Annotated in this window: 108 protein-coding genes, 3 pseudogenes and 1 riboswitch (2 of these 112 only partly in view); of the genes and pseudogenes, 60 read left to right on the top strand and 51 right to left on the bottom strand. The window is 64.3% G+C overall.

Annotated features, from left to right (window positions below; all coding sequences use genetic code 11):
* The 5 genes from betA to yccS form a co-directional block, all read left to right on the top strand.
* Positions 1-739, top strand: the 3' end of a protein-coding gene (gene betA, locus ACZ9GA_RS30765) for a choline dehydrogenase (RefSeq protein WP_457358394.1). 953 nt of this gene lie to the left of the window's left edge; 739 of the gene's 1,692 nt are visible here — the last part of the coding sequence; its start codon lies off the left edge, out of view; it ends in the stop codon at positions 737-739.
* A gap of 157 nt (positions 740-896) precedes the next feature.
* Entirely contained in the window at positions 897-2,318 is a 1,422-nt protein-coding gene (gene mdtD, locus ACZ9GA_RS30760) for a multidrug transporter subunit MdtD (RefSeq protein WP_457358396.1), read from the top strand.
* A 105-nt stretch (positions 2,319-2,423) separates the two neighbouring features.
* Positions 2,424-3,761 (top strand): ATP-dependent RNA helicase DbpA, encoded by a 1,338-nt coding sequence (gene dbpA / locus ACZ9GA_RS30755; protein WP_457363615.1) that lies wholly within the window; start codon positions 2,424-2,426, stop codon positions 3,759-3,761.
* 142 nt (positions 3,762-3,903) lie between these two features.
* Complete coding sequence (locus ACZ9GA_RS30750) at positions 3,904-5,082, top strand: BaiN/RdsA family NAD(P)/FAD-dependent oxidoreductase (RefSeq protein ID WP_457358398.1); 1,179 nt, start codon at positions 3,904-3,906, stop codon at positions 5,080-5,082.
* A 118-nt stretch (positions 5,083-5,200) separates the two neighbouring features.
* Positions 5,201-7,393 (top strand): YccS family putative transporter, encoded by a 2,193-nt coding sequence (gene yccS / locus ACZ9GA_RS30745; protein ID WP_457358400.1) that lies wholly within the window; start codon positions 5,201-5,203, stop codon positions 7,391-7,393.
* Here yccS and ACZ9GA_RS30740 read toward each other — a convergent pair whose 3' ends face one another.
* A complete protein-coding gene (locus ACZ9GA_RS30740; protein WP_457358402.1) occupies positions 7,394-8,134 on the bottom strand; it encodes a substrate-binding periplasmic protein in 741 nt (246 codons plus the stop codon). It lies immediately after the preceding gene.
* A 152-nt stretch (positions 8,135-8,286) separates the two neighbouring features.
* On the opposite strand from ACZ9GA_RS30740, the gene ACZ9GA_RS30735 reads away from it, so the two are divergent.
* Entirely contained in the window at positions 8,287-8,742 is a 456-nt protein-coding gene (locus tag ACZ9GA_RS30735) for a GNAT family N-acetyltransferase (RefSeq protein WP_457358403.1), read from the top strand.
* 89 nt (positions 8,743-8,831) lie between these two features.
* On the opposite strand, the gene ACZ9GA_RS30730 is transcribed toward ACZ9GA_RS30735, so the two are convergent.
* Genes ACZ9GA_RS30730 through ACZ9GA_RS30720 form a run of 3 tightly spaced genes read right to left on the bottom strand, consistent with a single transcriptional unit; the run spans position 8,832 to position 11,809 of the window.
* On the bottom strand, positions 8,832-9,128 hold the full coding sequence (locus tag ACZ9GA_RS30730) for a winged helix-turn-helix domain-containing protein (RefSeq protein ID WP_457363616.1): 297 nt from the start codon (positions 9,126-9,128) through the stop codon (positions 8,832-8,834).
* Positions 9,129-9,145: 17 nt separating this feature from the next.
* Complete coding sequence (locus ACZ9GA_RS30725; protein WP_457358405.1) at positions 9,146-9,640, bottom strand: YgjP-like metallopeptidase domain-containing protein; 495 nt, start codon at positions 9,638-9,640, stop codon at positions 9,146-9,148.
* A 48-nt stretch (positions 9,641-9,688) separates the two neighbouring features.
* Positions 9,689-11,809, bottom strand: a complete 2,121-nt coding sequence (locus ACZ9GA_RS30720; RefSeq protein ID WP_457358407.1) for a putative bifunctional diguanylate cyclase/phosphodiesterase — start codon at positions 11,807-11,809, stop codon at positions 9,689-9,691.
* Positions 11,810-12,144: 335 nt separating this feature from the next.
* Here ACZ9GA_RS30720 and ACZ9GA_RS30715 point away from each other — a divergent pair, with 335 nt between their 5' ends.
* On the top strand, positions 12,145-12,816 hold the full coding sequence (locus ACZ9GA_RS30715; protein WP_457358409.1) for a polysaccharide lyase family 7 protein: 672 nt from the start codon (positions 12,145-12,147) through the stop codon (positions 12,814-12,816).
* Between the two features lie 151 nt (positions 12,817-12,967).
* On the opposite strand, the gene fba is transcribed toward ACZ9GA_RS30715, so the two are convergent.
* The 6 genes from fba to tkt form a co-directional block, all read right to left on the bottom strand.
* On the bottom strand, positions 12,968-14,032 hold the full coding sequence (gene fba, locus ACZ9GA_RS30710; RefSeq protein ID WP_027980223.1) for a class II fructose-bisphosphate aldolase: 1,065 nt from the start codon (positions 14,030-14,032) through the stop codon (positions 12,968-12,970).
* 103 nt (positions 14,033-14,135) lie between these two features.
* Positions 14,136-14,459 (bottom strand): MliC family protein, encoded by a 324-nt coding sequence (locus ACZ9GA_RS30705; protein WP_457358411.1) that lies wholly within the window; start codon positions 14,457-14,459, stop codon positions 14,136-14,138.
* A 96-nt stretch (positions 14,460-14,555) separates the two neighbouring features.
* Entirely contained in the window at positions 14,556-14,774 is a 219-nt protein-coding gene (locus ACZ9GA_RS30700; RefSeq protein ID WP_457358412.1) for a hypothetical protein, read from the bottom strand.
* Positions 14,775-14,807: 33 nt separating this feature from the next.
* Entirely contained in the window at positions 14,808-15,971 is a 1,164-nt protein-coding gene (locus ACZ9GA_RS30695; protein WP_457358414.1) for a phosphoglycerate kinase, read from the bottom strand.
* Positions 15,972-15,983: 12 nt separating this feature from the next.
* Positions 15,984-17,042 carry an erythrose-4-phosphate dehydrogenase gene (gene epd / locus ACZ9GA_RS30690; RefSeq protein ID WP_027980219.1) on the bottom strand — a complete coding sequence of 353 codons (1,059 nt, stop codon included), beginning with the start codon at positions 17,040-17,042 and terminating at the stop codon, positions 15,984-15,986.
* 174 nt (positions 17,043-17,216) lie between these two features.
* Positions 17,217-19,214 (bottom strand): transketolase, encoded by a 1,998-nt coding sequence (tkt, locus tag ACZ9GA_RS30685; RefSeq protein WP_457358416.1) that lies wholly within the window; start codon positions 19,212-19,214, stop codon positions 17,217-17,219.
* A 258-nt stretch (positions 19,215-19,472) separates the two neighbouring features.
* Between tkt and ACZ9GA_RS30680 the strand changes: the two genes are divergently transcribed.
* From ACZ9GA_RS30680 to ACZ9GA_RS30660, 5 genes are all read left to right on the top strand, one after another.
* The gene (locus tag ACZ9GA_RS30680) at positions 19,473-20,468 is read left to right on the top strand and encodes an ArsR/SmtB family transcription factor (protein WP_457358418.1); all 996 of its coding nucleotides are present in this window, start codon (positions 19,473-19,475) and stop codon (positions 20,466-20,468) included.
* A gap of 18 nt (positions 20,469-20,486) precedes the next feature.
* Positions 20,487-21,677 (top strand): methionine adenosyltransferase, encoded by a 1,191-nt coding sequence (metK, locus tag ACZ9GA_RS30675; protein WP_455922098.1) that lies wholly within the window; start codon positions 20,487-20,489, stop codon positions 21,675-21,677.
* A 110-nt stretch (positions 21,678-21,787) separates the two neighbouring features.
* Positions 21,788-22,024 carry a hypothetical protein gene (locus ACZ9GA_RS30670; RefSeq protein ID WP_457358422.1) on the top strand — a complete coding sequence of 79 codons (237 nt, stop codon included), beginning with the start codon at positions 21,788-21,790 and terminating at the stop codon, positions 22,022-22,024.
* A gap of 90 nt (positions 22,025-22,114) precedes the next feature.
* A complete protein-coding gene (gene ligB / locus ACZ9GA_RS30665; protein WP_457358423.1) occupies positions 22,115-23,797 on the top strand; it encodes an NAD-dependent DNA ligase LigB in 1,683 nt (560 codons plus the stop codon).
* A gap of 186 nt (positions 23,798-23,983) precedes the next feature.
* The gene (locus ACZ9GA_RS30660; protein ID WP_457358425.1) at positions 23,984-24,382 is read left to right on the top strand and encodes a DUF1090 domain-containing protein; all 399 of its coding nucleotides are present in this window, start codon (positions 23,984-23,986) and stop codon (positions 24,380-24,382) included.
* A 2-nt stretch (positions 24,383-24,384) separates the two neighbouring features.
* Here ACZ9GA_RS30660 and ACZ9GA_RS30655 read toward each other — a convergent pair whose 3' ends face one another.
* Genes ACZ9GA_RS30655 through ACZ9GA_RS30645 form a run of 3 tightly spaced genes read right to left on the bottom strand, consistent with a single transcriptional unit; the run spans position 24,385 to position 26,080 of the window.
* Complete coding sequence (locus tag ACZ9GA_RS30655) at positions 24,385-24,834, bottom strand: c-type cytochrome (RefSeq protein WP_457358426.1); 450 nt, start codon at positions 24,832-24,834, stop codon at positions 24,385-24,387.
* Between the two features lie 10 nt (positions 24,835-24,844).
* Positions 24,845-25,231 carry an MAPEG family protein gene (locus ACZ9GA_RS30650; RefSeq protein ID WP_457358428.1) on the bottom strand — a complete coding sequence of 129 codons (387 nt, stop codon included), beginning with the start codon at positions 25,229-25,231 and terminating at the stop codon, positions 24,845-24,847.
* Positions 25,232-25,246: 15 nt separating this feature from the next.
* On the bottom strand, positions 25,247-26,080 hold the full coding sequence (locus tag ACZ9GA_RS30645; RefSeq protein ID WP_457358430.1) for an EamA family transporter: 834 nt from the start codon (positions 26,078-26,080) through the stop codon (positions 25,247-25,249).
* Between the two features lie 199 nt (positions 26,081-26,279).
* Here ACZ9GA_RS30645 and ACZ9GA_RS30640 point away from each other — a divergent pair, with 199 nt between their 5' ends.
* Positions 26,280-27,536, top strand: coding sequence for a cation:proton antiporter (locus ACZ9GA_RS30640; protein WP_457358432.1), 1,257 nt, complete (start codon positions 26,280-26,282; stop codon positions 27,534-27,536).
* Between the two features lie 129 nt (positions 27,537-27,665).
* Here ACZ9GA_RS30640 and ACZ9GA_RS30635 read toward each other — a convergent pair whose 3' ends face one another.
* Positions 27,666-28,067 carry an acyl-CoA thioesterase gene (locus ACZ9GA_RS30635; protein ID WP_457358434.1) on the bottom strand — a complete coding sequence of 134 codons (402 nt, stop codon included), beginning with the start codon at positions 28,065-28,067 and terminating at the stop codon, positions 27,666-27,668.
* 211 nt (positions 28,068-28,278) lie between these two features.
* On the opposite strand from ACZ9GA_RS30635, the gene ACZ9GA_RS30630 reads away from it, so the two are divergent.
* From ACZ9GA_RS30630 to ACZ9GA_RS30605, 6 genes are all read left to right on the top strand, one after another.
* A complete protein-coding gene (locus tag ACZ9GA_RS30630) occupies positions 28,279-28,785 on the top strand; it encodes an inclusion body family protein (protein ID WP_457358436.1) in 507 nt (168 codons plus the stop codon).
* Positions 28,786-28,845: 60 nt separating this feature from the next.
* Positions 28,846-29,295: an AidA/PixA family protein gene (locus ACZ9GA_RS30625; RefSeq protein WP_457358437.1), complete on the top strand. Its 450-nt coding sequence runs from the start codon at positions 28,846-28,848 to the stop codon at positions 29,293-29,295.
* 98 nt (positions 29,296-29,393) lie between these two features.
* A riboswitch (S-adenosyl-L-homocysteine riboswitch) is annotated at positions 29,394-29,498 on the top strand.
* A gap of 21 nt (positions 29,499-29,519) precedes the next feature.
* Complete coding sequence (gene ahcY, locus ACZ9GA_RS30620) at positions 29,520-30,929, top strand: adenosylhomocysteinase (RefSeq protein WP_457358439.1); 1,410 nt, start codon at positions 29,520-29,522, stop codon at positions 30,927-30,929.
* Between the two features lie 168 nt (positions 30,930-31,097).
* Positions 31,098-31,943, top strand: a complete 846-nt coding sequence (gene metF, locus ACZ9GA_RS30615) for a methylenetetrahydrofolate reductase [NAD(P)H] (RefSeq protein WP_457358441.1) — start codon at positions 31,098-31,100, stop codon at positions 31,941-31,943.
* A 135-nt stretch (positions 31,944-32,078) separates the two neighbouring features.
* Positions 32,079-32,861 carry a substrate-binding periplasmic protein gene (locus ACZ9GA_RS30610; RefSeq protein WP_457358443.1) on the top strand — a complete coding sequence of 261 codons (783 nt, stop codon included), beginning with the start codon at positions 32,079-32,081 and terminating at the stop codon, positions 32,859-32,861.
* Between the two features lie 220 nt (positions 32,862-33,081).
* Positions 33,082-35,013 (top strand): RNA helicase RhlE2, encoded by a 1,932-nt coding sequence (locus ACZ9GA_RS30605; RefSeq protein ID WP_457358445.1) that lies wholly within the window; start codon positions 33,082-33,084, stop codon positions 35,011-35,013.
* A 196-nt stretch (positions 35,014-35,209) separates the two neighbouring features.
* Here the strand turns inward: ACZ9GA_RS30605 and ACZ9GA_RS30600 are convergent, their stop codons facing one another.
* The gene (locus tag ACZ9GA_RS30600; protein WP_455923854.1) at positions 35,210-35,806 is read right to left on the bottom strand and encodes a YceI family protein; all 597 of its coding nucleotides are present in this window, start codon (positions 35,804-35,806) and stop codon (positions 35,210-35,212) included.
* A gap of 29 nt (positions 35,807-35,835) precedes the next feature.
* Positions 35,836-36,387: a cytochrome b gene (locus ACZ9GA_RS30595; RefSeq protein ID WP_457358446.1), complete on the bottom strand. Its 552-nt coding sequence runs from the start codon at positions 36,385-36,387 to the stop codon at positions 35,836-35,838.
* A 373-nt stretch (positions 36,388-36,760) separates the two neighbouring features.
* Here ACZ9GA_RS30595 and ACZ9GA_RS30590 point away from each other — a divergent pair, with 373 nt between their 5' ends.
* Positions 36,761-38,167, top strand: coding sequence for an adenosylmethionine--8-amino-7-oxononanoate transaminase (locus ACZ9GA_RS30590; RefSeq protein WP_457358448.1), 1,407 nt, complete (start codon positions 36,761-36,763; stop codon positions 38,165-38,167).
* Positions 38,168-38,292: 125 nt separating this feature from the next.
* Positions 38,293-39,012 carry a 16S rRNA (uracil(1498)-N(3))-methyltransferase gene (locus ACZ9GA_RS30585; RefSeq protein ID WP_457358450.1) on the top strand — a complete coding sequence of 240 codons (720 nt, stop codon included), beginning with the start codon at positions 38,293-38,295 and terminating at the stop codon, positions 39,010-39,012.
* Here the strand turns inward: ACZ9GA_RS30585 and trhA are convergent.
* Positions 39,009-39,626 (bottom strand): PAQR family membrane homeostasis protein TrhA, encoded by a 618-nt coding sequence (gene trhA, locus ACZ9GA_RS30580; RefSeq protein WP_416427321.1) that lies wholly within the window; start codon positions 39,624-39,626, stop codon positions 39,009-39,011. The two genes, ACZ9GA_RS30585 and trhA, sit on opposite strands and share 4 nt — an antisense overlap.
* A 65-nt stretch (positions 39,627-39,691) precedes the next feature.
* Here trhA and ACZ9GA_RS30575 point away from each other — a divergent pair, with 65 nt between their 5' ends.
* The gene (locus ACZ9GA_RS30575) at positions 39,692-40,606 is read left to right on the top strand and encodes a LysR family transcriptional regulator (RefSeq protein ID WP_457358452.1); all 915 of its coding nucleotides are present in this window, start codon (positions 39,692-39,694) and stop codon (positions 40,604-40,606) included.
* Between the two features lie 93 nt (positions 40,607-40,699).
* On the opposite strand, the gene madM is transcribed toward ACZ9GA_RS30575, so the two are convergent.
* The 15 genes and pseudogenes from madM to pilG form a co-directional block, all read right to left on the bottom strand.
* The gene (madM, locus tag ACZ9GA_RS30570; protein ID WP_455923859.1) at positions 40,700-41,467 is read right to left on the bottom strand and encodes a malonate transporter subunit MadM; all 768 of its coding nucleotides are present in this window, start codon (positions 41,465-41,467) and stop codon (positions 40,700-40,702) included.
* Position 41,468: 1 nt separating this feature from the next.
* Positions 41,469-41,876, bottom strand: coding sequence for a malonate transporter subunit MadL (gene madL, locus ACZ9GA_RS30565; RefSeq protein ID WP_027980196.1), 408 nt, complete (start codon positions 41,874-41,876; stop codon positions 41,469-41,471).
* Positions 41,877-41,991: 115 nt separating this feature from the next.
* Complete coding sequence (gene mdcH, locus ACZ9GA_RS30560) at positions 41,992-42,918, bottom strand: malonate decarboxylase subunit epsilon (RefSeq protein ID WP_457358454.1); 927 nt, start codon at positions 42,916-42,918, stop codon at positions 41,992-41,994.
* Positions 42,915-43,514: a malonate decarboxylase holo-ACP synthase gene (locus tag ACZ9GA_RS30555; protein WP_457358456.1), complete on the bottom strand. Its 600-nt coding sequence runs from the start codon at positions 43,512-43,514 to the stop codon at positions 42,915-42,917. The genes mdcH and ACZ9GA_RS30555 overlap by 4 nt, the downstream gene beginning before the upstream one ends.
* Positions 43,505-44,275: a biotin-independent malonate decarboxylase subunit gamma gene (mdcE, locus tag ACZ9GA_RS30550; protein WP_457363617.1), complete on the bottom strand. Its 771-nt coding sequence runs from the start codon at positions 44,273-44,275 to the stop codon at positions 43,505-43,507. The genes ACZ9GA_RS30555 and mdcE overlap by 10 nt, the downstream gene beginning before the upstream one ends.
* A gap of 90 nt (positions 44,276-44,365) precedes the next feature.
* Positions 44,366-45,109, bottom strand: a pseudogene (locus ACZ9GA_RS30545) (biotin-independent malonate decarboxylase subunit beta); the annotation flags it as partial.
* Positions 45,102-45,401 carry a malonate decarboxylase subunit delta gene (locus tag ACZ9GA_RS30540; protein ID WP_457358457.1) on the bottom strand — a complete coding sequence of 100 codons (300 nt, stop codon included), beginning with the start codon at positions 45,399-45,401 and terminating at the stop codon, positions 45,102-45,104. The pseudogene ACZ9GA_RS30545 and the gene ACZ9GA_RS30540, both read right to left, overlap by 8 nt.
* Complete coding sequence (locus ACZ9GA_RS30535) at positions 45,401-46,273, bottom strand: triphosphoribosyl-dephospho-CoA synthase (RefSeq protein WP_457358459.1); 873 nt, start codon at positions 46,271-46,273, stop codon at positions 45,401-45,403. Before ACZ9GA_RS30535 ends, ACZ9GA_RS30540 begins: the two co-directional genes overlap by 1 nt.
* Positions 46,273-47,949 carry a malonate decarboxylase subunit alpha gene (gene mdcA, locus ACZ9GA_RS30530; RefSeq protein ID WP_457358461.1) on the bottom strand — a complete coding sequence of 559 codons (1,677 nt, stop codon included), beginning with the start codon at positions 47,947-47,949 and terminating at the stop codon, positions 46,273-46,275. The genes ACZ9GA_RS30535 and mdcA overlap by 1 nt, the downstream gene beginning before the upstream one ends.
* Before the next feature lie 209 nt (positions 47,950-48,158).
* On the bottom strand, positions 48,159-48,614 hold the full coding sequence (locus tag ACZ9GA_RS30525; protein WP_457358463.1) for a chemotaxis protein CheW: 456 nt from the start codon (positions 48,612-48,614) through the stop codon (positions 48,159-48,161).
* Positions 48,607-54,450 (bottom strand): Hpt domain-containing protein, encoded by a 5,844-nt coding sequence (locus tag ACZ9GA_RS30520; protein WP_457358465.1) that lies wholly within the window; start codon positions 54,448-54,450, stop codon positions 48,607-48,609. The genes ACZ9GA_RS30525 and ACZ9GA_RS30520 overlap by 8 nt, the downstream gene beginning before the upstream one ends.
* Before the next feature lie 26 nt (positions 54,451-54,476).
* The gene (locus tag ACZ9GA_RS30515; protein ID WP_457358467.1) at positions 54,477-56,528 is read right to left on the bottom strand and encodes a methyl-accepting chemotaxis protein; all 2,052 of its coding nucleotides are present in this window, start codon (positions 56,526-56,528) and stop codon (positions 54,477-54,479) included.
* A 30-nt stretch (positions 56,529-56,558) separates the two neighbouring features.
* Positions 56,559-57,092: a chemotaxis protein CheW gene (locus ACZ9GA_RS30510; protein WP_457358469.1), complete on the bottom strand. Its 534-nt coding sequence runs from the start codon at positions 57,090-57,092 to the stop codon at positions 56,559-56,561.
* A gap of 9 nt (positions 57,093-57,101) precedes the next feature.
* A complete protein-coding gene (pilH, locus tag ACZ9GA_RS30505; RefSeq protein ID WP_027980185.1) occupies positions 57,102-57,467 on the bottom strand; it encodes a twitching motility response regulator PilH in 366 nt (121 codons plus the stop codon).
* 21 nt (positions 57,468-57,488) lie between these two features.
* Positions 57,489-57,887, bottom strand: a complete 399-nt coding sequence (gene pilG, locus ACZ9GA_RS30500; protein WP_027980184.1) for a twitching motility response regulator PilG — start codon at positions 57,885-57,887, stop codon at positions 57,489-57,491.
* 186 nt (positions 57,888-58,073) lie between these two features.
* Here pilG and gshB point away from each other — a divergent pair, with 186 nt between their 5' ends.
* From gshB to ACZ9GA_RS30465, 7 genes are all read left to right on the top strand, one after another.
* Positions 58,074-59,027, top strand: coding sequence for a glutathione synthase (gene gshB / locus ACZ9GA_RS30495; RefSeq protein ID WP_457358471.1), 954 nt, complete (start codon positions 58,074-58,076; stop codon positions 59,025-59,027).
* Between the two features lie 111 nt (positions 59,028-59,138).
* A complete protein-coding gene (locus ACZ9GA_RS30490; protein ID WP_457358473.1) occupies positions 59,139-60,044 on the top strand; it encodes an energy transducer TonB in 906 nt (301 codons plus the stop codon).
* Positions 60,045-60,108: 64 nt separating this feature from the next.
* Positions 60,109-60,678 (top strand): YqgE/AlgH family protein, encoded by a 570-nt coding sequence (locus ACZ9GA_RS30485; protein WP_027980181.1) that lies wholly within the window; start codon positions 60,109-60,111, stop codon positions 60,676-60,678.
* On the top strand, positions 60,678-61,118 hold the full coding sequence (ruvX, locus tag ACZ9GA_RS30480) for a Holliday junction resolvase RuvX (protein WP_457358475.1): 441 nt from the start codon (positions 60,678-60,680) through the stop codon (positions 61,116-61,118). Before ACZ9GA_RS30485 ends, ruvX begins: the two co-directional genes overlap by 1 nt.
* A 54-nt stretch (positions 61,119-61,172) precedes the next feature.
* Positions 61,173-61,691, top strand: a complete 519-nt coding sequence (pyrR, locus tag ACZ9GA_RS30475; RefSeq protein ID WP_457358477.1) for a bifunctional pyr operon transcriptional regulator/uracil phosphoribosyltransferase PyrR — start codon at positions 61,173-61,175, stop codon at positions 61,689-61,691.
* Positions 61,692-61,702: 11 nt separating this feature from the next.
* Complete coding sequence (locus tag ACZ9GA_RS30470) at positions 61,703-62,707, top strand: aspartate carbamoyltransferase catalytic subunit (protein WP_457358479.1); 1,005 nt, start codon at positions 61,703-61,705, stop codon at positions 62,705-62,707.
* Entirely contained in the window at positions 62,704-63,975 is a 1,272-nt protein-coding gene (locus ACZ9GA_RS30465; RefSeq protein WP_457358481.1) for a dihydroorotase, read from the top strand. The genes ACZ9GA_RS30470 and ACZ9GA_RS30465 overlap by 4 nt, the downstream gene beginning before the upstream one ends.
* Positions 63,976-64,328: 353 nt before the next feature.
* On the opposite strand, the gene ACZ9GA_RS30460 is transcribed toward ACZ9GA_RS30465, so the two are convergent.
* The gene (locus tag ACZ9GA_RS30460) at positions 64,329-64,748 is read right to left on the bottom strand and encodes an NINE protein (RefSeq protein WP_457358483.1); all 420 of its coding nucleotides are present in this window, start codon (positions 64,746-64,748) and stop codon (positions 64,329-64,331) included.
* A 249-nt stretch (positions 64,749-64,997) separates the two neighbouring features.
* Here ACZ9GA_RS30460 and ACZ9GA_RS30455 point away from each other — a divergent pair.
* Positions 64,998-65,111, top strand: a pseudogene (locus ACZ9GA_RS30455) (peptidase P60); the annotation flags it as partial.
* Between the two features lie 706 nt (positions 65,112-65,817).
* A pseudogene (locus ACZ9GA_RS30450) lies at positions 65,818-66,237 on the top strand (C40 family peptidase); the annotation flags it as partial.
* Position 66,238: 1 nt separating this feature from the next.
* Here the strand turns inward: ACZ9GA_RS30450 and ACZ9GA_RS30445 are convergent.
* Together ACZ9GA_RS30445 and ACZ9GA_RS30440 are read right to left on the bottom strand one after the other, a co-directional pair.
* Entirely contained in the window at positions 66,239-67,369 is a 1,131-nt protein-coding gene (locus tag ACZ9GA_RS30445; protein WP_457358487.1) for a PilT/PilU family type 4a pilus ATPase, read from the bottom strand.
* 16 nt (positions 67,370-67,385) lie between these two features.
* Positions 67,386-68,420 (bottom strand): type IV pilus twitching motility protein PilT, encoded by a 1,035-nt coding sequence (locus ACZ9GA_RS30440; RefSeq protein ID WP_457358488.1) that lies wholly within the window; start codon positions 68,418-68,420, stop codon positions 67,386-67,388.
* 66 nt (positions 68,421-68,486) lie between these two features.
* On the opposite strand from ACZ9GA_RS30440, the gene ACZ9GA_RS30435 reads away from it, so the two are divergent.
* The 9 genes from ACZ9GA_RS30435 to ACZ9GA_RS30395 all read left to right on the top strand — a co-directional run bounded on the left by ACZ9GA_RS30435 (position 68,487) and on the right by ACZ9GA_RS30395 (position 75,138).
* The gene (locus ACZ9GA_RS30435) at positions 68,487-69,176 is read left to right on the top strand and encodes a YggS family pyridoxal phosphate-dependent enzyme (RefSeq protein ID WP_457358490.1); all 690 of its coding nucleotides are present in this window, start codon (positions 68,487-68,489) and stop codon (positions 69,174-69,176) included.
* A 34-nt stretch (positions 69,177-69,210) separates the two neighbouring features.
* Positions 69,211-70,029 carry a pyrroline-5-carboxylate reductase gene (proC, locus tag ACZ9GA_RS30430; protein ID WP_457358492.1) on the top strand — a complete coding sequence of 273 codons (819 nt, stop codon included), beginning with the start codon at positions 69,211-69,213 and terminating at the stop codon, positions 70,027-70,029.
* A 9-nt stretch (positions 70,030-70,038) separates the two neighbouring features.
* Entirely contained in the window at positions 70,039-70,629 is a 591-nt protein-coding gene (locus ACZ9GA_RS30425; protein ID WP_457358494.1) for a YggT family protein, read from the top strand.
* A gap of 154 nt (positions 70,630-70,783) precedes the next feature.
* Complete coding sequence (gene metX / locus ACZ9GA_RS30420; protein WP_457358496.1) at positions 70,784-71,923, top strand: homoserine O-succinyltransferase MetX; 1,140 nt, start codon at positions 70,784-70,786, stop codon at positions 71,921-71,923.
* A 7-nt stretch (positions 71,924-71,930) separates the two neighbouring features.
* Entirely contained in the window at positions 71,931-72,551 is a 621-nt protein-coding gene (gene metW, locus ACZ9GA_RS30415; RefSeq protein ID WP_457358498.1) for a methionine biosynthesis protein MetW, read from the top strand.
* Positions 72,552-72,577: 26 nt separating this feature from the next.
* Positions 72,578-73,015: a DUF4426 domain-containing protein gene (locus tag ACZ9GA_RS30410; protein WP_457358499.1), complete on the top strand. Its 438-nt coding sequence runs from the start codon at positions 72,578-72,580 to the stop codon at positions 73,013-73,015.
* A complete protein-coding gene (gene rdgB / locus ACZ9GA_RS30405) occupies positions 73,012-73,605 on the top strand; it encodes an RdgB/HAM1 family non-canonical purine NTP pyrophosphatase (RefSeq protein WP_457358501.1) in 594 nt (197 codons plus the stop codon). Before ACZ9GA_RS30410 ends, rdgB begins: the two co-directional genes overlap by 4 nt.
* Positions 73,602-74,804 (top strand): radical SAM family heme chaperone HemW, encoded by a 1,203-nt coding sequence (gene hemW, locus ACZ9GA_RS30400; RefSeq protein WP_457358503.1) that lies wholly within the window; start codon positions 73,602-73,604, stop codon positions 74,802-74,804. The genes rdgB and hemW overlap by 4 nt, the downstream gene beginning before the upstream one ends.
* Positions 74,805-74,814: 10 nt before the next feature.
* Entirely contained in the window at positions 74,815-75,138 is a 324-nt protein-coding gene (locus tag ACZ9GA_RS30395; protein WP_027980165.1) for a DUF3392 domain-containing protein, read from the top strand.
* Between the two features lie 98 nt (positions 75,139-75,236).
* On the opposite strand, the gene trmB is transcribed toward ACZ9GA_RS30395, so the two are convergent.
* The 4 genes from trmB to ACZ9GA_RS30375 all read right to left on the bottom strand — a co-directional run bounded on the left by trmB (position 75,237) and on the right by ACZ9GA_RS30375 (position 77,488).
* Positions 75,237-75,884 (bottom strand): tRNA (guanosine(46)-N7)-methyltransferase TrmB, encoded by a 648-nt coding sequence (gene trmB / locus ACZ9GA_RS30390; protein WP_457363618.1) that lies wholly within the window; start codon positions 75,882-75,884, stop codon positions 75,237-75,239.
* 101 nt (positions 75,885-75,985) lie between these two features.
* A complete protein-coding gene (locus ACZ9GA_RS30385) occupies positions 75,986-76,780 on the bottom strand; it encodes a thiazole synthase (RefSeq protein WP_027980163.1) in 795 nt (264 codons plus the stop codon).
* A gap of 46 nt (positions 76,781-76,826) precedes the next feature.
* Positions 76,827-77,027 (bottom strand): sulfur carrier protein ThiS, encoded by a 201-nt coding sequence (gene thiS, locus ACZ9GA_RS30380; RefSeq protein ID WP_027980162.1) that lies wholly within the window; start codon positions 77,025-77,027, stop codon positions 76,827-76,829.
* Positions 77,028-77,110: 83 nt separating this feature from the next.
* Positions 77,111-77,488 (bottom strand): DUF423 domain-containing protein, encoded by a 378-nt coding sequence (locus ACZ9GA_RS30375; RefSeq protein ID WP_457358505.1) that lies wholly within the window; start codon positions 77,486-77,488, stop codon positions 77,111-77,113.
* 69 nt (positions 77,489-77,557) lie between these two features.
* Here ACZ9GA_RS30375 and mtgA point away from each other — a divergent pair, with 69 nt between their 5' ends.
* Complete coding sequence (mtgA, locus tag ACZ9GA_RS30370) at positions 77,558-78,283, top strand: monofunctional biosynthetic peptidoglycan transglycosylase (protein WP_457363619.1); 726 nt, start codon at positions 77,558-77,560, stop codon at positions 78,281-78,283.
* A 144-nt stretch (positions 78,284-78,427) separates the two neighbouring features.
* On the opposite strand, the gene rpoH is transcribed toward mtgA, so the two are convergent.
* The 4 genes from rpoH to ftsY form a co-directional block, all read right to left on the bottom strand.
* On the bottom strand, positions 78,428-79,282 hold the full coding sequence (rpoH, locus tag ACZ9GA_RS30365; RefSeq protein WP_027980159.1) for an RNA polymerase sigma factor RpoH: 855 nt from the start codon (positions 79,280-79,282) through the stop codon (positions 78,428-78,430).
* Positions 79,283-79,409: 127 nt separating this feature from the next.
* Positions 79,410-80,435 (bottom strand): permease-like cell division protein FtsX, encoded by a 1,026-nt coding sequence (gene ftsX / locus ACZ9GA_RS30360; protein WP_457358507.1) that lies wholly within the window; start codon positions 80,433-80,435, stop codon positions 79,410-79,412.
* Positions 80,432-81,109 carry a cell division ATP-binding protein FtsE gene (ftsE, locus tag ACZ9GA_RS30355; protein WP_027980157.1) on the bottom strand — a complete coding sequence of 226 codons (678 nt, stop codon included), beginning with the start codon at positions 81,107-81,109 and terminating at the stop codon, positions 80,432-80,434. The genes ftsX and ftsE overlap by 4 nt, the downstream gene beginning before the upstream one ends.
* Positions 81,106-82,689, bottom strand: coding sequence for a signal recognition particle-docking protein FtsY (ftsY, locus tag ACZ9GA_RS30350; RefSeq protein WP_457358509.1), 1,584 nt, complete (start codon positions 82,687-82,689; stop codon positions 81,106-81,108). The genes ftsE and ftsY overlap by 4 nt, the downstream gene beginning before the upstream one ends.
* A gap of 231 nt (positions 82,690-82,920) precedes the next feature.
* Here ftsY and ACZ9GA_RS30345 point away from each other — a divergent pair, with 231 nt between their 5' ends.
* The 5 genes from ACZ9GA_RS30345 (at position 82,921) to ACZ9GA_RS30325 (ending at position 88,633) form a co-directional block, all read left to right on the top strand.
* Entirely contained in the window at positions 82,921-84,276 is a 1,356-nt protein-coding gene (locus tag ACZ9GA_RS30345) for a M16 family metallopeptidase (protein ID WP_455923887.1), read from the top strand.
* On the top strand, positions 84,269-85,732 hold the full coding sequence (locus tag ACZ9GA_RS30340) for a M16 family metallopeptidase (RefSeq protein WP_457358511.1): 1,464 nt from the start codon (positions 84,269-84,271) through the stop codon (positions 85,730-85,732). The genes ACZ9GA_RS30345 and ACZ9GA_RS30340 overlap by 8 nt, the downstream gene beginning before the upstream one ends.
* Positions 85,732-86,322 (top strand): 16S rRNA (guanine(966)-N(2))-methyltransferase RsmD, encoded by a 591-nt coding sequence (gene rsmD / locus ACZ9GA_RS30335; protein WP_457358513.1) that lies wholly within the window; start codon positions 85,732-85,734, stop codon positions 86,320-86,322. The genes ACZ9GA_RS30340 and rsmD overlap by 1 nt, the downstream gene beginning before the upstream one ends.
* A gap of 455 nt (positions 86,323-86,777) precedes the next feature.
* On the top strand, positions 86,778-87,782 hold the full coding sequence (locus ACZ9GA_RS30330; RefSeq protein WP_457358515.1) for a hydrolase: 1,005 nt from the start codon (positions 86,778-86,780) through the stop codon (positions 87,780-87,782).
* The gene (locus ACZ9GA_RS30325) at positions 87,779-88,633 is read left to right on the top strand and encodes a helix-turn-helix domain-containing protein (RefSeq protein WP_457358517.1); all 855 of its coding nucleotides are present in this window, start codon (positions 87,779-87,781) and stop codon (positions 88,631-88,633) included. The genes ACZ9GA_RS30330 and ACZ9GA_RS30325 overlap by 4 nt, the downstream gene beginning before the upstream one ends.
* Here the strand turns inward: ACZ9GA_RS30325 and ACZ9GA_RS30320 are convergent.
* Entirely contained in the window at positions 88,606-89,460 is an 855-nt protein-coding gene (locus tag ACZ9GA_RS30320) for a sulfurtransferase (RefSeq protein ID WP_457358519.1), read from the bottom strand. The two genes, ACZ9GA_RS30325 and ACZ9GA_RS30320, sit on opposite strands and share 28 nt — an antisense overlap.
* Before the next feature lie 28 nt (positions 89,461-89,488).
* Positions 89,489-90,160 carry a TetR/AcrR family transcriptional regulator gene (locus ACZ9GA_RS30315; protein ID WP_457358521.1) on the bottom strand — a complete coding sequence of 224 codons (672 nt, stop codon included), beginning with the start codon at positions 90,158-90,160 and terminating at the stop codon, positions 89,489-89,491.
* A 218-nt stretch (positions 90,161-90,378) separates the two neighbouring features.
* On the opposite strand from ACZ9GA_RS30315, the gene ACZ9GA_RS30310 reads away from it, so the two are divergent.
* From ACZ9GA_RS30310 to ggt, 7 genes are all read left to right on the top strand, one after another.
* Positions 90,379-91,779: a coniferyl aldehyde dehydrogenase gene (locus ACZ9GA_RS30310; RefSeq protein ID WP_457358522.1), complete on the top strand. Its 1,401-nt coding sequence runs from the start codon at positions 90,379-90,381 to the stop codon at positions 91,777-91,779.
* A gap of 249 nt (positions 91,780-92,028) precedes the next feature.
* Positions 92,029-93,558, top strand: coding sequence for a flavin monoamine oxidase family protein (locus ACZ9GA_RS30305; RefSeq protein ID WP_457358524.1), 1,530 nt, complete (start codon positions 92,029-92,031; stop codon positions 93,556-93,558).
* Between the two features lie 15 nt (positions 93,559-93,573).
* Positions 93,574-93,960, top strand: coding sequence for a c-type cytochrome (locus ACZ9GA_RS30300; protein ID WP_457358526.1), 387 nt, complete (start codon positions 93,574-93,576; stop codon positions 93,958-93,960).
* A 16-nt stretch (positions 93,961-93,976) separates the two neighbouring features.
* The gene (locus ACZ9GA_RS30295) at positions 93,977-94,474 is read left to right on the top strand and encodes a RidA family protein (protein WP_457358527.1); all 498 of its coding nucleotides are present in this window, start codon (positions 93,977-93,979) and stop codon (positions 94,472-94,474) included.
* Between the two features lie 264 nt (positions 94,475-94,738).
* A complete protein-coding gene (gene coaD, locus ACZ9GA_RS30290; RefSeq protein ID WP_027980147.1) occupies positions 94,739-95,218 on the top strand; it encodes a pantetheine-phosphate adenylyltransferase in 480 nt (159 codons plus the stop codon).
* A 106-nt stretch (positions 95,219-95,324) separates the two neighbouring features.
* Positions 95,325-95,576 carry a YfhL family 4Fe-4S dicluster ferredoxin gene (locus tag ACZ9GA_RS30285; protein WP_008364838.1) on the top strand — a complete coding sequence of 84 codons (252 nt, stop codon included), beginning with the start codon at positions 95,325-95,327 and terminating at the stop codon, positions 95,574-95,576.
* Between the two features lie 27 nt (positions 95,577-95,603).
* On the top strand, positions 95,604-97,286 hold the full coding sequence (gene ggt, locus ACZ9GA_RS30280; protein ID WP_457358529.1) for a gamma-glutamyltransferase: 1,683 nt from the start codon (positions 95,604-95,606) through the stop codon (positions 97,284-97,286).
* A 15-nt stretch (positions 97,287-97,301) separates the two neighbouring features.
* On the opposite strand, the gene ACZ9GA_RS30275 is transcribed toward ggt, so the two are convergent.
* The 3 genes from ACZ9GA_RS30275 to ACZ9GA_RS30265 form a co-directional block, all read right to left on the bottom strand.
* On the bottom strand, positions 97,302-97,646 hold the full coding sequence (locus ACZ9GA_RS30275) for a multidrug transporter (RefSeq protein ID WP_457358530.1): 345 nt from the start codon (positions 97,644-97,646) through the stop codon (positions 97,302-97,304).
* Between the two features lie 105 nt (positions 97,647-97,751).
* The gene (gene mutM, locus ACZ9GA_RS30270) at positions 97,752-98,564 is read right to left on the bottom strand and encodes a bifunctional DNA-formamidopyrimidine glycosylase/DNA-(apurinic or apyrimidinic site) lyase (RefSeq protein WP_457358532.1); all 813 of its coding nucleotides are present in this window, start codon (positions 98,562-98,564) and stop codon (positions 97,752-97,754) included.
* A gap of 30 nt (positions 98,565-98,594) precedes the next feature.
* Complete coding sequence (locus tag ACZ9GA_RS30265; RefSeq protein ID WP_457363620.1) at positions 98,595-99,407, bottom strand: HDOD domain-containing protein; 813 nt, start codon at positions 99,405-99,407, stop codon at positions 98,595-98,597.
* Positions 99,408-99,726: 319 nt separating this feature from the next.
* Here ACZ9GA_RS30265 and ACZ9GA_RS30260 point away from each other — a divergent pair, with 319 nt between their 5' ends.
* The 4 genes from ACZ9GA_RS30260 (at position 99,727) to ACZ9GA_RS30245 (ending at position 102,901) form a co-directional block, all read left to right on the top strand.
* A complete protein-coding gene (locus ACZ9GA_RS30260) occupies positions 99,727-100,923 on the top strand; it encodes a class I SAM-dependent rRNA methyltransferase (protein WP_008364826.1) in 1,197 nt (398 codons plus the stop codon).
* 205 nt (positions 100,924-101,128) lie between these two features.
* Positions 101,129-102,295: an MFS transporter gene (locus ACZ9GA_RS30255; protein WP_457358534.1), complete on the top strand. Its 1,167-nt coding sequence runs from the start codon at positions 101,129-101,131 to the stop codon at positions 102,293-102,295.
* 127 nt (positions 102,296-102,422) lie between these two features.
* Positions 102,423-102,641 (top strand): hypothetical protein, encoded by a 219-nt coding sequence (locus ACZ9GA_RS30250; protein ID WP_457358535.1) that lies wholly within the window; start codon positions 102,423-102,425, stop codon positions 102,639-102,641.
* Positions 102,638-102,901, top strand: a complete 264-nt coding sequence (locus ACZ9GA_RS30245) for a hypothetical protein (protein WP_457358537.1) — start codon at positions 102,638-102,640, stop codon at positions 102,899-102,901. The genes ACZ9GA_RS30250 and ACZ9GA_RS30245 overlap by 4 nt, the downstream gene beginning before the upstream one ends.
* Before the next feature lie 130 nt (positions 102,902-103,031).
* Here ACZ9GA_RS30245 and ACZ9GA_RS30240 read toward each other — a convergent pair whose 3' ends face one another.
* Complete coding sequence (locus ACZ9GA_RS30240) at positions 103,032-103,757, bottom strand: magnesium transporter (protein ID WP_457358538.1); 726 nt, start codon at positions 103,755-103,757, stop codon at positions 103,032-103,034.
* A 447-nt stretch (positions 103,758-104,204) separates the two neighbouring features.
* Between ACZ9GA_RS30240 and ilvD the strand changes: the two genes are divergently transcribed.
* Entirely contained in the window at positions 104,205-106,046 is a 1,842-nt protein-coding gene (ilvD, locus tag ACZ9GA_RS30235; RefSeq protein WP_457358540.1) for a dihydroxy-acid dehydratase, read from the top strand.
* Between the two features lie 115 nt (positions 106,047-106,161).
* On the opposite strand, the gene ACZ9GA_RS30230 is transcribed toward ilvD, so the two are convergent.
* The gene (locus tag ACZ9GA_RS30230; protein WP_457363621.1) at positions 106,162-107,220 is read right to left on the bottom strand and encodes an HAD family hydrolase; all 1,059 of its coding nucleotides are present in this window, start codon (positions 107,218-107,220) and stop codon (positions 106,162-106,164) included.
* 247 nt (positions 107,221-107,467) lie between these two features.
* Here ACZ9GA_RS30230 and ACZ9GA_RS30225 point away from each other — a divergent pair, with 247 nt between their 5' ends.
* Positions 107,468-108,859: an L-cystine transporter gene (locus ACZ9GA_RS30225; protein WP_457358542.1), complete on the top strand. Its 1,392-nt coding sequence runs from the start codon at positions 107,468-107,470 to the stop codon at positions 108,857-108,859.
* A gap of 118 nt (positions 108,860-108,977) precedes the next feature.
* Here ACZ9GA_RS30225 and ACZ9GA_RS30220 read toward each other — a convergent pair whose 3' ends face one another.
* The gene (locus tag ACZ9GA_RS30220) at positions 108,978-109,490 is read right to left on the bottom strand and encodes a dihydrofolate reductase (RefSeq protein WP_457358544.1); all 513 of its coding nucleotides are present in this window, start codon (positions 109,488-109,490) and stop codon (positions 108,978-108,980) included.
* 71 nt (positions 109,491-109,561) lie between these two features.
* Here ACZ9GA_RS30220 and ACZ9GA_RS30215 point away from each other — a divergent pair, with 71 nt between their 5' ends.
* On the top strand, positions 109,562-110,722 hold the 5' portion of the coding sequence (locus tag ACZ9GA_RS30215; protein ID WP_457358546.1) for a DUF2868 domain-containing protein. 207 nt of this gene lie beyond the right edge of the window; only the first 1,161 of its 1,368 coding nucleotides appear in the window; the start codon lies at positions 109,562-109,564; its stop codon lies off the right edge, out of view.

Genomic DNA, 110,722 nt, shown 5'->3' with positions numbered 1-110,722 from the left:
GTCACTGCTGTGGTGGAACCAGCCGGCCATCGGCGCCGAGTGGATGTTTAACGGCACCGGCATCGGCGCCAGCAACCAGTTCGAGGCCGGTGGCTTTATCCGCACCCGTCCGGAATTCGAATGGCCGAACATTCAGTACCACTTCCTGCCGGTGGCGATTAACTACAACGGCAGCAATGGCGTGAAGGAACACGGCTTCCAGGCCCACGTGGGCTCCATGCGCTCGCCAAGCCGCGGCCGCGTGCAGGTGAAGTCGAAGAACCCGCGCGAATACCCGAGCATCCTCTTCAACTACATGGCCACCGAGCAGGACTGGCAGGAGTTCCGCGACGGCATCCGCCTGACCCGTGAAATCATGCAGCAGCCGGCGCTGGACGAATTCCGTGGCCGCGAAATCAGCCCCGGCATCGAGGTGCAGACCGACGAGCAGCTGGACAAGTTCGTGCGCGAGCACGCCGAGACCGCGTTCCACCCCTCGTGCTCGTGCAAGATGGGCACCGACGAGATGGCCGTGGTCGATGGCCAGGGCCGTGTGCATGGCCTGCAGAGCCTGCGCGTGGTGGATGCGTCGATCATGCCGATCATCACCACTGGCAACCTGAATGCCCCGACGATCATGATGGCCGAGAAAATCGCCGACAAGATTCGTGGGCGTCAGCCGTTGCCGCGTAGTACGGCTGATTACTATGTGGCGGGTGATGCACCGGTGCGCAAAGCACCACTGCGCGCAGTGCACTAACCTGTAGCCGCTGCCGCCAGGCTGCGCTGGCCCTACGCCTCACTGGGAATCTCCAGCGTAGGCGAGGGCCAGCGCAGCCTGCGGCAGCGGCTACAACTTGCGACAAATCACCGGACCCACCTAAGCTAGGCACTCCCCCACACAAGCAAGGGATGTCATGCCGGCCCTTCTAGACCCCCGCACCGCCAAGCTGCTGCCCTGGGTAGTCGCCATCGCTTTCTTCATGCAGTCCCTGGACGGCACCATCCTCAACACCGCCCTGCCCGCCATGGCCCGCGACCTGGCCGAAGACCCGTTGCGCATGCAGTCGGTGGTCATCGCCTACATGCTCACCGTGGCCCTGCTGATCCCGGCCTCGGGCTGGCTCGCCGATCGCTTCGGCACCAAGCATATCTTCTTCAGCGCCATCGCCCTGTTCAGCCTGGGTTCGCTGGCCTGCGCGGTATCGGGCAGCCTCACGATGCTGATCATCTCCCGCGTGCTGCAAGGCCTGGGCGGCGCGCTGATGTTGCCGGTGGGACGGCTGGTGGTGCTGCGGGCGTATCCGCGTTCCGACCTGGTGCGCATCATGGGCTTCGTCACCATTCCCGGCCTGCTGGGCCCACTGATCGGCCCCACCCTGGGCGGCTGGATGGTGGAATACCTGAGCTGGCACTGGATATTTTTGATCAACCTGCCGGTGGGCCTGCTGGGTTGCTGGGCGGTGTGGAGCATCGTCCCGGACCTGCGCGGCAGCAGCCGCACGCACTTCGATACCCTGGGCTTCCTGATGTTCGGCGCCGCCATGGTGCTGATCACCATCGCCATGGAAGGCCTGGGCGAGCTGCACCTGCCGCACCTGCGGGTGATGCTGTTGCTGTTCGCCGGCATGGCTTGCCTGGCGGCCTACTGGGTGCGTGCCGCCCACGACCCCGAGCCGCTGTTCTCGCCCACCCTGTTCCGCACCCGCACCTTTGCCGTGGGCATTCTGGGCAACCTGTTCGCCCGCCTGGGCAGCGGCGCCCTGCCCTTTCTGGTGCCGTTGCTGTTGCAGGTGGCGCTGGGTTATTCGCCGGCCCAGGCGGGCATGAGCATGTTGCCGTTGGCCGCCTCGGCCATGATCGCCAAGTCAGTGGCGCGACCGCTGATCGAGCGCTTCGGCTACCGCATCGTACTCACGGCCAATACCCTGGCCCTGGGCGTGATGCTGGCCAGCATGGGCCTGGTGACGCCGGACACGCCCTATATCGTGCTGTTGATTCAGCTGGGCGTGATGGGCGCGGTGAACTCCCTGCAGTTCACCGCGATGAACACCGTGACTCTGATCGACCTCGACGACGCCAGCGCCAGCAGCGGCAATAGCCTGCTGTCAGTGGTGGCGCAGCTGTCCCTGAGCCTGGGCGTGGCCTGCGCCGGCGCCCTGCTGGGCGGTTTCAGCACCGAGGCCGGCACCAATGTGCTGCAGGCGTTCCAGCTGACCTTCCTGACGATCGGCATCATGGCCATGCTGGCGGCGGCAATCTTCGTGCAGCTGTCCAACGCCGACGGCAAAAAGGCCAGCGGCAACGCTGTTCGTCCGGAACCGGAGATAGAGGCTTAGGGCCAAAGGCCATGGGGCTGGTACACTGCGCGACATTTTGTTTTGCAGGCCAGTCCCGTGACCACCATTGCCACCGCTTTTAATACTTTGCCTTTGTCCGCCGCCATGCTGGCCAACCTGGAATCCCTCGGGTATGCCCAGATGACGCCGATTCAGGCGCAAAGCTTGCCGGTGATCCTCAAAGGCATGGACCTGATCGCCCAGGCCAAGACCGGCAGCGGCAAGACCGCCGCCTTCGGCATCGGCCTGCTGAACCCGATCAACCCGCGCTATTTCGGCTGCCAGGCACTGATCATGTGCCCCACCCGCGAGCTGGCTGACCAGGTGGCCAAGGAAATCCGCCGCCTGGCCCGCGCCGAAGACAACATCAAGGTGCTGACCCTGTGCGGCGGCGTCTCGCTGGGCCCGCAGATTGCCTCGCTGGAACACGGCGCGCACATCATCGTCGGCACCCCGGGCCGTATTCAGCAGCACCTGCGCAAGGGCTCGCTGGTACTGGACGGCCTCAACACCCTGGTGTTGGACGAAGCCGACCGCATGCTGGACATGGGCTTCTACGACGCCATCGAAGACATCATCGAGCAGACCCCGGCCCGTCGCCAGACCCTGCTGTTCTCGGCCACCTACCCGGTGGGCATCAAGCAGTTGGCCTCCAAGTTCATGCGTGACCCGCAGACCGTCAAGGCCGAGTCGCTGCACGCCGACAGCCAGATCGAGCAGCGTTTCTACGAGATCAGCCCGGACGACCGCCTGAGCGCCGTGACCAAGGCCCTGGGCCATTTCCGCCCGCAGTCCTGCGTAGCGTTCTGCTACACCAAGCAGCAGTGCCAGGAAGTGGTCGACCACCTGACCGCCAAGGGCATCAGCGCCGTGGCCCTGAACGGTGACCTTGAGCAGCGCGACCGCGACCAGGTACTGGCCATGTTCGCCAACCGCAGCACCTCGGTGCTGGTGGCCACCGACGTTGCCGCCCGTGGTCTGGACATCGATTCGCTGGACATGGTGATCAACGTCGAGCTGGCCCGTGATTCGGAAATCCACATTCACCGCGTGGGCCGTACCGGCCGTGCCGGCGAGAACGGCCTGGCGATCAGCTTCGTGGCCCCTGCCGAGGCGCAGCGTGCCCAGGCCATCGAGCAACTGCAGAAGTCGCCACTCAACTGGCAGCCGGTCGACAGCCTGACCGCCCAGGCCGGCGGCCCGCTGCTGCCGCCCATGGCGACCCTGTGCATTGCTGCCGGGCGCAAGGACAAGGTTCGTCCGGGCGACATCCTGGGTGCACTGACTGGTGACGCCGGCATCCCGGGTGCCCAGGTGGGCAAGATCGCGATCTTCGACTTCCAGGCCTACGTGGCCGTGGACCGCGACATCGCCAAGCAGGCGTTGCAGCGCCTGAACAACGGCAAGATCAAGGGCCGCTCGCTGCGCGTGCGTATTCTCTGATCAGCCAAATCCCGTAGCCGCTGCCGCCAGGCTGCGCTGGCGCTGTGCCCCACTGAAACTCTCCAGCGGGCACCCCGGCCCGCGCAGCCTGGCGGCAGCGGCTACGGTGTTGTGACACCCCCCCATTTTCGAGGATGATGTTGTGCGCTCTACCGACGTTGTGATCATTGGCGCAGGGGCCGCAGGCCTGATGTGCGCCTTCAGCGCCGCCGCCCGCGGCCGCCAGGTGCTGCTTATCGATCACGCCAACAAGGCCGGCAAAAAGATCCTGATGTCGGGCGGAGGGCGCTGCAACTTCACCAATATGTACGCCGAACCTGCCAACTTCCTCTCGCAGAACCCGCATTTCTGCAAGTCGGCGCTGGCCCGCTACACCCAGTGGGACTTCATCGCCATGGTGGCCAAGCACGGCGTGCCGTACCACGAGAAGAAGCTGGGCCAGCTGTTCTGCGACAACAAATCCAGCGACATTCTGGAAATGCTGCTCGAAGAGTGCAACCAGGTGAACGTCGACCTGCGCCTGGACACCTCGGTGCAGCACATCGAGAAAACCGAAGCCGGCTACCTGCTGAACACCAGCATGGGCCAGGTGACCTGCCAGTCGCTGGTGGTGGCCACCGGCGGCCTGTCGATCCCCACCCTGGGCGCCACCGGCTTCGGCTACCAGATCGCCCGCCAGTTCGGCCACGACGTGCTGCCTACCCGCGCAGGCCTGGTGCCGTTCACCATCACCGACCAGCTCAAGGAACTGTGCACCGAGCTGTCCGGCACCTCGGTGGACTGCCTGGTCAGCTGCAACGACCAAAGCTTTCGCGAGAACATCCTGTTCACTCACCGTGGCCTTAGCGGCCCGGCGATTCTGCAGATTTCCTCGTTCTGGCACCCCGGCGACGCCGTGGAAATCAACCTGCTGCCCGATCACGACGCCTTGGGCTGGCTGCAACAGCAACAGGCCGAACGCCCCAACAGCGAATTGAAGACACTGCTGGGCGAGATCTTCACCAAGAAGATGGCCAACCTGCTGGCCGACCACTGGTTCGTCTCCAAGCCGATGAAGCAATACACCCCGGCCGAACTGCGCGATGTGGCCGACAAGCTCGGCGCCTGGCAGGTAGTACCGGCCGGCACCGAGGGCTACCGTACCGCCGAGGTCACCCTGGGTGGCGTGGACACCCGCGAAGTGTCGTCCAAGACCATGGAATCGCTGAAAACGCCGGGGCTGTATTTCGTTGGCGAGGTGCTGGATGTCAGCGGCCACCTGGGTGGTTTCAATTTCCAGTGGGCGTGGGCCTCGGGCTACGCGGCAGCGCAGTTCGTCTAAAACGCCGCGGGCAGTATCCCGGAATAGATTTTGCTGGTAAGAAGGGAGCGGCGACAGTGAATCGCCGCGCTCCACCGGCTTTGTTTAGATCAACTGCCCAACAGGTTCGCCCCCCTCTATGGCATCGACCTCGTTTCGCCAAAACATGCGCCGCCTTTGGGCGCTCGACAAGTTCAGCTACAGCGTGCGGGTATTCATTGCCCTCACCGGTTCCATGGCCTTCTGTTGGTACCAGCGGGAAATGCATTCGCTGATCCCGATCTTCCTCGGGATTATCGCCTGCGCCCTGGCCGAGACCGACGACAACTGGCAAGGCCGTATCAAGGCATTGGCGGTGACGCTGGTGTGCTTCAGTTGCTCGGCGCTGTCGGTGGAGCTGCTATTCCCCTACCCCTATCTGTTTGTGTGCGCCCTGGCGCTGGCCGCCTTCGGGCTGACCATGCTCGGCGCCCTGGGCGAACGCTATAACGCAGTGGCCTACGCCACGCTGATCGTGGCGGTGTACACCATGATCGGCGTGGACCAGCGCGGCGGCGAAACCAGCAATTTCTGGGAGGAACCCCTGCTGCTGGTGATCGGCGCGGCCTGGTACGGCCTGTGGTCGGTGCTGTGGCAGGCATTGTTCGCCAACCAGCCGGTGCAGCAGGCCTTGGCCAAGCTGTTCCGCGAACTGGGCTACTACCTCAAGCTCAAGGCCAGCCTGTTCGAGCCCATCCGCGGCCTGGACGTGGAAGCTCGGCGCCTGGAACTGGCTAAGCAGAACGGCCGCGTGGTGGCCGCGCTCAACTCCACCAAGGAAATCATCCTGCACCGCGTGGGCGGTGGGCGGCCAGGGTCGAAGATCAGCCGTTACCTGAAACTGTACTTCCTGGCCCAGGACGTCCACGAACGCGCCAGCTCGTCGCACTACCCCTACAACGCCCTGTCCGAAGCCTTCTTCCACAGCGACGTGCTGTTCCGCTGCCAGCGCCTGCTGCGCCAGCAGGGCGCCGCGTGCCGACGGCTGTCAGAGTCGATCCAGCTGCGCCAGCCGTTCGTCTACGACGACAGCTTCGCCGAAGCCCTGGGCGACCTGCACGCCTCCCTGGAGCACCTGCGCATCCAGAGCAACCCGGCCTGGCGCGGCCTGCTACGCTCGCTGCGGGCGCTGGCGGCCAACCTGGCCACCCTGGACCGCCTGCTCAGCGACGCCAGCAACCCCGACAAGCTGGCCGATGAAAGCGACAGCAGCCTGCTGGACCGCTCGCCCCGCACGTTCAAGGACATGTGGGCGCGCGTAAGGCAGAACCTGACGCCCACCTCGCTGCTGTTCCGTCACGCCCTGCGCCTGCCGTTGGCGGTGTCGGTGTGCTACGCCATCGTGCACCTGGTGCCCACCACCCAAAGCTACTGGATCATGCTGACCACGGTGTTCGTCTGCCAGCCCAGCTACGGCGCCACCCGCCGCAAACTGGGGCAGCGCATCATCGGCACGGCCATTGGCCTGACGGTGGGCTGGGCACTGTTCAACCTGTTCCCGAGCCCCTTGATCCAGTCGATGTTCGCCATCGCCGCCGGCCTGGTGTTCTTCGTCAACCGCACCACGCGCTACACCGTGTCCACGGCGGGCATCACGCTGATGGTGCTGTTCTGTTTCAACCAGGTGGGCGATGGCTACGGGCTGTTCCTGCCGCGCCTGATCGATACGGTTATCGGCAGCCTGATCGCCATCGTCGCGGTGTTCCTGTTCTTGCCTGACTGGCAGGGCCGCCGCCTGAACAAGGTGCTGGCCAACACCCTGACCTGCAACAGCATCTACCTGCGGCAGATTCTGGAGCAGTACGCGCGCGGCAAGCGCGACGACCTCAGCTACCGCCTGGCCCGACGCAACGCGCACAACGCCGACGCGGCGCTGTCCACCACGCTGGCCAACATGCTGATGGAGCCTGGGCACTTCCGCAAAGAGGCCGACGTGGGCTTCCGCTTTCTGGTGCTGTCGCACACCCTGCTCAGCTACCTGTCGGGGCTGGGCGCGCACCGTGCCACCGAGCTGCCCGAGGCCATCCGCTCGGAGTTGATCGAAGGCACCGGCCAGACCCTGGCCGCCAGCATCGACGAGATCGCCACCAGCCTTGCCAACAAGACCCCGGTGGCGCTGCACAGCGACGCCGAGGAAGCCCTGGCCAATGCGCTGGAGCAGATGCCCGAGGAAGTCGACGAAGGCCAGCGCCTGGTACAGACGCAACTGGCGCTGATTTGCCGTCAGCTGGGCCCGCTGCGTACCCTGGCCGCGCACCTGATCAAGGACAAGGCCACCCCGGCGGCCGCTTGATCACATACCGTACTGCTTGAGTAATCGGGCGTAGCTGCCATCGGCCTGCATCTGGCCGATGGCCTTGTTGAAGGCGGCGACGATCTTGGCGTGGTCGGGGTTCTTGAGACTCACCAGAATGTGCAGGTGGTTGAGGCTCAGGGGCTGGGGCAGGAATTCGACGCTGTTGCGCACCCGTGGCACTTCCCGGCTCAGGTAGTAGCGGGCCACGTACTCATCTTCCAGGGTCAGCTTGACCCGATCGGCCACCAGCATGCGCACGGCCATCGAGAAGTTGTGCACCGGGATTTTCTGCAGGTCACCATCGTTGTCAAAGGCCCCTGAGTAGGCGTAACCACGCACCACGGAGATGGGGTACGGGTGCAGCTCGTTGAGGTCGCCGTGAAACTCGATAGGCGAATCCTTGCGCTTTACGAACAAGATGCGGTTTTGCAGGTAGCTGCCGGAAAACTCGCCGATGTGGGTGCGATCTTCGCTGTACCACGTGTTGATCAGTACATCGTAACGCCCCTCGCCAACCCCCAGCAGCGCACGCGCCCAGGGCACCTGTTCGAAGTCGCTGGCATACCCGGCCCTGGTCAACGCGGTGGTAACCAGCTCCGTGGCAAGGCCGCCGTTGACCATGGTGGCATCGGTAAAGGGCGGCCAGGCATCGGCCACCAGGCGCAATCTGTCTGCTGAAGCCGCGTCGGCCACCAACAGCAATCCAAGCAAATACGAGGCTCGAAGCAAATGCAGCATGCTCAAGATCCTGTAGCGGGCTCCTGGCCCAGCGTGTTGGTCCAGCCTGAAGAACGGCGGGGTGAAAGGCATTTTCCCCGACACTAACCTTAGCTCACGCACATCTTTTATGATGGCAACCTGGTTAACAGCACGATTGTTGAGGAGTTCAAATGACCATCGAGTGGGTGTGCAAACACCATGCTGATCTGGGTATCGACCAGCTGTACCGAATTCTTCAACTGCGCACTGAAGTTTTCGTGGTGGAGCAGCAATGTCCGTACCAGGAAGTGGATGGGCAAGACCTGGAAGGCGACACCTGCCACCTGATGGGCTGGGAGGGTGACCGCCTGGCGGCATATCTGCGCCTGCTGGATCCTGCCGCCCATGAGGGCGACGTGGTGATCGGCCGCGTGGTGACCGCACCGTTTGCACGCGGCCAGGGGCTGGGGCATGAAATGATGACCCAGGCACTGTGGCATGCGGACAAGCTGTGGCCCCATGCGCCTATCTACCTGTCGGCGCAGGCGCATTTGCAGGGGTATTACGGCAAGTACGGGTTTGTGGCCGAGGGGGAGGAGTATCTGGAGGATGATATTCCGCATATCGGCATGCGGCGGGCTGGGTGAACTGCGGCGCCCTTATCGCGACCAAGGTCGGCTCCTACGCTGATCGGCGTAGGAGCCGACCTTGGTCGCGATAGCCTCAACGCGGGCCGTCAGGGGTAGCCCAGGGTCTGCTTGATAGTCGCCAGGTTACGCCCGATCCACGCCTTGTCGATCGCCCCCCAGTCACGCACCACATACTGCCCGATGTGGTTGCGCTCGCCTTCGGCTTGTTGAAACTCGCAGACAATGTCCAGATCCGCCAGCGCCAGCAGGGTGTCCTGCGCCGTGCGCCGGGGCATGCCGGTGGCTTCGGTGATGGCCGGCACGGTGCAGGCCGCGCCGCTGTCGATCAGCCAGGCCACGTACAGGCGGCGGTAGAAACTGGTCTTGGTCTTGCTGACATCCATCGAGCTTTCCTTGTCGGTCATTGCGCCAGGTCGCGCCAGGTCAGGTAGATTCGCAGGTCGAATTCCAGCTGATGGTAACCCGGCTGCATGTATTCGCAGAGCTTGTAGAAGGCCTTGTTGTGGTCCGATTCCTTCAGGTGCGCCAGCTCGTGCACCACGATCATTTTCAGGAACTGCGGCGCGGCGTCCTTGAACAATGAGGCAATGCGAATTTCCTTCTTGGCCTTGAGCTTGCCGCCCTGCACCCGCGACACCGCCGTGTGCAACCCCAGCGCGCGGTGGGTCAGGTCCAGGCGGTTGTCGTAAAGCACCTTGTCCAGGTTGGGCGCATTGCGCAGGTGTTCCTGCTTGAGTTCCAGGGCGTAGGTGTACAGGGCCTTGTCGCTCTGCACATCGTGACGCTGGGGGTAGCGCTGCTGCAGATAGTCACCCAGACGCCCTTCGGCCAGCAGCGTGCGCACCTGGTCTTGCAGGTGCGCGGGGTAGGCTTGCAGGTATTTGAGCGGGGTCATGGCAGCGGCACACAAGGAGTTCAGCTGCCAGTGTACCCAATTGTGCCCTTACACCGTGCTCCAATCGAAGTGCCCGGGGAAGGCTGTGGCATCTTCGGAGGTCAGGGGCTTGGCAACGATGAAGCCCTGTGCCAGCTCGCAACCGTGGGCTTGCAGCCACTGGTACTGCTCGCGAGTTTCCACGCCTTCGGCGATCACCGTGATGTCGAAGTCCCGACACAGGTCGATGACGCTGCGCGCCAGGGTGGCATCACGCGTGGACTCAGGCAGCCGCGCCACCAGGTGACGGTCCAGCTTGAGGGTGTCGATGGGCAGGTCACGCAGCAGTTTCAGCGAGCAGTTGCCGGTGCCGTAATCGTCCAGGGCCACGCGCACGCCCAGGTTGTGCAGCTCGTGGAGCTGGCGCATGGCTTCTTCCTGGTTGTGCATCAGCGAGGTTTCCACCACCTCCACTTCCAGTTGCTGCGCCTGCAGGCCGTTCATGGCAATGGCACGCTGCAACTCGGGCACCAGGTTGGGCATGGCGAATTGGGCGTTACTGAGGCTGATGCTGAGAATCAGCTGGTCGTCGAAGCTGTCGCGCCAGGCGTGCCGCTGGGCGGCCCCCTGATGGTAGATCCAGCTGGTGAGGCGGCTGATCAACCGAGCCTCTTCCAGCAGCGGGATGAACAGCCCCGGCGGCACGTCGCCGACGCTGGGGTGACGCCAGCGCAACAGCGCCTCGAAACCGCGCAGACGGCCATCGGCGATGGACACCTGGGGCTGGTACACCAGGGTGAAGTCCTTCTTCTCGATGGCGCTGCTGACGCTGTCTTCCAGCATCAGGCGCGACCGCGCGCGGCCGTTCATGTCCTGATCGTAGTAACGGTATTGCTGGCGGCCGGCCTGCTTGGCCGCGTACATGGCGATGTCGGCCGCGCGCAGCAGGCTGTCCAGGTTGGAGCCGCACTCGGGGTAGGTGGCGATGCCGATGCTGACCCCCAGGGTCACGTCCAGCCCGTCGATCTGCTGGCACATGGACACACGGTCGATCAGTTTTTCCGCAACCTTGGCCGCCTGCTCGGGGTATTCGAGGGTATCGAGCAGGGCAGTGAACTCATCGCCCCCCATGCGCGCGACGATGTCATAAGAGCGCAGGCAGTCCTTGAGCTGCTCGGCCACCCAGCGCAGCACCTTGTCGCCGGCGTCGTGGCCGTGGTTGTCATTGATGCGCTTGAAGCCGTCCAGGTCCAGGTACAGCAAGGCCTGGGACTTGTCGGAGCGTTCGTTGCGCACCAGTGCGCTTTCCACCGTCTGGTAGAAGCCGCGGCGGTTGAGCAGACCGGTCAGCGGGTCGGTGACGGCCTGGTATTCGAGTTGCTGGTGCAGGTTGCGCACCACCGACATGTCGAGGATGGTCACCACCATGGCGTGCTGCTCGCCCGGCAGCGGTGCGCAGGACAGCGCCGCAGGCAGCTGCTGGCCGGACACGGTGCACAGCACCGCGTCATGCACGCGGAAGGTTTCGCGGTTGGTGTAGGCGCGGTAGAACTCGGAATCCTGCCACTGGGACACGGCCGGCTTGGCCACGAACTTGAGCAGCTCGGCCCCCGTCAGTTCCGCCACCGAGGCGTTGAGCAGCCGGGAAATGGCCGGGTTGGCAAAGCTGATGCGGCCTTTCTCGTCGATCACCAGGATGCCTTCGGCGGCGTTCTCCAGCACCGAGGCGTTGAAGGCGCGGGCGGCTTCCAGGTCACGGCTCAGGCGCTGCAGGTCGCGGCGGTTGCGCTGCTGTTCCAGCAGGGCTTGCACCTTGGGCCGCAGAATCTGCGGGTCAAACGGCTTGAACAGGTAATCCACGGCGCCGTTGGCGTAGCCCTTGAGCACCGACGCCTGGTTCTGTTCGTTGGCGGTGAGGAAGATAATCGGGGTCAACCGGGTACGCTGGCTGCCGCGCATCAGGCGAGCCACCTCGAACCCGTCCATGCCTGGCATCTGCACATCGAGTAGCACCAGGTCGACCTCATGCTCGAGCAACATGCTCAAGGCCTCGACCCCGGACGCAGCGGTCACGACTCTCCAATCCTGGCGTTCGAGCAGGGCCCGCATGCTGATCAGGTTTTCCGGATAGTCATCGACGACCAACAAGGTTGAGCCGCCATCATTCGACTGGGGTTGCGCGCATTCCATGCATGCTTCTCATCAAGACATTTTGGCACCGGCTTGCTGACAAAAACCGGATACAGATTGCTCCTTACTCTAGACCGGGATCCAAGAGAGCGGGAGCCGTTAAAGTGCCAGCACCCTACCATTCCCAGCTTAGCCGACTAACGGTAATTTTCTACAGCCCCCGAAATCAGCGGGCTGCAGGAAAAACGACGAAAGGATGGCGCCAATCGTCCGGCGTGCCACCATTAACAAAAAAATCTGCTGTCCTTATAAAGAGCGCCCTCTCAACCCCGAGCTAAGCGGCCGGGTTGGTTTCTCGGCAGTCGACCGCCGCGATAAAATGGAAGGCTTTAATCATGATAGATCTATCGACCTGGATGCTCAGCGTCCCCGTAGGCACGCCCGCCGAAACCATCAGCACGCCCACGTTGGTGTCAGGCTTCAAGAACCAGTACTTTCACTCCGACACCGGCACCCTGTTCTTCTGGGCACCGGTAACCGGCACCACCACCGAAAGCGCTATCTACCCGCGCTGTGAGCTGCGCGAAGCCAATGCCGACGGCTCGGTGCGAAACTGGCAGTACCCCAACGCCGACAACACCCTGCGCGCCACGCTGGTGGTGGATCAGGTGCCGTCGTCAGGCAAGGTAGTCATCGGCCAGATCCATGTGTACGGCAGCAACCAGCCGCTGCTGAAGGTGGAATACCAGTACAAGACCAAGACCCAGACCGGCAACATCGTCGCCAAGGTGCGCTACCACATCGACGATGACGAGCCCACGGTGATCCAGGTGGCCACCGGGGTGCCGTTGGGCAAGCAGTTCAGTTACCTGATTCACCTGAGCCCAGGGGGTGCGCTGAGCGTCGACTCGGCGGGCTACACCTGGGTTGACCAGATCAGCGCCACCTGGAAGGCCTCGCAGCTGTACTTCAAGGCGGGGGTGTATACCCAGGACAATACGGGCGACGTCAACGAGGGCGGGACGGTGACGTTCTACAAGCTGGCGATAGCCCATACGTCCAGCTAGCGAATCTCGTAGGAGCCGACCTTGGTCGCGATTCAGGCACCCTGGTGGGTCAGACAGACCGCTATCGCGCGCAAGCGCGGCTCCTACAGGATTATGTTCGCCTCAATAAAAAACCCCGCTGGTGGGCGGGGTTCTTTTTGAAGCGTGAGGCTTAGTTGACCTTGGCGGCCAGCTCGCCCTTGGCGTAACGCTGGAACATCGCTTCCAGGGAGATCGGCTTGATCTTCGAAGCGTTGCCGGCAGTACCGAAGGCTTCGTAGCGGGCGATGCACACGTCGCGCATGGCCTTAACGGTTTCACCGAAGAATTTGCGCGGGTCGAATTCGCTCGGGTTGGTGGCCATCAGGCGACGCATGGCGCCAGTGGACGCCAGACGCAGGTCGGTGTCGATGTTGACCTTGCGCACGCCGTGCTTGATGCCTTCGACGATTTCTTCAACCGGTACGCCGTAGGTTTCCTTGATGTCGCCGCCGTACTGGTTGATGATCGCCAGCCACTCTTGCGGTACCGAGGAAGAACCGTGCATCACCAGGTGGGTGTTGGGGATGCGTTTGTGGATTTCCTTGATGCGGTCGATGGCCAGCACGTCGCCGGTAGGCGGCTTGGTGAACTTGTAGGCGCCGTGGCTGGTGCCGATGGCAATGGCCAGGGCGTCGACCTGGGTGCGCTTGACGAAGTCAGCCGCTTCCTCAGGGTCGGTCAGCATCTGGCTGTGGTCCAGCACGCCTTCGGCGCCGATGCCGTCTTCTTCACCGGCCATGCCGGTTTCCAGCGAACCCAGGCAGCCCAGCTCGCCTTCAACCGACACACCACAGGCGTGAGCCATGGCCACGGTCTGCTGGGTGACGCGCACGTTGTAGTCGTAGTCGGTAGGGGTCTTGCCGTCTTCGCCCAGCGAGCCGTCCATCATCACCGAGCTGAAGCCCAGCTGGATCGAGCGCTGGCACACGTCAGGGCTGGTGCCGTGGTCCTGGTGCATGCACACCGGGATGTGCGGAAATTCTTCGATGGCGGCCAGGATCAGGTGGCGCAGGAACGGCGCACCGGCGTATTTGCGGGCGCCAGCGGACGCCTGGACGATTACCGGGGAGTCAGTCTTGTCAGCGGCTTCCATGATGGCGCGCATCTGCTCAAGGTTGTTGACGTTGAAAGCTGGAACGCCGTAGCCGAATTCAGCGGCGTGGTCCAGCATCTGGCGCATGCTAATGAGTGCCATCTTGTGTTTATCTCCCGGTCGAGGGTCGTTAATCGTGCAAGCCTGCCTAAGCGGCGGCTGCTATTCAAGTAGTGTAGATCGGGCAGTGGCCCGACCCGCTGCATCACTGGGCCTTGCAGGCCCGGCCAATCAAATCGTTGGTCGCGACCCAGTAAACCAGGCCTTCATTACCTTTACTGTGGAACGCCAGGACACCATCGCTGTACAGCTCGCCCGACGCACCCGGCTCGGCTTTCAGGTGATACACCTGATCGCTGCCACCCAGCTTCACGTCCACGCTGGTCTTGTCGGCATCCAGGTAGCGCCAGTCGACGCTCGCCTGGCTGTCGCAGGTCCAGTGGGTCCATTCGGCGGGCGCCGGGGCCTGGTTGAAAGCTGCACATCCACCCAGCACTGCAAACGCCATCAGGGCCAAAAAGCCTTTCATCGTACTTCCTCGATTGCAGCATGACGGCGGCCCACGGGCCGCCGCTCAATTCCATGGGACTGGAAAGCCCCTCAGTTGTTCCGACCTGCGGTCGAATCAGGGGCAACCTTGCCCCTGGGCCTGGCGTTCAGGGTCGTACTTTTCCAGGCCATCCGGGCCCAGGCGCTTGTTGATGACCGGCGCCGTCTCGGCCTGCCAGTCGGCCTGGTAGCAGCCACCCTTGCCGGGTACCCGCTCAGGCGCGGCCGGGGCCGGCTTGCTGGCGCAACCGCTCAAAACACCCGCCAGCAGCAACAGCGGCAATGCCTTGGTCATCTGGACACTCCGTTTCCATTCGCGCATGAGGTGTCAGGCCTTGGCCCGTTGCTCCAGCATCTCGACCGCCGGCAGCACCTTGCCTTCGACGAACTCGAGGAAAGCACCGCCGCCGGTGGAAATGTAGGAGATGTCCTTGGACACACCGTACTTGTCGATGGCCGCCAGGGTGTCACCGCCACCGGCGATGGAGAACGCCGGGCTGTCGGCGATGGCCTTGGCCAGCACCTTGGTGCCGTTGCCGAACTGGTCGAACTCGAACACGCCCACCGGGCCGTTCCACAGGATGGTCTTCGACGATTTCAGCAGCTGGGCGAACTGCTCGGCGGTCTGCGGGCCGATGTCCAGGATCATGTCGTCATCGGCCACGTCAGCGATCAGCTTGACGGTGGCTTCGGCGGTTTCGGCGAATTGCTTGGCCACTACCACGTCCACCGGCAGCGGTACGCTGACCTTGGCGGCGATCTCACGGGCGGTGTCCAGCAGGTCAGGCTCGTACAGCGACTTGCCCACGTTGTGGCCGGCGGCAGCCAGGAAAGTGTTGGCGATGCCGCCACCCACGATCAGCTGGTCGCAGATCTGGCTCAGGCTGTTGAGCACGTCCAGCTTGGTGGATACCTTGGAACCGGCGACGATGGCGGCCATCGGCTTGGCCGGGGCGCCCAGGGCCTTGCCCAGCGCGTCCAGTTCGGCAGCCAGCAGCGGGCCAGCAGCGGCGATTTTGGCGAACTTGGCCACGCCGTGGGTCGAACCCTCGGCGCGGTGGGCCGTGCCGAAGGCGTCCATGACGAACACATCGCACAGGGCGGCGTATTGCTGCGCCAGCTCGTCGGCGTTCTTTTTCTCGCCCTTGTTGAAGCGCACGTTCTCGAACAGCACCAGGTCGCCGGCCTTGACGTCGACGCCGCCCAGGTAGTCAGCCACCAGCGGCACTTCACGGCCCAGGGCCTTGCTCAGGTAGTCGGCCACAGGCTTCAGGCTGTTCTCGGCCGAAAACTCGCCTTCGGTGGGACGCCCCAGGTGCGAGCAGACCATCACGGCCGCGCCTTTTTCCAGCGCCAACTTGATGGTTGGCAGCGAGGCCAGGATACGCGCGTCGCTGGTGACCACACCGTCCTTCACGGGCACGTTGAGATCTTCGCGGATCAGCACGCGCTTACCCTGCAGATCGAGGTCGGTCATCTTCAACACTGTCATGTGTTCAGTCCTTCAAGCCTGTTTTAATTGTTGGTTGACGACGTACAGAAAGTGCTCCGCAACGTCGAGCATCCGATTGGCAAAGCCCCATTCGTTGTCGAACCAGGCCAGGATGTTGACCAGGCGCGGGCCTGATACACGGGTCTGGCTGGCATCGACGATGGCCGAATGCGGGTCATGGTTGAAATCACAGCTGGCGTGGGGCAGTTCGGTGTAAGCCACCAACCCTTTGAGCGGCCCGCTCAACGCGGCGTCGTGGAGGATGCGATTGACCTCCGCGGCGTCGGTGTCACGGCTCACTTGCAGGGTGATGTCCAGGCAAGACACGTTCACTGTCGGCACGCGCACTGCTTTGGCCTGGATTCGGCCACCGAGTTCCGGCAGCAGCCGCTCGATTCCGCGCGCCAGCCCCGTGGACACCGGGATGATCGACTGGAAGGCAGAGCGGGTGCGGCGCAGGTCTTCGGCATGATAGGCATCGATCACCGGCTGATCATTCATGGCCGAATGGATCGTGGTGATCGAGATGTACTCCAGGCCCAGGGCCTCATCCAGCAACCGCAGCAACGGCACGCTGCAGTTGGTGGTGCATGAAGCGTTGGACACCAGGCGTTCGGTACCGGTCAATACCTCCTGGTTGATGCCGAACACCACAGTGGCGTCGACATCGGTCTCGCTGGCCATAGGCTGGGAGAACAGCACCCGTGGGGCGCCGGCGTCGAGGAAACGCTGGCCGTCGGCACGGGTATGCCAAGCCCCGGAGCACTCTAATACCAGGTCGACGTCAAGCGCCGCCCAGTCGATGCCCTCGGGGGTAGCGCTGCGCAGTACTTTCACGCAGTCGCCATTGATCATCAGACAGTCGCCTTCGCTGCGCACCTGGCCGGGGAAACGGCCGTGGGTGGAGTCGAAGCGTGTCAGGTATTCCAGGCTGGCCATGTCGGCCAGGTCGTTGATGGCAACCACCTCGAAGCCCGCTTCGGCACCGCGCTCGTACAACGCACGCATGACGCAACGACCGATACGGCCGTAGCCATTGAGTGCAACTTTATAGGGGCGTGGCTGGGGCATGAGGTGCTCACTGAAACCTTGTGGCCAATAATGCTCCTGTGGGAGCGGGCTCTGCCCGCGAATCATACACCGCCGCAGGTCATGACGGACCGCGGCGCCTGATTCGCGGGCAGAGCCCGCTCCCACAGGCAAACCCGCTGATTGCAATGCCTGCCCCGCAGGGCAGGCCTTGGATCAGTCTTCCAGCAGTTCTTCGGCAGTACCGACGATGTTCTCGACGGTGAAGCCGAACTCTTCGAACAGGGCAGCCGCAGGGGCCGACTCGCCGAAGGTGGTCATGCCGATGACGCGGCCTTCCAGGCCCACGTACTTGTACCAGTAGTCGGCGTGCGCGGCCTCGATGGCGATACGCGCGCTGACTTCCAGCGGCAGCACGGCCTGCTTGTAGCCGGCGTCCTGGGCTTCGAACACGCTGGTGCACGGCATCGACACCACGCGAACCTTGCGGCCCTGTTCGGTCAGCTTGGCCTGGGCCTTCACGGCCAGGTCAACTTCGGAACCGGTGGCGATCAGGATCAGTTCCGGCTCGCCGGCGCAGTCCTTCAGGATGTAGCCACCGCGAGCGATGTCGGCCAGTTGCGCGGCATCGCGCGGCTGGTTCTGCAGGTTCTGACGCGAGAAGATCAGCGCCGATGGACCGTCGTTACGCTGGATGGCGTACTTCCAGGCCACCGCCGATTCAACGGCGTCGGCTGGGCGCCAGGTGTCCAGGTTCGGCGTGCAGCGCAGGCTGGCCAGCTGCTCGATCGGCTGGTGAGTCGGGCCGTCTTCGCCCAGGCCGATGGAGTCGTGGGTGAACACGTACAGTACGCGTTTCTTCATCAACGAGGACATGCGCACGGCGTTGCGGGCGTATTCCATGAAGATCAGGAAGGTAGCGCCGTATGGCACGAAACCGCCGTGCAGGGCGATACCGTTCATGATGGCACCCATGCCGAACTCGCGCACGCCGTAGTGCAGGTAGTTGCCACCTGGCGCTTCGGCGCTGACGCTCTTGCTGCCTTTCCAGAAGGTCAGGTTGGAACCGGCCAGGTCAGCCGAGCCGCCCAGCAGTTCAGGCAGCAGTGGGCCGTAGGCGTTCAGGGCGTTCTGGCTGGCCTTGCGGCTGGCGATGGTTTCGCCCTTGGCCACGACGTCGGCAATCCAGGCATCGGCCTTTTCCGCGAAGTCGGCTGGCAGCTCACCGGCCATGCGGCGGATGAACTCGTTGGCCAGTTCAGGGTGCGCGGCCGAGTAGGCGGCGAAGCGCTGATCCCAGTCGGCTTCCAGGGCGCGACCGGCTTCCTTGGCGTCCCATTCGGCGTAGATGTCGGCCGGGATTTCGAAAGGACCGTGGTTCCACTTCAGGGCAGCGCGGGTCAGGGCGATTTCCTCGGCACCCAGTGGCGCGCCGTGGGATTCTTCCTTGCCTTGCTTGTTCGGCGAGCCGAAGCCGATGGTGGTCTTGCAGCAGATCAGGGTCGGACGGTCGCTTTTGCGCGCGGTCTCGATGGCGGTCTTGATCTCGTCGGCGTCATGGCCGTCGACGTTGCGGATCACCTGCCAGTTGTAGGCTTCGAAACGCTTTGGCGTGTCGTCAGTGAACCAGCCTTCGACTTCGCCGTCGATGGAAATGCCGTTGTCGTCGTAGAAGGCAATCAGCTTGCCCAGGTCCAGGGTACCGGCCAGGGAAGCGACTTCATGGGAGATGCCTTCCATCATGCAGCCATCACCCAGGAAAACGTAGGTGTTGTGGTCGACGACGTTGTGGCCTGGACGGTTGAACTGCGCCGCCAGGGTCTTTTCGGCGATGGCGAAGCCCACGGCGTTGGCCAGGCCCTGGCCCAGTGGGCCGGTGGTGGTTTCGACGCCCGGGGTGTAGCCATATTCCGGGTGGCCTGGGGTGCGGCTGTGCAGTTGGCGGAAGTTCTTCAGGTCGTCGATCGACAGGTCGTAACCGGTCAGGTGCAGCAGCGAGTAGACCAGCATCGAACCGTGACCGTTGGACATCACGAAACGGTCGCGGTTGGCGAACGACGGATTGGTCGGGTTGTGCTTCAAGAAGTCACGCCAAAGTACTTCGGCGATATCCGCCATGCCCATAGGGGCACCGGGATGGCCGCTGTTGGCTTTTTGCACGGCATCCATGCTGAGGGCACGAATGGCGTTGGCACGCTCACGACGGCTGGGCATCGCTTATCTCCTGGGCTTTGAAAAAAGTACGGTTCGGAAAAGACCGGCATTTTCCCCCACGCCACGCCTGCGGGCAATGACAGATAGTCATTTGCGCAGCGTTTTTGCTGCCCGTGGGCAGTAAATGTCGATCAGCCTGCAACGTATACAGGCAGTGGACCACTGTTGAGGGGGATGGATTCCATCCATCGACCAATATCAAAACTTTTTGATATTGCTATTGCGGGGGGCGATTTCGCTGACTAGACTGCCGAACCTATGAATCTACCCGCGCCCGCAATCCGCCACGAATTCAGCGACGAGCTGGCCGCCCTGTGCAAGGCCGGCGGCGACCCGCTGCGGCTCAATGTATTGCGCGCGCTGGCCAACGACTCGTTCGGCGTGCTGGAACTGGCGCAGATCTTCGCCATCGGCCAGTCCGGCATGAGCCATCACCTCAAGGTGCTGGCCCAGGCCAACCTGGTGGCCACCCGCCGCGAAGGCAACGCCATTTTCTACCGCCGCGCCCTGGCCGACAGCGCCGTACTGGGCGGACGCCTGCATGCCGCCCTGCTGGATGAGGTCGACAGCCTCGACCTGCCCGCCGATGCCGAGGCGCGCATGGCCCTGGTGCAGGGCCAGCGGGCGGCGGCCAGCGAACATTTTTTCTCGCGCATGGAAGAGAAATTCCGCGCGCAGCAGGACCTGATCGCCGGCCTGGCGCAATACCGCGACAGCGTCCTGGCGCTGCTGGACAAGCTCAGTTTCGACGAGCAGGCCAGCGCCCTGGAGATCGGCCCGGGGGACGGCGCGTTCCTGCCTGACCTGGCCCGACGTTTTGCCCAGGTCACCGCGCTGGACAACAGCGCCGAAATGCTCGAGCTGGCTCGCCAGCTCTGCCAGCGCGAACAACTGGACAATGTCCGGTTGCAACTGGCCGATGCCTTGGGCGACATCGATGTGCAGGCCCACTGCGTGGTGCTGAACATGGTGCTGCACCACTTCGCCGAGCCAGCGACTGCGCTCAAGCAGCTTGCCGCACGGGTTGCCCCCGGCGGCAGCCTGCTGGTGACCGAGTTGTGCAGCCACAACCAGAGCTGGGCCAGAGAGGCATGCGGTGATCTCTGGCTGGGTTTCGAACAGGAAGATCTGGCCTTTTGGGCTACTGCTGCGGGACTGGTTCCCGGGGAAAGTCTCTATGTAGGCTTACGTAATGGTTTCCAGATTCAGGTCCGCCATTTTCAGCGACCGGCTGGCGACACTCACCATCGGTAAATTTAGGAAACCGTCGAGATGAGCGAATACTCCCTTTTCACCTCCGAGTCCGTATCTGAAGGGCACCCGGATAAAATCGCCGACCAGATTTCTGATGCGGTGCTTGACGCCATCATCACCCAAGACAAGTTCGCCCGCGTTGCGTGCGAAACCCTGGTGAAAACCGGTGTGGCCATCATCGCCGGCGAAGTCACCACTTCGGCTTGGGTCGACCTGGAAGACATCGTCCGCAAGGTGATCATCGACATCGGCTACAACAGCTCCGACGTCGGCTTCGACGGCGCCACCTGCGCAGTGATGAACATCATCGGCAAGCAGTCCGTGGACATCGCCCAGGGCGTTGACCGCAGCAAGCCTGAAGACCAGGGCGCCGGCGACCAGGGCCTGATGTTCGGCTACGCCAGCAACGAAACCGACGTGCTGATGCCAGCCCCGATCTGCTTCTCGCACCGTCTGGTAGAGCGTCAGGCCGAAGCCCGCAAGTCGGGCCTGCTGCCTTGGCTGCGCCCGGACGCCAAGTCCCAGGTGACCTGCCGCTACGAAGGCGGCAAGGTGGTAGGCATCGACGCCATCGTGCTGTCGACCCAGCACAACCCGGACGTTTCCTACGCCAACCTGCGTGAAGGCGTGATGGAAGAGATCGTCAAGAAGGTGATCCCGGCCGAGCTGCTGCACAAGGGCACCGAGTTCCACATCAACCCTACCGGCAACTTCATCATCGGTGGCCCGGTGGGCGACTGCGGCCTGACCGGCCGCAAGATCATCGTTGACAGCTACGGCGGCATGGCCCGTCACGGCGGTGGCGCGTTCTCCGGCAAGGACCCATCCAAGGTTGACCGTTCGGCTGCCTACGCCGGTCGCTACGTGGCCAAGAACATCGTTGCCGCCGGCCTGGCCGACCGTTGCGAGATCCAGGTTTCCTACGCCATCGGCGTGGCCCAGCCTACTTCGATCTCGATCAACACCTTCGGCACCGGCAAGATCAGCGATGACAAGATCATCAACCTGGTCCGCGAGCACTTCGATCTGCGTCCGTACGCAATTACCACCATGCTCGACCTGCTGCACCCGATGTACCAGGCCACCGCGGCCTACGGCCACTTCGGCCGTACCCCTCAGCAAGTGACTGTGGGTGACGACACTTTCACCACTTTCACCTGGGAACGCACCGACCGCGCTGACGCGCTGCGCGCTGCTGCCGGCCTGTAACAAGTCCGATACCCAATAAAAAGCCCCGGCCAGGAAACTGGCCGGGGCTTTTTTGCTCTTATGCCTGCCCTTGTCACGGGCTGTGTTCATTTCATCTGTTTGAGGTTCCGATGCGTATTTCGCTGTTAGCTCCTGCCGCCGCCCTGCTGGGCCTGTTCGCCATCACCGCCCAGGCCGCCCCCATGGTCAACAGCCAGGACAACCACGACGCCCACGTGCAAGTGCACAAAGCCCCGCAACACAAGGTAGTGGTTAAAAAACGCGCCGTGCCACAGCACAAGGCTCCAGTACGCAAGGCCCAGCCGCACCGCGCCCAGGCCAGCCACGACGTACCGGCCAACCGCTGAGTCGGTAGCACCCGGTAACCACACCGCCGGGCGCCGTTGTCAAAGCTTTCCTAGGCTTGAGGTTCCACCTGTCGCGCAAGGACGCCGACGATGAAACCCTTGCTGTTGCTACTCGCCCTGCTGGTGCCTGCCGCTCACGCCAACGACTGCCCGCGCTGGGATGCGCCCCGGGCAGAGCGGCAGATCAGCGCCCTGCAGGCGCAGATCACCCAATGGGATGATCAGTATCACCGCCAGGGCGTATCGCCCATCGCCGACGAGCTTTACGACCAGTCGCGCCTGCGCCTGGCGCAGTGGCGTGGCTGTTTTCCTGGCGTGAAGGTTGCCGCGCCTGCCGCCCTGGCCACTGCGGCCGGGCCCGTGGCGCATCCCATCGTGCACACGGGCGTCAGCAAGCATGCGCAACAGGCCAGCGTCGCCGACTGGCTCAACGGTCGCCAGGACGTATGGGTTCAGCCCAAGGTCGACGGCGTGGCGGTGACCCTGGTGTACCGCCAAGGTCGGCTGCAGCAGTTGATCAGCCGTGGTGACGGCGTCCAAGGCCTGGACTGGACCGACGCCGCCGCCTCCATAACCGCCATCCCTGCCCAGTTGCCACGCCCTGTCGACCTGGTATTGCAGGGCGAGCTGTATTGGCGCTACAAGGGTCACGTCCAGGCCACCGCCGGTAGCGACAACGCCCGCAGCAAAGTGGCCGGCCTCATGGCCCGCAAGGCGCTGGGGCATGCCGAAGGTGCCGCTCTGGGGTTGTTCGTATGGGATTGGCCGGACGGCCCGCCTGCCCTGCCCGAACGCCTGGCTGGCTTGGAGTCACTGGGTTTTGCCGAACCTGCAGCGTACAGCCAGCCGATCCAGTCCGTAGAAGACGCCAGCCATTGGCGCGAGCACTGGTACAACAGCCCCCTGCCCTTCGCCAGCGACGGACTGATCCTGCGCGAAAGCCGCCGCCCACCCGCCGACCGCTGGCAGGCCAAGGCGCCTTACTGGATAGCTGCGTGGAAATACCCCTATGCCCAGGCGCTGGCCGAAGTGCGCGATGTCACCTTCGGGGTCGGGCGCAGCGGGCGCATTACCCCGGTGCTGGAACTGCTGCCGGTACGCCTGGACGACCGCACCGTGCGCAGGGTCAGCGTCGGCTCGCTCAAACGCTGGCAAGGGCTGGACATACGGCCGGGCGATCAGGTGGCCATCGACCTGGCCGGGCTGACCATCCCCCGGCTGGCCGAGGTGGTGTGGCGCAATCCCGAGCGTGTCGACATGGTTGTGCCCCAGCCTGAGCACTACCACGGCCTCAGTTGCTGGCGCCTGGCGCCGGGCTGTGAAAGTCAGTTTCGCGCGCGGCTGGCGTGGCTCAGTGGCAAGCAAGGGCTGAACCTGCCGCATGTGGGGCCGGGCACATGGGATCGGCTGATCGATGAAGGGCATGTGGTGGGGTTGCTTGACTGGCTGGCACTGACTGACCAGCAATTGCAGAGCATGCCGGGCATGGCGCAGCGCAGTCGTGAGCGGTTGCTGAGTAGTTTTGCCCTGGCTCGCCAACGGGATGCCGGCGTATGGCTGAAGGCCCTGGGCATGCCCAGCGGGCCGGTGCTGCAGCCTGGCGATACGTGGCAATTGCTTGCGGCCAGGGATGCGCAGCAGTGGCAGCAGCAGGCGGGGATTGGCGCGGTCAGGGCGGCACAGTTGCAGGGTTTCTTTCGGCACCCGGAGGTCATGCTTCTCGCCGAGCAACTGGCCGGGGCTGGCATCCTCGATCATGCGCCGCAACCGTAGCCGCTGCCGCGGGCTGCGCTGGCCCTATGCCCCACTGGAGATTCTCTGCGAATGGCAGGGCCAGCGCAGCCTGCGGCAGCGGCTACAGGGATAACCGTGACATTTATTTACACGATATAAGGAAACTTCCTACAGACAACAGCTTCAATTAGCTTTCCAATAGCGCAGCATTCAACTGGAGCCACCATGAAATCCTTACCCTTCCTGACGATGTTGACCCTCTGCTGCGCAGTGTCGACAACGCTGCTGGCGGCTGACGAAGACGCACCCGAAATCAAGGGCTGCGCCGCCAAACAACTGGCCATCACCACCCAGATCGACCAGGCCAAGGCCCACGGCAATGCCGCCCAGCAAGCCGGCCTTGAAAAAGCCCTGAGCGAAAGCCGCGCCAACTGCACCGACGCCGGCCTGCAGAAAGAACGCGAGAACAAGGTACTCGATGCCCGCCACGAGGTGGCCAAGCGTCAGGCCGACCTGGACAAGGCCATGAAGAAAGGCGACTCGGACAAGATCAACACCCGCAAGGACAAACTGGCCGAATCGCGCAAGGAACTGCAGCAAGCCTTGGACGAGCTGGACAAGTAACCCTAGTGGTCGCGGAACTCGCGGTGGCAGGCCTTGCAGGCGCCCTCCACCTTCTGCATCGGCCCGTCCAGCCCGTCGGCCGTTAGCGGCTGGATGCTGGTAGCCGTCACCAGCTCGGCGGTGGAGGCCTCGAGGTTCTGCGCCAACTGCTGGAAGCGCGCCTGTTTTTCCCACACTTCAGGCTTGGCGCTGGTGTGATCCTCCTCGCGCACCTTGGGGAAATGCTGCCAGGGCTGTTGCGCCAGCTGATCCAGCTTTACCGCGCTGGCCGCAAACTGCGGCCCGTCGAACGGCAGGCGGCCCAGCAGCATGCCGTTCATGTCTTCGCTGGTGTGCAGCATCTGCTTGAAGATGGCCTTGCGCTGCCCCAACGGCGACTTGGGATCTACCCCGCCGCAGGCGCTCAGGGCCAGGCAAGCCAGGGCCAGCACGGTCAATGTCTTGAGGGTCATGGGCGCTCGATCACATCGAAATGAAGAAGAAACTGGCGATCAGCCCCAGGCCGACGAACCACACCAACGAACGCAACATGGCCCAATCGGCCAGGTAGCAGATGATGTATAGCAGGCGGCTGGTAATGAACATCACCGCCAGCACATCCATGGTGACCTGCTCGGCGTTATGGCAGACATCGGCGATGATCACTGCGGCAGCGAACGCCGGGAAAGCCTCGAAACTGTTCTGCTGCGCGGCATGGGCACGCTTGGCGAACCCCTCCAGGTTGTCCAGGAAGGTGCGCGGGTCATGGTTCTGCCGCGGCCCGAACTTGCCGCCGCTGAACTTGGCAATGCTGGTGCAGACGAAGGGCAGCACCAGGGCAATCAATACACACCAGAAAGCAACAGTCATCGAACGGGTCTCTTTTTATAGTTTCATGATCAACATGCCCAACAGCACCAGCCCGCAGGCCAGCAATCGTGGGCGGCCAAAGGGTTCTTTCAAGTAACGCATTCCCAGCAACACCACCAGTATCACGCTGATTTCACGCAGCGCCGCAGCCTCCGCCACCGAGCCCATCTGCATCGCCCACAGCACCAGGGCGTAACTGAACAGCACAAAAAAGCCGACGCTCAAGCCGATCCGCCACTGGTTGCGCCAGAAGTGCCGGAAGCTCGCACGCCTGGCCACCACCGCCAGCAACGGGAACGGCCAGGCGCTGATCAGCGTCAGCCAGGTCAGATAGCCCAATGGCTGTGGCCAGCGCCGAATGGCCTGCCCGTCCAGCCAGGTGTAGCTGCCGATGCACAACCCGATCAACGCCACCACCGGCAGCATGCGCCACGGCAGGCGATCCCCGCCGCCGCCCTGCAACAGCAGGCAGGCCATGCCGCAGGGGATCAACAGAATCCCCACCACCTGATGCGCCGTGAGGATCTCCCCGCCAACGGCCAGGGTCAGCCCCAGCACGACCAACGGCGAAAGGCCGCGCATCAGCGGGTACACCAACCCCAAGTCGCCCACCTTGTAGGCCTGGATCAGCAGGTAGCGGTACAGCAGCTCGAACAGCGCCGAGGCCAGCATCCATGGCCACACCTCGGCGGGCGGTACCGGCGCGAACGGCACCAGCACTACCACGACCAGCAGCGCCACGGTGTCCATGGCCGATATCACCAGCAACCGTTCGGAGCTGAACTTGACCATCGTGTTCCATGCCGCATGCAGCAACGCGGCGAGCAGTACCAAAGCTGTGGCCAACACCCGGTAATCCTTAGCCCATGGCAGTCATTGGGGGAGTGAACCTGGCACTTTACCTTGAGTCGAAGGCTTTCTGGCGGTTCCCCGCAAGACTTTGTAACAACTGCGACATTCGCGCCTGTGTCACAACAGGTTACCGACTCGTCTTACCCCTGCACGGCGCCTGCGGGCGCTCAATTGTCCTGCCACCATGGGAGCCCGGATGCTCGAATTAGTTGCCGCCTTTATCTGCCTCACCACCCTGCTCACTTACGTCAATTACCGCTTTATCGGCCTGCCCCCAACCATCGGCGTGATGGTCACCGCACTGCTGTTTTCCCTGCTGCTGCAAGGCCTGAGCGTGCTCGGCTACCCCGGCCTGGAAGCCCGCGTGCAAGGCCTGATCGGCCAGATCGACTTCGGCGACCTGCTGATGAACTGGATGCTGGCCTTCCTGCTGTTCGCCGGCGCCCTGCACGTCAACCTCAGCGACCTGCGCAGCTACCGCTGGCCCATCGGCCTGCTGGCCACCTTCGGCGTGCTGATCGCCACACTGGTGATCGGTACCCTGGCGTTCTGGATCTTCGGCATGTTCGGCTGGCACGTCAGCTTCCTGTACTGCCTGCTGTTTGGCGCACTGATCTCGCCCACCGACCCCATCGCGGTGCTGGGCGTACTGCGGACCGCGAACGCCTCCAAGCCACTGAAGACCACCATCGTCGGCGAATCGCTGTTCAACGACGGCACGGCGGTAGTGGTGTTTACCGTGCTGTTGGGCATCGCCCAGCAAGGCTCGACGCCGACCGTGGGCGAAACCGCCATGCTGTTCGTGCACGAAGCCATTGGTGGCGTGCTGTTCGGCGCGCTGATCGGTTATGTGGTGTACCGCATGATCAAGAGCATCGAGCAGTACCAGGTGGAAGTCATGCTGACCCTGGCGCTGGTGATCGGTGGCTCGGCCATGTGCTACGAACTGCATGTTTCCGCGCCGATCGCGATGGTGACCGCCGGTTTGATCATCGGCAACCTGGGCCGCAAGCTGGCCATGAACGACATGACCCGCCGCTACATGGACGGTTTCTGGGAGCTGCTGGATGACATGCTCAACGCACTGCTGTTCGCGCTGATCGGCATGGAGCTGTTGCTGCTGCCGTTCTCGTGGATGCACGTGGCGGCGTCGAGCCTGCTGGCGGTGGCGATCCTGCTGTCGCGGTTGCTGACCGTGGCACCGGCCATCCTGCTGTTGCGCCGCTGGCGCAGCGTGCCGCGTGGCACCATCCGCATCCTCACCTGGGGTGGCTTGCGCGGTGGCGTATCGGTGGCGCTGGCCCTGGCGCTGCCGGTCGGTCCGGAGCGTGACCTGCTGCTGAGCATCACCTACATCGTGGTGCTGTCGTCGATCCTGTTGCAGGGGTTGAGCATTGGCAAGCTGGTGAAAAGCGTTACCCGCGATACCCCGCCCGAAGAAGCAACACACTGACCTGCAACCCTACTGGGAAGCAGCTGTTTCTGTGGGAGCGGGCTCTGCCCGCGAAGAAAACGCCGCAGTGTTTCAGACACTATGCGGCGTTCCCTTCGCGGGCAGAGCCCGCTCCCACATGGCTGAGGATTACTCCGCAGTTTCGGCGTCGAACTGATCCTTGATGTAGCGGATTTCCGTGCGCCCGTGCGGCGCCGGCAAACCATCCTCACCCAGGTTGACGAAGACCATCTTGTCCACGGTCAGGATGCTCTTGCGGGTGATCTTGTTGCGCACTTCACACATCAGCGTGATCGAGGTACGGCCAAACTCGGTGGCCGTGATGCCCAGCTCGATGATATCGCCCTGACGCGAGGCGCTGACGAAGTTGATTTCCGAAATGTACTTGGTCACCACGCGCTGGTTGCCCAGTTGCACGATGGCGTAGATCGCCGCTTCTTCGTCAATCCAGCGCAGCAGGCTGCCACCGAACAGGGTGCCGTTGGGGTTGAGGTCTTCGGGTTTAACCCACTTGCGGGTGTGGAAATTCATGCGTCGCTCCTGGCGTTTCGCCATTTCAGGATGCGCCTATGATCCCCTTTTGCGCGACGCGGGGAAACCCATGCCGGCGATAGCGAAAACTTTCTTGACGAGGCGCGGAGGGGAACTAGGCTGAAGCCCGGACCCAAAGATTGGATCCAGTAATGGCAGTTTGGAACCGGAAAAGGGGTCCACCCCATTTTCATGCAAAGGACGCACGAACATGTCACGAGTTACTGATGTCATCTGCAATTTCGACACCGAAACCATCCTGCAGAAATATCCGAACCCGAGCAAAGACCCAGGCAATCCCACCATGATTGACTGGAAGCACGTGTACATGATCACCAATCAGGACAACGTCGTCAGCGGCCAGGCCGGTGGCGAACTGGACCTCAAGGCCCAGGTCGGCGATCTGATCCGCTGGCGGGAAACCAGCCTGTCCCTGGGCTTCGAGAAAGCGGTGATTTTCTACAAGTTCGAGACCAGCGACCCCAAGTACCTGCTGATCTCGCCGCCCACGCCGCGCAAGGCCACCGCCAGCATCGCCCTGCCCAACCCCAGCAACCCCAGCGTGCCCACCTGCCAGAAGGTGGATAACTTCTACTGGTCCAGCGAGACCCTGTCCGAAGGCCGCGTGACCTATCACTTCCATTTCATGATCGTCGACCGTGACTGCAAACCCTGCGGTTACTACAAGTGGGATCCGTTCATCAGCATCCACAACTGACCGGCACCCACTGCCAGGGCCGTCCCGCCACGCCGGGGCGGTCCACAAGGAGCGATGATCATGGACAGACACATCAGCTTCATCGTCGATACCCAAAGCGCTGAAAGCGCCATTTCGACGCCAGCCACCTCCCCCGAACAGCCCAGCCCAATGGATCCAGCACACTGTTTTGTGCTGGGGGCCGACCAGGCCCGGGTGGGCGACACCTTGTACCTGCGCGTTTGCCCATTGGCGCTGCGCGGCGAAGACACACTGCTGTTGCACAGCGTACAGGTCGACGGAACCGTGCTGTCGGCACTCGACCACCAGGTGCGCGAGGTACAGGTACCGGTGCCGGACTTCAACGACCCATTGCAGATTACCTCCCAGGCGGCCAGCGATCACGTCTGGACCGGCCGTCTGGAGCAGGATGGCCCTTGCGCCATTACCCTGGGCCTGGCGCTGATCGCCCGCGACTGCACCCTCAAGGGATTTTTCACCACGACGCTGCAACTGGCCTTCGCACCTTGAGCAGGACTTTCGACCATTGCCCCTTGGGCTGGCCGACAAGCACGTCTATAATCCCTGCGCTTCACACGCGACGCGCCCACGCGCGTCGCTCCCGCCACCTGTCCGAGGGGCGCTGCAGCAGGGATTCCTGTCAGGCTCGGATGGGGCGTTGCCCGCACGGTTGGTCCGTGCAGGCTCTAAACGCACAACGGCGCCCATTCGCACATTACGAATGGAGGCTCTTCATGAGCGCTGTACTTACGCCTGCAGGTTTCAACGATTTCAAGGTTGCCGATATCTCCCTGGCCGCCTGGGGCCGCCGCGAGACCATCATCGCCGAATCGGAAATGCCTGCACTGATGGGCCTGCGCCGCAAATACGCCGGTGAGCAACCGCTCAAGGGCGCGAAGATTCTGGGCTGCATCCACATGACCATCCAGACTGCCGTGCTGATCGAAACCCTGGTTGCCCTGGGTGCCGAAGTGCGCTGGTCGTCCTGCAACATCTTCTCCACCCAGGACCAGGCCGCTGCTGCCATCGCCGCCGCCGGTATCCCTGTGTTCGCCTGGAAAGGCGAAACCGAAGAAGAGTACGAGTGGTGCATCGAGCAGACCATCCTGAAGGATGGCCAGCCTTGGGACGCCAACATGATCCTGGACGATGGCGGCGACCTGACCGAAATCATCCACAAGAAATACCCGCAGATGCTGGAACGCATCCACGGCGTGACCGAAGAAACCACCACTGGCGTGCACCGCCTGCTGGACATGCTGGCCAAGGGCGAACTGAAGATCCCGGCCATCAACGTCAACGACTCGGTCACCAAGAGCAAGAACGACAACAAGTACGGCTGCCGTCACAGCCTGAACGACGCCATCAAGCGCGGCACCGACCACCTGCTGTCGGGCAAGCAAGCCCTGGTGATCGGCTACGGTGACGTGGGCAAGGGCTCGGCCCAGTCCCTGCGTCAGGAAGGCATGATCGTCAAGGTCACCGAAGTCGACCCGATCTGCGCCATGCAAGCCTGCATGGACGGTTTCGAACTGGTTTCGCCGTTCATCGACGGTGAAAACGACGGCACCGAAGCCAGCATCGACAAGGCCCTGCTGGGCAAGATCGACCTGATCGTGACCACCACCGGTAACGTCAACGTCTGCGATGCCAACATGCTCAAGGCCCTGAAAAAGCGCGCCGTGGTGTGCAACATCGGTCACTTCGACAACGAAATCGACACCGCTTTCATGCGCAAGAACTGGGCATGGGAAGAAGTGAAGCCTCAGGTACACAAGATCCACCGTACCGGCCCTGGCGCTTTCGACGCGCAGAACGATGACTACCTGATCCTGCTGGCCGAAGGCCGTCTGGTTAACCTGGGCAACGCCACTGGCCACCCAAGCCGCATCATGGACGGCTCGTTCGCCAACCAGGTTCTGGCGCAGATCTTCCTGTTCGACCAGAAGTACGCCGACCTGTCGCCAGCCCAGAAAGCCGAGCGCCTGACCGTTGAAGTACTGCCCAAGAAACTCGACGAAGAAGTGGCCCTGGAAATGGTCCGCGGCTTCGGCGGCGTGGTTACCAAGCTGACCAAGCAGCAAGCCGACTACATTGGCGTTACCGTGGAAGGCCCGTTCAAGCCTCACGCCTACCGCTACTGATTGGCGCGGTCCTGAAGGTACCTGGGCCCTTGTAGGACCGGGCTCTGCCCGGGAACCAGGCACCGCGGTGCAACTCAAGCACCGTAGTGTCCTCTTCCCGGGCAGAGCCCGGTCCCACAGGCAAGCTTCAGGGCCTTTCGGCTTTCGAGTTTCCAGATAGGTGTAATCATGTCTCAGGAACGCCGCTTCAGTTTCGAGTTCTTCCCCACCAAGACCGACGCTGGGCATGAAAAACTGCTGAACGTTGCCCGCCAACTGGCCGGCTACAACCCCGATTTCTTCTCTTGCACCTACGGTGCAGGTGGCTCTACCCGCGACCGCACGCTCAACACCGTGCTGCAGCTGGAAAGCGAAGTGAAGGTCCCTGCCGCACCGCACCTGTCGTGCGTGGGCGACAGCAAGGCCGACCTGCGTGCCCTGCTGGCCCAGTATCAGGACGCCGGGATCAAGCGCATCGTTGCCCTGCGTGGCGACCTGCCTTCGGGCATGGGCATGGCCAGCGGCGAGCTGCGTCACGCCAATGACCTGGTGGAATTCATCCGGGCCGAAACCGGCAGCCACTTCCATATCGAAGTCGCCGCCTACCCGGAGATGCACCCCCAGGCGCACAACTTCGAAGACGACATCAAGAACTTCGTGCGCAAGGCCAACGCCGGTGCCGACAGCGCCATCACCCAGTACTTCTTCAACGCCGACAGCTACTTCTACTTCGTCGAGCGCGTGCAGAAACTGGGCGTGAACATCCCGATCGTGCCGGGCATCATGCCGATCACCAACTACAGCAAGCTGGCCCGCTTCTCCGACGCCTGTGGCGCCGAGATCCCGCGCTGGGTGCGCAAGCAACTGGAAGCCTACGGCGACGACGTCACCAGCATCCAGAAGTTTGGCGAGGAAGTGATCACCCGCATGTGCGAGCAACTGCTGGACGGCGGCGCGCCGGGCCTGCACTTCTACACCCTGAACCAGGCTGAAGCGAGCCTGGCGGTGTGGAACAACCTCAAGCTGCCGCGCTGAATCGGTAACCCCATCGCGGCCAAGGCCGGCTCCTACACGTACGGCGTAGGAGCCGGCCTTGGCCGCGATGCAGGCAACGCGGTTTTGACCTGTTGGGCATTGCACGGGCCCTTGCAGCATCGTACTCTCCGGGCCATGCCTGCCTTCCTATCGATGCTGACAGCCTTGCTTCTGACTTGCCTGAGCCTGTGCGCCCAGGGCGAGAAGTTGCGCATTGTCACCGACCCCTGGGCCCCTTACGCCTTCGAGCGCAATGGCCAGGGTGCGGGCATCGATTACGAAGTCACCGCCAAGGTCTTCGAACGCCTGGGCGTGGACATTCAATGGCAGTTCCTGCCGTGGAAGCGCTGCCTGGCCATGCTAGACCAGGGCGAAGCCGATGGCGTGCTGGACATCTTCCGCACCCCCGAACGCGAATCCACCCTGCTGTACCCCGACGAACCCTTGTCCGAAGTGCAGTTCGTGCTGTTCCAGGCCGCCGCCAAACCCCATGACGTCGCCACCCTGGCCGACCTGCAAGGGCTGACCATCGGCACCTCGGCCGGCTATAACTATGGCGATGCCTTCATGCAGGCCAGCGAGTTCCGCCGCGAATCCGCCGGCACCCAGGAAGCCAACTTCGGCAAACTGATCCGCCACCGCGTGGACCTGATCATCACCGACCTGCGCGTCGGCGACTTCACCCTGCAGGCCATGGGCCTGGAAGGCAAGGTCAGCGCCCTGCCGCTGGTGATCAGCCGCCAGCGCCAGTACCTGGCCGTGCGCCGCGGTGCCGGCATGGATCAGCTGGCCCTGCGCTTTTCCATCGAGCTGCGGCGCTTCAAGCGCGAGCCCGAATACGCCCAGCTGGTGGAGCGCTACGCCACCCCCGTCAGCGCCGATAAAACCGTTGAGCAGCAGGAACGCGGCGCACTGTGAATGCTCTGTTATACTCCGACCTTCCCGCCAGGCTTACGCCCGGACGCCCGGCCTTGCAAAAGGCATCCCGACCCGCTCGACTGCCCGGCACACGCCCGCTCAGCCAGGTCCGGATGCGCATTGAAGGCCCGGCAGGACCGGACGCGATAGTGCGCCCCCGCACCCGTCGCGCCAGGCAAGATTCCCATTGGGCAAAGCCCTCACTAGAACAGGATTACTCATGTCCTTTGCTTCCCTCGGTCTCTCCGAGGCTTTAGTCCGCGCCATCGAGGACGCGGGCTATACCCAGCCTACTCCGGTGCAACAGCGGGCCATTCCCGCCGTGTTGCAAGGTCGTGACCTGATGGTTGCGGCACAGACAGGTACTGGTAAAACCGGTGGTTTCGCCCTTCCGATCCTGGAACGGCTGTTTCCCAACGGTCACCCGGACAAATCCCAGCGTCACGGCCCGCGCCAACCGCGCGTGCTGGTGCTGACCCCCACCCGCGAGCTGGCGGCCCAGGTGCACGACAGCTTCAAGATCTACGCCCGTGACCTGAAATTCGTCAGCGCCTGCATTTTTGGCGGCGTAGGCATGAACCCGCAGGTCCAGGCCATGTCCCGTGGCGTCGATGTGCTGGTGGCGTGCCCCGGCCGTCTGCTGGACCTGTGCGGCCAAGGCAGCGTCGACCTGTCCCACGTGGAAATCCTGGTACTGGACGAAGCCGACCGCATGCTCGACATGGGCTTCGTCCATGACGTGAAAAAGGTACTGGCCCGCCTGCCGGCCAAGCGCCAGAACCTGCTGTTCTCGGCGACCTTCTCCAAGGACATCACTGACCTTGCCGGCCGCCTGCTGCACAACCCCGAGCGCATCGAAGTCACCCCGCCGAACACCACGGTGGAGCGCATCGAGCAACGCGTGTATCGCCTGTCGGCCAGCCACAAGCGTTCGCTGCTGGCCCACCTGATCACCCAGGGTGCCTGGGAACAGGTGCTGGTGTTCACCCGCACCAAGCACGGCGCCAACCGCCTGGCCGAGTACCTGGAAAAGCACGGCCTGAGCGCCGTTGCCATCCACGGCAACAAGAGCCAGAACGCCCGCACCAAGGCCCTGGCCGACTTCAAGGCCGGCTCGGTACGCATCATGGTTGCCACCGACATCGCCGCCCGCGGCCTGGACATCGACCAGTTGCCCCACGTGGTCAACTTCGAGCTGCCCAACGTCGATGAAGACTACGTGCACCGTATCGGCCGTACCGGCCGTGCCGGTCGTAGCGGCGAGGCCATCTCGCTGGTCGCCCCGGACGAGGAAAAGCTGCTCAAGAGCATCGAGCGCATGACCAAGCAGAAGATCCCGGACGGTGATCTGATGGGCTTCGATGTAACTGCCGTGGAAGCCGAGAAGCCAGAAGTGCGCGAGCGCCCGCAGGCCAACCAGCCTCGCAACGCCCGTGCGCCGCGCGAAGGTACCGCCAAGTCCGAAGCCGGTGGTGCCGGCCGCAAGGACAAAGGCAAGGATAAAGGCAAGGAGCGCCGTGCTGCTGCGCCGCAAGGTAAGGAGCAAGGCAAGGAAAAGCCCGCCGGGGCGCGTTCTGAACGCCAACCCCGTGACCAGAAGCCACGTCAGGCCCAGTCCACTCCAAAGCCTGAGGTAGCTTCTGCCAACCGCGCGCCCGACGAGTTCCTGGATGACGAAGTCGACAACTTTGGTAACCGTGCTGACTACGTCAGCCCGTACCAGAACAAGAACCAGGGCCGTAACCGTCGCCCGGGTGCCCCGGCAGCTGCCGGTGGCGCAGCCCCGGCCCCGGCTCCGCGCCAGGGTCGCCCGGCTGGCCCGCGCAACAACGCGCCCGCCGCTGGCAAACCTGCCGGCGACAAGCGCAGCAGCGGCCCACGCAGCAATGGTGGCGGTGCCCGTGATGGCCAGCCGCGTCGTGACAACAACGGTGGCGCTGGCCGCAACCGTCGTCCGGCCCGTGATGACCAGCCGCGTCAGGAACCAGCGGTAAGCAACTCGCGCGCCCCGCAGAACCAGCCGCGCATCGTGCACAAGGAATCGAAGATCGATCGTTTCCCCACTGCCGAGCAACTGGAACAGCTGGAGTCGCTGCCAAGCCGTCGCAACGGCGAGAAGCCCGCGCTGCTGACCCGCAACCGCGAAGGCTGAGTCACTTATTGGAGTCGACTGCAAACTCTGTGGGAGCGGGCTCTGCCCGCGAAGAATACGCCGCAGTGGGTCAGATACCCTGCGGTGGATGCTTCGCGGGTAGAACCCGCTCCCACACCAAGAATGTGCAGTGAATGTCCAACAGCCATAAAAAAACCGCAGCCATTGGCTGCGGTTTTTTTATGCGCCGAAGAAATTACTTCTTCTGCACGCCCTCGAACGTGATGTCCAGGGTCAGGGTGTCGGACTGCGGGCCCAGGTCCATCATCTTGCCGAAATCAGAACGCTTGATGGTGGTGGTGCCTTCAAAGCCGGCACGGTAGCCGCCCCATGGATCCTTGCCTTCGCCCAGGAACACAGTCTTGACCACAACCGGCTTGGTCACGCCGTGCAGGGTCAGGTCACCGGTCACGTCGGCGGTCAGCTTGCCATCAGCATTCTTGCCGGTGGTCTTGACGGCGGTCGACACGAAAGTAGCGGTTGGGTACTTGTCGGTCTCCAGGAAGTCCTTGCTCTGGATGTGCTTGTCACGCTCGGCGTGGTTGGTGTCGACGCTCTTGGTGTTCAGGGTGATGCTGATCTTGCTGTCTTCAGGCTTGGCAGCGTCGAAGCTGAAGGTACCGGTCCAGTCTTTGAAGGTACCGTGAATGAAGCTGTAGCCCAGGTGGCTGATCTTGAAGTCGATGAAGGCGTGCTGGCCTTCCTTGTCGATGGTGTAGTCGGCGGCCATGGCCTGGCCAGCTGTCAGCAGTGCGGTACCCAGAGCCAGAGCGGCCAGTGTCTTCTTCAACATGTGCAATATTCCTTGGAGTGAGTTGAGGGTCAGGCTTTGCGTCCCAGCATGCGTACCAGGGTCGCGTCACGATCGATAAAGTGGTGCTTCAAGGCGGCCAGGCCATGGAGTACAGCAAAGATCACCAGGATCCAGGCCAGGTACAGGTGCACGTTACCGGCGACTTCTGCCTGGTCAGGCAGCCCGGCGAACAACGCAGGTACTTCGAACAGGCCGAACACCGGGATGCCCACGCCGTCAGCGGTGGAGATCAGGTAACCGGCTGCCATTACCAGGAACAGGTCCAGGTAAAGGAAGGCATGACCCAGTTTGGCGGCGACGCGCACCAGCTTGCCCTGGGTGGGCGGCGGCGGTGGTGGCGGGCTGATGAACCGCCATACCACGCGTGCCAGCATGAAAAAGAACAGGGTCAGGCCGATGCTTTTGTGCAGGTCGGGGCCGGCCTTGCGCCACGGGTCGTAATAGCCCAGGTCGACCATCCACAGGCCCAGGGCAAACAACCCGAACACGGCAAGCGCCACCCCCCAGTGCAGGAAGATGCTGACCCAGCCATAGCGAGAAGGTGAATTGCGTAACTGCATCACGGTCATCCTGTAAGTTCTGCGACAAAGACTAGCTTTTTATCTATCGGATTAAAGCGGAAAATTTCGCTTTGAAATATCGAGATACACGATGGAACAGCATAGAAGTAAAGCGTTAAGTCATCGTTAACGCTGAAAACTTTACCTGTGGTGGGTGCGCACTGTGGGAGCAAAGCTTGCCTCTGTAGCAGCTGCCGAAGGCTGCGTCACCGGCGGCGCGTTGGATCAGACAGTGCGCGGCGTCAGTGACGCGGCCTGACGGCCGCTGCTACAGGTTGCCCAACACCATAGAATCCCCCAGGGCATCATGGCGGTTGCCCCCAGGGCATGCATTGCATAGGCTTGCGCCCACGCCGCTGCCAGGAGATAGAAAATGGGCCTCAACAACCAGTGGATGCAACGCGACCTCGCGGTCCTGTGGCACCCCTGCACCCAAATGAAAGATCACGAACAACTGCCGCTGATCCCGATCAAGCGCGGTGAAGGCATCTGGCTGGAAGACTTCGAAGGCAAGCGCTACCTGGACGCCGTCAGTTCCTGGTGGGTCAACGTGTTTGGCCACGCCAACCCGCGCATCAACCAGCGCATCAAGGACCAGGTCGACCAACTGGAGCACGTGATTCTCGCCGGCTTCAGTCACCAGCCGGTGATCGAGTTGTCCGAGCGCCTGGTGAAGATGACACCGGAAGGGCTGAACCGGGTGTTCTACGCCGACAATGGTTCGTCCTGCATCGAAGTGGCGCTGAAAATGAGCTTCCACTACTGGGTCAACCGTGGCCAGCCAAACAAGAAGCGCTTCGTCACCCTGACCAACAGCTACCATGGCGAAACCATCGCCGCCATGGCCGTGGGCGACGTGCCGCTGTTCACCGAGACCTACAAGCCGTTGCTGCTGGACACTATCAAGGTGCCAAGCCCCGACTGCTATCTGCGCCCCGAAGGCATGAGCTGGGAAGAGCACTCGCGCTTCATGTTCCAGGCCATGGAGCAGACCCTGGCCGAGCACCATGACAGCGTCGCCGCCGTGATCGTCGAGCCGCTGATCCAGGGCGCTGGCGGCATGCGCATGTACCACCCGGTGTACCTCAAGCTGCTGCGCGAGGCGTGCGACCGCTACAACGTGCACCTGATCCACGACGAAATCGCCGTGGGGTTCGGCCGCACCGGCACGATGTTCGCCTGCGAGCAGGCTGGCATCCGCCCGGACTTCCTGTGCCTGTCCAAGGCCCTGACCGGCGGCTACCTGCCCCTGGCGGCCTGCGTGACCACGGATGATGTGTACAGCGCGTTCTACGACGACTACCCCACCCTGCGCGCCTTCCTGCACTCGCACAGCTACACCGGCAACCCACTGGCGTGCGCAGCGGCCCTGGCCACCCTGGACATCTTCGAACAGGACAACGTGGTAGAGAACAACAAGGCCCTGGCAGCGCGCATGGCCAGCGCCACCGCGCACCTGGCCGACCACGCCCATGTCTCGGAGATCCGCCAGACCGGCATGGTACTGGCCATCGAGATGGTCCAGGACAAGGCCACCAAAGCTGCCTACCCCTGGCAGGAGCGTCGTGGCCTGCAGGTGTTCAACCACGCCCTGAGCCGTGGCGCCCTGCTGCGCCCGCTGGGCAGCGTGGTGTACTTCCTGCCGCCGTACATCATCACCCCGGAGCAGATCGACTTTTTGGCCGAAGTGGCCAGCGAAGGCATCGACATCGCCACCCGCACCAGCGTCAGCGTGGCCGTGCCGAGCGACTTCCACCCCGACTTCCGCGACCCGGGCTAACCGCCACACCCTACGACCCCGTAGCAGCTGCCGCAGGCTGCGTCCCGACGCAACACCGGGTTGCCTGCGGACGCAGCCTTCGGCAGCTGCTACGGATATTGCGAAGCCCCGATTCGAGACACCCCATGAGACTCTCCCGCTTTTACATCGATGCCCCCCTCAGCCTGGGCGAGCACGAACTGCCCGAGGCCCAGGCCCACTACATCGGCCGCGTGCTGCGCATGGCCGAAGGCGATGCCGTGCAGCTGTTCGACGGCTCGGGCCAGGAATACCGTGGTGCCCTGCTGGAAGTAGGCAAAAAGCGCGTGCGCGTGCAACTGGACGAAGCCTTCGCCGGTCAGCCCGAATCCAGCCTCAAGATTCATCTGGGCCAAGGCTTGTCCCGTGGCGAACGCATGGACTGGGCCATCCAGAAGGCCACCGAACTGGGTGTGAGCGAAATCACCCCGATCATCAGCGAGCGCTGCGAAGTGCGTCTGAAAGACGAGCGCGCCGAGAAGCGCCAGGCCCACTGGCAGCAGATCGCCGTCAGTGCCTGCGAGCAATGCGGCCGCTCCACGGTGCCGGTGATTCACCCACCGCTGCTGATGAGCGAATGGCTTAAGGCCTGCGACGCCGAGCTCAAGCTGGTGCTGCACCCGGTGGCCGAGCCACTGGTGAGCCATGCCAAGCCCGCCACCCTGGCCTTTCTGATCGGCCCCGAAGGCGGCCTGTCGGACGCCGAAGTCAGCCAGGCCCAGGCCGCCGGCTTCCACAGCGCCCGCCTGGGCCCACGCGTGCTGCGCACCGAGACCGCGCCGGTGGTGGCGCTGGCCGTGGCGCAGCAGCTGTGGGGCGATTTCTAAAGCACGTAGAAGAACACCGCCACGAAGTGCAGCAGGCTCCCGGCAATCACAAACAGATGCCAGATGCCGTGCCAGTGGCGGAAGCGCTGGTCGTAGGCAAAAAAGATGATGCCCACGGTGTACAGCACGCCGCCCGTGGCCAGCCAGGCAAAGCCAGCCGTGCCCAGGGTGGCGAGCAGCGGCTTGACCGCCACCAGCACGATCCAGCCCATTACCGCGTAAATCACGATCGACAGCACCCGCGCCTCCGAGCGCGGCTTGATCTCTTGCAGCATGCCGATCACCGCCAGCCCCCACACAATACCGAACAGCGTCCAGCCCCATGGCCCGCGCAGGGTCACCAGGCAGAACGGCGTGTAGCTTCCTGCGATCAGCAGATAGATCGAAAAATGATCGACCTTTTGCATGATCACCTTCGCGCGCCCCCGCACGCTGTGGTAAACCGTCGAAGCGCTGTACAGAATCACCAGGGTGACCCCGTAGATCGCCATGCTGACGATCTTCCACACATCGCCCTGAAAACTTGCCAGCACCAGCATCCAGACAGCTCCGATGGAAGCCAGCACAGCACCGACCAGGTGTGTCCAGGCGTTGAACCTTTCGCCGTGATACATGCAGTCGTTTCTCCTTGGTCTCGATTGGAATGCAATCCCGCCCCTACCCTAACAGAGCCAGTGTGATGTTGATCGATGAAGAGTTGACGTTGAAGAAGCTGGAAATCTTCCTGGCCTTCATGCGCACCGGCAATCTGGGGCGCGCGGCGGCGGAGTTGGACACCAGCAACGTCAGCGTGCACCGCGCCATTCATTCGTTGGAAAGCGCCCTGCGCTGCCCGCTGTTCAAGCATGAGGGGCGCAACCTGACGCCGCTGGAAAGTGCCTACGTGCTGGAAGAGCACGCGCAGAAGCTGGTGCAGGACGTGCTTGGCGCCGTGCGCCTGACCCGTGAGGCGGCGGGGTTCTCGGCGGAGCGCTTCCGCCTGGGTTCACTGTATTCGCTGACGGTGAAAACCGTGCCGCAGCTGATCATGGGCCTCAAGCTGCGCCGCAGCGAGCTGAACATCGACCTGATCCTGGGCTCCAACATCGACCTGTTGTACAAGCTCAAGAACATGGAAGTGGACGCGATACTGGTGTCGCTGGACGAGACCGTGAGCGATCCGGACTGCGAGCAATTGCCGCTGTTTTCCGACGATATCTTCCTGGCCACCCCAGCGGATTCACCGTTCGCGGGGCACAGCGAAGTGGACCTGGCCGATCTGCGCGAGGATACCTTCATCACCCTGACCCAGGGGTTTGCTACCCATCAGGATGGTGCGCGGGTGTTTCGTCAGGCGGGGTTCGAGCCGAAGGTGGCGATGCAGGTGAACGACATTTTCACGCTGCTGAGCATGGTCAGCTCGGGGGTAGGCTACGCCCTGCTGCCGGGGCGGGTGGCCGCAGTGTATGAGAACCGCGTACGCCTGGTGCCGTTGCAGGCGCGCTATCACCTGCAACAGCACATTGGCGTGGTGTTCCTCAAGGCTAAGGAACGCGACCCCAACCTGCTGGCGTTGCTGGCCGAGTGCCGCATGTACACCAACAAATTGAGATAACGCCCGTAGCCGCTGCCGCCAGGCTGCGCTGGCCCTCGTTTACGCTGGAGATCTTCAGGGTTCACGCAGGCCAGCGCAGCCTGGCGGCAGCGGCTACAGGCCGACGATTGCGCGCACCGCCAAGTACAACACCGAAGGCCCCAACAAGCAGCCAAGCCCGGTGTGGAACGTAGCCGTCAATGCCCCATAAGGCACCAACCGCCGATCCGTCGCCGCCAGCCCCGCCGTCACCCCACTCACCGTCCCCGCCAGCCCACCAAACACCATCGCCGACCGCGGGTTGTCCAGGCCCATCCAGCGTGCCGCCATGGGCGTGCCCACCATCACCAGAATCGCTTTGATCAGCCCCGTGGCAATCGACAGCGCCACCACATCGGAGCTGGCGCCGATCGCCGCCCCGGTCACCGGCCCGACGATGTAGGTCACCGCCCCGGCGCCGATGGTGGTCATGCTCACCGCATCGCGATAGCCGAACACCCAGGCCACGCAGCAGCCGAGGATGAACGGCAGCAAGGTGCCCAGCAGCAACGAGAACGCACCGATGAAACCGGCCTTGCGCGCCTCGGTGGCCTGCACCTCGAACGCCGTGGCGACGATGGCGAAGTCGCGCAGCATGGCCCCGCCCATCAGGCCGATGCCGGAAAACAGCGACAGATCGGCCAGCCCCTTTTGCCCGCCAGTCAGGGTGCCGCCCACCCAGGCCAGCACCAGGCCGATGACAATGGCGAACGCCGAGCCATGCACGCGGCCGAAGGTGAGGCGCTTGGACAGTTGCACCGACACCCACATCACCACCCCGACGAAGGCGAAGGCGGTGACCAGGCCGTTGGCTTCCAGCGCGTGTTCGATAAGGTTCCACATATCAGTGCGCTCCTGCTGGCAGGACCGCTTCGGGCACTTCGGGCGGCAGCGGCTCGCCCTTGTGGGTGCGGCTGATCAGGGCGATGGTGCAACCGCAGATCAACACCGAGCCGATGGCGGCGATCACCGCCACCGGGCCGCCATGCAAGGCGGTAACCACGTTCTGCTGGGCCGCCATGGCCACCACCACGGGGATGTACAGGGCGCCCCAGAAACCGACGCCCATCTCGCAATCCTTGCTCAGGCCGCCGTGCTTGCCCATGTACAGGCGGGCGCAGATCAGCAGGATCATGGCGATGCCCACCCCGCCCACGTTGGATTTGACGCCCAGCAGCACCCCGAGCATGTCGCCCGTGATCACCCCTGCCAGCGTGCAGATAGCCAGCAATGCCACACCGTAAATAATCATTATTGTTGTCCTCGGTTATTGTTTTTGTAGCCGCTGCCGCCAGGCTGCGCTGGGCGGTATTCCAACGCCGATTGCTCGGGTGTACGTAAGGGCCAGCGCAGCCTATCGGCAGCGGCTACGGCCGTGCATGGGCTTGCTCCTGCATCAGGGTGTGGAGGGTATCCAGACGGGCGCCCTGCCAGGCGATCAGGGTGCCCTCGGGAAAGGCGCGACGGCCCAGCCCGGTCAGCACGCTGCCAGGGGGCATTTCGATCTGCAGGCGCACGCCACGCTCGAACGCCGTGCTGGCCAAGGCCCGCCAGTCGACGATGCGGCACATGTTGAAGGCCAGGTCGTCGCGCAGTTTGTCCACCTCCATCACGGGCCGCGCGGTAGTGCTGCTCAGGTAGCAGACCTTCGGCGGTTGCAGCGACACGCTGGCGAAGGCTTCGGCCAGTTGCTCGGCAGGCACCTGCAGCAGCGGGCAATGGGACGGCACGCTGACCGCCAGGGGCTTGGCCAACCCTGCGCCTTCGCTACGGGCTCGCTTGGCCACGGCGGCCATGGCGGCATGGCTGCCGGCAATCACTACCTGGTTGTCGGCGTTGATGTTGGCCAGGTACACCGGGCCCTCAGCCTCAGCCAGCAACTGCTCGACGCGGCCCAGGTCCAGGCCGACGATGGCGGTCATGCCATAGCCTTGTGGATAAGCCGCCTGCATCAGCTGGCCGCGCAACGCCACCAGGCGCACGGCATCGTCGAAGCCCAAGGCACCCGCCACCACGGCGGCGGGATAGGCGCCGATGGACAGCCCCGCGACATAATCCGGTGTCGGGCCGTCACTGAGCAGCAGGCGTGCACAGGCAACACCTGCCACCAGCAGGCAAAGCTGCACGGCGCGGGTATCGCTGAGGGCCTGCGCGGTATCCAGTTCCAGCACCGATTGGCCCAGCACCGCGCTCGCTTCATCCAGGCAGGCCTGTACCAGCGGATGTTGGGGCAGCGCATGCAGCATGCCCGCCTGCTGGGCGCCCTGGCCGGGGAACGCCAGTAGCGTACTCATGCTGCGACGCCCCAGGGATCGTTCACCAGACGTGCGCCATCGGCTGCCTTGAGCAGCACCTTGCGGCTCTCGCCCGCCCATTCACGCAGGGCCACTGCACCGCTGGGGGTCTGCAATTGCATATCCACGCCAGGCTCCAGCAGGCTTAGTAATTCACGCGCGGCCTCCCGGGACAGCGGCGCGGGAGTGCGCAGGATCAAGTCCAGATCACTGCCCGCGTGCAAGGCAGCAAAGCCGCTGGCCAGCTCGAACCCGGCGCTGCCACTGACGCCCCACACCAGACCGAAGGCATCGAGTTTGCCGCGCAGGCGATACAGCGCCTGCAAGGCCGGCCAATCACCCTGGCCGGTGCAATGGGTCAAGGCTTCCGGGCTGACCTGGCGGCTGATCGCAGCCACCGGCATGCAGGTGCCATAGCGCTGATCGCGACGAATGCCGCGCACGCCCACGGCCACCTGCCCGGCAGCCACCTGCGCACGCCGCACCACCACCGGCTGCCCATCCGCCAGCGCCGAGGCCACCCACGCCGGGGCATCGGCCGGCAGCATGGCAGGCGTCAGGCCCCACAGCAGATCGTGAGGGCGTATCACTGCCATTGCTCGCGCAGCAGTTGACGAACCTTTGCCGAGGCCGCGCGGTTGGCAGCGCCGCGGCGGCTCGACAGGTCGCGATCATCCGCGCCGATATCGGCCAGCGCCTGGGCCAGGCAGGCTTGCACGCGGCTCACATCATCGGCACTGGGCTGCTCGACCTGCGCCACCGACAGGGTTTCCCACAACAGCCCAAGGCTGGCGTAGCTGTCGATGTCATAGGCCATGGGCGGCACGCTGGCGGCCAGGGTTTCCAGGGCCTCGACGCTGCGCTGGGTAACCCGCGCCGCCGAGGCCTTGCCCATGGCGTGCACCTGCACACCGGGGTCGCGCAGGGCGATCAGGCGGTTAGCCTGGTAGCCGTGGGCCAGGAAGGCGCCGGACATGGCCTTGCCCACCAGCAGCGCGACCACGCGGTGGCCGGCCAGGCGTGCACGGGCGTAGGCATCGGCGGCGGCGGCCAGGGCCTGGTGGATGCCCTGCTCTTCTTCGCGGCGGCCGTAGGCTTGGCTGGGGACGTCGACGATGGCGATGATGTTGCGTTTGGTGATTGCCGCATGATCGGCCTGGATCACTTCATCCACGGCCTTGGCCAGGCCCCAGCCTTCCAGCAGGCCCACCTCGCCCTGGCGGGCGCGGGGGAAGGGGTTGGCGGGGTCGGGGATGACGGCGATGAAGCGGGTGGTGGCGGTGTCGGCGGCCAGGATGGAGGCTGGCAGGCCGGCTACAGGGGTGGCTTCGCGGGTCAGTGCCTGGAACCAATTCAACCCGCGACGCGATCCTTGGTGTGTGACAGGGCTTGGGAATGAGGTGTCTGCTTCCCGAGCTTCGCCCGGTCCCACAGGGGCGCGGCGAGGCGGGTTGGGGGGCACGTCTTGCTGCAGGCAGGCACCCACGTTGGCGACGATTTCAGCTACGTCATCGCGCACATAGGCATCTACCAGCCCGGTCGCAAAACGCTGCTCGCCTCCACTCACACTCCAGATGAAGGGGCGGTCGCGAGAGTCATATTCGGCAATCCCCGCTTCCTGCTCGATCACTTGCGGCCCATTGAGGCCCAGTCGCGCTTCGCGGGTGACGATCAGGTGGCTGCACAAACCGGCAGCGATCGACATGCCGCCAAAGCAACCCACGCTACCGGCAATCACACCCACCACCGGCTGGTACTGGCGCAGGTCGACAATGGCCGCGTGAATGTCGGCAATGGCTGCCAGCCCGAGGTTGGCTTCCTGCAACCGTACCCCGCCCGTTTCCAGCAGCAGGATCGCAGCAGTGGGGATGCCGTTACGATTGTCCTGGGCGGCAAGCTCCAGGGCACCGGCAATCTTTGCCCCGCCGACTTCACCCAGGCTGCCGCCCTGAAATGCACCTTCGATCGCGGCCAGCACCACCGGCTGTCCGGCCAGGGTGCCCTTGGCGATGATCACGCCATCGTCCGCCTGGGGCACTACGTTCTGCCGCGCCAGCCACGGCGACATGACGCGCTGGAAGGGGTCGATCAGTTCGCGAAAGCTGCCCGCATCCAGCAAGGCCTTGGCACGTTGCCGGGCGCCCAGTTCGATGAAGCTGTGTTGTTGCAGCAGGCGTGCGGTATCAGTCATGGCCGATCTCCTCCAGGGCCTGCTCCAGGCGCAGGCGTACCACGCCGGGGGTGGCGCCGAAATCATTGATGTCGATGCGCAGGGCTGGCAGTGTCTGGCCGCTGAACATGCGCACGAACAGTTGCTCCCAGCGCTGGGCGGCGCCGTTGACCGAGGTCACCACCTGGATCGCCAGGGTGCCGGCCTGGCCGGGTTCGAGCAGCACTTCCAGGTCGCCCGAACCGACACAGCCCGCCAGGGCGCGGCCACGGGCCGGTTGCCCGGCGGGGAATTGAAAAGACAGGGTTTCCATCAGGCAAGGCTCCGTGAATGCTCGCCACGTTCCAGGCGATCGATGAACAGGCAGGCGGCCAGCAGGTCGGCGGCGCCACCGGGCGAGGCGTTGAGGGCCAGCAGTTGCTGGTCGAGGGCGTACAGGCGGCGCCGACCGGCCAGGGTGGCGCTGCCGCCGGCGGCCAGCACGGCTTGCGCGCCCTGTTGCATGGCCGTCAGGCCTTCGGGGCCGGCGCGGTAGAGCACGCAGGTATCGGCCAGGGTGGCCATGATTGCCAGCAGCGCATCCAGCCGGGCGTTCTGCTCGCCGTGCCCGGCCAGGCGGCTGGCGCGCAGTTGCGGCAGGGCGTGGTCGACGACGGTCGGGAAGCCGGCCTGGGCTTCGGCGCGGGCACCGCCGGCGCCGTAGCGCTGTTGCACCACGCGGCCGTGGCTCATGGGTTGTGGGGCCAGGCGGTCAGGCAGGCGCGCCAGGGCGCCAGCCCGTTCAGCTATGGCGGCGGATGCCAGGTTGTCGGGCGCCAAGGCGGCGGCCGCCACCAACAGGCCCAGGGCCCAGATCGCCCCGCGATGGGTGTTCACCCCAGCGGTAGTGCGCAGCATGTCGGTTTCGCCGTCGCGCCCGTGTTGCCCCAGGGCTTCGCGCAGGGCCAGGTTGACGTGGCCAGCTTGCAGCGCTGACTCGGCCATGGCCTGGAACGCTGGCCACAGCGACAGCGCCGAGGCATGCATCAGCCCCAGGTGCAGATCTGTATGGGCACCACTGCCACGACGGTCGACCAGCGCCGGCTTGGGCGACAGGTCGGCTTCGTCGATCAGCGCGTCCACGGCCAGGTCCGCCAGTTGCTCGGCCAGGGTGAGCGGCTTGGGTTGCGCGATCAATGCGTGCATCACCAGCTCCTGAATTTGGCAGGGGGGTTGTAGAGGCCGCCGGACCATTCCACCAGGTCGGCGATGCTCTTGGCCGCCAGCCACTCGCGGGTGGCGTCGGTGCGGCGGATGCCCAGGTCTTCGGGCAGGGCGATCAGGCCTTCACGGCGCATGCGCTCGGTGTCCTTGGGGTTGTGACGCAGGCCGATGGCGGTGACCCCGGCCACGGCGGCGATCATGGCCTGGCGTTCCTCCAGCGAGCGCGCCTTGTACAGGTAGGCGATGCCTTCTTCGGTCAGCAGGTGGGTGACGTCGTCGCCGTAGATCATGATCGGTGCCAGCGGCATGCCGGTTTTCTTCGCCACCTCCACCGCGTCCAGGGTTTCGACGAAGGTGGGTTTGCCGCCTTCCTGGAAGGTCTCAACCATCTGCACCACCAGCTTCTGCCCGCGTTCGAGCAGGGTGCTGGTTTCATCGGCGCCGGGGCGGCGCATGTCCAGCCAGGCCGGGGTGCCGTGGCGACGGCCCCGCGGGTCGTGGCCCATGTTCGGTGCACCGCCGAAACCGGCCAGGCGGCCACGGGTAACCGTGGAGGAATGACCGTCGCCGTCCACCTGCAAGGTAGCGCCGATAAACAGGTCCACCGCGTACTGCCCCGCCAGTTGGCAGAACATGCGGTTGGAGCGCATGGAGCCGTCGCGGCCGGTGAAGAACACATCCGGGCGGGCGGCGATGTAGTTTTCCATGCCCAGTTCGGTGCCGAAGCAATGCACGCTCTGCACCCAGCCGCTTTCGATGGCCGGGATCAGCGTGGGATGGGGGTTGAGCGTCCAGTTGCGGCAGATCTTGCCCTTCAGGCCCAGGGACTCACCGTAGGTGGGCAGGATCAGTTCGATGGCGGCGGTATTGAAGCCGATGCCATGGTTGAGCGACTGCACGTTGTGTTTTTCGTAGATGCCACGGATGGCCATCATCGCCATCAGTACGTGCACCGGCTTGATGTGGCGCGGGTCGCGGGTGAACAGCGGCTCGATGTAGAACGGCCGGTCGGCCACCACCACGAAGTCCACCCAACTGGCGGGAATGTCCACCCGTGGTAGGTCGCTGACGTCGTCGACCAACTGGTTGACCTGGACGATGACGATACCGTCGCTGAAGGCGGCCGGCTCGATCAGCGCCGGGCTGTCTTCGGTACTGGCGCCGGTGTAGATATTGCCCTGGCGGTCGGCCATGAAGCCGGCGGACAGCACCACGTTGGGGATCAGGTCCACCACCAGCCGCGAGTAGAGTTCGATGTAGGTGTGGATGGCGCCGATTTCCAGCAGGCCGTCTTCCAGCAACTGGCTGATGCGCAGGCTTTGGGTGCCGGCAAAGGAAAAGTCGAGCTTGCGGGCGATGCCCTTCTCAAACAGGTCGAGGTGCTCGGGGCGACCGACGCTGGGCATGATCATGTGCAGGTCGTGGAGCTTGCCGGGGTCGACCTGGGCCAGGGAGCGCGAGAGGAAATCGGCCTGCTTCTGGTTGTTGCCTTCCAGCACCACCCGGTCGCCGGGCATCAGCAGCGCTTCCAGCGCGGCGACGATGCCGTCGGTAGGCAGCACCACATCATCGGCCAGGGCGCGCACCTGCTCGATGCGCCGCTGCTTCTCGCTGCGCCGCCGCGTCCACTGTGGCTCGGGGGTGATTGTCGTTGTCATGGGGCCTCCACGGCGGGGATGTCGTGGACAGACATTAGGCCGGTGGGGCGGGGGTATCAATCAAGCTGCCAGATGAACCGTTACCCTGAGGGTAACGGAAACCGAGGGAACAACCCGTAGCCGCTGCCGCAGGCTGCGCTGGCCTTCGGGTACGCCAGGGAAATGTGCGTTGGAATGCGGGCCAGCGCAGCCTGGCGGCAGCGGCTACGTTAGGTGGTGGCGTCCAGGAGGCGTTCGATACCCACCAGATCGGGGACTTTGGCGACCTGTTCGCCCACTTGCACCGCAGCAACCTCCAACCCCGCCAACGGCACATCCACATAGCTCAATTGGCTGTCCAACCGGCACGAGCGCGGCACGCCCTGAATCAACAACCCGATAAAGCGCAACGGGCTATCCCCCAAGGCATTGAGCACCACGATGCGCGCCTGTTCGCCCATCACCAGCGGCGCGCCGCAGGCTGCTTCGAAGCTGACCAGCGGCAGCAACTGGTTGCGCCAGGTGATATGCCCCAGGTGCCAGGCGGGACGATCAGGCGCCGGCTGGCCGAACTGGTAGCCAATCAGCTCGGCCACGGCGACGTTGGGTAGCACCAGGGTGCGGTCCGACAACGGCAGCAGCAATGCGGTCAAGGTGGTGCGACGGCCGATGGCGCGGTCAAGCATGGCTGCGGCTCCACTGGGCGATGCTGTCGAGCAGCACCGATTCCTGATACGGCTTGCCCAGGTAGTCGTTGACGCCAATGGCCATGGCCCGCTCGCGGTGCTTCTGCCCGGTGCGCGAGGTGATCATGATGATTGGCAGGTCTTTGAGGCGCGGGTCGTGACGGATTTCGGTGGCCACTTCGAAGCCGTCCATGCGCGGCATCTCGATGTCGAGCAGCAGCACGTCCGGGATGTGATCCTGCAACAGGGCCATGGCGTCGACACCGTCCTTGGCGGTCAGCACGGTCATGCCATGGCGCTCCAGCAGGCGGCTGGTGACCTTGCGCACAGTGACCGAGTCGTCCACCACCATCACCAACCGCGCCCGGCTTTGCGGCAGTTCCACAAGCGGCAACGGCGGCTGTGCACGGGCGGGCAATTGCTGCATCTGCCGGACATGGGCTGCGCGCACCTGGGCCAGCAGGTCGAGAATCAACACCACCCGGCCATCGCCCAGAATGGTCGCGCCGGACAGGCCCTGCACCCCGGCGAACTGCGGCCCCAGGCTTTTGACCACGATTTCCCGCGAGCCGTCCAGGGCGTCCACCTGCACCGCCATCTGGTAATCCTGGCCATGGATCAGCAGCAACGGCAGCGGCTGGGTCTGGCCCAGCAGCTGGGGCCGTGGGCTGTTGTACAGCAGATCGCCCAGGTAGCGCAGGTCATAGCTCTGGCCGCCGTAGTGATACCGCGGCGGGTCCATGTGGTAATACTCTTCCAGCTCGGCGGGCAGTACCCGCACGATGCCTTCCAGGCCATTGAGCGGCAGCGCGTAGACCTCGTCGGCGCACTGCACCATCAGCGCCCGGTTCACCGACACGCTGAACGGCAGGCGGATCTGGAAGCGCGCGCCCTGCCCCGCCCGCGAATCGATGATCATCGAGCCGCCCAGTTGCTTGACCTCTTCATGCACCACGTCCATGCCCAGGCCCCGCCCGGAAATCTGCGTGACCTTGGCGGCCGTGGAGAAGCCGGGCTGCAGGATGAATTGCAGCACATCGTGATCGCTGACCACGCTGTCGACCTCGATCAACCCACGCTTGATGGCCTTGGCCCGCACCGCTTCCAGCGGCACGCCGGCACCGTCGTCACTGAGCTCGATGACGATGTCGCCACCCTCGTGCAGCAGGTTCAGGGTGATACGCCCCTGGGCCGGCTTGCCCTTGGCCAGGCGCACCTCGGTAGGCTCAAGGCCATGGTCGATGGCGTTGCGCAGCATGTGCTCCAGCGGCGCCAGCATGCGTTCCAGAACGCTGCGGTCCAGCTCGCCCTCGGCGTTGGTGACGTCGAACTCGACCTGCTTGCCCAGCTCACCGGCCACCTGGCGCACCAGGCGTTGCAGGCGCGGCACCATGCGTTCGAAGGGCACCATGCGGGTGCGCATCAGGCCTTCCTGCAGCTCGGTATTCACCCGGGCCTGCAACTGCAACAGTTTGTGCGCTTCGTGGTTGCGAGCGGCCAGGGTCTCCTGCAGATCAAGCAAGTCGGACGCCGACTCGAACAGCGCCCGCGACAGTTGCTGCAACTGGGAGTGGCGGTCCATTTCCAGCGGGTCGAAATCCTCGTAGCCCTGGCGTTCGCTGTCGGCGTGCTGGCGGCTGAGGATGCGGCCCTGGGTCTCGGTGTCGAGGCGGCGCAACTGCTCGCGCATGCGCTCGATGGTGGTTTCCATCTCGTTGAGGGCCACCTGTGCATCGTTGACCTGCTGCTCGATGCGGCCGCGGAAGATCGACGTCTCGCCGGCCAGGTTGCCCAGGTCTTCCAGCACCTCGGCGGCCACCTTGACCATGTCCCCCGGCACGCGCTCCGGCGCCGCCACGGGCTGCTCGGGCAGCAGTACCGCACGCTCGGGCTGCGGCGTGGCGGCGACCGGGCTGACAAAGCCGCGAATGGCTGCGATCAGTACGGGATCGGCCTGCACCGGGTGGCGCAAGCGCACGGCGTCGAGCATGTGCGCCAGGCGGTCATGGCCGTTCTGCAGCAGGCTGAACAACGGCGGGCTGGGCGCCAGCACCCCGGCGGACAGGTTTTCGTAGAGGAATTCCAGTTCGTGGGCCAGGTCGCCGATGGGGGCGATCTCGACCATGCGCGCACCGCCCTTGAGGGTGTGCAGGTCACGCAGCAGGTTTTCGATTTCCAGGCTGTTGCGCGGGTCGGCCTGCCAGCGCTGCAAGGCCGCGCCAGAGCTTTCGACAATGTCGAAGCCCTCTTCCAGGAACACTTCCAGCAGTTCGTTATCGCCGCTGGCTGCCGTTGGCGCTTCGGGCTCCACCGGCGCCACGGCCTGCCGCGCTTCGATCAGCGCCTGGGCCAGGTCCTCGGCGCTGCCAGCGGCCTGGCCGCGCTGCAACTGTTCGAGCATGGTCGCCAGTTGCTCATGGCAGTCGAGCAGCAGGGTCGCCAACGGTTCGCTGAAGCGCTGACGGCGCTTGCCCAGCGCCTCGTAGACCAGCTCCAGCTCCTGGGCCAGGTCGTCGACGGCGGGGACATTGGCCATGCGCGCGCCACCCTTGAGGGTGTGCAGGTCGCGCTGCAACGAGGACAGCGGGGCCAGGTTGTCCGGGTCGACCAACCAGCGCTGCAAGGCCTGGTCGGCGCTTTCCAGGATGTCGACGGCCTCGTCAAGGAAGAAGGCAATGACATCATCGTCCACGCCCGGCAGCTCGCTGGCCTGGGCCTGCAAGTGGTCGGTCAGGGTCGCCAGCTCGGTAATGCCGCCCTGGCCCACATGGCCCATGGCATCGGGGGCCAGGCCCTGCTCCAGCAATTGGTGCAGCGCCTGGATGCGTGCCGGTTGCGGGTCCGGCGCTTGGCCGGCGGCCACCTGGTCGAGCATGTCGATCAACGCATCATGGGCGTGCTCGGCCTCGTCAAAGAAAGCGTCGTTGGCGGTGAGGCTGCTTTCCTCGACGGCGCCGTACACATCCAGCAGCGCTTCGCACAGGTCGTCCACGGCCGGCAGGTCGGCCAGTTGCGCGCCCTCGCCCATGCGGGTCAGTTCGTCCAGCAGGCGCTCCAGCTCCAGGCGGCTGCCAGGCTGCTGGCGCCACTGCTTGAGCAGGGATTCGGCGTCGTAGAGGATGTCCATGGCCAGCATCAGGAAGGCCTGGGTGGCCTGGGCATCGCGCTGGGCCGGGGCCGCTTCAGGTTGCGAGCCCAGGCGCTGTTGCAGGCGCGCGACAACCTCGCGGGCCAGGACAGCGGCGTTGGGAATGGCCGCCAACGGCGTGCTGGCCAACTGCGCCAGGCCCAAATGCCAGCAGACTACGCCGCGCACCATCAGGCTCAGGTCGCTGGCCTCCAGGGGCAGCTCATGCGCCTTGTATTCGCGGGTCAGGGCATCGAACGGGCTGGCCAGTTCGGCCATCGGCAGCACACCGGCCATGTAGGCGCTGCCCTTGAGGGTGTGCATGGCACGTTGCAAGCCGTCATCGACCTGGGTCCGGGCCGAGGCCAGGAACAGCTCGATGGTGGTCAGGTGGCCCAGGGCCTCATTGCGGAAGATGTCCAGCAACTGTGGGTCCAGGCCGGTATCGTCGCTCATCTCGCTGGCCAGCTGATGGGCAGCAGCGGCCAACTGATCGACGTCGTCGCGCTGATGCTGGCCAGCGGCGGCGAACTCCTCGACCAGGCCAGGCATCAGCTGCACCACCTGATCGAGCACCTGTGCCACGGCAGCCACGTCGGCGACGCTGCGGTCCAGCACGCGGTTGAGCAGGTTTTCGCAGGCCCAGGCGAGCTCGCCCAGCACCAGTGCGCGCACCATACGGCCACTGCCCTTGAGGGTGTGGAACGCGCGCCGCAGCTCCCCCAGCGAGCGCTGGTCACTGCTGTCCCGGACCCACCGTGGCAGGTACTCGCGCAGTACCTGCAGTACTTCTTCGGCTTCCTCCAGGAACACTTCACGCAGCTCTTCGTCCACTGGCGCTTCGTCCGCCGGGGGCGGCAACAGGCTGGCTGGCGCCGATTGCGCCGGCGGGTTGAACACCGGCACGGGGCTGGCCAGCACACCGGCCAGCGAGCGTTTGACCTGGGCGTTATCCAGCGGCTGCAGGTCGCGCATCACCAGTGCTTCGGTGGGGCTGAGCACGTCTTCCAGCACCGGCACATCCGCCATCTGCGGCAAGTAGCCCAGCGCCGCCAGGCCTTCCTCGGCCACGTCCAGCAGGCGATCGCCGGGGGCCTGGGGGTCTTCGCTCAGGCGTTCCAGGTAATACTCGATGGCAGTCAGGGCATCGGCCAGGTTGTCCAGCTGCGGTGCTTCTGGCTGCTGCGGCTCCACCAGCAGGTGGGCCTTGATGTAGTGATTGCAGGTTTCCAGCAGGCCGGCGGCGCGGGTCAGCGGGATCATCGCCAAGGCGCCACGCACCTGGGTCAGCAGCTCAGGCAAGGGTTGCAGGCGCTCGCGGGCACCTGCCGACTCCAGGTATTCGCTGATCATGTCCTTGGCCTGTTGCAGGCCGAAACGCGCTTCCTTGATCACTAGTTGGTGGATCTGGGTGAGATCGGTGCTGGGCAGGCGGCTTTCATCCGCGCGCACAGGCTCGTCGGGGCCGACCATGCCGGCCAGGGTGGACTCCACGTACAGCAGCGCCCCGGCCACGTCCATCAACACCGAGTCGCTGGGCTCGCGGATGCCCTGGGCCAGGCCATGGACCACGGCCATCTGATCGAGAATCACCTTGCGCGGCTGGCCGAAGCCCAGCACCGCCAGGGTATCGGTGACCTGGCGCAGGGACGGCACCAGGCCTTCGAGCAGGCCGACCTGCTGGCGATCGCTGCGCACGAACTGGTCGAGCTGTTCCTTGACCCGCACCAACTCCTCGCACAAGGCACTGACCACCGAACGCAGCGCGTCGGGGTCAGGCACCACCAGGTGGGCCTGTTGCTGGGCCAGCGAATGCCCCGGCGCGGGCGGCTCGCCCAGCTCATAGGCTTCGCGCAGCGCTTGCAGGCGTGGCGACTGCCCCTGCGCCGTGGCGACGTAGAACAGCAGGCCTTTGAGCAATTGCGGCGGTGCGGGCTGATTGATGCCCACCACGCCGTCGTCCAGCAAGCGCCGCAGTTCGCGGTCGCAGTCCTTGAGCAGGCTGTTGAGCGCCGGGCTGTGGGCCACCGCGCCGGTCTGCAAGCCCTCAACCAGCGCCGAGGCCACCTGCCACAACGGGCTGAGCGGCGCGCCTTCGGCCACGGTTTCCAGGCGGCCGAACACCCGCGCCATCTGCCCCAGGTGCAGCGGCACATCCTGATCACGCATCAACCCCACCAGCGCCTGTTGCAGGCTTTGCCGCAGCTTGCGCAGCACCTCGGGCAGTTGCGGGGTGTCGATCTGGGCCAGTTCGTTGACGTCCAGGGCCTCGGGGGTGGGCAGTTCGACGCCAAACAGGCTGGTCTCCGCCAGCGGCGTGGCGCCACGGGCGTTGCGTAAATCGTTGATCAAGGGCAGTACCACCAAGGGTAAATCACGACGGGCCAGGTGCACCTGGTCCAGGTAAAGGGGTAATTGGGTAAAGGCTTGCAGCAGCCACTTCACGGCTTCGGCCTGCTGGGTGACGCGGCCGTGGGCCAGGGCGCGGCCCAAGTGTTCGATTTCTTCGGCGAACAGCGCCGCACCGTAGAACTCGACCATCTGCAGGCTGCCGTGCACCTGGTGCAGGTAGCCCAGGCAGCGGCCCATGGCCTCACCGGCATGGGGTTCGGCAACGAAGGCCTCCAGGGCCGAGCGCGCCTGCTTGAGGGTCTCGACGATTTCGCCCTTGACCCATTCCAGCGCCACGTAATCGTGCCGGTCAGCCATCTCGCGTCCCCTGGTGATGCGTCAACTCAGCTCGGCTCCCGAGCCTTGGGCAAGGTGAACCCGGACACCGACCGGCGCATCTCGCTGGCCATCTGTGCCAGGTTGCCGATGCTCTCGGCCGTGGTGGTGGTGCCGGACGAGGTTTGTTCAGTGATCTGCTGGATAACCGACATGGTGTGGGAAATCTGCCCGGCCGAGCTGGTCTGCTGCTGGGCGGCGGCGGAAATGGTCTGGATCAACGCTGCCAGGTCTTCCGACACGCCCTCGATCTCTTCCAGCGCTACGCCGGCGTCATGGGCCAGGCGGGCGCCGCGCACCACCTCGAAAGTAGTCTGCTCCATGGAGATGACCGCTTCATTGGTGTCGGCCTGAATCGCGCGCACCAGCATCTCGATCTGGCGGGTAGCCGACGACGAGCGCTCGGCCAGCCGCTGCACCTCATCCGCCACCACGGCAAAGCCGCGCCCGGCCTCACCGGCCATGGACGCCTGGATCGCGGCGTTGAGCGCCAGGATATTGGTCTGGTCGGCAATGTCATCGATCAGGCTAACTATGTCGCCGATTTCCTGGGAAGACTCGCCCAGACGCTTGATGCGTTTGGAGGTGTCCTGAATCTGCTCGCGAATGTTGTCCATGCCGCGAATGGTGTTGTGCACCACCTCGCTGCCCTTGCTGGCGATGGCCACCGAGCGCTCGGCCACCTTGGCCGATTCCCAGGCGTTGGTGGACACCCGGTCGATGGACTCGGCCATGTCGCTGATGGCCATGGACGCTTCGCTGATCTGCTGCGCCTGCATCTCCGAGGCACGCGCCAACTGGCGGGCGCTGGCCTGGGTGTCCTGCACGGCGGCGGCCACTTCCTCGGCGGTGAGGTTGATGGTGGCCACCAGGTCGCGCAGCTGGTCGATGGAATAGTTGATGGAGTCGGCGATGGTGCCGGTGAACTCTTCGGTGACCGAAGCGGTGACCGTCAGGTCGCCATCGGCCAGGTCTTCGATTTCGTCCAGCAGGCGCATGATCGCCGCCTGGTTGCGCTCGTTCTTCTGCGCGGTTTCGCGAAGCTGGCGGTTGGTCTCGCGCACCATCACCAGGCCGATCAAAATGATCGAGCCCAGCGCCAGCAGGCCCAGCACGTAGCCGCCCACGGTATCCAGGGTGCGTGACCCGGCCAGGTTCTCGAAGCTGGTGGCCAGGTGCGAGGCTTCATCCAGCAGGGTCTGCGACAGGGTGAAGATATTGGTCGAGGACTCGCGCACCTGGAACAGCTGCGGCGAGGTTTCGAGGATTTCATCCACGGAGCCGGAGACGAACTCGAACAGCTCGGAAATTTCCCTCAGCCGCGCCCGGGCGTCGGCGTCCTGTACCTGGCTGATGTGGATGCTGGCGTCGCCGTCGAGCATGCCGCGCAGCACCTGGCCAAAACGGTTGGCGTCGCGGCCGAACGACTCGGCGGCCGCGGCGGCGGTTTCGTCACCCGACAGCACGGTATTCACCGAGCCCAGAATACGCTCGGCCAACAGCGACTGGCGCTGGGCCACGGCCACCTGGCTGGCAGGGGCGCCGCGCAGCAGCAAAATCTCCACGACCTTTTCGTATTCCACCTGCAACTGCGGCACGGTCTCACCCAGGGTGGCGGCCACCTGGTGCAGGGACAGCACCGTCTGCTCGCTGGCCAGGATGGCGTCAGTGTTCTTGCGCAGGCTTTCCCAGTCGCGCTGCACCAGGCGCATTTCCTGATGCACCGCAGCCGGCGCCGGCGGCAGGCCGGTGCTGGTATCGCCGGACTTGAGCAAGCCCCAACGACGGTCGAAGTCGTTGCGCGCCTCGGCTAGCAGCTTGAACGCCTGGGGTTTGCCCGACGCCGCTTCAGTGGCGTTCTTGGCGATGTTCTGCGACAGCACTCGCAGTTCGCCGGCGTTGCCGATGTACTGCTTGTCGTAGTTGGACTGGGTGTTGAGGTAGGCGAAATTGGCGAACAGCAGCATGATCGAGACGATCAGGGCCACGAACAGCCCGGCGATCTGCGCACTGCTGCGCGACGCCTGGGTGGATTTGCCTGGGGTGGTTGCCTTGTTCATGGTCAGGCCCCCGCCTGTACTGGGAGCGTTTCAGAGAGCCACATTCATGAACCTCGGCAACTGGGCCAGCGCCAGGGGGCTGAACACGTGCCATACCTGGTCGCGCTGGAAATGGCCGTGGACGAAAGGCGCCATTCCGGCCGGCAGATCGACCGCCACCGACAGGTCCAGGCTGTGCAGCGGGAAGTGCTGCAGGCCACCCACTTCATCCACCAGCAGGCCGGCGAACCATTCGTCGCGGTCCAGCACCAGCACCCGGCGGTGCTTGTGCGGTGCCAGCAGGTCATGGCCCAGCAGGCCGCACAGGTCCATCACCGGCAGCAGCCGCCCACGCACGTTGGCCACGCCCAGCATCCACGGCTGCACGCCGGGCACGCGGCTCAGGCGCGGTTCGTGCAGCACTTCCGCCACCTCGCCCATGGGCGCCACGTACCAATGCTCGCCCAGGCGGAAACCGATGCCACTCCAGCTTTGCAGGCGGCTTTCCTGGGACGGCAGCTGCGCGGCCATCCGGCGGCAGCGCTGGTCGATATCCAGCAGCAGTTCGAAGGCGGTCTGCGCCATGGCCGGCTATCAGCCCGCCAGCACGGCGTTCAGGGTCTTGATCAGGGTTTCTTCTTCCACCGGCTTGGTCAGGTAGTCCTTGGCGCCCTGGCGGGTGCCCCACACCTTGTCGGTTTCCTGGTCTTTGGTGGTGATGATGATCACCTTGATGTGCGCGGTTTCCGCGTCCTTGTGCAACTGGCGGGTGGCCTGGAAGCCGTTGAGGCCAGGCATCACGATGTCCATCAGCACCGCATCGGGCTTTTCCTGGCGCGCCAGGGCCACGCCGTCGGCGCCGTTCTCGGCCTTGAGCACTTCGTGGCCATGCTTTTCGAGCATGCCGGCCAGTTTGTACATTTCGGTCGGCGAGTCGTCGACGATCAGAATACGAGCCATGCTGTTCCCCATCTTCATTAATTAGTGCGCGGCGGCGAAGCCCGGTACGTGAGCCCTGATGGCCCCCAGCAGCTCTTCCTTGCTGAAGGGCTTGGTCAGGAACTGGTCGGAACCCACGATGCGCCCGCGGGCCTTGTCGAACAGGCCGTCGCGGGACGACAGCATGATCACCGGGGTGGCCTTGAACGCGCTGTTGTTCTTGATCAGCGCACAGGTCTGGTAACCGTCCAGGCGCGGCATCATGATATCGACAAAGATGATACGTGGATGATTGTCGGCGATCTTGGCCAGTGCGTCGAAGCCGTCGGTGGCCGTGATGACCTCGCAGCCGACGTTCTCGAGCAGCATCTGGGCCGTGCGGCGAATCGTCTTCGAATCATCGATCACCATGACTTTTAGCGCTGTCGGGAGCTGTTTCATAGGGATCTGCTTCGGGGCCTGAGTAGCGGGCGGGGAAACCTTCTCCCACATTAACAAGCCTTTTTAGCACACTACCACCCTGCATTCCATTCACCAGCCCCTTGACCCCGGGGCTTGTCGGCGCCACCCTGACGCCACTTTTCAAGACCTGTCTACGGCGGCCCGAGCCGTCCAAAGGAGCTTCCCATGAGCGTACGCCTCGGCATTGTCATGGACCCCATCGCCGAAATCTCCTACAAAAAGGACAGCTCGCTGGCCATGCTGCTGGCAGCCCAGGAGCGCGGCTGGACCCTGTTCCACATGGAAATCCAGGACCTGTACCAGGCCGGTGGCAAGGCCCGCGCGCGCATGCGCCCGCTGAAAGTCTTCGCCAACCCCGAGCACTGGTTCGAATTCGAGTCCGAGGTCGATGCCCCGCTGGCCGACCTGGACGTGATCCTGATGCGCAAGGATCCACCGTTCGACCTGGAGTTCGTCTACTCGACTTACCTGCTGGAACAGGCAGAGAACGACGGCGTACTGGTGGTCAACAAGCCGCAGTCGCTGCGTGACTGCAACGAGAAAATGTTCGCCACGCTGTTCCCGCATTTGACGCCCACCACCATGGTCAGCCGCCGTGCCGACATCCTGCGCCAGTTCGCCGCCGAGCACGGCGACGTGATCCTCAAGCCGCTGGACGGCATGGGCGGCACCTCGATCTTCCGTCATCGCCCGGGCGACCCCAACCTGTCGGTGATCCTCGAGACCCTGACCGCCAACGGCACCCAGCAGATCATGGCGCAAACCTACCTGCCGGCCATCAAGGACGGCGACAAGCGCATCCTGATGATCGACGGCGAGCCGGTGCCTTACTGCCTGGCGCGTATCCCGGCGGCCGGCGAGACCCGTGGCAACCTGGCCGCCGGTGGCCGTGGCGAAGCCCGCCCGCTGACCGACAAGGACCGCTGGATCGCCGAACAGGTAGGCCCCACCCTGCGTGAAAAGGGCCTGCTGTTCGTAGGCCTGGACGTGATCGGTGAGCACCTGACCGAGATCAACGTCACCAGCCCCACCTGCATCCGCGAGATCGACGCGGCGTTCGGCACCAACATCGGCGGCCAGCTGATGGATGCCATCGATCGCAAGCTCAAGGCCCGCTGAGCGACAAGACAGGGGTTTTTCCGCGCAGTGCGTTATGATGCACGCCCATTTTTTGCTGTTGGGCGTGCGCTGCCGGACAAAACCCCGCGCCGCACGACTGCCGGATAACCGATGACTGCCGCAACCGACATCCCTGCCAAGTATTCCCGTGCTTCCGTGCGACCGGCGGACAGGCTCGGCTTTACCCTGTTCGTGGCCGCGCTGCTGCACCTGGCGTTGATCCTTGGCGTGAGCTTCACCATCGTCAAGCCTGCGGAAATCCGCCAGACCCTGGAGATCACCCTGTCCACCTTCAAGGACGCCAAGGCGCCGAAGAAGGCCGACTACCTGGCCCAGGACAACCAGCAGGGCAGCGGTACCCTGGACAAGAAGGCGCTGCCCAAGACCACTGAAGTGGCGCCCTTCCAGGACAACGTGATCAACAAGGTGACCCCGCCGCCGGTGCCCAAGCCCCAGATGCAGCCCGAGACTGCGCCAGTGAAAAAGGCCGTGACCACCGTGGCGCCCAAGCCGCAGAAGGTCGACACCCGCCGCGACGCCGTGAAGCAGGAAGCCCAGCCGAAAAAGGCCACGCCCGATTTCGACAGCACCAAGCTGTCCAGCGAGATTTCCAGCCTGGAAGCCGAGCTGGCCCACGAGCAGCAACTGTATGCCAAGCGCCCGCGCATCCATCGCCTGACAGCCGCCTCGACCATGCACGACAAAGGTGCCTGGTACAAAGACGACTGGCGCAAGAAGGTCGAGCGCATCGGCAACCTCAATTACCCCGAGGAAGCACGCCGCCAGCAGATCTACGGCAGCCTGCGCCTGATGGTGTCGATCAACAGCGACGGCTCGCTGTACGACGTGTTGGTGCTGGAATCTTCCGGGCAGCCGCTGCTGGACCAGGCCGCCCAGCGCATCGTGCGCCTGGCCGCGCCGTTCGCGCCGTTCACCGGTGACCTGTCGGACGTCGATCGCCTGGAAATCATTCGTACCTGGCGCTTCGCCAAGGGTGACCGTCTTTCCAGTAATTGATGGCGACGAAACAGTCTTGAATGTCGGCTTGTCAGCCCGGCTGCTCGACGCCACACTACAGGGTATGAAGAACGTCGATCCGAGTTACCTCAAGCATCAATTCCTGATCGCCATGCCCCACATGGCGGACCCGAACTTTGCGCAGACCTTGACCTACATTGTCGAGCACACGGCCAATGGCGCCATGGGTCTGGTGGTCAACCGGCCCCAGGAACTGAACCTGGCCGATATCCTCGAGCAACTGCGCCCGGACATCGAGCCGCCGGCCAGTTGCCAGCTGATCCCCATCTACGGCGGCGGCCCGGTGCAGACCGACCGCGGCTTCGTGCTGCACCCCAGCGGCCCCACCTACCAGGCCACGGTCGATCTGGGCGAGATCTCGCTGTCCACCTCCCAGGATGTGCTGTTCGCCATCGCCGACGGCCTGGGCCCGCAGAAAAGCCTGATTACCCTGGGCTACGCGGGCTGGGAAGCCGGCCAGCTGGAAGCCGAGCTTGCCGACAACGCCTGGCTGACCTGCCCGTTCGACGCCGACATCCTGTTCGCCATGGACAGTGACCAGCGGCTGGCGGCGGCAGCGGCGCGGCTGGGGGTCAACCTCAGTTTACTGACCAGCCAGGCGGGGCACGCCTGATGGCCAATATTCGCCTGCTGCTGGGCTTCGACTACGGCACCAAACAGATCGGCGTCGCGGTAGGCCAGGTCATCACTGGCCAGGCCCGCGAGCTGTGCACCCTCAAGGCCCAGAACGGCGTGCCCGACTGGAACCAGGTGGAAGCCCTGATCAAGGAGTGGAAGCCCGACGCCATCGTCGTCGGCCTGCCCCTGAACATGGACGGCACCCCCAGCGAGATGTGCGAGCGCGCCGAGAAGTTCGCCCGCCGCCTCAACGGCCGCTACAACCTGCCGGTGCACACCCACGACGAGCGCCTGACCACCTTCGAGGCCAAGGGCCAGCGCCGCGACCGTGGCGGCCAGAAAGGCACCTACCGTGACAACCCGGTGGATGCCATCGCCGCGGCCCTGCTGCTGCAAGGCTGGCTGGAGGAAAACGTCGGCCAGCTGGGCGCCTGAGGTTCCCCGTTTCAAAGCCGGGCGCGCGCCGCCCGGTCTCTCAAGGAGCAAGTCATGAGCCTTCCAAACCCCGCCCAACTGATCAGCCAGATGGCGGTCGACCTCACGGCGTACCTGGCCAAGCGCAACATCGGCGAACCGCGTTTCATCGGCATCCGCACCGGCGGCGTGTGGGTGGCCCAGGCGCTGCTGCAAGCCTTGGGCAAGGACGCGCCGCTGGGCACCCTGGACGTGTCCTTCTACCGTGACGACTTCAGCCAGAACGGCCTGCACCCACAGGTGCGCCCGTCCGAGCTGCCGTTCGAGATCGAAGGCCAGCACCTGATCCTGGTGGACGACGTATTGATGAGCGGCCGCACCATCCGCGCCGCGCTCAACGAGCTGTTCGATTACGGGCGCCCGGCCAGTGTCACCCTGGTCAGCCTGCTGGACCTGGACGCCGGCGAGCTGCCGATCCGCCCCAACATCGTCGGCGCCACCCTGTCGCTGGCCCCGCACGAACGGGTAAAATTGACCGGCCCCGCCCCGCTCGCCCTCGAGCGCCAGGACTTCGCCTCCGCTTCCGCACTTTAAAGAGTCCCGCGATGACGCCTATCGACGCCAAGCGCCCGCTGCAGCTCAATGATCAGGGCCAGCTGCGCCATTTTCTTTCGCTCGACGGGCTGCCCCGCGAGCTGCTGACCGAAATCCTCGACACCGCCGACTCGTTCCTGGAAGTGGGCGCGCGGGCGGTCAAGAAGGTGCCGCTGCTGCGCGGCAAGACCGTGTGCAACGTGTTCTTCGAGAACTCCACGCGCACCCGCACCACCTTTGAACTGGCGGCCCAGCGGCTGTCGGCGGACGTGATCACCCTGAACGTGTCGACTTCCTCGACCAGCAAGGGCGAGACCCTGTTCGATACCCTGCGCAACCTGGAGGCCATGGCCGCCGACATGTTCGTGGTGCGCCATGCCGACTCTGGCGCTGCGCATTTCATTGCCGAGCACGTGTGCCCGGAAGTGGCGATCATCAACGGCGGTGACGGGCGCCATGCGCACCCGACCCAGGGCATGCTCGACATGCTGACCGTCCGCCGACACAAAGGTGGGTTCGAGAACCTTTCGGTGGCGATCGTCGGCGATATCCTGCATTCGCGGGTAGCGCGCTCGAACATGATCGCGCTCAAGGCGCTGGGTTGCCCGGACATTCGCGTGGTGGCGCCCAAGACCCTGTTGCCGGTGGGCGTCGAGCAGTACGGCGTCAAGGTCTACACCGACCTGGCCCAGGGCCTGAAGGACGTCGACGTGGTGATCATGCTGCGCTTGCAGCGTGAGCGCATGGCTGGCGGCCTGCTGCCCAGCGAAGGCGAGTTCTACCGCCTGTTCGGCCTGACCACCGCGCGCCTGGCCGGCGCCAAGCCCGACTGCATCGTGATGCACCCAGGGCCGATCAACCGCGGGGTGGAAATCGAATCGGCGGTGGCCGACGGTGCCCAGTCAGTCATTCTCAACCAGGTCACCTACGGCATTGCCGTGCGCATGGCCGTGTTGTCCATGGCCATGAGCGGCCAGAATGCCCAGCGTCAATTCGACCAGGAGAACGCCCAGTGAGCCTCAGTATCCTCGGCGCTCGCGTCATCGACCCGGCCACCGGCCTGGACCACACCACAGACCTGCACATCAGCGAAGGCAGGATCCTGGCCATGGGCGCCGCGCCCGCAGGCTTCACCGCCAGCCAGACCCTGGAAGCCCACGGCCTGATCGCCGCCCCAGGCCTTGTGGACTTGAGCGTGGCCCTGCGCGAGCCGGGCTACAGCCGCAAGGGCACCATCGCCAGCGAGACCCGCGCCGCGGCCGCCGGTGGCGTCACCAGCCTGTGCTGCCCGCCGCGCACCAAGCCGGTACTGGATACCTCGGCGGTGGCTGAACTGATCCTGGACCGTGCCCGCGAGGCCGGCCATGCCAAGGTCTATCCCATCGGCGCCCTCAGCAAGGGCCTGGAAGGCGAGCAGCTGGCCGAACTGGTGGCGTTGCGTGATGCCGGCTGCGTGGCCTTCGGCAATGGCCTGAGCAGCTTCCAGAACACCCGCACCCTGTGCCGGGCCCTGGAATATGCCGCCACCTTCGACCTGACCGTGATTTTCCACTCCCAGGACCGCGACCTGGCCCAGGGCGGCATCGCCCACGAAGGCCCCACCGCCAGCTTCCTGGGCCTGGCCGGCATCCCGGAAACCGCCGAGACCGTGGCTCTGGCCCGCGACCTGCTGCTGGTCGAGCAAAGCGGCGTGCGTGCGCACTTCAGCCAACTGACCACCGCCCGTGGCGTGGAACTGATCGCCCAGGCGCAGGCCCGTGGCTTGCCGGTGACGGCGGATGTGGCGCTGTATCAGCTGATCTTGACCGATGAGGCGCTGATCGACTTCTCCAGCCTGTACCACGTGCAGCCGCCGCTGCGCACCCGCGCTGACCGCGATGCATTGCGTGAAGGGGTGAAGTCGGGGGTGATCCAGGCGATTGCCAGCCATCACCAGCCCCATGAACGGGACGCCAAGCTGGCGCCGTTCGCAGCGACCGAGCCGGGCATCAGCAGCGTAGAGCTGTTGCTGCCGTTGGCGCTGACCCTGGTGGAAGATGGTTTGCTGGACCTGCCAACCCTGCTGGCGCGCCTGAGCAGCGGCCCGGCGGCGGCCTTGCGCCTGCCGGTGGGCGAACTGAAAGTGGGCGGCCCTGCGGACCTGGTGCTGTTTGCCCGCAACGTCTCGACGGTGGCCGGCGAGCGCTGGCTGTCCAAGGGCGAGAACTGCCCGTTCCTGGGCCACACCCTGCCGGGTGCGGTGCGTTACACCCTGGTGGATGGGCACATCGCTCACAACGGCTGACGCCGCCCCCTGTAGCAGCGGCCGCCAGGCCGCGTCGCAGACGCCGCGCTATACCAGATGCACCGCGCGGGACCAGACGCAGCCTTCGGCAGCTACAGAACGGCGGCATCGGCCAAGGCCGGCTCCTACCACGGACAGTGTAGGAGACCCCACACCTGTGGGAGCGGGTTCTACCCGCGAAAAGAACACCGCGAAGTATCTGAACCACCACGGCGTCCTCTTCGCGGGCAGAGCCCGCTCCCACATGAAGACAGTTGCTGCTACAGGACCGCGTCGTCTGCATCGCGGCCAAGGCCGGCTCCTACCACGGACGGTGTAGGAGCCGACTTTAGTCGCGATGCAGGCGCCGCCAATTACCGGCTCTGCGCGTTCTTCAGGGAAATCTGGTCATTCAGGGTCCAGAAGTCATACAGCACGCCAATCAGGAACAACCCACCCGTCAACAGGTAGATCAGGCCACTGATCCACTTGCCCTGATACATCCGATGCACCCCGAACAAGCCCAGGAACGTCAGCAGCACCCACCCGGCGTTGTAGTCGGTCGGCCCAGCGATAAAACGCATGTCCGCCTCGCGGTCCATCGAGGGGATCAGGAACAGGTCAATCAGCCAGCCAATGCCGAACAGGCCGAAGGTGAAGAACCAGATCGTGCCCGTCACCGGCTTGCCGTAATAGAAACGATGAGACCCGGTAAAACCGAAAATCCACAACAGGTACCCCAGCACTTTGCTGTGGGTGTCCTGGTAGCGGCTGTCGTGCTGATAGCTGTTCATGATCGGCTTCGTACCCTCTGATAATTAAATTTTCTAAACATTTGTGTGACTTTTTTGTCGCTTGCCGACGTGTGGTTTTGTGACCGATCAGTCGGGCAAACCCTTGCCCCGCCTGACTTCCACAGAAATTTTGTGGGAATTTGCCGTTGTTTGATCACTTTTCGATCAGGATCACTGCCGACCAGCGGGTTAAAAACTGATCAAAAAGCTGTTATAAAGTTGCGCGCTTACCCACAAGAGCCTTGCCGAATGCGTCCATTTTTGAAGACATGGCTAACCATTTGCCTATTATTGCCACTGGCCGCCCACGCCACCAATCGTGAGCAACGACTACCCTCCGGCTTCACCGGTCACGCTGCAAAAACCGGTGCTGCGGAACACACATCCACCCCGGTAGACCGTACCGAGGTGATTGCCAGCAAAACCAGCAGCCGCAGCAAGAAGCAGTCGGGGCGTACCCGCCACGGTCGCAGCAACGCTGGCACCACCCCGGTAACGGGCCCGCTGGCGGGTGGGGGGGGGGGGGGGGGGGGGGGTGGGGGGGGGGGGGGGGGGGGGGGGGGGGGGGGGGGGGGGGGGGGGGGGGGGGGGGGGGGGGGGGGGGGTGGGGGGGGGGGGGGGGGGGGGGGGGGGGGGGGGGGGAGGGGGGGGGGGGGGGGGGGGGGGGGGGGGGGGGGGGGGGGGGGGGGGGGGGGGGGGGGGGGGGGGGGGGGGTGGGGGGGGGGGGGGGGGGGGGGGGGGGGGGGGGGGGGGGGGGGGGGGGGGGGGGGGGGGGGGGGGGGTGGGGGGGTGGGGGGGGGGGGGGGGGTGGGGGGTGGGGGGGGGGGGGGGGGGGGGGGGGGGGGGGGGGGGGGGGGGGGGGGGGGGGGGGGAGGGGGGGGGGGGGGGGGGGGGGGGGGGGGGGGGGGGGGGGGGGGGGGGGGGGGGGGGGGGGGGGGGGGGGGGGGGGGGGGGGGGGGGGTGGGGGGGGGGGGGGGGGGGGGGTGGGGGGGGGGGGGGGGGGGGGGGGGGGGTGGGGGGGGGGGTGGGGGGGGGGGGGGGGGGGGGGGGGGGGGGGGGGGGGGCCCAGATGTCGCCCAAGCAGAGCAGCGAAGTGCTGTCGCGCGCGGTCAACGTGCTGGGTACCCCTTATCGTTGGGGCGGCAGCAGCCCAAGTAAAGGGTTCGATTGCAGCGGTTTGGTGAAATACGCCTTCAATGACGTGCGCGCGGTCGATCTGCCGCGCACCTCCAATGCCATGGCCGCCGGCCACGGCCAGAAGGTTGATCAGAAGGACTTGAAGCCGGGCGACCTGCTGTTCTTCAACATCAAGAGCCGCCGGGTCAACCACGTGGCCATCTACCTGGGCAACGATCGCTTCATCCACGCGCCGCGTCGCGGCAAGTCGGTGACCATCGACACCCTGAACAAGCCTTACTGGCAGGAACACTACGTTGTTGCCAAGCGCGTTCTGCCAAAAGACCAGGCCATGCGCGTGGTCCAGCGCTGATTCAGCGTGAACCTGGCACCGGGCCTCTGTCCGGCGCCAGGTTCAACCCCTCCCTGGGCTCCGCGCCCGTGCTCGACTCCAGCTTGATCATCAGCCGCAGGTCATTGGCCGAATCGGCATAGGCCAGCGCGTCCTCGTAGCTGATCGCCTTCTCCCGGTACAACTCGTACAACGCCTGGTCCAGGGTGCGCATGCCTTGATCGTTGGTGCGGCGCATCAGCGTCTTCAGCCCCGGCACCTCGCCCTTGCGGATGCGGTCGGCCACCAGCGGCGTGTTCACCAGTATCTCCACCACGGCCCGGCGGCCAGCGCCATCGGGGGTGGGGATCAATTGCTGGGCAATCACCGCCTTCAGGTTCAGCGACAGCTCCATCCAGATCTGCCCATGCCGGTCCACCGGGAAGAAGCTGATCACCCGCTCCAGCGCCTGGTCGGCATTGGAAGCATGCAGGGTGGCCACGCACAGGTGCCCGGTTTCGGCAAAGCTCAAGGCCTGGCCCATGGTCTCGCGGCTGCGCACCTCGCCGATCATGATCACGTCCGGCGCCTGGCGCAGGGTGTTGCCCAGCGCCACCTCGAACGAGTCGGTGTCGATACCCACCTCGCGCTGGGTGACGATGCAGTTCTGGTGCTCATGCAAAAATTCGATGGGGTCCTCGATGGTGATGATGTGCCCTGTGCTGTTCTTGCTGCGATGATCAATCATTGCCGCCAGGGTTGAAGACTTGCCGGTACCCGTCGCGCCCACCACCAGTACCAGGCCGCGCTTGATCATCGACAGGCCTTTGAGGGTCTCGGGGAGCTTGAGTTCCTCAAAGGTGGGAATACGGCTTTCAATCCGACGGATAACCATCGCCGGCAAACTGCGCTGGCAATAAGCACTCACGCGGAACCGGCCGATGTCGCGGGCATGGATGGCAAAGTTGCACTCCCGACGCTCTGCGAACTCCAGGCGCTGCGCCTCGGTCATCAGGCCCAGCACCGCCTCGCGCACCTGCTCGGGGCTGAGGGCATTCTTGGTCACCGGCATGATCTTGCCGTGCACCTTGAGCGAGGGCGGTATCCCTGGGGTGATGAACAAGTCGGAACCGGCCTTGTCCACCATCAATCGCAGCAGCTTCTGGAATTCCATGTCCTGACCTCGTCAATCAGAAGTTGTCGGGGGTCTTGGCCTTCTCGCGTGCAGATTCACGGGCGATCAAGCCACGGCTGACCAAATCCTTGAGGCACATGTCCAGGGTCTGCATGCCGATGGAGCCACCGGTCTGGATGGACGAGTACATCTGCGCCACTTTGTCTTCGCGGATCAGGTTACGGATGGCCGGCGTGCCGATCATGATTTCGTGGGCAGCCACCCGGCCGCCGCCGATCTTCTTCAGCAGCGTCTGGGACACCACTGCCTGCAACGACTCCGACAGCATGGAGCGGACCATGGACTTTTCCTCGGCGGGGAACACGTCCACCACCCGGTCGATGGTCTTGGCGGCCGAGGTGGTGTGCAGGGTGCCGAACACCAGGTGGCCGGTCTCGGCGGCGGTCAGGGCCAGGCGGATGGTTTCCAGGTCGCGCATCTCGCCCACCAGGATGACGTCCGGGTCTTCACGCAGGGCCGAGCGCAGGGCGTTGGAGAAGCCCAGGGTGTCGCGGTGCACTTCACGCTGGTTGACCAGGCACTTCTTGGACTCGTGAACGAATTCGATCGGGTCTTCGATGGTAAGGATGTGATGGTGCTTGTTGTTGTTCAGGTAGTCGATCATCGCCGCCAGGGTGGTCGACTTTCCCGAACCGGTGGGGCCGGTGACCAGCACCAGGCCGCGCGGCACATCGGTAATTTTTCGAAACACATCGCCCATGCCCAGGTCTTCCATGGTCAGCACCTTGGAGGGAATGGTACGGAACACCGCGCCGGCGCCGCGGTTCTGGTTGAAGGCGTTGACCCGGAAACGCGCCACGCCGGGCACTTCGAACGAGAAGTCGGTCTCCAGGTATTCCTCGAAGTCCTTGCGCTGCTTGTCGTTCATGATGTCGTAGATCAGCTCGTGGACCTGTTTGTGGTCCAGCGGTGGCAAATTGATTCTACGTACATCACCATCGACCCGGATCATTGGCGGTAGACCGGCTGACAGGTGCAAGTCCGACGCGCCTTGCTTGGCGCTGAAAGCCAACAACTCAGTAATGTCCATGAGACTCCCCAAAAACAGACAAGCAGGTAGAATGCCCCGGACCCCAAGACCCGCTGGCACAAATTAATGTCCACGATAGCAGACAACGTTTTACGGGTAAGCGCCCGAATTGATGCCGCCGCGCACGCCGTGCAGCGCGACCCGGCCAGCATCGGCCTGCTGGCGGTCAGCAAGACCAAGCCTGCTGAAGCCGTTCGCGAGGCGTTCGCCGCCGGAATCAGCGAGTTCGGCGAAAATTACCTGCAGGAAGCCCTGGGCAAGCAGGAACAATTGACCGACCTGCCCTTGACTTGGCATTTCATCGGCCCCATTCAGTCAAACAAGACTCGTGCCATTGCCGAGCACTTTGCCTGGGTGCATTCCGTGGATCGCCTGAAAATTGCCCAACGCCTGTCCGAACAACGCCCGGCCGACTTGCCACCGCTGAACATCTGCATCCAGGTGAACGTCAGTGGCGAAGCCAGCAAGTCCGGCTGCACCCCGGCTGACCTGCCGGCCCTGGCCACGGCCATTGCCGCGCTGCCACGGCTGAAGCTGCGCGGCCTGATGGCGATCCCCGAACCCACCGAGGACCGCGCCGAACAAGACGCGGCCTTTGCCACCGTACGTACCTTGCAAGAAAGCCTGAACCTGCCACTGGACACGTTATCCATGGGCATGAGCCACGACCTGGAGTCGGCCGTCGCACAAGGCGCCACCTGGGTTCGCATCGGCACTGCCCTGTTCGGCGCCCGCGACTATGGCCAGCAGCCCTAGCGCGGGTACCTCCGCAACCTCTCAAGGACCTGTCATGAGCAAGACTCGTATTGCCTTCATCGGCGCCGGAAACATGGCTGCCAGCCTGATCGGCGGCCTGCGTGCAAAAGGCCTGGAAGCGGCGCAGATCCGCGCCAGCGACCCGGGCGCCGAGACCCGCGCGAAAATCACCGCCGAACACGGCATCGAGACCTTCGCCGACAACGGCCAGGCCATCGACGGCGCCGACGTGGTGGTGCTGGCGGTCAAGCCACAGGCCATGAAAGCCGTGTGCGAAGCCCTGCGCCCAAGCCTGGCACCCAACCAAGTGGTGGTGTCCATCGCCGCCGGCATCACCTGCGCCAGCATGACCCAATGGCTGGGCCAGCAGCCGATCGTGCGCTGCATGCCCAACACCCCGGCGCTGCTGCGCCAGGGCGTCAGCGGCCTGTACGCCACCGCGCAGGTCAGCCAGCAGCAACGCCAGCAGGCCGAAGACCTGCTGTCCGCCGTGGGCCTGGCCTTGTGGCTGGACCAGGAGCAACAGCTGGACGCCGTGACTGCCGTGTCCGGCAGTGGCCCGGCGTACTTCTTCCTGCTGATCGAAGCCATGACCGCCGCTGGCGAAAAGCTCGGCCTGCCGCGCGAAACCGCCGCCCAGCTGACCTTGCAGACTGCCCTGGGCGCCGCGCACATGGCGGTGTCCAGCGACGTCGACGCTGCCGAACTGCGCCGCCGCGTGACCTCGCCGGCCGGCACCACGGAAGCGGCAATCAAATCGTTCCAGGCCAACGGCTTTGAAGCCCTGGTGGAAAAGGCGCTGGGCGCCGCGGCACACCGCTCGGCCGAAATGGCCGAACAACTGGGCAAGTAAGGAGCTGACATGATTGGATTGAACACCGCAGGCATTTACATCATCCAGACCGTCGGCAGCCTGTACCTGCTGATCGTGCTGCTGCGTTTCGTGCTGCAACTGGTACGCGCCGACTTCTACAACCCGCTGAGCCAGTTCGCGGTGCGCGCCACCCAGCCGCTGCTCAAGCCTATCCGCCGCATCGTGCCCAGCCTGTTCGGGCTGGACATGTCGTCGCTGCTGCTGGCCATCGTGGTCCAGCTGATCGTGATGGGCCTGACCCTGCTGCTGGCCTATGGCACCACCGGTAACCCGCTGCAACTGCTGATCTGGTCGATCATTGGGGTCACGGCGCTGTTCCTGAAGATCTTCTTCTACGCCCTGATCATCAGCGTGATCCTGTCGTGGGTGGCGCCGGGCAGCCACAACCCGGGTGCCGAGTTGGTCAACCAGATCTGCGAACCGGCCCTGGCGCCGTTCCGCCGCATCCTGCCCAACCTGGGCGGCCTGGATATCTCGCCGATCCTGGCGTTCATGGTGCTCAAGCTGCTGGACATGCTGGTGATCAACAACCTGGCGGCCATGACCCTGATGCCGGATGTGCTGCGCATGCTGATCTGATGCACCGCGTCGCCCGTGACGCGGCCTTCGGCCGCTGCTACATAGCCTGTAGCAGCGGCCGTCAGGTCGCGTCCCAGGCGACGCGATGGGCATTGCTTGCCGCTGGGGTCGGGGGTCTTTAGACTTACGCCTCATTTATGCGAGAGCAGGGTCGATGTCCACTGTCTTCCCCGAAGATTCCGTCGGTTTAGTCACACCGCAAGTTGCCCATTTCAGCGAACCCCTGGCCCTGGCCTGCGGCCGCTCGCTGAACGCCTACGACCTCATCTACGAAACCTACGGCCAGCTCAATGCTGCCGCCAGCAACGCGATCCTGATCTGCCACGCGCTGTCGGGGCATCATCATGCCGCCGGCTACCACTCGGCCGACGACCGCAAGCCTGGCTGGTGGGACAGCTGCATCGGCCCCGGCAAGCCGATCGACACCAACAAGTTCTTCGTGGTGAGCCTCAACAACCTCGGCGGTTGCAACGGCTCCACCGGCCCCAGCAGCATCAACCCGGACACCGGCAAGCCGTTTGGCGCCGATTTCCCGGTGCTGACCGTGGAAGACTGGGTGCACAGCCAGGCGCGCCTGGCCGATGCCCTGGGCATCCACCAGTGGGCGGCCGTGGTCGGTGGCAGCCTGGGCGGCATGCAGGCCCAGCAATGGACCATCACCTACCCTGACCGCGTGCGCCACTGCGTGGCCATCGCCTCGGCGCCCAAGCTGTCGGCGCAGAACATCGCCTTCAACGAAGTGGCACGCCAGGCCATCCTCACCGACCCCGAGTTCCACGGCGGTTCGTTCCAGGAAGCGGGCGTGATCCCCAAGCGCGGGCTGATGCTGGCGCGCATGGTGGGCCACATCACTTACCTGTCGGACGACTCCATGGGCGAGAAATTCGGCCGTGGCCTGAAAAGCGAGAAGCTCAACTACGACTTTCACAGCGTGGAATTCCAGGTGGAAAGCTACCTGCGCTACCAAGGCGAAGAGTTCTCCGGGCGCTTCGACGCCAACACCTACCTGCTGATGACCAAGGCCCTGGACTACTTCGACCCGGCTGCCCAGCACGGCGACGACCTGGCCGAGACCTTCAAGGGCGCCACGGCGGACTTCTGCGTGATGTCCTTCACCACTGACTGGCGCTTCTCCCCGGCCCGTTCGCGGGAAATCGTCGACGCGCTGATGGCCGCGCGCAAGAACGTCTGCTACCTGGAGATCGATGCACCGCAAGGCCACGACGCCTTCCTGATCCCGATCCCCCGTTACCTGGCAGCGTTCAGCAGCTACATGAACCGAATTGCGATCTGAGGAAGCCATGAGAGCCGATCTTGAAATCATCCAGGACTGGATTCCGGCTGGCAGCCGCGTGCTCGACCTGGGTTGCGGCGACGGCGAACTGCTGGCGTGGCTGCGCGACAACAAGCGGGTGACCGGCTACGGCCTGGAAATCGATTCCGACAACATCAATGAATGTGTGCGCAAAGGCATCAACGTCATCGAGCAGGACCTGGACAAGGGCCTGGGCAACTTCGCCAGCAACAGCTTCGACGTGGTGGTCATGACCCAGGCCCTGCAGGCCGTGGAATACCCGGACCGCATCCTCGACGAAATGCTGCGCGTGGGCCGCCAGTGCATCATCACCTTCCCCAACTTCGGCCACTGGCGCTGCCGTTGGTACCTGGCGCGCAACGGGCGCATGCCGGTGTCGGACTTTCTACCGTATACCTGGTACAACACGCCGAACATCCACTTCTGCACGTTCAAGGACTTCGAGGAGCTGTGCAGCGAGCGCAGCGCCCAGGTACTCGACCGTCTGGCGGTAGACCATCAGCACAGGCATGGCTGGGCCAGTAAACTGTGGCCTAATCTGTTGGGTGAGATCGGCATTTACCGGGTCAACAGCCCGGGCCTGCAGGAGCACCGTCTGGCGGTGTGACCCTGCGTCCACCCTGGAGAATCATCATGCGTCGGCTTGCCCTGTTCCTGCTGTGCTGCTGCCTGGCCCTGCCAACCCTTGGGGCCGAGGCCGCCAGGCAAAACCGTCAGGAACAGTTCGGCGAGCTGACCGTGCATTACAATGCAATCGCCTCCAGCCTGTTGCAGCCGGCCATCGCCAAGGGCGCGGGGCTGATGCGCAGCAAGAACCTGGGCGTGCTGAACGTGGCGGTGGAAAAAGCCGGCAAGTCGTTCGCCGCCACCATCAGCGGCACCGTCAGCGGGCCGGATGGCAAGAAGGAAAAACTGACCTTCACCCAAGTGACCGAACAGGGCGCCGTTTCCTACGTTACGCAGTTCCAGATTCCGCAGGACGCGACCTACACCTTTGACTTGAGCATCAAGGCGGCCGGTGACACCAACCGCCTGAGCTTTGACCAAGAACTCTTTCCGGGCGACTCATGAACTTCACGCAACTCGTGCTGGCCAGCCACAACGCCGGCAAACTCAAGGAACTCCAGGCCATGCTGGGCGGCAGTGTGCAGCTGCGCGCGGTGGGCGAATTCAGCCAGGTAGAGCCGGAAGAAACTGGCCTGTCGTTCGTCGAGAACGCCATCCTCAAGGCCCGCAATGCCTCGCGCCTGTCCGGCCTGCCGGCCCTGGCCGACGACTCGGGCCTGGCGGTGGACTTCCTCGGCGGTGCGCCGGGCATCTACTCGGCGCGCTACGCCGACGGCCAGGGCGACGCGGCCAACAACGCCAAGCTGCTGGACGCCCTCAAGGACGTGCCGGACGCCGAGCGCGGCGCGCAGTTCGTCTGCGTGCTGGCCCTGGTGCGCCACGCCGATGACCCGCTGCCGATCCTGTGCGAAGGCCTGTGGCAGGGGCGCATCCTGCACGCCGCCAGCGGCGAGCATGGCTTTGGCTATGACCCGCTGTTCTGGGTGCCCGAGCGTGACTGCTCCAGCGCCGAGCTGAGCCCGGTGGAAAAGAACCAACTGAGCCACCGCGCCCGCGCCATGGCTATTCTGCGTCAACGCCTGAGCATTGCATGACCACCACCACGCTGTTTGCCGGTGAGGATGGTTTTTCCTCGGTGGCACCGCGGGCGCCGTTGCCCGTGCTGCCGCCCCTGGCCCTGTACATTCATATCCCGTGGTGCGTGCGCAAATGCCCGTATTGCGACTTCAACTCCCACGCCGCCAGCCCCGTGCTGCCGGAAGAAGAGTACGTCGACGCGTTGCTGGCCGACCTGGACATTGACCTGCCGGCCGCCTATGGCCGGCCGCTGAGCTCGATCTTCTTCGGCGGCGGTACGCCCAGTCTGTTCAGCGCCAAGGCGCTGGGGCGGCTGCTGGAAGGCGTGGAGCAACGCATTCCGTTCGCGCCCGACATCGAGATCACCCTGGAAGCCAACCCGGGTACCTTCGAGCAGGAAAAATTCAGCGCCTACCGCAAGCTGGGCATCAACCGCCTGTCCATCGGCATCCAGAGCTTCCAGGCCAGCAAGCTGCAAGCCCTGGGGCGCATCCACAACGGTGACGAGGCCATCCGCGCCGCCGACATGGCGCGCCAGGCCGGCTTCGACAACTTCAACATGGACCTGATGCACGGCCTGCCCGACCAGTCGCTGGAAGAGGCGCTGGACGACCTGCGCCAGGCCATCGCGCTCAAGCCCACGCATCTGTCCTGGTACCAGCTGACGCTGGAGCCCAACACGGTGTTCTGGAACCAGCCGCCGGTACTGCCTGAAGACGACACCCTGTGGGACATTCAGGAAGCCGGCCAGGCACTGCTGGCCGAGCACGGTTACGCCCAGTACGAAGTGTCCGCCTATGCCCAGCCGGGCAAGTCGGCGCGGCACAACCTCAACTACTGGAGCTTCGGCGACTTCATCGGCATCGGCGCCGGCGCCCACGGCAAGCTCAGCCACCCGGACGGGCGCATTGTGCGCACCTGGAAAACCCGGCTGCCCAAGGACTACCTGAACCCGGCCAAGCCGTACCAGGCCGGCGAGAAGCTGTTGCCGCTGGACGAATTGCCCTTCGAGTTCCTGATGAACGCCCTGCGCCTGACCGACGGCGTGGACGCCCAGCTTTACCCGCAGCGCACCGGTTTGACCCTGGAAAGCCTGGACGAAGGCCGCCGCCTGGCCGAACAAAAGGGTCTTTTGCAGGTCGAACCGTCGCGCCTGGTTGCCACGCCTCAGGGCCAGTTGTTTCTCAACGACCTGCTGCAGTACTTCTTGATCTAAGGATTGGCCAATGGAATTAGTGTTGAACCTGCTCGCCACCGTTTCGCGCTGGAGCCGCGGCAACCTGTCGGAAATCGCCCTGGCGCTGGTGGGTTGCCTGCTGGTGCTGTTCGGTGCGGATATCAAGGCCTGGCTGGACGCCCGCCTGGGGGGTATCGCCGGCGCATTGCGCGTACCGGTGATGGCGCTGGTGTGCTGCATCGGCAGCGGTGCGGCGTTGATCTATGCCACGCCGTGGGTGGTGAAGGGGTTGAGCCAGTTCAACAACTACAGCCTGGCGCCGGTGCTGTTGGTGGTGCTGGTGTTGATTGGCGTAGTCGCCGATCGCAAGTGATCTTGCGGACCTCTTCGCGGGCACGGCCCGCTCCTACAGGGATCGCGTAATCCTGTAGGAGCGGGCCGTGCCCGCGAAGGGTTCAACCCAATCTCGGATCAATCAACCTTTTCGAACTTCAAGTCCCACACACCATGCCCCAGGCGCTCACCACGGCGCTCGAACTTGGTGATCGGCCGCTCGGCCGGGCGTGGTACGCACTTGCCGTCTTCAGCCTGGTTGCGGTACCCCGGCGCCACGTTCATCACTTCCAGCATGTACTCGGCATAGGGTTCCCAGTCGGTGGCCATGTGCAGTATACCGCCCACTTTCAGCTTGCTGCGTACCAGTTCGGCGAAGGCCGGCTGCACGATGCGACGCTTGTGGTGGCGGCTTTTGTGCCACGGGTCCGGGAAGAACAGCATCAGGCGGTCCAGGCTGTTGTCGGCGACGCAGCGCTTGAGCACTTCGATGGCGTCGGTGTCGTAGACGCGCAGGTTCTTCAGGCCCTGGGTCAGCACGCCATTGAGCAGCGCACCCACACCCGGACGGTGTACCTCGATACCGATGAAGTCATGCTCAGGCGCCGCCGCAGCCATTTCCAGCAGCGAGTGGCCCATGCCGAAGCCGATTTCCACGGTACGCGGGGCGCTGCGGCCAAACACCTGGTCGTAGTCCACCGGCGCGTCGGCCAGCGGCAGCACGAACAGTGGCGCGCCCTGGTCCAGGCCGCGCTGCTGGCCTTCGGTCATGCGCCCGGCGCGCATCACGAAGCTCTTGATGGCGCGGTGTTGGCGCTGCTCGCCCTCGCCCTGCACGTCGTCGTTTTCCGGGGTCGGGGTATCTTGCGGTTCAGTCATGGTGGCTCTTACTTGATCAGACCATCCAGCGGCGAAGATGCGCTGGCATAGAGTTTTTTCGGCATGCGACCGGCCAGGTAGGCCATGCGGCCGGCGACGATGGCGTGCTTCATGGCACCGGCCATCATGATCGGGTCCTGGGCGTGGGCGATGGCCGAGTTCATCAGCACCGCCTCGCAGCCCAGTTCCATGGCGATGGTGGCGTCGGACGCGGTACCCACGCCTGCGTCGACCAGCACCGGCACCTTGGCTTCTTCCAGGATGATCTGCAGGTTGTACGGGTTGCAGATGCCCAGGCCGGTGCCGATCAGGCCAGCCAGCGGCATCACGGCGATGCAGCCGATTTCGGCCAGTTGGCGGGCGATGATCGGGTCATCACTGGTGTACACCATCACGTCGAAACCGTCCTTGACCAGCACTTCGGCGGCCTTGATGGTTTCGATCACGTTGGGGAACAGGGTCTTCTGGTCGGCCAGCACTTCCAGCTTCACCAGGTTGTGGCCGTCCAGCAGCTCACGGGCCAGGCGGCAGGTGCGCACGGCTTCCACCGCGTCGTAGCAACCGGCGGTGTTGGGCAGAATGGTGTAGCGGTCGGGCGGCAGCACGTCGAGCAGGTTGGGCTCGCCCGGGTTCTGGCCGATGTTGGTGCGGCGCACGGCCACGGTGACGATCTCGGCCCCCGAGGCTTCGATGGCCAGGCGGGTTTCTTCCAGGTCGCGGTACTTGCCGGTACCAACCAGCAGACGCGATTCGAAGGTACGGCCAGCCAGGATGAAGGGCTTGTCGGTACGCGGATTGCTCATCGTCGTTCCTCTCGGGGGTTGAAGGGGGGTGTGGACTTTGCGGCGGTCAGCCGCCGCCAATGGCATGGACCACTTCGACCTGGTCGCCTTCGCGCAGGGCGGTGGCTTCGTGCTGGCTGCGCGGCACGATGTCCAGGTTCAGTTCCACCGCCACCCGACGGCCCGTCAGTTCCAGGCGGGTCAGCAGCGCCGCGACGGTCTCGCCGTCCGGCAGTTCAAAGGTTTCACCGTTCAACTGAATGTGCATGCAGGCAGCAGCCATCATTTCAAAGGGGCAGGCATTCTAGCCCGTTCGCCGCTGGCGACCAACACAATCACGGGCCATTCGTCTCACGCCCTGCCCAGGTTCCAGGCCGCCATGCCCAGGCAGGCCCAGCCGGCCAGGAAACCCAGGCCGCCGAACGGGGTGATCACGCCGAACACGCGCACGCCGGTGAGGGTCAGCAGGTACAGGCTGCCGGAGAACAGCACGATGCCGATGCAGAACAGCACGCCGGCGGCATTGACCAGTCGGCTCGACAGCTGGGTGCTGAGCACCGCTACGGCCAGCAGCGCCAGGGCATGGACCAGCTGATAAGTGACGCCGGTATGGAACACCGCCAGGTAATCGCTGCTCAAACGATCCTTGAGGCCGTGGGCGGCGAACGCCCCCAGCCCTACCCCGGTGAATCCGAAAAAGGCAGCCAGCATGAGAAATTGTCGCAGCATCCAGGAACTCCGGTTCGATGGCACAGGGTCTGTATAATGGCCCGCTCAATGCGTCCGGCCAAGTCATCCATGCTCAATTCCGCGTTCACCCTGCTGCGTAAAGTGGCGATCTGGTTCGTCGTCGGCAGCGTCCTGCTGGTGGTGCTGTTTCGTTTCGTGCCGCCGCCGGGGACCATGCTGATGGTGGAGCGCAAGATCGAATCCTGGGTCGATGGCGAGCCCATCGACCTGCAGCGCAGCTGGCGGCCGTACGGCGAAATCTCCGACTCGCTGAAAATCGCCGTCATCGCCGGCGAAGACCAGCGCTTCGCCCAACACTGGGGTTTTGACTTCGACGCCATGCAGGCGGCCTTCCTGCACAACGAGCGCGGCGGCTCCATCCGTGGCGCCAGCACCCTCAGCCAGCAGGTGGCCAAGAACCTGTTCCTGTGGTCGGGGCGCAGCTACTTCCGCAAGGCGTTGGAGGCGTGGTTCACCGCGCTGATCGAGACCTTCTGGTCCAAGCAGCGGATTTTGGAGGTGTACCTCAACAGCGTGGAATGGGATGACGGCGTGTTCGGTGCCGAGGCGGCGGCGCGGCATCACTTCGGCGGGAATGCCGGCACCCTCTCGAACCAGCAGGCCAGCCTGTTGGCGGCCGTGCTGCCTAACCCGCGGGTGTGGAGTGCGAGCCATCCGAGTACTTACGTGGCTCGTCGGGCGGGGTGGATTCGTACGCAGATGGGGCAACTGGGCGGCTCGGCTTACCTGACCGATCTCAACCATTCGCGCAGTGCTACGCCCTGGGCGATGTAAAACAACGTAGCCGCTGCCGCAGGCTGCGCTGGCCCTGTGCCTCGCTGAAGATCTCCAGCGTATGAAAGGGCCAGCGCAGCCTGGCGGCAGCGGCTACAAAAAAGCCCCGGCACATGGCCGGGGCTTTTTTGTTCAGCGGCTGAATCAGGCTGCGATCGACACCTTCAGCTTGTTCATCGCGCTCTTCTCGAGCTGGCGGATACGCTCCGCCGACACGTTGTATTTCTCGGCCAACTCATGCAGCGTGGCCTTTTCCTCGGCCAGCCAGCGCTGGTAGAGGATGTCACGGCTGCGGTCGTCCAGCACTTCCAGGGCTTCGTGCAGGTTGCTGTTGGAGTTGTCACTCCAGTCGGCATCCTCCAGCTGACGCGCCGGGTCGTAGCGGTGGTCTTCCAGGTAGTTGGCCGGCGATTGGAAGGCGCTGTCGTCGTCCGCTTCCGCGGCCGGGTCGAAGGCCATGTCATGGCCGGTCAGGCGGCTTTCCATCTCGCGCACTTCACGCGGCTCCACGCCCAGGCTTTCGGCCACGCGGTGGACTTCCTCGTTGTTCAGCCAGGCCAGACGCTTTTTCTGGCTGCGCAGGTTGAAGAACAGCTTGCGCTGCGCCTTGGTGGTGGCCACCTTGACGATGCGCCAGTTGCGCAGGATGAACTCGTGGATTTCCGCCTTGATCCAGTGCACCGCAAAGGACACCAGGCGTACGCCCATTTCCGGGTTGAAGCGCTTCACGGCCTTCATCAGGCCGACGTTGCCTTCCTGGATCAGGTCGGCCTGTGCCAGACCGTACCCCGAATAGCTGCGTGCGATGTGCACGACAAAACGCAGGTGGGCGAGCACCATCTGCCGAGCCGCCCCAAGATCCTGCTCATAGTAGAGACTCTCGGCCAGTTCACGCTCCTGCTCGGGCGTCAGCAATGGAATGCTGTTCACCGTGTGCACATAGGCTTCCAGGTTCTGACCCGGGACCAAGGCATACGCAGGTTGCAAAGAAGTGGTCATACGAAAAAACCTCCGACTCACGAATTTGTGCATTAAAGCACAGACGCATAGACCGGGAACCGCTAAACAAGTTCCCTAAACTTAATTTCACCAAAGGTCAATGCAGAAACACGAATATTTCAACAAATTACCGAGGAGCGAGCTCGCGCAAATGGCGGGCCACTGCAATCCACGCACCGATATACCCTAACAATAGGGCGCCAAGCAAGAGTGACAGACCATCGGACGACGGAACCCCGGCCAGTGCAAAGTCACTGCCATACAGCCCGGAAAGCCCCACAACCGCGTCATTCAGCCAATCCAGGCCGAAAGCCAGCACGCCCCAGGCAAAAACGCCGCCGCCCAGGCCATAAATCGCCCCCATATAGAGAAACGGCCTACGCACGTAGGCGTCAGTACCGCCCACCAGCTTGATGACCTCGATTTCGGTGCGACGGTTCTCGATGTGCAGACGAATGGTATTGCCCACCACCAGCAGCAACGCCGACACCAGCAGCACGGTCAGGCCGAACACGAAGCGATCACCCAGCTTGAGGATGGCCGCCAGGCGCTCTACCCACACCAGGTCAAGTTGCGCCTGCTGCACTTTGGGCAGGTCGGCCAGTTGCGAGCGCAGGGCTTCCAGCGCCGCCTTGTCAATTTCCAGCGGAGTCACCACGACCACGCCCGGCAAGGGGTTGTCTGGCAGCTCTTTCAACGCCTCGCCCAGCCCGGACTGCTGCTGGAACTCGCCCAGCGCCTTGTCCTTGCTGATGAACTCGGCATCGGCCACGCCGTTGAGCCCCTTGATCTGAGTGACCAGGGCCTCGCCGTCGCGATTGTTGGCGTTCATGTCCAGATACAGCGAGATCTGCGCCGCACGCTGCCAGGAGCCGCCCAGCCGCTCGACGTTCTTGAGCAACAGCGACAGGCCCATGGGCAGGCTCAGGGCCACAGCCATCACCAGGCAAGTGAAGAAGCTGCCGAACGGCTGCTTGGCCAGGCGCTTGAGGCTGTCGTGCAGGCTGGCGCGGTGGCTTTCCACCCACGCCTTGAACAGGGTGGCGAAGTCCGGGCCGTCGTCCTGCTGTTGCTGCTGTTTCTTCGACGGTGGCGGCTCGGCGGCCTTGGGCGCCACGCGGTCGGTTACCTTGGGGCTGCGGGTGGAGCTCATTGCGCCACCTCCGCGTCACCGTCGCCGATCAGGCGGCCGCGTTGCAGGGTCAGCATGCGGTGACGCATGCGCGCGATCAGCGCCAGGTCATGGCTGGCGATCAGCACGCTGGTGCCCAGCCGGTTGATGTCTTCGAATACACCCATGATTTCCGCTGCCAGTCGTGGGTCGAGGTTACCGGTCGGTTCGTCCGCCAGCAGCAAGGCCGGACGGTGAACGATGGCCCGGGCGATGCCGACGCGCTGTTGCTGGCCGGTTGACAGGTCGCCTGGGTAGAGGTCGCCCTTGTCGGACAGCGACACGCGCTCCAGCGCCGAGTCCACGCGCTTGGCGATCTCGGGCTTGGACAGCCCGAGAATCTGCAGCGGCAGGGCGATGTTGTTGAACACCGTGCGGTCGAACAGCAACTGGTGGTTCTGGAACACCACGCCGATCTGGCGGCGCAGGTACGGGATCTGCGCGTTGCTGATCTGGCCCAGGTCCTGGCCGGCCAGGAGCAGTTTGCCCGAGGTCGGTCGTTCCATGGCCAGCAGCAGGCGCAACAGGGTGCTTTTACCGGCACCGGAGTGGCCGGTGACAAACAGAAACTCGCCGCGACGCACTCGAAAGCTCAGCTCATGCAAGCCGACGTGTCCGTTCGGATAGCGTTTACCGACCTGTTCGAAACGAATCATGAACGCTCCCGCTCGGCAAACAGTGCCTGGACAAAGGGTTCTGCTTCAAAGGTACGCAAATCGTCGATGCCTTCGCCCACGCCGATGTAACGAATCGGCAGGCCGAACTGCTTGGCCAGGGCGAAGATCACGCCGCCCTTGGCGGTACCGTCGAGCTTGGTCAGGGCCAGGCCGGTCAGGGCCACGGTGTTGTTGAATTGCTTGGCCTGGTTGATGGCGTTCTGGCCGGTGCCGGCGTCCAGCACCAGCAGCACTTCGTGCGGCGCGTCGGCGTCGAGCTTGCCGATCACCCGGCGAACCTTCTTCAGCTCTTCCATCAGGTTGTCTTTGGTGTGCAGGCGGCCGGCGGTGTCGGCGATCAGCACATCAATGCCACGGGCCTTGGCGGCCTGCACGGCGTCGAAGATCACCGAAGCGGAGTCAGCGCCGGTGTGCTGGGCGATGACCGGGATCTTGTTGCGCTCGCCCCACACTTGCAGCTGCTCAACGGCGGCGGCACGGAAGGTGTCACCGGCGGCCAGCATGACTTTCTTGCCTTCCAGCTGAAGCTTCTTGGCCAGTTTGCCGATGGTGGTGGTCTTGCCGGCGCCGTTGACGCCCACCACCAGGATCACGAACGGCTTGTTCTGCGACACCACTTTGAGCGGCTGTTCAACAGGGCGCAGCAGGTCGGTCAGTTCGCCTTGCAGCGACTTGTACAGCGCGTCACTGTCGGCCAACTGCTTGCGTGCCACCTTCTGGGTCAGGCTCTGGACGATCACCGAAGTGGCCTCCACGCCCACGTCGGCGGTCAGCAGGCGGGTTTCGATTTCTTCCAGCAGGTCATCGTCGATGACCTTTTTGCCCATGAACAGGCTGGCCATGCCCTCGCCCAGGCTGGCGCTGGTCTTGGCCAGGCCCTGCTTGAGGCGGGTGAAGAAGCCGACTTTGGCGGCTTCGCTTTGGGCGACCGGCTCTTGCTCAGGGGCAGGCTCTGGCTGGGGTTCGGGAACCACGACAGGCGCTGGAGCTACGACCACCGGGGCAGGTTGAGGCTCGACCACGGGCGCCGGAGCAACCACAGGGGCGGGCTCGATGACCGGTTCGGCGACCGGCGCAGGCTCGAATGCCACGGGTGCAGGGGCGGGCTCTGGTTCGACCGCCACCGGCTCTGGCTCGAAAGCCACCGGGGCATGCTCAGGCGCGGCAATCACCGGCTCAGGTACCACAACCGGCTCCACTACCACCGGCTCAGGCATCGGCGCGATCGGCGGCGGCTCCAGGGCTTCAAGTTCCGGCACCAGTGCCACCGGCTCTTCAGGCACGGGCAGCACCAGGCCGACCGGCGCAGGCGCAGCCTCGGCCACAGGCTCGATGACCACCTGGGGCGCAGGCTCGGCAACGATCTGCGGTGCAGGTTCGGCGATCACCTGCGGCGCAGGCGCCACGACAGGTTCCGGCGCGACCTCGACAACACTCTCGGGCGCTACGGTTTCAGGGGCTTTGGGCTGTTCAACCGCTTCTTGCGCAGGCTTTTTGCGCAGCCAGCCGAACAGGCCTTTCTTCTCGGGGGACTTTTTGTCGTCGTTGGAACCAAACATGGAGGACGGCTATCTCAAGGTAGCGACGCGCCAATGCGGCGCCTCAGGAAATTCTAATAACGCAGAACAGACTGTATTTTTCCCGGCTCGTTCATGCGCAACATTTTGTAGAGAGCCCGCAGGCCTTCTCTGCAACCAGGCATGGTCGCCAGGTAACCGGATCAGTATCCTAGCACCTCCTCGCCCGTGGACGCTAAGACCAAGCGGGCAGTCCGACAGGTTAAAAAACGAATGAATGCTCTAGCCCGCCGTGCCGCCGGCCTGCTGTTCAGCTCGGTTTGTCTGCCATTTGCCGCCTTGGCCGCCGATCCGCAACCCACCACAGAGTTCACCCTGGACAACGGCCTGAAGGTCGTGGTGCGCGAAGACCATCGCGCGCCCGTGGTGGTTTCGCAAATCTGGTACAAGGTCGGCTCCAGTTACGAGACGCCCGGCCAGACCGGCCTTTCCCACGCCCTGGAACATATGATGTTCAAGGGCAGCGAGAAACTGGGCCCCGGCGAAGCCTCGCGCGTGCTGCGTGACCTGGGCGCCGAGGAGAACGCCTTCACCAGCGACGACTACACCGCCTTCTATCAAGTGCTGGCCAAGGACCGCCTGCCGGTGGCCCTGGAGCTTGAGGCCGACCGCATGGCCACCCTGAAACTGCCGGCCGACGAGTTCAGCCGCGAAATCGAGGTGATCAAGGAAGAGCGGCGCATGCGCACCGACGACAAGCCCAGCGCCAAGGCCTTCGAGCTATTCAAGGCCATGGCCTACCCGGCCAGCGGCTACCACACGCCGACCATCGGCTGGATGGCCGACCTGGACCGCATGAAAATCGAGGAACTGCGCGACTGGTACAAGGCCTGGTACGTGCCCAACAACGCCACCCTGGTGGTGGTCGGCGACGTCACCCCCGATCAGGTCAAGGCCCTGGCCCAGCGCTTCTTCGCCGGCATCGCGCGCCGCGCCACGCCACCCAGCAAGATCCCGCTGGAACTGGCCGAGCCGGGCGAACGGCAGATCACCGTGCACGTGAAGACCGAGCTGCCAAGCGTGGTCTACGGCTTCAACGTGCCAGGCCTGGCCACCGCCGCCAACCCTCGCGACGCCCAGGCCCTGCGCCTGATCTCGGCGCTGCTGGACGGCGGCTACAGCGCGCGCCTGTCCACGCAGCTTGAACGCGGCGAAGAGCTGATCACCGGTGGTTCGGCCAGCTACAACCCGTTCAGCCGCGGCGACAGCCTGTTCATGTTGTCGGCCACGCCCAACCAGCAGAAGAAAAAGACCCTGGCCGACGTCGAGAAAGGCTTCTGGCGCCTGCTGGACCAGCTCAAGACCAAGCCGCCTACCGCCGAGGAACTGGAACGCGTGCGCGCCCAGGTCATCGCCGGGCTGGTCTACGAGCGTGACTCGATCAGCAGCCAGGCCACCACCATCGGCCAGCTGGAAACCGTGGGCCTGTCGTGGAAGCTGATGGACACCGAACTGGATGACATCAAGAGCGTCACCCCCCAGGACATCCAGAACGCCGCCCGCACCTACTTCACCAAGTCGCGCCTGAGCGTCGCCCACGTACTGCCAGAGGAATCGGCGCATGAATAAGCGCAATCAACCCCGCTTCGCCCTGCTGGGCGCGGCGCTGCTGGCCGCGCTGGTGACCGGCCAGGCCGTGGCCGAGACCGCCGCCGCCCCGGCGCCGCTGGACAACCTGCAGACGCTCAAGGAGCTGGACGGCAAGGCGCCCAGCCACCGCACCCTGGACATCCAGACCTGGCGCACCGCCCAAGGCTCGAAAGTGATGTTCGTCGAAGCGCACCAGCTGCCGATGTTCGACATGCGCCTGACCTTCGCCGCTGGCAGCAGCCAGGACCAGAAGACCCCAGGCATCGCCCTGCTGACCAACGCCATGCTCAATGAAGGCGTGGCCGGCAAGAACGTCGAAGCCATCGCCCAGGGCTTTGAAGGCCTGGGCGCCGACTTCAGCAACGGCGCCTACCGCGACATGGCCGTGGCCTCGCTGCGCAGCCTCAGCGCCAGCGACAAGCGCGAACCGGCGCTGAAGCTGTTCGCCGATGTGGTGGGCAAGCCGACCTTCCCGGCCGACTCCATGGCGCGCATCAAGAACCAGCTGCTGGCCAGCTTCCAGTATCAGAAGCAGAGCCCCGGCAAACTGGCCGGCAACGAGCTGTTCAGCCGTCTGTATGGTGACCATCCGTACGCGCACCCAAGCGATGGCGATGCCAAGTCCGTGACCGCCATCACTGCCCAGCAGTTGCGTGCCTTCCACAACCGCGCCTACGCGGCGGGTAATGCGGTGATCGCCATCGTCGGTGACCTGTCGCGCGAGGAAGCCGAGAAAATTGCCGAGCAAGTCTCGTCTGCACTGCCCAAGGGTCCGGCCCTGGCCCTGATGCCTGCACCCCAGGCACCCAAGCCCGGCCTGACCCACATCGAGTTCCCCTCCAAGCAGACCACCATGCTGCTGGCCGAACTGGGCATCACCCGCGACGATCCGGACTATGCAGCGCTGTCCATGGGCAACCAGATTCTGGGCGGTGGCACCTTCGGTACCCGCCTGATGAGCGAAGTGCGCGAGAAGCGCGGCCTGACCTACGGCATCTATTCGGGCTTCACCCCGATGCAGGCACGTGGGCCGTTCTCGATCAGCCTGCAAACCCGGGCCGAGCTGAGCGAAGGCACGCTGAAACTGGTGCAGGACATTCTGCGTGACTACCTCAAGACCGGCCCTAGCCAGCAGGAGCTGGACGCGGCCAAGCGCGAGCTGGCAGGCAGTTTCCCGCTGTCCACGGCAAGCAATTCGAGCATCGTCGGGCAATTGGGGGCCATTGGCTTCTATAATCTGCCGCTGAGCTTCCTCGAAGACTTTATGCAGCAGTCCCAGAACCTGACCATCGAGCAGGTCAAGGACGCGCTCAACCGCCACCTGGATGCCGACAAGCTGGTGATCGTCACCACCGGCCCCACCGTGGCCCAGAAGCCGCTGCCACCCCCTACTGACAAACCCCAGGAACAACCCATGGGCGTTCCGGAGCATTAATGGCACATCCCCCTGCAAAACCTGTGAAACACAACGGCCAGGGCCAGCTGCGCATCATTGGCGGCCAATGGCGCAGCCGCAAGCTGAGCTTCCCCGACGGCCCGGGCCTGCGCCCCACGCCTGACCGGGTGCGTGAAACCCTGTTCAACTGGCTGGCGCCTTACATCAACGGCGCCAAGGTGCTGGACCCCTTCAGCGGCAGCGGCGCGCTGTACCTGGAAGCGCTGTCGCGTGGCGCCAGCATGGGCCTGGCCCTGGACAGCAACGCCCAGGCCATCGCCAGCCTGCGCAGCAACCTGGACCTGCTCAACTGCGCCACCGGCCAGTTGCTGCAAAGCGATGCGTTGCGCTACCTGGAAACCCAGGCGGCCAGCGCCTTCGACCTGGTGTTCCTTGACCCGCCGTTCCATCAGAACCTGTTGCCGGCGGCGTGCGAGCTGCTGGAAACACGCGGCTGGCTGAGCGAACACGCCTGGGTGTACACCGAAAGCGAAACGCCACCCTCGACCTTGCAGTTGCCTGCCAACTGGCGCCTGCACCGCGAGAAAAAAGCCGGCCAGGTCTACTACGCCCTCTGGCAGCGCGGATGAGTTGTGGGAGCTGGCAGCAGCAACTGTCTTGAAACCGCGTCGTCTGTATCGCGACTAAAGTCGGCTCCTACCCCGTCCGTGGTAGGAGCCGGCCTTGGCCGCGATGCAGACGACGCGGTCCTGTAGCAGCTGCCGCAGGCTGCGTCACGGTGCACGCGGTAAGTCAGGCACTTCGCGGTGGCCGTGACGCGGCCTGGCGGCCGCTGCTACAGGTGCGGCTACATAGTTACCGCCTGGCGCTGCCAGCGCTGCGGCAGCCTCTGCCCTCGTCATCCATCGATCACGAGGGCCCTCCCCATGCGCTGCCCCCCTTTGAAAAAATCCACCCTGTCACTGCTGATCATCACCACCGGCATGCTCTTGGCCGCCACCCACGCACTCACCTACCAATAAACGCGATACAGCCGCCAGCGATTGTGGCAACGTAGCGGGTGTTACTGGAGGAAGAAACACCCGTGGACACGTCTACCGCGCAGGTTACTGCGCCTTTCAGCCCCGCCAGGGGGCTGGGCAACCCTCATCTGCAAACCCTCTGGGGCCCGGTGCTGCGCCGCCAACCGGCCCTGGTGCGCGAACGTCAGCGCCTGTGGCTGGCCGACGGCGATTTCATGGACCTGGACTGGCATGGCCCGCACAGCGCCGACAGCCCGTTGGTGCTGGTGCTGCATGGCCTGACCGGCTCATCCAGCTCGCATTACGTGGTGGGCCTGCAACGCGCGCTGGCCGCCCAGGGCTGGGCCAGCGTGGCCCTGAACTGGCGCGGCTGCTCGGGTGAGCCCAACCTGTTGGCGCGCAGTTATCACTCGGGCAGCAGCGAAGACCTGGCCGAAGTCATCGCCCACCTGCGCAGCCGTCGCCCCATGGCACCGCTGTATGCAGCGGGCTATTCGCTGGGCGCCAACATCCTGCTCAAGCACCTGGGCGAAGTGGGCAGCGACAGTCAGTTGCAGGGTGCCGTGGCAGTCTCGGTACCGTTCCGCCTGGACCAGTGCGCCGACCGCATCGCCATGGGCTTTTCCAAGGTGTACCAGGCGCACTTCATGCGCGAAATGCTCGCCTACGTGAAGGATAAGCAACGGCGCTTCCAGCACGAAGGCAAGCAGGATGGCCTGACCACTCTGAGCAACCTGGGGCCGCTGAAGAACCTGCGCACGTTCTGGGAATTCGATGGCAAGGTGACCGCGCCCTTGAATGGCTTCACCGACGCCCACGACTATTACCGCCGCTCGTCCAGCCGTTACTTCCTGGGCGAGAACCGCACCCCTACGCTGATCATCCAGGCGGCGGACGACCCCTTCGTATTCCGCCACAGCCTGCCCCAGGCCAACGAGCTTTCGCCCAGTATCACCCTGGAGCTGCACGAACACGGCGGCCACGTCGGCTTCGTCGAAGGCAGCCTGGGCAAGCCCAGCTACTACCTGGAGCGGCGCATTCCCCAGTGGCTGACGGGGCTGGCATGAACGCCGGCCCGCCGCGCGAGTCGATCCACTTCTGGCAGGCGCCGCCGCTGGCGGGCGTGGAACTGCTGTCGGCGCGCTACATCGAGCAGCGCTTCGTGCCCCATGTGCACGAAGGCTTCGTCATCGGCATGATCGTCGACGGTGCCCAGCGCTACCGGTATCGCGGCGCCGACCACCTGGCGCCCCGGGGCACCCTGGTGCTGATCAACCCTGATGAAGTGCACACCGGCAGCAAGGGGCACGATGGCGGCTGGCTGTACCGCGCGTTTTATCCACAGAACGCTCGGCTGCAGGGGTTGCTGGATGAACTGGATCTGGGCAACGGCGCTACACCTGCATTCAGCGAGACGCTGTACCGGGACAACGACCTGGTGGCGGGTTTCAATCGCCTGCATCAATTGCTGGAAAAGGGTGGCCAGGCCCTTGAGCAGCAGACGCTGTGGCGGGAAATGACCCTGGCGCTGTTCACCCGCCACGCCAAGGTACGCGCCCCGGCAGCGGCCGGCCGTGAGCCACGGGCCATCGCCCGGGCCAAGGAAATTCTGCTTAACCAGCTGGCCGAACCACCGTCACTCGAAGACCTGGCCCAGGCCGTCAACCTGTCACCCTTCCACTTCGCTCGCTGCTTCCGCAAGGCCACCGGCCTGCCGCCCCATGCCTGGCTGATGCAGCAACGCATCGCCCGCGCCCGTGCCTTGCTGCGCGAAGGCTGCCTGCCGCTGGCGGTGGCGACGCAGTTGGGGTTCGCCGACCAAAGCCATCTCAGTCGGCAGTTCAAGAAGGTGTACGGGGTAGGCCCGCGGGCCTACCGCGATGCAGGCAGTCAGTCGCCCTTGGCCAGGGGCCGCTGAGCGTCGGTGATCCACTCGCTCCAGGAACCTGCATACAGCGGCGCCAGCGGATAGCCGGCCAGGCACAGGGCAAAGAGGTTATGGCAGGCCGTCACGCCAGAGCCGCAGTAGGCGACCAGTGACTCGACCGGGCGCCCCGCCAGTTTCTGCTCGAAACGCTGCTTGAGTTCATCCGGTGGCAGGAATCGGTCATCGGCCCCCAGGTTGTCGGTGAACGCGGCGCATTGGGCGCCGGGAATGTGGCCGGCCACCGGATCGATCGGCTCCACTTCGCCACGGAAACGCGGCAATGCGCGGGCGTCCAGCAGGGTCAGGTCGGGCTGGCCAAGGCGCTCCTGCAACTGCCGGGCGGTCACCAGCAGGCTGGCGTCGGGCTTGCCGTGCAAGTGGCCGGGCGTGGTGCTCGGCGCATCCAGGCTCAGCGGCAATCCCGCTGCGTGCCAGGCCTTGAGGCCGCCATCCAGAATCGACACGCCATTGCGCTTGCCCAGCCATGCCAGCAACCACCAGGCCCGCGCCGCGAAGGCACCGGGGCCGTCGTCATACAGCACCACATCGCTGTCGGCATTGATGCCCCAGTGCTGCAGGCGCTCCAGCAAACGACCCGGCTCGGGTAACGGATGACGTCCGGTGACACCCTTGACCACGCGGCCGCTCAGGTCACGCTCAAGGTCGGCGAAATGGGCACCGGCGATGTGCCCCTCGGCATAGCTGCGCTGCCCATAGTCCGGATCTTCAAGGGCAAAACGACAGTCCAGGACCACCAGCGATGGCTGCTCCAGGCGAGCCGCCAGTTGCTGAGGGGTGATCAATTGCGCGATGGGCATGGCAGCCTCCCTGGGTAGATAAACAAGTTTAGTCCGACTGCTCCAGCGCCTGGTTCAACGGCACGTGAAATTCCTCGCACAGTTCGTCCACCGCCTCGCGAAAAGGCAACGTCACGAAACCCAATTCCAGCACCAGCACTTGGTAGACGCCACGCTTCAGGGCCTCTTCGGTCAGGTGCAGGGTGCTTTCGCGGGTGGTGCACAGGAAGCGCATCCAGGAGCTGAGGATAATCCAGGCATTGAGCGTTATCGCCTCCACCTGCATGGCATCCATCTGCAGGATGCCAGCTTCGACGAAGCCCTTGTAGATCAATTGCCCCTGAACGAGGCAGCGCTGGGAAAAAAGTCGATAACGCTCGGCCAGGCCAGGGTCGCTGTCGAGCAGGTGCTCGAGGTCACGGTGCAGAAAACGATAGCTCCACATGGCGGCCAGCACGGCGCGCAGATAGAAGCGTTTGTCTTCCACGGTCGCCAGGCGCCCCGCGGGCGGGCGCAGAAAGCCGTCCAGCTGGGCCTGGTACTGATCGAACAGCACGCTGATGATTTCCTGTTTGTTGGCGAAATGGTAATACAGATTGCCCGGCGAGATTTCCATGTGGGCGGCGATATGGTTGGTGCTGACACTGCGCTCGCCGTGCTGGTTGAACAGCTCCAGACTGTGCTGGACGATGCGTTCGCGGGTCTTGGGGCGGGCAGCCATGCGCAGTTCCTGAGCCATGAAATAATTTTGGATCCACAAACATAATGCCAAAGTGGCATACGCTGGTATACCACTTTGGTACATCGCCGGCGGCTGCCCTGCACCTTGGTGAAGATTACCGGTGGCAACACCGGCCAGCGCAGCCTTCGGCAGCGGCTACAGGTTGAGTTAGAGTATAAGCTCTATTTCACAACAATAACCTGCCACGGGAACCTGTCATGCCGGCCCAACTGCTCGAACCGCTGTTCCAGGCCCAGCGCCAGGCATTCGCCGCCAACCCCATGCCGCCCGCCGCACAACGACGCCAATGGCTGAAAAGCCTGCGCGAGCTGCTGGTAGCCGAGCAGCAGGCGCTGGTGGACGCCCTGCGTACCGACTTCGGTAACCGCAGCGCCGATGAAACGCTGCTGGCCGAGCTGATGCCAAGCCTGCAGAACATCCATTACGCCAGCCGCCACCTCAAAGCCTGGATGAAGCCGTCGCGGCGCAGGGTAGGCGCCGCGTTCCAGCCCGCGTCGGCCAAGGTGGTGTATCAGCCGCTGGGCGTGGTCGGCGTCATCGTGCCGTGGAACTATCCTTTGTTTCTGGCCATTGGCCCCTTGGTGGGCGCACTGTCGGCGGGCAACCGCGTCATGCTCAAGCTCAGCGAGGCAACGCCGGCCACCGGGCTGCTGCTCAAGCGCTTGCTGGAACGGGTGTTCCCCACCGACCTGGTGTGCGTGGTGCTGGGGGAAGCCGACGTGGGCATCGCCTTCTCGGGCCTGCCGTTCCACCACCTGCTGTTCACCGGCGCCACCAGCATTGGCCGCCAGGTAATGCGCGCCGCCGCCGACAACCTCACGCCGGTCACCCTTGAACTGGGCGGCAAGTCACCGGCCATCGTCAGCCACGACGTGCCCCTCAAGGACGCCGCCCAGCGCATCGCTTTCGGCAAGACCCTCAATGCCGGCCAGACCTGCGTGGCTCCCGATTACGTGCTGGTGCCCCGCGAGCGTGTGGATGCCTTCGTCGACGCTTTCCGGGAGACCGTGCAGCGCTTTTATCCACAGGTGCACGACAACCCCGACTACACCTCGATCATCAACCCGCGCCAGTTGGCCCGGCTCAATCATTATCTGGAAGATGCACGGGCCAAAGGCGCCCGGGTGATCAGCCTGTACCCGCCGGAGCAAAGTGTCGGCCGCTGCCTGGCGCCCCACGTGCTGCTGGAGGTCAACGATCAGATGACCGTGATGCAGGACGAAATCTTCGGCCCGCTGCTGCCCATCGTGTCGTATGACCGCCTCGACGACGCCCTTGCCTACGTCAACGGCCGCCCGCGCCCCCTGGCGCTGTACTACTTCGGCTATGACAAGGCCGAGCAGCAACGCGTGCTGGAACACACTCATTCGGGTGGGGCCTGCATCAACGACACCCTGCTGCACGTGGCCCAGGACGACATGCCCTTCGGCGGCGTCGGCCCCTCGGGCATGGGGCACTACCATGGCCACGAAGGCTTCCTGACCTTCAGCAAGGCCAAGGGCGTGCTGGTGAAGCAGCGCTTCAATGCCGCGCGGCTGATCTATCCGCCCTACGGCAAGGCCCTGCAGAAGTGGGTCTACCGCTTGTTCATTCGCTGAGGCGCCCGGCACCTTTTTCGCGCAGCACTTGCCCCAAAACACCGCATGCGCCCAATGGCAGGATTGCGCCGCCCCCAGCCGGCGCAGCTTACCCAAGGGGGCCACAGCGCTGGCATAGGCGTTGCAGAGCCCTTGCCCAGGAAGAAGCTGACCAAACCGCCAGAAACAAGGATGAGCCATATGGATAGTGCTGGGGTAAGCCGACGCAGTCTGCTCGGCTGGATAGGGATGACGGCCGGTGCTTCGGCCATGTACCAGGCAATGAACTCGCTGGCATTCGCTGCCGATTCCGACTACGACGCCCGCTTCGCCCTGAGCGGCGCCCCCAAGGGCACCAAGGTGCTGGTACTGGGCGCCGGGGTGGCCGGCATGACCGCCGCTTACGAACTGCGCAAGGCCGGTTACCAGGTCAAGGTGCTGGAATACAACGCCAAGGCCGGTGGCCGCTGCTGGACACTGCGCGGCGGCGACACCTTCACGGAACTGGGCGGGGCCACCCAGCACTGCCAATTCGAGCCGGGCCTGTACCTCAATCCCGGGCCATGGCGCGTGCCCTACCACCATTACGCCGTGCTGGATTACTGCAAGAAGTTCGGCGTAAAGCTGGAGCCCTTTATCCAGGTCAACCACAACGCCCTGATCCATTCGAGCAAGGCGTTCGGCGGCAAGCCCCAGAAATTCCGCGCCGTGCAGGCCGATTACCAAGGCCATGTCGCCGAGCTGCTGGGCAAAACCATCAAGCAAGGTGCACTGGATCAGGCCGTCACCCGCGAAGACCGGGAAAAGCTGATGGAGTCGCTGCGCGCCTGGGGCGCGCTGGACCACGACAATCAGTACCGCAAATCCCTGGAAAGCAGCCTGCGCCGCGGCTTTGCCGTGGACGCCGGTGGCGGCCTGATGCCCGTGGCCGAGCCTTCGGAGGTCATCGACCGCAAGGCGCTTATCGATTCGGGCCTGTGGCAACACCTGATCGACGGCCAGGAGTACGACTACCAGACCAGCATCTTCCAGCCGGTGGGCGGCATGGACATGATTGCCCAGGCCTTCGCCCGCGAGGTCGGCTCACTGATCCGGTACAACAGCCGCATCACCCAGATTCAGCAGAATGACCACGGCGTGACCGTCACCTGGGAGGATCGCCAGCAGCCCGGCGCCACGGCCAGCGAAAGCGCCGATTGGTGCGTATGCACCCTGCCGCTGTCGATCCTCAGCCAGATCCCCATCAACGTCAGCGCGCCGATGCAGGCCGCCATTCGCGCCGTACCCTACGATGCTTCGGTGAAAATCGGCCTCCAGTTCAAGCGACGTTTCTGGGAGGAGGACGAGCAGATTTACGGCGGCATCAGCTACACCGACACGCCCATCGCCAAGATCAGCTACCCCAGCACCGACTACGGCAAGGCAGGCAAGGGTGTGCTGCTGGGCGCCTACGTGTGGGGGCCGAACGCTTACGAGTTCACCGCCATGTCACCTGCGGAGCGGGTCAGCAAAGCCGTTGAGTACGGCAGCCAGTTGCATCACCAGTACCCCGCAGAGTTTGAAAACGGCATTGCCGTGGGCTGGCACCGAGTGCCTTGGACCAACGGCTGCTATGGCCTGTGGACCGAAGAACTGCGCGCCAAGCACTACAACAACCTGTGTCAGATCGACGGGCGCATCGTACTGGCGGGCGAGCATGCTTCCTACATACCCGCCTGGCAGGAAGGTGCCATCCTCTCGGCTCTGGATGCCAGCAAGCGCCTGCACACCCACATTGTCGCCAGCCAGCGCGGCGCCTAGAGCAAGGAGAGCTCGATGAAATCATTTATGGCCGCCGTCCTCCTCACCCTGGCCGGCCCGGTGCTGGCCGCCACCCCGCCCGCTTTCTCCAGCGGCGAGCAGTTCAATGAGCGCAGCGGCGAAGACCTGTTCCATGCCATCTGCCAGGGCTGCCACATGCCCGATGCCCTTGGCGCGCACGGGGCGGGCGCGTATCCGGCATTGGCCGCCAACCCCAAGCTGGCGGCCGCCGCCTACCCGGTGTACGTGGTCAGCCATGGCCAGGGCGGCATGCCGTCGTTCCGCGAGTACCTGGACGATGAGCAGATCGCCTCGGTGGTCAACTATGTGCGCAGCCACTTCGACAACCATTTCAACGACAACGTCAGCGCCGCCGACGTGAAGAAAATCAGCCAGCCCTGAACAAGGAGTTCACTGCATGCCTATCAAGACCTTATCCGCCCTGACCCTCGCCAGCCTGGTATGCCTCGGCGCCCAGGCCAGCGAAGTGGTGCGGCACAAACTGCCCGGTAATTCGACCTTCCCCATTGCCCTGGCCGTGGAGATCCCCGCCACGGCCACGGTGGTCAATCTCAGCGGTGCCGTGCCGTCGGTCGCAGACGCCAGCGCGCCCAAGGACAGCCTCAACGCCTATGGCGATACCCAGGTACAGAGCGAATCAGTGTTCAACAGCATTGAAAGCTCGCTGAAAAGCCTGAACCTGGGCATGGGCGACGTGATCAAGATGCAGGTGTTCCTGGTGGGCGACCCCGGCCAGGGCGGCAAGATGGACTTCGCCGGCTTCATGAAAGCCTACACCCGCCACTTCGGCACCACCGAGCAGCCCAACCTGCCCACCCGGTCGGTGATCCAGGTAGCAGGCTTGGCCAACCCGGGGTTCCTGGTGGAAATCGAAGTGACGGCCGTGCGTCGCTAGCTGGCTCCTTTAGCCGCAACGGGCTTGAAACTGTATTGCCTGCATCGCGGTAGGAGCCGGCCTTGGCCGCGATGCAGACGACGCGATCCACCGCCCATAGCAGCCTGGCGGCAGCAGCTACGGCTGTACCGAGCGCAAATTCGGCTAGCAATCAGTGATGTGCAAAACTGTCTATAGTCCGATATACCCTGAAGCCCGACTTGGCCGACCGGGAATGCTGCGATACCATCCCAGTCCCCAACGGATTCCCGCCAGGACGACGCGATGAACCGAGTGTTGTACCCAGGTACCTTCGACCCCATCACCAAGGGTCACGGCGATCTGGTCGAACGCGCCTCGCGCCTGTTCGACCACGTGGTCATTGCCGTGGCCGCGAGCCCGAAGAAAAACCCGCTGTTCCCCCTGGAACAACGGGTCGAACTGGCGCGCGAGGTCACCAAGCATCTGCCCAACGTCGAGGTGGTCGGCTTCTCTACCCTGCTGGCGCACTTCGCCAAGGAGCAGGGTGCCAATGTGTTCCTGCGCGGCCTGCGCGCGGTCTCGGACTTCGAGTACGAGTTCCAGCTGGCCAACATGAACCGCCAATTGGCGCCGGAAGTAGAGAGCCTGTTCCTCACCCCTTCCGAGCGTTATTCGTTCATTTCCTCGACCCTTGTCCGGGAAATAGCGGCGCTGGGCGGTGATATCACCAAGTTCGTGCACCCGGCCGTGGCCGAGGCGCTGACCCTGCGCTTCAAGAAGTAGCCCACCCCGGCCGTCCTGCATAAGCGTGCACTGCGCGCGCTTATGCGGCACAATTGCGCACATTAGTGTTCATATCGCCCGGGCCAAGGCCCCGGCCGGAGTACCCATGTCCCTGATCATCACCGACGATTGCATCAACTGCGACGTCTGCGAACCCGAGTGCCCGAACGCCGCCATCTCCCAGGGCGAAGAGATCTACGTGATCGACCCGAACCTGTGTACCCAGTGCGTCGGCCACTACGACGAACCACAATGCCAGCAGGTGTGCCCGGTCGACTGCATCCCACTGGATGAAGCGCACCCGGAAAGCGAAGAGCAATTGATGGAGAAATACCGCAAGATCACCGGCAAAGCCTGATCTTGCGCCCCATGGAGGAATAGCCGCATGCCGAACATCCACTCGCTGTTGTTCGGCGCCCTGATCCTCTGTAGTTCCGCCTTGGCCCAGGCTCAAACCCTGCCGGCTGCGGCGGCCATCGCCAGCCCGCACCCCCAGGCTACCGCTGCCGGGCAGAAGATTCTGGCCGAAGGGGGTAATGCCTTTGATGCCGCCGTTGCCATCAGCGCCACCCTGGCCGTGGTCGAACCGTACGCGTCAGGGCTGGGCGGTGGCGGCTATTTTCTGCTGCGCCAGACCGGTACCCCCGCGGCCTATCGGTTTATCGACGCCCGCGAGAAGGCGCCGCTGGCGGCCCGCGCCGACATGTACCTGCGCGACGGCAAGCAACAGCCGGGCCTGTCGATCAACGGCCCGCTGGCCAGCGGCATTCCCGGCCTGCCCGCCGCCCTGGTCGAACTGGCCACGCACTACGGCGCCCTGCCCCTGAAGGACTCCCTGGCCCCGGCCATCCGCCTGGCCAGCCATGGCTTTGCCGTGGACCGCGTCTACCGCGCCTGGGCCACGGCACGCCTGGCGGCCATGCGCGATGACCCGGAGACCGCGCGGCTGTTCCTGCGCAACGGCGAGGTGCCAGCCCTGGGCGAAGAACTGCGCCAACCGGAATTGGCGCAAACCCTGACGCGCCTGGCCGAACAAGGCCGCGACGGTTATTACGGCGGCCCCACCGCCCAGGCACTGGTGACGGCCGTGCAGGCGGGCGGCGGTATCTGGACCCTCAAGGACCTGGCCGAGTACCAGGTGGCCAGCCGCGAGCCCCTGCGCTTCCCCCTGGCCGACCAGCGTGAATTGATCAGCGCCCCACCGCCGTCCGCCGGCGGCATCGCCCTGGCGCAATCACTGGCGATGCTGCAGCAGCTGCCATGGCGCCAGGCCGATGCAACCCAACGCGCGCATTACGTGATTGAAGTGTTGCGCCGCGCCTATCGCGACCGCAGCCAACTGGGCGACCCGGATTTCATCGCCAACCCGGTCAAGGCCCTGCTGGCCCCCGATTACCTGAAAACCATGGCCGCCAGCATCGACACCCGCCAGGCCACGCCCAGCAGCGCCCTGCCGCCTGCCCCTGCGTGGCGCGAAGGCGAGCACACCACGCATTTCGCCGTGCTCGACAGCAAAGGCAACGCCGTGGCCGCCACCCTGTCGGTCAACCTGCCGTTCGGCGCTGCGTTTACGGTGCCAGGCACGGGCGTGGTGCTGAACGATGAGATGGACGACTTTGCCGCCGACCCGCAGGGCAGCAACGCCTACGGGCTGGCCGGCAGCCAGGCCAATGCAGTGGCGCCGGGCAAACGGCCGCTGTCGAGCATGAGCCCCAGCTTTATCGAAAGCCCCAAGGACTTCGCCGCCTTCGGTACACCGGGCGGCAGCCGCATCCCCAGCATGGTGCTGCTGGCGATGCTGCAATACCTGGACGGGCAGCCTGTGCCCACCTGGCCTGCCGTCCCGCGCTACCACCATCAGTATTTGCCCGATGTGGTGGAGTACGAACCCGGCGCCTTCACCGATGCCCAACTGGCCGAACTGAAGGGCCGGGGCTACAGCGTCAAGGAAACCGGGCGGGCGTATGGCAACCAGCAAGTGCTGCTGTGGCACAAGGACGATGGCAAGGTAGAAGCCGCCGGCGATCCACGTGGCGTGGGTGTTTCCGAGGTAATGCCGACCAATTGACCGGCATTCAAAGCGTTACTGGCGTTTGCCGTAACCATCGCCGGTGCAGCCCAGGCAGCGCACGAAGGCCGCCTTGCCGGGGTCGACTACCAGTGCCTTGCCGGCGTCCTTGACGTTGCCGCCCAAAGCGGTAAAAGGCAGCGACACCACGAATACCACTGCACCCACGGCCGTGGCCGCGACCAGGAATGGCCGGGCGATCACAAGGTCGGCGATCATCGAATAGGCGGGCGGGGCCTGCACCTGGTACACCGGATCGCCACTGCCGCTGCTTTCCTGCAACTCGTCAGCCAGGCTCGGCAGGGCCTGCAGCCCGAAGCACAGCATCAGCGCGAGCGAGAGGGTACGAAAGCAATTCATGGCACAGTCCTTTAGCGAAGCGGCTACTTGGGGCTTGATGAAAAATCCATCTGATTATTCACTATATCAGCCTATCGCCGCTTGTCAGGCTTGTGCCGTAACCGCTTACTTCTGGCAACGCGGGCAATACACGCTGGCGCGCTGGCCAAGCTTCACTTCGCGCAGGGTACTGCCGCACACCTTGCACATCTCGCCGCCACGGCCGTAGGCAAACAGCTCCTGCTGGAAGTAACCCGGCTGGCCGTCACCGCCGATGAAATCGCGCAAGGTGGTGCCACCGCGCTCGATGGCCATGGCCAGGATACGTTTGATCTCGATGGCCAGTTTCAGATAGCGCGCCCGGGAAATCGTACCCGCCTCGCGACGCGGATCGATGCCGGCGGCAAACAGCGCCTCGGTGGCGTAGATGTTGCCCACCCCCACCACCACGGCGTTGTCCATGATGAACGGCTTCACCGCCATGCTTTTGCCGCGCGACAGCTGGAACAGCCGCTCGCCGTCGAACAGCGCGGTCAGCGGCTCCGGGCCCAGGCGCACCAGCAGTTCGTGGTTGAGCGGGTCCAGGCTCCACAGCATGGCGCCAAAGCGGCGCGGGTCGGTGTAACGCAGCGCCAGCCCCGACTCCAGTTCGATGTCCACGTGTTCATGCTTGAGCGCCGGCAACCCGGATTCCACCAGGCGCAGGTTGCCCGACATGCCCAGATGGCTGATCAACGTGCCCACTTCGGCGTTGATCAGCAGGTATTTGGCCCGCCGCTCCACGCCGATGATCTTCTGCCCCGACAGGCGCACGTCCAGATCCTCGGGGATCGGCCAGCGCAGGCGCCGGTCACGCACGATCACACGGCTGACCCGCTGGCCTTCCAGGTGCGGCGCTATACCACGGCGGGTCGTTTCGACTTCAGGTAATTCAGGCATGGACGGCTCTAGGCAAGGAACCGGGCGAGGTCAGCGCGCGCCCAGTTCGCGGATGGATTCCTTCAGGTTCTCGAAGTCGTAGTCCGACAGGCCCACGTAATCGAGCACCAGATGGCTGATGCTGTCCCACTCGTGGTCAGCGTTCTGGTTACCCAGCACGCGGTACGAGGAACAGATGTGTTCAGCCATCTTCAGGATTGCCAGCAGGTTTTTCAACTGGCTGTTGCGGTTGGAGTCGTCGCTGAAGATCGCCAACGCGTTGTGGTGGTTGGCGATGGCGTTGCCCAGGTGCTCGGGCAGGCGCCACGACTTGGCGGTGTAATAGCCCACCACCGAGTGGTTGGTGTTGTACACCCGGTTCTCGGTGTCCACCACGCGCAGCTCGGGGCCGGCGTTGGCGTAGGCCTGCTCCAGGGTGTTCATGTAATCGGGGAAGCGCTTGAGCATCAACGGAATGCCGCAGTCATGGAACAGCCCCAGCGCATACGCCTCGTCCACCGCCTGGGAGCCAATGCGCTTGGCCAGGGTCAGGCAGGTCATGGCCACGTCCTGGGCGGTGTCCCAGAAGCGGTTGAGGGTAACGATGGTCTCGTCGCTCATCTCGCCCTTGATCGATTGGGCATTGATCAGGTTGATCACCGAGCGGCTGCCCAGCAGGTTCACCGCGCGCTGGATGGAGGCGATCTTGTTGGTCAGGCCGTAATACGGCGAATTGACGATCTTCAGCAGGGCACCGGACAGCCCCGGGTCCTGCGCTATCAGACGAGCGATCACTTCCAGGTCCGGGTCGGGCATGTACTGCTCCATCTGCAGATCCACCATGATCTGCGGTTGAGGCGGCACACTGATCCCTTGCAAGGCCTGCTGGATCTGTTCTTCCGATAACTCTTGGGACATACGTACTTACTCTGGGATGAGGGGCGATTTTAACCTCTCAGAGGCGGGGTGACACAACCGCTAGCTATTTTCTTCATGATCGGCGGCGCTATTTCCGTAGCCGCTGCCGCAGGCTGCGCTGGCCCTGTGCCTCGCTGGAGATTTCCAGTGCAGGGTAGGGCCAGCGCAGCCTGGCGGCAGCGGCTACAGGTCCGTCGATCTTGGGGGGGACCCGGCTTCGGCGTTCCACGCTATACTCCCGCTCTTTTTTCCCCGGAGCGACTTCATGTCCCTGCCCAGCCTTCGCCTCAAAGCCAATGCCGACCGCCGCCTGCGCGCCGGTCACCTGTGGGTCTACAGCAACGAGATCGACGTAGCCGCCACGCCCCTGCATGGTTTCAAGGCCGGCGATCAGGCCGTGCTCGAAGCTGCCGGTGGCAAGCCGCTGGGCATCGTCGCCATGAGCCCCAACAACCTGATCTGCGCCCGCCTGCTGTCGCGCGACGCCAAGCTGCCGCTGGACAAGTCGCTGCTGGTGCACCGCCTCAACGTTTGCCTGTCGCTGCGCGAGCGCCTGTTCGACAAGCCGTTCTACCGCCTGGTGTACGGCGACTCCGACCTGCTGCCAGGCCTGGTTGTCGACCGTTTCGGCGACATTCTGGTGGTTCAGCTGGCCTCGGCCACCATGGAACAGCACAAGGCCGACGTCATGGCCGCACTGATCCAGGTCATCAAGCCAAGCGGCATCCTGTTCAAGAACGACTCGGCCGCCCGTGACGCCGAAGGCCTGGAGCGCTATGTGGAAACCGCCTTCGGCGTGGTGCCGGAGTGGGTCGACCTGGAAGAAAACGGCGTGAAATTCCAGGCCCCGGTCATGGAAGGCCAGAAAACCGGCTGGTTCTACGACCACCGCATGAACCGCGCCCGCCTGGCCCCGTACGTCAAAGGCAAGCGCGTGCTCGACCTGTTCAGCTACATCGGTGGCTGGGGCGTACAGGCCGGTGCCTTCGGCGCCAGCGAAGTGTTCTGCGTCGACGCCTCGGGCTTTGCCCTGGACGGCGTTGAGCGCAACGCCGCCCTCAACGGTTTCGCCGAGAAAGTCACCTGCGTCGAGGGCGACGTGTTCGAAGCCCTGAAACAGCTGAAGGCTTCCGAAGAGCGCTTCGACGTGATCGTCGCCGACCCGCCCGCCTTCATCAAACGCAAGAAAGACCTGAAAAACGGCGAAGGCGCCTACCGTCGCCTGAACGAACAGGCCATGCGTCTGCTGAGCAAGGACGGCATCCTGGTCAGCGCTTCGTGCTCCATGCACCTGCCCGAAGACGACCTGCAGAACATCCTGCTGACCAGCGCCCGCCACCTGGACCGCAACATCCAGCTGCTGGAACGCGGCGGCCAGGGCCCGGACCACCCGGTGCACCCGGCTATTCCGGAGACGCGCTACATCAAGAGCATTACGTGCCGGTTGCTGCCTAACAGCTAAAGCAGATACGCCGGACCCTGTAGCCGCTGCCGCCAGGCTGCGCTGGCCCTATGCCTCACCGGAAATATCCAGTGAGGCATAGGGCCAGCGCAGCCTGCGGCAGCGGCTACGATAATTCCTACAAAAATTTAGGAAATTTCGCTAACTCGCCGCTATCGCCTCCGATCGCGCATCCCCGTAGCCTTGATCCAAAAAGGCTCACGTCATGCCCGTCACGCAAAAACGCTCCATCCTTACTCTGCTTCTGGCCATGGTCCTGCTCGGCGTCTTCCCCCTCGACGTCATCCTCCCCTCGTTCCCTGCCCTGTCCGATCACTTCGCCACGCCTTCCAGCGAAATAGCCCTCTCCATCAGCCTGTTCGCCCTGGGCGTCGCCATCTCGCAATTCTTTCTCGGCCCGCTGTCGGACCGAATCGGCCGCAAGGGACTGCTGGTCCTGGGGCTGGCCATTTCCATCCTCGGCGCAGTGGGCTGCGCCAACACCACACAGTTCATCCCCTTCATGATCTTCCGTACCCTGCAAGCCATCGGCTGCGGCTGCTTCGTGCTGCTCAACGCGCTGGTACAAGACCTGTTCCAGGATAAAGAACGCGAACGCACCCGCATTCTGGTCACCAGCGCCAGCGGCGTTTTCATCTCCACTTCGCCCTTGGTCGGTGCTCTGCTGCAGCATCTGGCCGGCTGGCAGGCCAGCTTCTATCTGTTCGCCCTGATCGCCCTGCTGGTACTGATCCAGGCCGTCCGCATCCTGCCGCCCACCCGCGGCGCCAATCGTCAGAGCAAAGGGCTGATCGGCGCCTACCGCGAACTGCTTGGGCACCCCGCCTTCATGGGCTTCTCACTGATCGCCGCCATCGCGTTCACCTGCCACTTCGCCTTCATCGCCACCTCACCGCTGATCTTCCTCGAGCACTTGCAGCTCACCCAACTGCAGTTCGGCCTGACCCTGCTCAGCTACGGCGTTGCCTACGTAGTAGGCGGCCTGATCGCCAGCCGCATGAGCCGCCACGTCAGCCACCGCCTGCAACTGAACACTGGTCTAACCCTGATCGGCCTGGCCGGCGTGACGATGCTGGCATTGTCCGCCCTCACCGAGCGCAGCGTGGCCACCGTATTGCTGCCCATGATGATCTGCACCGCCGGCACCACCATCGCCCGCCCAGCCGCCACGTCCCGGGCAATGGAGCTGGTACCGGCAAGCGCCGGGGCGTCGGCCTCGGTATTGAATACGCTGGTATTGGCGGCGGGTGGGGTGGGGAGTGCGGCGATCAGTTTGGTGACCGGGGATTTTGAATGGGTGCTGGGAATAATCTTTTTGGTGCTCTGCCTGGCAGGTCTCACCACCGTCACGCGCCTGTACGCAAAACCGTAGCCGCTGCCGCCAGGCTGCGCTGGCCCTCAATGCTTCGGAGATATCCGACATCCATTTCAGAACCGCCTGAATTTCTTCCCAACCGAGCGAAACCTATACTCGTTGCCCCAATACAGCAGGAAGCACCATGGCCAGCCTCACACTGGAACTCAGTGACGAAATCAATGACTGTCTCACGCAGATAGCAAAACGAAACTGCATCACCAAGGCGGAAGCGATGAAACGTGCATTCGCCCTCCTGGCCCTGGCGGATCGACAGAAACAACTGGCTGGCTGCTCGCTGGGGATCATTCGCGAGCGAGAGGACCATACCTTCGAGGTAGTTGGGCGGGTAACTGGGGTATGAGCTCGACGCCATCGAACCCCGAGCTTGACCTGGCAAATATCTTTGCCCGCGAAAGCGGCATTCAGCTGAAGGAGCATGACCGCTTGAGGTTTGCTCGGCAGATTCTCGTTTCACTGCTTCTGCTGTGCGCCGGAATATTCATTGCCTACGGATTGGACCCCGACAGCAAGGCGATGCAGCAGATGTTCGAGCTGGTAAAAATTGGCGCGCTCCCGCTCATCACTCTTGTGATCTCGTTCTATTTCCCCAAGAGCCCGTGACAAGTGCCACGAACCACCGTAGCCGCTGCCGCCAGGCTGCGCTGGCCCTACTCCGCACTGGAGATTTCCGGCGAGGTACAGGGCCAGCGCAGCCTGCGGCAGCGGCTACGGTCAGCAGCGAGCGCCTAGGTCACAGCTGCAAAACCACCGACGCGATCCCGAAGTACACCAACACCCCCGCCGCATCGGCAATAGAAGTGATCAACGGCCCGCTGGCCACCGCCGGGTCCATGTTCAGGCGGCTGAACAGGAAGGGCAGGCTCATGCCGATGACGCTGCCCACCAGCACGATCACCAGCATGCTGCTCGCGACCACCATGGAGATGTCCCAGCCGCCACGCGCTGCGCCCAACAGGGCAACGGCCACGGCCATTGTCACCCCCAAAGCGAGCGCCACCGAGCATTCGCGCCACAGCAGGCGCAGCCAGTCTTTCATCACCACTTCGCCGGTGGCCAGGGCACGCACCATCAGGGTGGCCGACTGGGCGCCGGCATTGCCGCCGCTGTCCACCAGAAGGGGCAGGAAGAACACCAGTACGATGTTGGCGGCGATCACGTCTTCGAAGGCCGCGATGCCGGCGCCCGAGAACAGGTTGCCGAACACCAGCAACACCAGCCACAGCACGCGCTTGCGGTACAACAGGCCGACGGTTGCGGTGCTGAGGTTGCCCAGGGGCGTGGAGATCAGCGCACCTTTGTGGAAGTCCTCGGTGGCTTCCACCGCAGCCTCCGTTTCGAGGCGGCTGAGGACGTCCGCGCGCTTTTCTTCAGGCAGCGCCTGCAGGTGGGCAGCGATGTCGGCGGCGGACAGGTGGGTCAGGGATGCATCGTGTTGCGCAAAGTCGAAGGTAGTCATTGTGTCTCTCCAGGCGGCGCAGGGCTGCCTGGCGAGCGGACGCGTCAGCTCACAGGCAGGCCCGCCGCCGCTGCGGTCGGTGCCAGGATGTGGTTCTCGAAGGAACTTAAACTGGGGTGGTCCATTGGGTGTTTTCTCGTCAGCCGCACATGCGGCGCAGGGATAGTAGTCAGTGCACAACGACAAAAACAGCCATCGGCGCAAAATCAGAAATGTCCTACAAGCAGCCCCCTGATCGGTCTCGCCATTCCATCCCGCCGCCAGCGGTGTAGAATCGGCTTATTCATCGCCAATCATCCCCCGGCGGGTTTATGAGCTCCGGTCGAGCGCGCAGCGATCCTGCAACGCCACCGACCTCATCCGCAGCGGCAGCTACCTGTCGCCGCTGCAAAGGACAAGAGAAGCTCACTCCCTTACTGATACCTGATTAGCCGCCCGGAGTGCTCCATGCCTGACTATCGTTCGAAAACGTCCACCCACGGCCGCAACATGGCCGGCGCCCGCGCCCTGTGGCGCGCCACGGGGATGAAAGATGCCGACTTCAAGAAGCCGATCATCGCCATCGCCAACTCGTTCACCCAGTTCGTCCCGGGGCACGTGCACCTGAAGGACCTGGGCCAACTGGTAGCCCGCGAGATCGAACGCGCCGGTGGCGTGGCCAAGGAATTCAACACCATCGCCGTGGACGACGGCATCGCCATGGGCCATGACGGCATGCTGTATTCGCTGCCCAGCCGCGAAATCATCGCCGACTCCGTGGAGTACATGGTCAACGCGCACTGCGCCGACGCCATCGTCTGCATCTCCAACTGCGACAAGATCACCCCCGGCATGCTGATGGCCGCCCTGCGCCTGAACATCCCGGTGATCTTCGTGTCCGGCGGCCCGATGGAAGCCGGCAAGACCAAACTGGCCAGCCATGGCCTGGACCTAGTCGACGCCATGGTCATCGCCGCCGACTCCAGCGCTTCTGACGAGAAAGTCGCTGAGTACGAGCGTAGCGCCTGCCCTACCTGTGGTTCGTGCTCGGGCATGTTCACCGCCAACTCCATGAACTGCCTGACCGAAGCCCTGGGCCTGGCCCTGCCGGGCAACGGTTCGACCCTGGCCACCCACAGCGACCGCGAGCAGCTGTTCCTGCAGGCCGGCCGTACCATCGTCGAGCTGTGCCAGCGTTACTACATCGAGAACGACGACTCGGTGCTGCCGCGCAACATCGCCAACTTCAAGGCGTTCGAGAACGCCATGATGCTGGACATCGCCATGGGCGGTTCCACCAACACCATCCTGCACTTGCTGGCCGCCGCCCAGGAAGCCGAGATCGCCTTCGACCTGCGCGATATCGACCGTCTGTCCCGCGTTGTGCCACAGCTGTGCAAAGTGGCGCCGAACATCCAGAAGTACCACATGGAAGACGTGCACCGCGCCGGCGGCATCTTCAGCATCCTCGGCTCGCTGGCCCGTGGCGGCCTGCTGCACACCGACCTGCCGACCGTGCACAGCCGCAGCATGGAAGAAGCCATTGCCAAGTGGGACATCACCCAGACCGACGACGAAGCGGTGCACCACTTCTTCAAGGCAGGCCCGGCCGGTATCCCGACCCAGACAGCATTCAGCCAGTCGACCCGTTGGGAAAGCCTGGACGACGACCGTGAAAACGGCTGCATCCGCAGCTTCGAGCACGCCTATTCGAAAGAAGGCGGCCTGGCCGTGCTGTACGGCAACATCGCCCTGGACGGCTGCGTGGTGAAAACCGCCGGCGTGGATGAGTCCATCCATGTGTTCGAAGGCAACGCCAAGATCTTCGAAAGCCAGGACAGCGCCGTACGCGGCATCCTCGCCGACGAAGTGAAGGAAGGCGACATCGTCATCATCCGCTACGAAGGCCCGAAAGGCGGCCCGGGCATGCAGGAGATGCTGTACCCGACCTCGTACCTGAAATCCAAAGGCCTGGGCAAGGCCTGCGCCCTGCTGACCGACGGTCGTTTCTCGGGCGGTACCTCGGGCCTGTCCATCGGCCACGCTTCGCCGGAAGCCGCTGCTGGCGGCGCCATCGGCCTGGTGCAGGACGGCGACAAGGTGCTGATCGACATCCCGAACCGTTCGATCAACCTGCTGGTCAGCGATGAAGAACTGGCGGCGCGCCGCGTGGAACAGGACAAGAAAGGCTGGAAGCCGGTCGAAATCCGCCCACGCAAAGTGACCACCGCACTGAAGGCCTACGCCCTGCTGGCGACCAGCGCCGACAAGGGCGCGGTGCGCAACAAGGCGATGCTGGACGGGCTGTAAGCTTCCCCTCCCCCCTTTGTGGGACCGGGCGAAGCTCGGGAAAAGAACACCGCGCAGCAACAGATACATCGCGGTTATGCCTTCCCGAGCTGCGCCCGGTCCCACAGGGATGGGGTTACTGGATCTCTTCAGGCTTCACAATCACCCAATTCTTGTCCGCCGTCACCGGCAACCCTTCCTGGGCCTGCGCCGCCGCGTTCTTGCTGATCATGCCGTTCAACTGGTCCATGTACTTGGCCTTGCGGTTCACCCACAAGTGCACCCCGCCCTTGGCCACGTCCACACTGTGGAACAGCATGTAGCCGTCGCTCGACGGTGTGTCGCCACCCACCAGCACCGGTTTCTTCCACTGATCGATATAGGTCAGGATCGCCGCCTGCTTGCCGGCCATCCAGGTCGCCGGGGTCCACAGGTACGGGGTCAGCACCATGCCCATATTGGCCTTGGGATCATACTTGCCGGCTCCGATCTGCTTGCGCGCCGTGGTCAGCTCGCCGGTCTTGGGGTCTTTCAACAGGGTGGTGACGCCAATCACGTTCTGCGGTTTGACGTTGTAGCCATACTTGGGATCGGCCGCCACCATGCGCACCAACTCCTCCGAGGCCGCCGTCATCACGTACACCTCGATGCCGTTTTCCATCAGCTTGTTGTACAGCTCGGTCTGGCCGGTGAACACCTTGGGCGGCTCGACGTTCATGGTCTTGACCACATCGCCTTCGAAATAGGTGGCAGGCACCGGCTTGCCGGAGGCCATCATCTCGTCCACGTAGCCCTTGAGCTCGGTGAGGGTGAAGCCGGAGAACACCTGCGCCACCCACGGATAGCAGACCATGTCGTCCACTTCGCACAGGCGGTAGTAATAACTGAACAGGCTTTCCTTGTGCTCGGCGGTGTCCTTGAACGGGATCAGTTTCAGCGACGGGTCAAGCTTCTCGCGGGTCAGTACGCCCTTGTTTTCCAGGTACGGCAGCAGCGACTCTTCCAGGTCGTAGCGGTAGCTGGTGTTGTCCATGTCAAACACCGCGTAATTGCCCTTGTGGGCATTGGCGGCAATCATCGCGTCGAGCTGTTTGGCCTGTGCCGCCGGCCAATGCTTGAGCTCGGTGGCGGCGAAGCCCGGGCTGGCCAGCGCCAGGCCCAGGGTGACGGCAAGCAGATTACGCAGTGGCTTCATCATTGATGCTCCCCAGTAAGATCCGATGGACCGTAGCAAATGCTCATGACAAAACACGCTTGAACGCGACCGCCAGGGGCCGGATCGCGTCATGGGTTTATCCGTGCGCGACCACTGCTTATTCCAGAAACGACTATCGACATTCGATCTCGGTATAAATAACAGAAAATTCAGGATGTTAGAGTTTGTGGTTGGCCAGCGCCCCTTAGAGGCGCAGCAGCCTGGAAATCTTTCACCTGGAGCTTCAATGAATCTGCCCCTGCTACTTAACCTGCTGGTGTTCCTGGCGTTGCTGCTGGGCCTGGCGCAAACCGGCCGCAATCAATTCAGCCTGGCGAAAAAGGTCCTGATCGGCCTGCTGCTGGGCGTGCTGTTCGGCAGTGCCCTGCACCTGGTCTACGGCCAAGGCAACCCGCTGCTCAAGACCACCATCAGCTGGCTGGACCTGGTGGGCAACGGCTATGTGCAGTTGCTGCAGATGATCGTGATGCCGCTGATCTTCGCCTCCATCCTCAGCGCCGTGGCCCGCCTGCACAACGCCTCGTCGCTGGGCAAGATCAGCTTCCTGACCATCGGCGTGCTGCTGTTCACCACCGCCATTGCGGCGCTGATCGGCGTGGGCCTGAGCAACCTGTTCGGCCTGACCGCCGAGGGCCTGGTGGCCGGCACCCAGGAACTGGCGCGCATGCAAGCGATCCAGAGCGATTACGTGGGCAAGGTCAACGACCTCAATATCCCGCAGCTGCTGCTGTCGTTCGTGCCGCAGAACCCAGTGGCCGACCTGGCCCGGGCCAAGCCGACGTCGATCATCAGTGTGGTGATCTTCGCTGCCTTCCTGGGTGTGGCCGCCCTGCAACTGCTCAAGGATGACGCCGAAAAAGGCGCGAAAGTGGTCAGCGCCATCGAGACGCTGCAAGCCTGGGTCACCCGCCTGGTACGCCTGGTGATGAAGTTGACGCCCTATGGCGTGCTGGCGCTGATGGCCAAGGTGGTCGCCAGTTCCAACCTGCAGGACATCCTCAAGCTGGGCAGCTTCGTGCTGGTGTCCTATATCGGCCTGACGCTGATGTTCATGGTCCACGGCGTGCTGCTGAGCACCGCCGGGGTCAACCCGCTGCGCTTCTTCCGCAAGGTGTGGCCGGTGCTGACGTTTGCCTTCACCAGCCGCTCCAGCGCCGCCACCATCCCGCTGAGCATCGAAGCGCAGACCCAGCGCCTGGGCATCCCGCAGTCGATCGCCAGCTTTGCCGCCTCGTTCGGCGCCACCATCGGCCAGAACGGTTGCGCGGGCCTGTACCCGGCGATGCTGGCAGTGATGGTCGCCCCTACCGTGGGCATCAACCCGCTGGACCCGATGTGGATCGCCACCCTGGTGGCCATCGTCACCCTGAGCTCGGCCGGCGTGGCCGGTGTCGGCGGCGGCGCGACCTTTGCCGCGCTGATCGTGCTGCCCGCCATGGGTTTGCCGGTGTCGCTGGTGGCGTTGCTGATTTCGGTGGAGCCGCTGATCGACATGGGCCGCACGGCGTTGAACGTCAGTGGTTCGATGACGGCGGGCACCATCGCCAGCCAGGTGTTGCAGCAGACCGACCGGACGCTGCTGGATGCCGATGAGCACGCGGAGCTGGCGCACCGCTGATTCATCCACCTTCGTGGGAGCGGGCTCTGCCCGCGAAAAGCGCACCGCGCAGTATCTGACTGCTCAGGGTGAAGCTTTCGCGGGCAGAGCCCGCTCCCACAGTTGTTCCGGGAAAGTTTTATCGGCGGTCCCAGACTTCGAAGGCATACGCCGGGGCATCGCCCACGGCCGGGCTTTCGGTGTTGGAGGCCAGCAACCACTGGCTCTCATCGTACTCGGGGAACCACGCATCCCCCGCCGGGCTCGCCGCCACGCGGGTCAGGTACAGGCGATCCGCCAGGTCCAGCCCCTGCGCATACAACTGCGCGCCCCCGATCAGCATCAGCTCATCGGCGCCATTCTCCAGCGCCCAGGCCTCAGCGCGGACGATGGCAGCCTCCAGCGACGGATAAACCTCCGCCCCCTCCAGCACCAGATCGGCTTGACGGCTGACCACGATATTAAGGCGCCCCGGCAGCGGCCGGCCCAGCGAATCCCAGGTCTTGCGACCCATGATGATCGGCTTGCCCAGGGTGGTGGCCTTGAAGTATTTGAAATCACCCGGCAGGTGCCAGGGCATGCTGTTGTCGATGCCGATGACGCGGTTCTCGGCGAGCGCCGCGATCAGGCTGAGGGGGAGTGTGTTTTTCATGCCGCGAGGATAGCAGAGCCCGAGGCTTCGCTGGGTTATGCTCTGGGTTGGTTTGATCAATGGATGGTGGCGTGACAGCACTGGACACTCTCTGGCTCACCGAAGCCATTCGCCTGCGCGAAGAACACACTGGCCCCCTGGACGATCAGGAGGCCAACCGCCGCGCCCGCCAACAGGGCGGCGACCTGACGGCCCGCATTCAACACCGGGCCGCCTGGCTGGCCGAACGCGACGGCCTGCTGCCGGCCCTGCGCCACTGGAAACAGGGCGCGCGCCTGAGCGTGATGCTGCTGGCCGTGCTGGTGATCATCAGCGGCGCGGGCCTGGCGTTCGCGGCACTGGGCACCGGCCCTGTGAATGTCTTCTGGGCCTTGGGCAGCCTGCTGGGCCTGAACTGGATCTTGTTGCTGAGCTGGGCCTGCGGCCTGCTGCTGGCCGGCGAACACAGCGCCAGCCTGGGGCGCCTGTGGATGTGGCTCAGCGCGCGCCTGGCCCGTGACGCCAACGCCGTGCACCTGGGGCCGGCGCTGGTGTTGCTGCTGCAACGCCGCCGCCTAAACCGCTGGCTGCTCGGCGCCTTGGTCAACGGCCTGTGGCTGCTGGCCCTGACCAGCGCGCTGGTGATCCTGCTGTTGCTGCTGGCCACCCGGCGCTACGGCTTCGTCTGGGAAACCACGATTTTGGGCCCCGACACTTTCATCGCCATGACCCGCGGCCTGGGCACCCTGCCCGCGCTGCTGGGCTTCAGCGTGCCGGACGTCGACACCATCCGCGCCAGCGGCGACAGCGCCCTGGCGATCGATGGCGCCCGTCAGGCCTGGGCCGGCTGGCTGGTGGGCGTGCTGCTGGTGTTCGGCATCGTCCCGCGCCTGCTGCTGGCGGTGGGCTGCTGGCTGCGCTGGCGCCTGGGCCGTCGTCAGCTGCAACTGGATCTGAGCCTGTATGGCGACCTGCGCGAACGCTTGATGCCCAGCAGCGAACGCCTGGGCGTCAACGACAGCGCCCCGGCCGCGCTGCATGAGGTGGCCTCACCCCTGGCAGCCACACAGGCCGACGGCGCGCTGCTGGTGGGCCTGGAACTGGACGACCAGCAACCATGGCCACCCCGCTTGCCCGCCTCGGTAGCCGACGGCGGCATCCTCGACAGTCGCGAATCCCGTCGCCGTCTGCTCGACCAACTGGCCCGCTACCCCGCCGCCCGCCTGGCCATCGCCTGCGACCCGCGCCGCTCG

It is taken from the genome of Pseudomonas sp. TE3644 (assembly GCF_056278815.1).
This window is presented reverse-complemented; position numbering and strand designations above follow the sequence as displayed.

What these genes read in the sequence shown, in the direction of transcription:
- ACZ9GA_RS30260 (WP_008364826.1), top strand. Translation starts at nt 99,727, where the DNA reads ATGTCCCTGCCCAGCCTTCGCCTCAAAGCCAATGCCGACCGCCGCCTG.
- ACZ9GA_RS30680 (WP_457358418.1), top strand. Translation starts at nt 19,473, where the DNA reads ATGAATCTACCCGCGCCCGCAATCCGCCACGAATTCAGCGACGAGCTG.
- ACZ9GA_RS30525 (WP_457358463.1), bottom strand. Translation starts at nt 48,614, where the DNA reads ATGCTTGACCGCGCCATCGGCCGTCGCACCACCTTGACCGCATTGCTG.
- coaD (WP_027980147.1), top strand. Translation starts at nt 94,739, where the DNA reads ATGAACCGAGTGTTGTACCCAGGTACCTTCGACCCCATCACCAAGGGT.
- ACZ9GA_RS30220 (WP_457358544.1), bottom strand. Translation starts at nt 109,490, where the DNA reads ATGAAAAACACACTCCCCCTCAGCCTGATCGCGGCGCTCGCCGAGAAC.
- ACZ9GA_RS30255 (WP_457358534.1), top strand. Translation starts at nt 101,129, where the DNA reads ATGCCCGTCACGCAAAAACGCTCCATCCTTACTCTGCTTCTGGCCATG.
- ACZ9GA_RS30435 (WP_457358490.1), top strand. Translation starts at nt 68,487, where the DNA reads ATGTCCACGATAGCAGACAACGTTTTACGGGTAAGCGCCCGAATTGAT.
- hemW (WP_457358503.1), top strand. Translation starts at nt 73,602, where the DNA reads ATGACCACCACCACGCTGTTTGCCGGTGAGGATGGTTTTTCCTCGGTG.
- mdcH (WP_457358454.1), bottom strand. Translation starts at nt 42,918, where the DNA reads ATGAGTACGCTACTGGCGTTCCCCGGCCAGGGCGCCCAGCAGGCGGGC.
- ACZ9GA_RS30590 (WP_457358448.1), top strand. Translation starts at nt 36,761, where the DNA reads ATGGGCCTCAACAACCAGTGGATGCAACGCGACCTCGCGGTCCTGTGG.
- ACZ9GA_RS30510 (WP_457358469.1), bottom strand. Translation starts at nt 57,092, where the DNA reads ATGGCGCAGACCGCCTTCGAACTGCTGCTGGATATCGACCAGCGCTGC.
- ACZ9GA_RS30515 (WP_457358467.1), bottom strand. Translation starts at nt 56,528, where the DNA reads ATGAACAAGGCAACCACCCCAGGCAAATCCACCCAGGCGTCGCGCAGC.
- ACZ9GA_RS30600 (WP_455923854.1), bottom strand. Translation starts at nt 35,806, where the DNA reads ATGTTGAAGAAGACACTGGCCGCTCTGGCTCTGGGTACCGCACTGCTG.
- tkt (WP_457358416.1), bottom strand. Translation starts at nt 19,214, where the DNA reads ATGCCCAGCCGTCGTGAGCGTGCCAACGCCATTCGTGCCCTCAGCATG.
- ACZ9GA_RS30715 (WP_457358409.1), top strand. Translation starts at nt 12,145, where the DNA reads ATGATAGATCTATCGACCTGGATGCTCAGCGTCCCCGTAGGCACGCCC.
- ACZ9GA_RS30395 (WP_027980165.1), top strand. Translation starts at nt 74,815, where the DNA reads ATGGAATTAGTGTTGAACCTGCTCGCCACCGTTTCGCGCTGGAGCCGC.
- ACZ9GA_RS30535 (WP_457358459.1), bottom strand. Translation starts at nt 46,273, where the DNA reads ATGCACGCATTGATCGCGCAACCCAAGCCGCTCACCCTGGCCGAGCAA.
- ACZ9GA_RS30670 (WP_457358422.1), top strand. Translation starts at nt 21,788, where the DNA reads ATGCGTATTTCGCTGTTAGCTCCTGCCGCCGCCCTGCTGGGCCTGTTC.
- ACZ9GA_RS30540 (WP_457358457.1), bottom strand. Translation starts at nt 45,401, where the DNA reads ATGGAAACCCTGTCTTTTCAATTCCCCGCCGGGCAACCGGCCCGTGGC.
- ACZ9GA_RS30640 (WP_457358432.1), top strand. Translation starts at nt 26,280, where the DNA reads ATGCTCGAATTAGTTGCCGCCTTTATCTGCCTCACCACCCTGCTCACT.
- ACZ9GA_RS30285 (WP_008364838.1), top strand. Translation starts at nt 95,325, where the DNA reads ATGTCCCTGATCATCACCGACGATTGCATCAACTGCGACGTCTGCGAA.
- ACZ9GA_RS30520 (WP_457358465.1), bottom strand. Translation starts at nt 54,450, where the DNA reads ATGGCTGACCGGCACGATTACGTGGCGCTGGAATGGGTCAAGGGCGAA.
- mdcA (WP_457358461.1), bottom strand. Translation starts at nt 47,949, where the DNA reads ATGACAACGACAATCACCCCCGAGCCACAGTGGACGCGGCGGCGCAGC.
- mdtD (WP_457358396.1), top strand. Translation starts at nt 897, where the DNA reads ATGCCGGCCCTTCTAGACCCCCGCACCGCCAAGCTGCTGCCCTGGGTA.
- ACZ9GA_RS30705 (WP_457358411.1), bottom strand. Translation starts at nt 14,459, where the DNA reads ATGAAAGGCTTTTTGGCCCTGATGGCGTTTGCAGTGCTGGGTGGATGT.
- ACZ9GA_RS30305 (WP_457358524.1), top strand. Translation starts at nt 92,029, where the DNA reads ATGTACCAGGCAATGAACTCGCTGGCATTCGCTGCCGATTCCGACTAC.
- trmB (WP_457363618.1), bottom strand. Translation starts at nt 75,884, where the DNA reads ATGCGCGCCGGGCGCATGACCGAAGGCCAGCAGCGCGGCCTGGACCAG.
- dbpA (WP_457363615.1), top strand. Translation starts at nt 2,424, where the DNA reads ATGCTGGCCAACCTGGAATCCCTCGGGTATGCCCAGATGACGCCGATT.
- rdgB (WP_457358501.1), top strand. Translation starts at nt 73,012, where the DNA reads ATGAACTTCACGCAACTCGTGCTGGCCAGCCACAACGCCGGCAAACTC.
- ACZ9GA_RS30240 (WP_457358538.1), bottom strand. Translation starts at nt 103,757, where the DNA reads ATGACTACCTTCGACTTTGCGCAACACGATGCATCCCTGACCCACCTG.
- ACZ9GA_RS30315 (WP_457358521.1), bottom strand. Translation starts at nt 90,160, where the DNA reads ATGGCTGCCCGCCCCAAGACCCGCGAACGCATCGTCCAGCACAGTCTG.
- ggt (WP_457358529.1), top strand. Translation starts at nt 95,604, where the DNA reads ATGCCGAACATCCACTCGCTGTTGTTCGGCGCCCTGATCCTCTGTAGT.
- ACZ9GA_RS30275 (WP_457358530.1), bottom strand. Translation starts at nt 97,646, where the DNA reads ATGAATTGCTTTCGTACCCTCTCGCTCGCGCTGATGCTGTGCTTCGGG.
- ACZ9GA_RS30635 (WP_457358434.1), bottom strand. Translation starts at nt 28,067, where the DNA reads ATGAATTTCCACACCCGCAAGTGGGTTAAACCCGAAGACCTCAACCCC.
- metX (WP_457358496.1), top strand. Translation starts at nt 70,784, where the DNA reads ATGTCCACTGTCTTCCCCGAAGATTCCGTCGGTTTAGTCACACCGCAA.
- metK (WP_455922098.1), top strand. Translation starts at nt 20,487, where the DNA reads ATGAGCGAATACTCCCTTTTCACCTCCGAGTCCGTATCTGAAGGGCAC.
- mutM (WP_457358532.1), bottom strand. Translation starts at nt 98,564, where the DNA reads ATGCCTGAATTACCTGAAGTCGAAACGACCCGCCGTGGTATAGCGCCG.
- thiS (WP_027980162.1), bottom strand. Translation starts at nt 77,027, where the DNA reads ATGCACATTCAGTTGAACGGTGAAACCTTTGAACTGCCGGACGGCGAG.
- ACZ9GA_RS30460 (WP_457358483.1), bottom strand. Translation starts at nt 64,748, where the DNA reads ATGAACAGCTATCAGCACGACAGCCGCTACCAGGACACCCACAGCAAA.
- ACZ9GA_RS30470 (WP_457358479.1), top strand. Translation starts at nt 61,703, where the DNA reads ATGACGCCTATCGACGCCAAGCGCCCGCTGCAGCTCAATGATCAGGGC.
- ACZ9GA_RS30325 (WP_457358517.1), top strand. Translation starts at nt 87,779, where the DNA reads ATGAACGCCGGCCCGCCGCGCGAGTCGATCCACTTCTGGCAGGCGCCG.
- ruvX (WP_457358475.1), top strand. Translation starts at nt 60,678, where the DNA reads ATGGCCAATATTCGCCTGCTGCTGGGCTTCGACTACGGCACCAAACAG.
- ACZ9GA_RS30730 (WP_457363616.1), bottom strand. Translation starts at nt 9,128, where the DNA reads ATGGATGTCAGCAAGACCAAGACCAGTTTCTACCGCCGCCTGTACGTG.
- ACZ9GA_RS30410 (WP_457358499.1), top strand. Translation starts at nt 72,578, where the DNA reads ATGCGTCGGCTTGCCCTGTTCCTGCTGTGCTGCTGCCTGGCCCTGCCA.
- ACZ9GA_RS30650 (WP_457358428.1), bottom strand. Translation starts at nt 25,231, where the DNA reads ATGACTGTTGCTTTCTGGTGTGTATTGATTGCCCTGGTGCTGCCCTTC.
- madL (WP_027980196.1), bottom strand. Translation starts at nt 41,876, where the DNA reads ATGATTATTTACGGTGTGGCATTGCTGGCTATCTGCACGCTGGCAGGG.
- madM (WP_455923859.1), bottom strand. Translation starts at nt 41,467, where the DNA reads ATGTGGAACCTTATCGAACACGCGCTGGAAGCCAACGGCCTGGTCACC.
- ftsX (WP_457358507.1), bottom strand. Translation starts at nt 80,435, where the DNA reads ATGAGCTCCACCCGCAGCCCCAAGGTAACCGACCGCGTGGCGCCCAAG.
- ACZ9GA_RS30555 (WP_457358456.1), bottom strand. Translation starts at nt 43,514, where the DNA reads ATGGCAGTGATACGCCCTCACGATCTGCTGTGGGGCCTGACGCCTGCC.
- ACZ9GA_RS30695 (WP_457358414.1), bottom strand. Translation starts at nt 15,971, where the DNA reads ATGACAGTGTTGAAGATGACCGACCTCGATCTGCAGGGTAAGCGCGTG.
- ACZ9GA_RS30595 (WP_457358446.1), bottom strand. Translation starts at nt 36,387, where the DNA reads ATGCAGTTACGCAATTCACCTTCTCGCTATGGCTGGGTCAGCATCTTC.
- metW (WP_457358498.1), top strand. Translation starts at nt 71,931, where the DNA reads ATGAGAGCCGATCTTGAAATCATCCAGGACTGGATTCCGGCTGGCAGC.
- ACZ9GA_RS30225 (WP_457358542.1), top strand. Translation starts at nt 107,468, where the DNA reads ATGAATCTGCCCCTGCTACTTAACCTGCTGGTGTTCCTGGCGTTGCTG.
- trhA (WP_416427321.1), bottom strand. Translation starts at nt 39,626, where the DNA reads ATGTATCACGGCGAAAGGTTCAACGCCTGGACACACCTGGTCGGTGCT.
- mtgA (WP_457363619.1), top strand. Translation starts at nt 77,558, where the DNA reads ATGCTCAATTCCGCGTTCACCCTGCTGCGTAAAGTGGCGATCTGGTTC.
- ACZ9GA_RS30250 (WP_457358535.1), top strand. Translation starts at nt 102,423, where the DNA reads ATGGCCAGCCTCACACTGGAACTCAGTGACGAAATCAATGACTGTCTC.
- ACZ9GA_RS30425 (WP_457358494.1), top strand. Translation starts at nt 70,039, where the DNA reads ATGATTGGATTGAACACCGCAGGCATTTACATCATCCAGACCGTCGGC.
- rsmD (WP_457358513.1), top strand. Translation starts at nt 85,732, where the DNA reads ATGGCACATCCCCCTGCAAAACCTGTGAAACACAACGGCCAGGGCCAG.
- ACZ9GA_RS30310 (WP_457358522.1), top strand. Translation starts at nt 90,379, where the DNA reads ATGCCGGCCCAACTGCTCGAACCGCTGTTCCAGGCCCAGCGCCAGGCA.
- ftsE (WP_027980157.1), bottom strand. Translation starts at nt 81,109, where the DNA reads ATGATTCGTTTCGAACAGGTCGGTAAACGCTATCCGAACGGACACGTC.
- ftsY (WP_457358509.1), bottom strand. Translation starts at nt 82,689, where the DNA reads ATGTTTGGTTCCAACGACGACAAAAAGTCCCCCGAGAAGAAAGGCCTG.
- ACZ9GA_RS30610 (WP_457358443.1), top strand. Translation starts at nt 32,079, where the DNA reads ATGCCTGCCTTCCTATCGATGCTGACAGCCTTGCTTCTGACTTGCCTG.
- pilH (WP_027980185.1), bottom strand. Translation starts at nt 57,467, where the DNA reads ATGGCTCGTATTCTGATCGTCGACGACTCGCCGACCGAAATGTACAAA.
- ACZ9GA_RS30660 (WP_457358425.1), top strand. Translation starts at nt 23,984, where the DNA reads ATGAAATCCTTACCCTTCCTGACGATGTTGACCCTCTGCTGCGCAGTG.
- ACZ9GA_RS30230 (WP_457363621.1), bottom strand. Translation starts at nt 107,220, where the DNA reads ATGAAGCCACTGCGTAATCTGCTTGCCGTCACCCTGGGCCTGGCGCTG.
- ACZ9GA_RS30385 (WP_027980163.1), bottom strand. Translation starts at nt 76,780, where the DNA reads ATGAGCAATCCGCGTACCGACAAGCCCTTCATCCTGGCTGGCCGTACC.
- ACZ9GA_RS30295 (WP_457358527.1), top strand. Translation starts at nt 93,977, where the DNA reads ATGCCTATCAAGACCTTATCCGCCCTGACCCTCGCCAGCCTGGTATGC.
- ACZ9GA_RS30245 (WP_457358537.1), top strand. Translation starts at nt 102,638, where the DNA reads ATGAGCTCGACGCCATCGAACCCCGAGCTTGACCTGGCAAATATCTTT.
- ACZ9GA_RS30345 (WP_455923887.1), top strand. Translation starts at nt 82,921, where the DNA reads ATGAATGCTCTAGCCCGCCGTGCCGCCGGCCTGCTGTTCAGCTCGGTT.
- gshB (WP_457358471.1), top strand. Translation starts at nt 58,074, where the DNA reads ATGAGCGTACGCCTCGGCATTGTCATGGACCCCATCGCCGAAATCTCC.
- ACZ9GA_RS30735 (WP_457358403.1), top strand. Translation starts at nt 8,287, where the DNA reads ATGACCATCGAGTGGGTGTGCAAACACCATGCTGATCTGGGTATCGAC.
- ACZ9GA_RS30740 (WP_457358402.1), bottom strand. Translation starts at nt 8,134, where the DNA reads ATGCTGCATTTGCTTCGAGCCTCGTATTTGCTTGGATTGCTGTTGGTG.
- fba (WP_027980223.1), bottom strand. Translation starts at nt 14,032, where the DNA reads ATGGCACTCATTAGCATGCGCCAGATGCTGGACCACGCCGCTGAATTC.
- ACZ9GA_RS30655 (WP_457358426.1), bottom strand. Translation starts at nt 24,834, where the DNA reads ATGACCCTCAAGACATTGACCGTGCTGGCCCTGGCTTGCCTGGCCCTG.
- ACZ9GA_RS30605 (WP_457358445.1), top strand. Translation starts at nt 33,082, where the DNA reads ATGTCCTTTGCTTCCCTCGGTCTCTCCGAGGCTTTAGTCCGCGCCATC.
- ilvD (WP_457358540.1), top strand. Translation starts at nt 104,205, where the DNA reads ATGCCTGACTATCGTTCGAAAACGTCCACCCACGGCCGCAACATGGCC.
- ACZ9GA_RS30725 (WP_457358405.1), bottom strand. Translation starts at nt 9,640, where the DNA reads ATGACCCCGCTCAAATACCTGCAAGCCTACCCCGCGCACCTGCAAGAC.
- pyrR (WP_457358477.1), top strand. Translation starts at nt 61,173, where the DNA reads ATGAGCCTTCCAAACCCCGCCCAACTGATCAGCCAGATGGCGGTCGAC.
- ACZ9GA_RS30440 (WP_457358488.1), bottom strand. Translation starts at nt 68,420, where the DNA reads ATGGACATTACTGAGTTGTTGGCTTTCAGCGCCAAGCAAGGCGCGTCG.
- yccS (WP_457358400.1), top strand. Translation starts at nt 5,201, where the DNA reads ATGGCATCGACCTCGTTTCGCCAAAACATGCGCCGCCTTTGGGCGCTC.
- ACZ9GA_RS30630 (WP_457358436.1), top strand. Translation starts at nt 28,279, where the DNA reads ATGTCACGAGTTACTGATGTCATCTGCAATTTCGACACCGAAACCATC.
- ACZ9GA_RS30585 (WP_457358450.1), top strand. Translation starts at nt 38,293, where the DNA reads ATGAGACTCTCCCGCTTTTACATCGATGCCCCCCTCAGCCTGGGCGAG.
- ahcY (WP_457358439.1), top strand. Translation starts at nt 29,520, where the DNA reads ATGAGCGCTGTACTTACGCCTGCAGGTTTCAACGATTTCAAGGTTGCC.
- ACZ9GA_RS30340 (WP_457358511.1), top strand. Translation starts at nt 84,269, where the DNA reads ATGAATAAGCGCAATCAACCCCGCTTCGCCCTGCTGGGCGCGGCGCTG.
- pilG (WP_027980184.1), bottom strand. Translation starts at nt 57,887, where the DNA reads ATGAAACAGCTCCCGACAGCGCTAAAAGTCATGGTGATCGATGATTCG.
- ACZ9GA_RS30575 (WP_457358452.1), top strand. Translation starts at nt 39,692, where the DNA reads ATGTTGATCGATGAAGAGTTGACGTTGAAGAAGCTGGAAATCTTCCTG.
- ACZ9GA_RS30375 (WP_457358505.1), bottom strand. Translation starts at nt 77,488, where the DNA reads ATGCTGCGACAATTTCTCATGCTGGCTGCCTTTTTCGGATTCACCGGG.
- epd (WP_027980219.1), bottom strand. Translation starts at nt 17,042, where the DNA reads ATGCCCCAGCCACGCCCCTATAAAGTTGCACTCAATGGCTACGGCCGT.
- ACZ9GA_RS30625 (WP_457358437.1), top strand. Translation starts at nt 28,846, where the DNA reads ATGGACAGACACATCAGCTTCATCGTCGATACCCAAAGCGCTGAAAGC.
- ACZ9GA_RS30490 (WP_457358473.1), top strand. Translation starts at nt 59,139, where the DNA reads ATGACTGCCGCAACCGACATCCCTGCCAAGTATTCCCGTGCTTCCGTG.
- ACZ9GA_RS30700 (WP_457358412.1), bottom strand. Translation starts at nt 14,774, where the DNA reads ATGACCAAGGCATTGCCGCTGTTGCTGCTGGCGGGTGTTTTGAGCGGT.
- ACZ9GA_RS30320 (WP_457358519.1), bottom strand. Translation starts at nt 89,460, where the DNA reads ATGCCCATCGCGCAATTGATCACCCCTCAGCAACTGGCGGCTCGCCTG.
- metF (WP_457358441.1), top strand. Translation starts at nt 31,098, where the DNA reads ATGTCTCAGGAACGCCGCTTCAGTTTCGAGTTCTTCCCCACCAAGACC.
- rpoH (WP_027980159.1), bottom strand. Translation starts at nt 79,282, where the DNA reads ATGACCACTTCTTTGCAACCTGCGTATGCCTTGGTCCCGGGTCAGAAC.
- proC (WP_457358492.1), top strand. Translation starts at nt 69,211, where the DNA reads ATGAGCAAGACTCGTATTGCCTTCATCGGCGCCGGAAACATGGCTGCC.
- ACZ9GA_RS30485 (WP_027980181.1), top strand. Translation starts at nt 60,109, where the DNA reads ATGAAGAACGTCGATCCGAGTTACCTCAAGCATCAATTCCTGATCGCC.
- ACZ9GA_RS30720 (WP_457358407.1), bottom strand. Translation starts at nt 11,809, where the DNA reads ATGGAATGCGCGCAACCCCAGTCGAATGATGGCGGCTCAACCTTGTTG.
- ACZ9GA_RS30445 (WP_457358487.1), bottom strand. Translation starts at nt 67,369, where the DNA reads ATGGAATTCCAGAAGCTGCTGCGATTGATGGTGGACAAGGCCGGTTCC.
- ligB (WP_457358423.1), top strand. Translation starts at nt 22,115, where the DNA reads ATGAAACCCTTGCTGTTGCTACTCGCCCTGCTGGTGCCTGCCGCTCAC.
- ACZ9GA_RS30300 (WP_457358526.1), top strand. Translation starts at nt 93,574, where the DNA reads ATGAAATCATTTATGGCCGCCGTCCTCCTCACCCTGGCCGGCCCGGTG.